The following is a 113,821-nucleotide window of genomic DNA, read 5'->3' as shown; positions in this document are numbered from 1 at the left end:
CGCTTGCCATGCAGCGTCGGCAGGAAGGCGGCGAGGTCGAGACCGTGGCGAGTAGCCCAGGCCGACCAGACGCGCTCCGCCGCCTCGATCGAGGTCAGCAAGGTGCCGTCCATGTCGAACAGGAACGCGGCGAAGGAGCGGTCGCCGAACAGCGCATCAGTCGTCATCGAAACCCTCTTGCGGAAGAAACGCGCGAGCAGGCGAAAATGCCAAGGCTCGTCCTGGCGACCCTTACAAGCGCATGCCGCCGCTGTCAGCCCCGCGGACCCAATTTGGCTCTGGCCGCTCGTCACGCATTAGGTCTGGATCAGCCAATCGGCCGGGCGACTGCGGGAAAGGATGAGGTCGACATTCAGCATGTCGTTGTCATCGACCTTGGCGAGGATCTCGTGGGGCGTGAGATTGTGATCCTTCCAGCGCGCGACGAGGCGATCGCGCAGCGTATCGCGATCGGCGGATATCATCACCGTCGTATCGAAAGCCAGCGTCCGCCAGGCGTCGTGCTCCAGCAACAGATAGTTGCCCTCGACAATCAGAACTCGAACCGATTGCGGGATCATCCGGGCGCCGGCGCGGGCGATTTCGATGCTGCGATCGAACACAGGCACGGCGATTTCCGGCTCTTCATTGGCAGTGAGGCGCTTGAGCATATGGGCGAAGCCGGCAACGTCGAAGGTTTCCGGCGCGCCCTTTCTCGGGCGCAGGCCGCGCGGCACCAACACCCAATCGTCGAGGTGATAACCATCCATAGGGAGGACGGCGGCGCATCCGGGCTCGATAGCGTTGAGGCGATCCTCCAGCCGGCCCGCGATCGTCGATTTTCCAGCGCCCGGAGGCCCAGCCAGGGCGACGAGGTGGCGCTTGCCAGCAGGGCTTCGGACCAGACGCTCGGCCAGCGATTCAACCGAAATCAACTCCATGGACACGTCACCCATAACTCTAGATCTCGCGCGCCAGCCAGCGGCCGATATTCGGCATCAGCCGATCATAGCCGGGCCAGGCGAGGAAATCGCGGGAAAGCCAGTGCGGTCCGATGTCGGTCATCCAGGCCAGCGTCCTGCCGGCGCCATAATCGCGGACCGCGAGCAGCGGCAGCTTGGCGCCGCGATGGACGCAATGGATCAACGTCGTGGACGTGTCGCGCGCAACAACGCGGTTCATGCCAAGAACATAGGGCATGTCCGCCGGGATGCCCCTCAGGATCGGATGATCCGCCTCGATCACGACGGGATCGAGACCTTCCGGCGCTTCAAGGCCGTCAGGGCCAGGCAGGCACGAGACCGGCAGGCATTCCTCGACCGCGGTGCCATGGAACAGCGCCATACCGTCCATGCCCTGAAAACTTGTATAGCCGCCCGCCATCATCAGCGAACCGCCCTGCTCCACCCATTGGCGAAGCAGTTCCAGCCGATTGACCGAGCGCAGACCAGCGCGCGTCTCCGGCGTGTAGAGCAGCGATAGCGCGCCGACATCCGAGAGAATGACGGCCGAATAGTTCGAGAGCGTATCGAGGTCGCGCGGAAACTCGGCCTCGCAGCGTTCGCCGCCGATCTGCGTCACCGGGATGCCGGAAGCAGCGAGCGCGGCGATGAAGCGCTCGGCGCCGTTGGAGTAGCGCGAGGACGCTCCGACTTCATATCCTTTGGCGGCAAAGGACGTGACATGGAACGTCTCGCCGGCGAGCAGGATGGGCTTCATGGGTTTTCCAGATGTCGGGCGTGATGGCGGGGTGGCGGCGCCCTGATGAGGGGCGCCGCCGGCTTGTCGGGGGGCTTCGTACTATTCTTTACCCGGTCGCGTTTTCTTCAAGCGAACCGGTAGTCGCTTCGCGTAAAAACGTGCCTAGAACTTGAATTCTTCGACATTGGCGGGCGTGACGATATCAGCCGGTCCGAGCAGGACCTCGCCGCCCTTGCCAACCTTGTAATCGCCCAGTCGCCCGGCCTTGAAGGTCTCGCCTTCCTTGCCGGTGAGCTTGCACTGCGCCACGGCCTGGGCTGCATAATAGGTCAGGTAGCCGAGATCCTTGACGTTCCACCAGATGTCCTGGACCGAGCCATCCTGGATATACTTCTTGATCAGGGTCGCCGGAGCGAGGCCTGTCAGCTTGATCTTGCCCAGGAGCCCGGCCTGTTCCATGGCGCGGGCGGCGGCGGGAAGGCCGATGCCGGCCGGGATGATGATGCCCTTCAGATCGGGAAACGCCTGAGCGAGACCGAGCGCCTGCTGCTGGTTGACCTGTTCGCTTTCCTGCCCGTAGGCGACCTGAACCAGCTTCATCTTGGCGAACTTCGGTTCGTCCGCCATCTTCGCCTTCATGAAGTCGATCCAGGCATTCTGGTTCGCCGCCGTCGGCGTCGACGAGAGGATCGCGAACTCGCCCTCATAGTTGATGAGCTTCCCCATCGACTCCAGCATCATCTCGGCGAGGCTGTCGCCGGCCGCCTGATTGAGAAAGACAGTGCGGGCGGCCGGAGCCACGTCGGAATCGTAGGAGACGATCTTGACGCCCTGCTGAATGGCGCGCTTGAGCGCCGGAGCGACCGCGTTGGCATCATTGGCGGAAATCGCGATGACGCCGACCTTCTGCGAGACGAGGTTGTTGATGAACTCGATCTGCGCTTCGGCGGTGGCCTGCGACGGCGCCTGCTTGATCGCCGATCCGCCGATTTCGGCGGCGGCCTCCTCGGCGCCCGTCTGGGCTACCTGGAAATAGGGATCGGTATCCAGCTTGGGTAGAAAGCCGACCGTGACCGGCCCGGTAGCGCACTCCTCGGCGGCGCTGGCGGCGGGAATAGCAATGGCGAGGAGACTGCTCGCCAGAAGCAAGGACCTTACGAGACGAGACGACTTTGCGAGATGAGACGACATGAGTTCCTCCACATGACTTCAATCCGGATTGGTTTGGCGGGCGATGCTCCGGAAATTACTCGCCCGTTTTCGGCAGGAAAAATCGTGACCGCACGCCGCCGAACAGGCGTTCGGCGGCATTGCTGGCCAGTAGCGACACGATGAGCAGCAGGCCGATCACCGTCCCCTGCGCATCGCCTCCGATCTGCAAGAGACCCAGGACGTTGCGGATGGTCGCCACCAGCAGCAGCGCCCAGAGCACGCCGGTCAGCCGGCCCTTGCCGCCAAACACGCTGATGCCGCCGAGCAGGGCGATGGTGATGACGTCCAGCTCGATGCCGAGCGCATTGTTGGCGCGGGCATTGGCAAGGCGGGCGGCATAGACCATTCCGGCCGCCGCGCAGACTGTGCCGGAGGTGACGAAAAGGCCGAAGACGGTGCGCGACAGGCGAATGCCGGAATAGCGCGCCGTGTCGGGGCTGCCGCCAATGGCATAGATGCGCCGGCCCAGCGGCATTTTCTGCAGCAGGATGGCGAAGATCGGCGCGAGCACGAGGAACGGCACGATCGTCCAGGGCAGCACGGTCGAGCCGACCGTATTGATGCCGAAATCGAGGAAGCTTTCCGGGAAGATGTTGATCGAGCCGGAACCGAGGATGATGTATCCGATGCCCCTGAACAGCGCCATCGTCCCCAGCGTCACCACCAGCGAAGGGAGACCGAGCGCCGTGACCATGATGCCGTTGAAGGCGCCACAAGCGGCCCCGGCGACCAGCGTCAGCGGGATGGCGACGGCGAGCGGCGCGCCCGCCTGGACCAGAATGCCGAAGATGATGCTGGAGAGCGCCAGGATGCTGGCGACCGACAAATCGATCTCGCGCGCGATGATCAGCAGCACCATGGGCAGCACGATCAAGGCACGCTCGGAAACGCCGGCAATGGCCTGCGATATGTTGAAAGCCGACGCAAAATTGGGAACGAAGAAAACCGCATAGACCAGCAGTGCGATGGTCAGGATCGCCAGGAAATTGTCCCAGTTGGCGAAGCGGGCGACGAATTCGGTCGATCCGGTGGATTTGCCGCTCATGAGCGTGCTCCCTTGCGACGCGCGGCGCCTCGGCGGGCCACGAAGGCATCGACGGCGATGGCGGCGAGAATGACGAGGCCGTAGACGCCCTGGAGCCAGAGCGGATCGACCCGGACCAGCGTCAGGCCGTTGTTGATGACCAGCAGCGTCAAGGCGCCGAGCCCGACGCCAAGCACGGTGCCCGAACCACCGCGCACGGCGACGCCGCCCACCACGACGGCGGCGATGACGGTAAGCTCGAAGCCGCTGGCGACACGGGCGTCCACCGTCGCGTAGCGCGAGGCCCAGAGCGCGCCATCGAAGCCGGCGAGAAGGCCCGCGACGGCGAAGGCCAGCAGAATGCGGGCCCGCGCCGGAATGCCGATCAGCTTCGCCCCTTCCGGATTGGAACCGATGGCATAGAGCTCGCGCCCGATCGTCGTGGAGCGCAGGACAAAGGCGATGACCAGAAGCGTCGCCAAGGCGATCAGCAGTACAGCCGGGACACCGAACAGATTGGCGCCAGTCATGTCGAGCCAGGCCTGCGGCACCTGATCGGCGCTGATCTGCTTGCCGCCGGCCCAAAGACTGTTGATGCCGCGAAAAATCGCCATCGTGCCCAGCGTGACGACGATGGCCGGCACCTTGCCATAGGTGACGACGAGCCCGTTCAGCGTTCCCGCGACCAGCCCGATGCCGCAGGCGAGCAGCACGCCGCCGACAATGCCGATCTCCGGATGCAAATGCAGCGTCGAGGCTGCGCCGTAAGCGGCAAGGCCGATGACGGCGGCCACAGACAGATCGATATTGCGGGTGATGATGACGAGCATCTGCGCGACGGCGACGATCATCAGGAGCCCGGCATCGATAGCCATGGCCGAAAGGTTCACGCCGCTCAACATGCGAGGGTTGAGGATCGAAACCGGTATGGCAACGGCGGCGATTGCCGCGACAAGGCCGAGTTCACGCCGCGCAAACAACCGGTACAGCCAGCTGGCCTGCTTCGGCTCAGCCCGCGCCGTCCTCGGCTGATCGTCCGCCGTGGAGACCGGACGCTCCTCAATGTCGTGAGCATCGGTCGCGACGCCGATGATCTTTTCCTGCGTCGCCTCATCCCGGTCGAAATGCGCGCTGACGGCGCCTTCGCGCAGCACGATGATCCGGTCGCACATGCCCAGAAGTTCGGGCAATTCGGACGATATCAGGATGATCGCCATGCCATCCGCCGCCAGATCGGCGATCATGGCATGCACATCGGCCTTGGTCTGGACGTCGATTCCCTGCGTCGGCTCGTCGAGGATCAGCACGCGGGGCTTGGTCGCCAGCCATTTGGACAGGACGACCTTTTGCTGATTGCCGCCGGAAAGCGCGCTGACCGGCTGATCGTAGGATTTGAACCGCAGGCGCAACCGGTCGAGGAAAGGCGTGGCGAGCCGGAGTTCCTTGGTGCGGGACACGAGACCGCCGCGCGTCGCCTCGTCGAGTACGGTCAGCGACGCATTGTCGAGGATGGAGAAATCCATCACGAGGCTCTGCCCGATCCGGTCCTCGGAGACATAGGCGATGCCGTGATCCATCGCATCCCGGGCGGACGCGAAAGCGATCGGCTTGCCATCGAGGGAGACGGTGCCGGAGGTTGGTTGATCGATGCCGAACAGCACCCGCGCAACTTCCGTGCGTCCGCTACCGACAAGACCGCCAAAGCCAAGAATTTCACCGGCTCGCAGCTCGAACGAGACGTCGTTGAATGCGCCCTCGCGCGACAGGTTATCGACGGTGAGCACGACCGGACCGGGGCTCGTCTCGTGCCGCGGATAGAGCCCGTCGAGCGAGCGGCCAACCATAATCTGGACGGCGCGTTCGCGGGTCAGCTCTTCGGCGCGTTCCGTGCCGACAAGGCGACCATCGCGCAGCACCGCGATCCGGTCGGCGATCCGGTAGATTTCATCCATCCGGTGGCCGACGAACATCATGGCGACGCCGTGGGCGCGCAAATCATTAACCACGGCGAACAAATGCTCGACCTCGCGCTGGGACAGCGCGGCGGTGGGCTCGTCCATGATCAGGACGCGGGCATTCTGCGATAGCGCGCGGGCGATTTCGACGAGTTGCTGCTCGGACGTGCGCAGGCGAGAAAGCGGCGCATCGATATCCGCATTCAGGCCGACGAGCTTGAGCAGTCCCTTCGCGCGGGCATGGATATCGGCATGATCCACCCGCCACGAGGAATTGGCCCCAGCCTGGCCGATGAACAGATTCTCCCCGACGCTCAGATCGGGGAACAGGCCCGGATGCTGGTGCATGACGGCGATGCCGGCGCGCTGGGATTGGAGGGGGGAGCCGAAGTGGACGGGCTCACCGCCAATCAGGACCTCGCCCGCGTCGGGCCGGTGAACGCCGGCGAGAAGCTTGACGCAGGTGCTCTTGCCCGCACCGTTCTCGCCGAGCAATGCCAGAACTTCGCCGGCGCGCAGCTCCAGCGAGACGTCGGCGATGGCGACGGTTCCGCCAAACACCTTCGTAACGCCAACAAGCTGCGCCACGACCGGCCCCGCTATCGGCGATGCGGCGTTGTGCTCAGGCTTCTCGATGCGCTCAAGCATGGACGTTTACGCCAGGCAGGAAACAGAGCGGCATCGAAGGTACGCGACACGGGGACATTGGCAACCGCATTCGTCCTCAACTCTTGCGGATCGCGCTCGCCCACCTTGCCGGCAGATCGAAACGCGACTCCTCCCAGGGGCATCTCTTATTACTTAAAGCAAATTGCTATAAAGAAACTTGAAGGGCGTCAAGAGCTGCCTTACAAAGGTTGCAACGACATCCGACGACCGCATAAAACCGACCACAAGCTAATGGCGGCGATCGTTGCCGAAGGCGACCACGACAGCGAAGGCGTGAACCAAGCCATGCAGCCCGCCTTCACCACCCGAGATGGATCACGGTAACGAATGGCCGGAAAAGGCAGCAACTCGGTCCAACTGCGCCACTACAATGAGCGCGTGGTGCTGGATGCGATCCGACGCTTCGGCCAGGCATCGAAGGCCGAAGTGGCACGGTTCGCCCACCTGACGCCTCCGGCCGTGGCGGCGATCATCGAGGCGCTGGTCGTCGGTGGATATGTGGTCGAAAACGGCAAGCGCTTCGGCGGCAAGGGACAGCCTTCCGCCATGTATGCGCTGGCGCCGGATGGGGCCTATTCGATCGGTCTGCATATCGGCCGACGGGCGCTCGACGCGATCCTGATTGGATTCTCCGGCCAGACCTGCGCCTTCGAGACCCATGAATACGATCATCCAGATCCCGACAGCATCCGCCGGCTCGGCGAGGCGGCGATTGCCCGGTTCCGCGCCCAGCTTGGCCCCGCGAAAAGCGCGCGCCTGATCGGCATCGGCATCTCGGCCCCCTACTTCATCGGCGGGTGGGACGAGGAACTCGGATTCCCGAGTGACGTTCAGGTTGCATGGCGAGCCATCGACCTGCGGTCCCACTTCGCGGAGTCGCAAGGGCTCCCGGTCATGATCGAGAACGACGCGTCGGCAGCGGCCGTGGCCGAACTCGTCTATGGCGTCGGCAAGCAATATCCCGACTTCCTGCACATTTCGCTCAGCACCTTCGTGGGCGGCGGCCTCGTGCTGGACGGAACGCTGCAGACCGGACCGAACGGCAACACGGCGGCGCTCGGTCCCTTTCCGGTGAGCCACTCGAACCTCGCCTCGGTTGCCAAGCCCTCGGGGAGATTCGAGGTGCTGCTGCACCGGGCGTCGATCTACACGCTGGTGCATCATTTGCGGGTCAACGGCGTCGAGATTACGCGCGTGCGGGAACTGGATCCCATGCCGCCCGAGGCCGAGGCCCTGGTTTCCGAATGGCAGGACGACTGCGCCGATGCGCTCGCGCAGGCGATCATCGGCAGCATCGCCGTCGTCGATCTCGAAGCCGTTGTCATCGACAGCATGCTGCCGACACCGCTGCTTGTCGAAATCGTGGCCCGCGTGAAAGCCTGTTTCGAGGCGATGATTCCGACCGGCCTCATCCCGCCCCTGATCGTTGCCGGCACACAAGGCGCGCGCGCCTCGGCGCTTGGCGCGAGTCTTTTGCCGATCTATTCGATGTTCGGGCCGGACACGGGCGTCCTGATGAAAAAGGGCAACGACAAGAAGCCGCTCATGGTCGGATCCACACCCCTGAAACGAGCCTGACCCGACAGGCGTGTGCATCCTGCAATCCGGCGGACCTACCCGATGGAGCTTTGATCCGGCGCGGCTGGAGGCGACGATGGCCACAGGCGCGAAAGATCATCGCTGGCAACATCGAGCAGACGGTTCATCGCGCTCCGCGCACCGGCTGTGTCGCGGTAGCGGATCTTTTCGAGCACGTCCTTATGGACCGAGAGAGTGCGGAGCTGGTTTTCCATCACGCTCGTGGTCAGGAGGAAGGTGGCGCGCATAGCCGCCTCGATCGTCCCGATCAGTCCCTTCAGCACGACATTGTGGCTGGCGACGATGATGCTGCGATGGAAAGCGAGATCCGCGTCGCAGCAGGCTTCAAGGTCGTCCGGGATCGCCGTTTCCATCGCGAGGTAGGCGGCTTTAATCTCGGCGAGATCCGCCGCGGTGCCGCGTCGCGCCGCCAGTTCGGCGGCGGCGGGCTCGATGATGCGGCGCGCCTCCAGCAGGCTGTCGACGAGTTCGGCATCGCCGGCGAGGTCGGGATGCCATGCCAGCACCACGGGGTCGAGCAGGCGCCAGTCGTCGCGCGGACGGACCCTGACCCCGATACGCTGCCGGGTCTCCAGCAATCCCTTGGCGGACATCACCCGGACCGCCTCGCGGATGGTCGAACGGCTGACGCCAAACTGGGACGCAAGCCCTTCTTCTCGCGGCAGAATCGAGCCGGGCTCAAAACGCCGGCCGAGCACCCATGCCGCCAGGGTGCGGACAACGGCGTCATGGACCCTGCCGCCGTGTGTTGACCCATGGCCGAGCGACGGCAGCAGTGTCATGGCGTCGGTGTCGCTATTCACCGTTTCGGGCACTTTGGCGCTCCTGTATTGTCGGTGACTACTGTTGGGTCACTCGTGGTAGAGCACCGACCTGCCGCCATCGATCACGATACAGGCGGCGTTGATGAACGGCGCCTCGTCGGAGGCCAGGAATAGAGCCGTCATCGCGACCTCGTCCGGCCGCCCGATCCGCCTCGGCGGGTGCATGTCATAGACACGTCGGCGCTCGGCTTCGGGATCAGGAAATTCCTGCCAGTAATCCTCGGCAAGCGCCGTCTCGATGTAGCCCGGCGCAATCGCATTCACGCGGATTCCGTCCGGCGCATACTGGATCCCGAGCGAACGCGTCAGCCCGAGCAGGCCATGCTTGGCGACCGGATAGGGAAAGGTGTTCGGAATGATCGCAAAAGAATGGCACGACGCGATGTTGACGATCGATCCTGCCCGGCGCGCCCGCATCGACGGCAGGACGGCCCTGGCGACCCGCCACGCTCCCTCGAGATCGACAGCGAAGCAGCGGCGCCACTCTTCGTCGGTTGTCTCGAGCGGTTCGTGGAACACGTTGATGCCGGCATTGTTCACCAGCACGTCGATCTGGCCGTATCGGGCAAGCACCCCGGCAACCATCCGCGTGATCGACGCATCATCGGTCACGTCCATCTCGACGAAAAGCGCCTCAAGCCCCTCCGTCGTCAGATCGGTCGCGACCCTGGCGCCGGTATCGGTATTACGCTCGGCGATGACGACGGTCGCCCCTTCCCGCGCGAAGGCACGGACCGTTGCCTCGCCAATCCCCTGACCACCGCCGGTGATAACGGCGACCTTGCCCTGAAGACGACCCACCATGGCGCTACCAGTCCACGATGGTGCCGTCGTCGAGGACGGCGTTGCGGGTGTGATAGACTTCGGGTTCGTACGGGTGAGCCGCGCAGGCCTTTTCGTCGACCTCGATGCCGAGGCCGGGAGCTTCCGGCACCTGCCAATGGCCGTCGACCATGCGGATCGGGCCGCGCACGACTTCGAAATACCACGGCACGGCGCCGACCATTTCTTCCTGGATGACATGGTTGGGCGTCGAGACGGCGAAGTGCAGCGCCGCCACGCCGGCGATCGGGCCCAGCGGATTATGCGGCGCGACGCCGATCGACGCCGCCTCCGCCATCGCGGCGATCTTCTTGGCTTCGAGCAAGCCGCCGCAATGACAGATGTCCGGCTGGACGATGTCGATGGCCCGCCCGCTGAGCAGCGTCGCGAACTCATCGCGCTCGACCAGCCGTTCGCCGGTGGCCAGGGGCACGGACGTCTTCGCGGCGATGGCGGCAAGACCCGCCATGTCACCCGGCGGCAGAGGTTCTTCGACGAAGAGCGGGCGGCCGGGTTCGAGCGCCTCGATATAGGCGAGCGCCGCGCCGATGGTTCCGGGGCGGCCATGAAAATCGACCATGATCTCGACCGAGGGCCCAACGGCGCTCCGCAGCGCCTCCATCATCCGGCCGACCTTGTCGATGTTCGCAACCGAGGCCGTCATGTGGGTGTAGGGGATGAACACGGCCTTGAAGGCCTGATAGCCCTTTTCGACGACTTCGCGGGCGCGCTCGACCAGCGGCGCCTCGTCCAGCGTCTCATACACGGCGCGCATGTCGCCGAGGCCGAGGTGGGTGTAGACGCGGACCTTGTCGCGCACCTTGCCGCCGAGAAGGCGCCAGACCGGCACCCCCTGATCCTTGCCGAAGATGTCCCAGAGCGCCAGTTCGATGCCCGAAACCGCGCTCATCCCGATCGCGCCGAGACGCCAGAACGAGTGCTTGCGCAGGATGCGCACGGCCTGCTCGATGTCGCGCGGATCGGTGCCGATCAGCAGCGGTGCCAGATCCTCGACGGCACCGACGACGGCCTTGGTTTTCCACTCCAGCGTCGCCTCGCCCCAGCCATGCAGGCCCGGTGTGTCGGTCTCGACCTTCACGAAAACCCAGTTGCGCATCTCCGCGTTGACGACGCGGGTCCGAATTGCGGTGATCTTCAAGGAGAGCCCCTGCCAATTATCCGATTATTTTGGATACTAAGCACCCTATCAGGAGATTTTCAAATGAAGAAGCGGGACATTCTCTGCGGGGACAAGCCGTCGACGGATACCGCGCCGCGCAGCCTGCGATCCAAGCGAGTTTCAATTATCCGATTATAAGAGGCCGAAGTCGTAGGGGCGGGCTTCCGATGCCCCTGCCCGGCGCAGCGATCTCGCCGCGCCGGTTCACACCCATTGGCTTCAAGCCGTCTTTTCGACCGGCGCCTTGCGGGCACGCCACGCCCCAAGACGACGGACAGCGACATAGAACAGCGGCACGAAGAAGATGCCGATCGCGGTCGCCGCGATCATGCCGCCCATGACGCCGGTGCCGACCGCGTTCTGCGCGCCCGAGCCGGCGCCGGTGGCAATCGCCAGCGGCAGGATGCCGAAGATGAAGGCCAGCGACGTCATCAGGATCGGACGAAGCCGCATGCGCGCGGCGTCCAGCGTCGCCTCGATCAACCCCTTGCCGGCCGCCTGCTGGTCCTTGGCGAACTCGACGATCAGGATCGCGTTTTTCGCCGCGAGTCCGATCGTCGTCAGCAGGCCGACCTTGAAGTAGACGTCGTTGGACTGACCGAAGAACTTCGCGGCGATCAGCGCGCCTAGCACGCCGATCGGCACCGAAAGCATGACCGAGAACGGGATCGACCAACTTTCATACAACGCCGCCAGGCAGAGGAAGACGACGAGGATCGAGATGGCGTAGAGCGCCGGCGCCTGGTTACCGGAAAGCTGCTCCTGATAGGACAGCCCGGTCCATGAGGCGGTGAAGCCATCCGGCAGCTTCTCGACCATCGCCAGCATCTCGTCCATCGCCGTGCCCGAGCTGACGCCGCTGGCGGCGGAGCCCTGGATGCTGACGGCCGAGACGCCATTGTAGCGATCGAGCTTCGGCGAGCCATAGGTCCAGTCCGTCGAGACAAAGCTCGAGAACGGCACCATCTCGCCATTGGCGTTGCGCACGAACCAGTCGTTCAGATTGTCAGGCTGCATGCGGAAGGGCGCATCGGCCTGCAGATAGACCGGCTTGACCTTGCCACGGTCGATGAAGTCGTTGACGTAGCTGCCGGCGAAGCCGACCGAGATCGTGTCGTTGATGTCGCCGAGATCGATACCGAGCGCGCGAGCCTTGGCCTGGTCAATGTTGATCTTGAACTCGGCCTGATCCTCCTGGCCGCCCTGACGGACGCCGCTGACCAGCGGGTTCTCACGCGCCAGCGCCAGGAGTTGATCCCGGGCGGCGGAGAGCTGTTGCTGACCGGCTCCCGCTGAATCCTGCAGATACATCTCGAAGCCGTTCGAGTTGCCGAGATTGGGCAGGGCCGGCGGCGACAGGGCGAAGACCTGCGCATCGCGTATTCCGGAGAATGCCGCCATCGCGCGGCCGGCAATCGCCGAGGCGGATTGGTCCGCCCGGGTGCGCTGGTCGAAACCCTTCAGCTTGATGAAGGCCATGGCCGCGTTCTGGCCATTGCCGTTGAAGCCGAAGCCAAGCGCCGCGAACACGCTATCGACGGAATCCTTCTCCTGCGTCAGGAAATGTTCCTCGACCTGCTTCACCACTTCCAGCGTCCGCGCGCTGGTGGCGCCGACTGGAAGCTGGATCGATGTCATCAGAACGCCCTGGTCTTCTTCCGGCAGGAAGGAGGTCGGCAGCCTGCTGAACAGCACGACGACACCGGCGCACATCAGCAGGTAGATGACGAAGAAGCGGATCGGCCGGCGAAGGATGCCGCCGACGCCGCGCTGGTAGCGATCGGCGTTCTTGTCGAAGGTGCGATTGAACCAGCCGAAGAAACCCTTGCGTTCGCCATGCCCGCTGGAGGGCTTCAGCATGGTGGCGCAGAGCGCCGGCGTCAGGACTAGCGCCACGAACACCGAGAGCACCATGGCGGCGACGATGGTGACGGCGAACTGGCGATAAATCACACCGACCGAGCCGGTAAAGAAGGCCATCGGCACGAACACGGCGGAAAGCACCAGCGCGATGCCGATCAGTGCGCCGGTGATCTCGTGCATCGACTTCTTGGTCGCCTCGCGCGGCGACAGGCCCTCTTCCGCCATCACGCGCTCGACATTCTCGACCACGACGATGGCGTCGTCGACGAGCAGGCCGATCGCCAGCACCATCGCGAACATGGTGAGCGTGTTGATCGAATAGCCCGCGAAGGAGAGCACCGCGAAGGTGCCGAGCAGCACGACCGGCACGGCGATCGTCGGGATCAGCGTGGCTCGGAAGCTCTGTAGGAAGATGAACATGACGATGAAGACGAGCACCACGGCCTCGATCAGCGTCTCGATCACCTTCTCGATCGAAAGCTTGACGAAGGGGGTGGTGTCATAGGCAGTGACGACCTCGATGTTCGGCGGCAGGCCGGTCGAAAGCTTGGCGATGACCTCGGCGACGCCGGCCGCCGTATCGATCGCATTCGCGCCGGTGGCGAGGTTGATGCCGAAGCCGGCGGCGTTCTTGCCGTTGAAGCGAGAGCTGGTGGTGTAGCTTTCCGAGCCGATCTCGACCCGCGCCACGTCCGAAAGATGGACGATCGAGCCATCGGTGGCGGTCTTCAGGATGATGTCGCGGAACTGCTCGGGCGTCTGCAGCTGGCTCTGCGCCGTGATGGTGACGTTGAGCTGCTGGCCCTGGATGCTGGGCAAGGCGCCGAGCTGGCCGGCGGAAACCTGGCGGTTCTGCGCGGAGATCGCGGAGGCGACGTCGCTCGGGATCATCTGGTATTTGGCGAGCTTGATCGGATCGAGCCAGATCCGCATCGCATAGCCCGAGCCGAAGACGTTGACGTCACCAACGCCGCTGACACGCTTGATCGCATCTTCGAAGCGGCTGGAGAAATAATCGCCGAGATCTTCGGATGTCAGGCTGCCATCGGTCGAGACCAGGCCGCCGACCATCAGGATGCTCGAGGTCGACTTCGTGACGGTAATGCCCTGCGCCACGACGGCATCGGGCAATTGCGACTGCACCAGCTGCAGCTTGTTCTGCACCTGCACCTGGGCGATGTCGGGATCGACGCCGCTGGCGAAGGTGAGCTGCACCGACGCCTGGCCGGACGAGGTGCTGGAGGCCGACATGTAATCGAGATTTTCGAGCCCGGTCATGCCCTGCTCGATGATCTTGGTAACCGAGTTCTCGATCGTCTCGGCGCTGGCGCCGGGATAGGTGGCGGAGATGCGCACCGTCGTCGGCGCGATCTCGGGATATTGCGCGATCGGCAGCGTGTAGATGCCGAGCAAGCCGCCGAGCATGACGACGATCGCCAGCACCCAGGCGAAGATCGGGCGATCAATGAAGAAATCGGCCATGCGATCAGCCTCCCGCCGAGGAAGCAGGAGCCGTCGCCGGCGCAGGCGTCTTGGCATCAACCGGATGCGCGACACCGGCGGCGTCGAGCGTGACCTCAATCGGCGTCACAGCCTGGCCGTCGCCGATTTTCTGCAGGCCGTCGACGATCAGCCGGTCGCCGTCCGAGATGCCGGCCTCGACCAGCCAGTCCGAACCGACCGACTGCATGGTCTTCAGCACACGGCTCTCAACCTTGCCGTCCTTCGACACGAACATCGCCGTCGCATCGCCCTTGGCGTTGCGGTTCACGGCGCGCTGCGGCACCAGGAAGGCGCCTTCATCGGTGCCGAGATTGACGATGGCGCGGACATACATCCCCGGCAGCAGCATGCGCGTCGGGTTGTCGAAGCTGGCGCGCATCGAGAACGTGCCGGTTGTCTCGTTGACCGTCGCCTCGGCCGAGCGCAACTCGCCGGTCTTGTCGTAGATGAGGGTGTCGTTGAGCTTGAGCTGCACGCTCGGCGGGCCTTCGCCGCGCTTCAGCCGCCCGCTGTCGATCAGGCTGCGGATGCGCAGCAGATTGGTACTGGAATCGGTCAGGTCGACATTGATCGGGTCGATCTCGCGGATCGTGGCAAGCGCGGTCGACTGATTGGCCGTCACTAGCGCACCCTCGGTTACCGCCGAGGTGCTAATCAGTCCGGATATCGGCGCCACCACCTTGGTGTAGTCGAGATTGATCTGGGCGGAGGCGAGCGCTGCCTCGGCGGCCGCGACATCGGCCTTGGCCTGCGCCAGCGTCGCCTTGGCGTCGTCGAGGCTCTGCGCCGTCACGGTGTTGACGCCGACCAGCTGGTTGTAGCGATCGACCTTGGCCTGCGCGCTCGGCACGGCGGCCTGCGCCTTTTCCAGCGCGGCAGCGGCGGCGTCATAGGCGGCCTGATAGGGTCGCGGATCGATCTGATAGAGCAGATCGCCGGCCTTGACCTCGCCGCCCTCGGTGAACACCCGTTTCTGGATCAGCCCGTCGACCTGCGGCCGGATCTCAGCGACTTTGGTGGCACTGGTGCGTCCGGGCAATTCGACGGTGACCGGCACGTTTTGCGGCCGCAGCGTGATAACGCCGACTTCCACTTCGCCTGGAGGCTGGCCGCCAGCCTGCCCGCTGCCGGATTGCCCCGAACATGCTGCCAGAAAAAACATGCTTAACAAGCCCGCGACGGCGAAGGCTTTAGATTTCATGCGAGATCTCCCGACGGCCATTCCTGCCGCAGTTCATGCTTCCACTATATAGAACCCGTTCTTCACCCAGCACCACGAGAGCGCAACAAATTTCCGGCGTCTGAACATTGCTAGTGTTTCTGAAGATTTCTGGAGAGATCGGCGATCTCCAAGCAGCGCTTCACTGCTGAACAAGGAATTTACTCGCAGCGCGGGAAAATATCTCGCCGGGCTTCTTTGGTTCCAAGCTACCGCAAAGGAATGAGCGCAGCCTCCTTCTGTCGGAAGCGTCAACGCAGGCAGATGGAATTTGCAGCCGCGGAGGGCAAAGGGTGCGTGTCGCCGACCTTGCAACCATTTGGGCAGTACCGCGGAATCGGGGGAGCGCGCAGTAGCCATAGACCGTCAGGGTTCGACAGGTCGCGTGTGCGAAACGACCGGACCGGTTCGCATCGCCAGGTCCTCCAGAGGTGCCATCACCTCTGGAGTCGTATCTAGATCCGGATTTAGCCGATGTCCAAAGGCAGCTCGTCCGAGAGTGCCTCTGCCTTCTGTTCTTCGGTCAGGGTGATCTCCTCGGAGTCACCGGCTGCGTCCTTGACGTCGAACGTGTCGGGCAGCTCGTCGCTCAGCGACCAGTAGGCGAGCATCGCAGCTTCGGTTCGATTGCTGGCGATCACGTCCACGGTGATCGTCACCTGGAAGTGGTCCCCTTCGAAATCGTCGAAATCGGTATCGTCTTCAATCTGATCAGACATCATTCTCTCCGCGGCGTTCTGAACTATCGAGCTGGATAGGACCGATCTGGTCGTCATAGCAGCCCAATATGTCGAATTGGCATTTGTAGCCACGTTCGGCACGAGAACACAGGGCTTCGAGCGATAAACCAGAGCGACCCAAAGCCTCAGGCAGCGCTCGAATGCCGCCGTTCATATCTCGCAAACCCAAGCCTTCTCCGGTCTATCGACATATATCCAGATATATCTTGATTTAAGATATAACGAGACTTATATCGGGATCATGAAACACAGGCACATGGACGATGGCCGAGGCCGCCACTTCGCCGCCCACGAGGATTTCTCGGGGCATCCTCACTCTCACCCGCACTTTCATGCTCACTCGCAGCACGACGGGCCTCCGCGCCACGGTCGGGGCGGCGGTCGCCATGGCGGCGGCAGGCATGGCCGGTTGTTCGACTATGGCGAGCTGCGCCTTCTGCTCCTCGCGATGATCGCCGAGCGGCCGTGGCACGGTTACGAACTGATCAAGGCCATCGAAGAACGCTTTGCGGGCAGCTATTCGCCCAGCCCCGGCGTCATCTATCCGACGCTCGCCTGGCTGGATGACATGGGTTATGCGGCGATCGAGCCGGTCGAAGCCGGTCGCAAGCGCTACCGCATCACGGCCGAGGGCGAGGCTTTCCTCGTTGCCAACCGCGCTGCGGCGGATGAGCTACTGGCCCGGGTCGGTCATACCGGTCCCCGTGGCGGCGAGGCCATTCCGGCACCAATGGTGCGCGCCATGGAGAACCTCAAGCTCGCCTTGCGCCTCCGCATCCAGCGCGGATCGATCGACGCCGCAACCGCCGAAGCAATCGCCGCCGCCCTCGATGCGGCAGCCCAGACCGTGGAGCGCAGCTGATGACTGAAATCAACCCAACAGCAAACACTCTGAACTCCGTCGCCACCGTGGCGACGGAACATGCGAGCCGCTACCTGCAGCAGCTCTGCAAGCATTTCCAGCACAAGCTGCCCGTCACATTCGACGAGATAAAGGGGCAGATCGACTTCACCATCGGTTCATGCCGACTGGACGCCAAGGAAGGGGTGCTGACGATGTCGCTCGACGCCCCGGATGAGGTTCAGATGGCGCAACTGCAGGACGTCGTTGTGCGCCATCTCGTGCGCTTCGCTTTTCGCGAGGAACTCCCCATCGAATGGTCTGCCCCCCAACCATCCGACAGCGCCGACTAGACCTGCGACGGCGCCTCGTTCAAAGCCGGCGCCCGAAGCTCGGCCCGCAGGCCGGGCCCTTCGGGCCGGTTTTCCAGATACAGGCTCCAGCCGATCCGGGCCGAGGCGACCTCGACAATGGCAAGGCCGAGGCCACTGCCGACCGGGCTACGGCTGCGGCCGCGATAAAAGCGCTGCCGGACATGCGGTAGCTCGTCCGCGTCGATACCAGGTCCCTCATCCTCGACCACCACGCCAAAGCCGTCTGGCGTAAAGCGCCAGGTAACGGTGCCGCCGGCGGGGCTGTGCTGGACCGCGTTCTCGTGCAGATTGCGGAGCGCGATCGTCAGGATCTCGCGGTCGGTCGGCACCCGCCGGTCGTAGAGCATCGGATCGACAACGACCCGGCACCCCGGCGTCGTTCCTCCAATTGTGCCTATCTCGTCGATGATGTCGCCGAGGCTGACGGGTGACGCCGGCAGTGTCGGCGAGCCGGCATCCAGCTTCGCCAGCACCAGCAACTGCCGGACCAGGCGCGTCGTTCGATCGACAGACGAAAGAATCTGGCGCAGCGCGCCGTCGCGGATTTCGGCGTCGGATGTCGCGAGCGCGATTTGCGTCTGCGTCTTCAGCCCGGCGAGCGGCGTCTTCAGCTCGTGCGCGGCAAAAGCAGTCACTTCGCGCTCCTGCTGGCGCGCTGCCTCGACCTTGGCAAACAGCGCGTTGAGCGCATTGGCAAGCGGCCGGATCTCCTCCGGCGCGTGACTGGCATCGATCGGGCGCATGTCCTCGGCGTCTCGAGCCTTGAGCGCCGCCGTGATGTCGCCAAGCGGCCGCAAGCCACGGCCCAGGCTGACCCAGATCAGTAGGCCGAGCAGCGGCGCGACCAGAAGCGTCGGCCACAACAGCCCCTTGATCAGATCGGCGATAAGCTGATCACGCAGGCCGAGCCTGTCGCCGATCATGACGCGGACGCCCTTCTCCGCATCATCGACGGTAAAGATGCGCCAGCGCTCGCCATCGACGACCCGCTCCGAGAAGCCGGGCGCCGGACCCGCGAGCTGCTCTTCGGGTGCCCCGGCCGACCGCGCGATCAGGCGCCCTTCGAGCGACCAGATCTGGCAGGAGAGCTGGCGCTCGTAGCCGGTCGTCTCGCCACCAGGAATGACGACCGGTTCGGGCGCTGAAGACGGCATATGTCCAGCGACAAGCGAATCCACCATGCGCGCCGCTTCCTGCAGGCGCGTGTCGAGGACATGCTCCACCTCAGCCCGGCTGACCTGGTAGATCCAGATGACGGCGGAGAGCCAGATCACCCCGGTCGCGACCAGCAGAATAAGGAAAAGACGGCGGCGCAGCGAAATCATCAGGCGTTTCTCATCCGGTACCCGAGGCCGCGCACCGTCTCGATGGCGGCACGGCCGATCTTGGACCTGAGGTTGTGGACATGCACCTCGACGGCGTTGCTCTCGACCTCCTCGTGCCAGCCATAAAGCCGATCCTCGATCTCGCCCTTGGAGCGGATGATGCCCGGCCGCTCCATCAACAGCGAAAGCACCGCGAATTCGCGCCGCGATAGCGGAACTTCCGCGCCGCCCAGCACGGCGGACATTGCTGCCGGATCGACAGTCAGTTCGCCGGACACCAGCAAAGGCGCGGCCCGGCCTTCGGCACGACGGGCTATCGCACGGATCCGCGCCGCCAGTTCGTCGAGATCGAATGGCTTGCTGAGATAATCATCCGCGCCGCCATCCAGGCCGCGGATCCGGTCGGAGACCTCGTCCAGCGCGGTCAAAAGCAGGACCGGAGTCCGGTCGCCCACCGCCCGCATCTCCTTCAGCACATCGAGACCGGAACCGTCCGGCAGCATCACATCCAGCACGACGGCATCGAAATCATGCGCCGCCAGCGCCGAGCGCGCGTCCACGCAGCAGCCGACCAAATCGACGGTGGCGCCGACAAGGCCGAGCCCGACTTTCAGCCCGTCCGCCAGGATCGGATCGTCCTCGACCACCAGAATGCGCATCATGTCTCCTTTGCGCCCCATCATGCCATTCCAGCTTAAGGCTGCCTTAAGGTGGAATTCAGATTGAAGGCCCATGATAAAGAGCATGGACCCCAGCTTGTTGCATTTCCCCTCGATTCGAGGCGCCGTCCTGCGCGCTCTGGCGCTCGTGGCGCTGCTCGTCTTGGCCGCCCTGCCCGCCGGCGCGCAATCGCCGCCGAGTGCCGATGCCGTGTTCGCACTCACCGCGAGCCGCGACACCTCCGGCGACTTGAAGCTCGGCTGGACCATCGCTGACGGCAATTACCTCTATCGCGACAAGATCGGCGCCCGCGACGCAGCCGGAACGGCACTTCCCGTGACGACCCCGGCCGGCGAGATGAAGGACGACCCGAACTTTGGCCCGACCGAGGTTTATCACCGCGAGGCCGAGGCGCGCATTGCGGCGGCCGATCTCGGCGATGGCAAATCGCTGACCGTTACCTTCCAGGGATGCGCCGAGGCCGGCATCTGCTATCCGCCTGCAAAAAGGACCGTTGATCTCGCGACGCTCGCCGTTAGCGCCGCCGGCCCCGCGAGCCTGGCCACCGGCTTTGCAATGCCGAAGTTCGACGCTTCCCCCTTCGTGGACGAGGCCGAACCAGCCTCGGAAACCACCAACTCCCCCATTGCATGGATCGCTCCGGATGCGCCGGCGCCAAACCAAACCGCCGCGACGCCGCTGATGGCCGGCAATCCGGTCGTGATGCTGGCCGCGTTTCTCGGCTTTGGACTGCTGCTCGCGCTGACACCATGCGTCTTCCCGATGATCCCGATCCTTTCCGGCATCATCGCCCGCTCCGGAGCAGAAACCTCGGCCAAGCGCGGCTTCGCGCTGTCGCTCGCCTATGTGCTGGCGATGGCGGCCGCCTATGCGCTGCTCGGCGTCGTTGCCGCCTGGTCGGGTCAAAACCTGCAGGCGGCATTGCAGACGCCGTGGGCGCTCGGGCTGATGAGCCTGGTCCTCGTCGCGCTCGCTCTGTCGATGTTCGGCCTCTACGAATTGCAGGCGCCGGCGTTCCTCACGCGGTTTCTCCAGCCGGCAACGGGTGGCACGGGCGGTTCGTTGATGGGCGCCGCCCTGCTCGGCTTCGGCTCCGCGCTTATCGTCGGCCCCTGCGTGACGCCGCCGCTCGCGGCCGCCCTCCTTTATGTGTCGCAGACTGGCGATGTCGCACGCGGCGCCAGCGCCCTCTTCGCGCTTGGGCTCGGCATGGGGCTGCCGCTGATTGCTGTCGGCACGTTCGGCGCCGGGATCCTGCCTCGCGCCGGCCCATGGCTCGGCCGCATCAAGGGCGTGTTCGGGGTCATTTTCCTCGGCCTCGCGATCGAGATGGCCGGCCGCGTCCTACCCGGCTCTCTCACGCTCGGCCTCTGGGCTTTGCTGGCGATCGGCACCGGCGTCGCGCTCACCGCATCGCCGCTTTCGCAACGGCCGCTGATCGATCACCCGCGCCGCACGCTCGGCTTCGCCGCGCTGGTCTATGGCGCGGTGCTGATCATCGGAGCCAGCGCCGGCGCGGAGGATCCACTGCGCCCGCTCGCCGTCCTGACCGAAGGCCGGGCGACAGCGGTGGCCACGCCGTACGAAACCGCGACCCGCGTGACGTCACTGGCAGCCATGGACGCCGCGATCGGCAATGCCCGCCAGCAAGGTCGGCCGATCTTCGTTTCCTTCACTGCCGACTGGTGTACGGTCTGCAAGACCAACGACCGCACCGTCTTCCGCGATCCCGAGATCGTCACCCGCCTGGCGCGCGCATCTCTGATCGTTGCCGATGTCACTGACACGACAGCGGAAACACAGGCGCTGATGCAGCGTTACGACGTGGTCGGACCGCCGACCATGCTGCTGATCGACCCGCAGACCGGCCGTGAGATCGACGGCACGCGCAGTATCGGGGCGACCACGACTGCGGCGTTCGGAAGCAATTTACGTCGCGCCGGCGTCTGAACATCGCCTCATACCGTTGCTATAAGGAACCCATGATGAACCGCCGCGATCTTCTCGCCCTGAGCGCTACCCTCCTCGTCACCGCCCCGTTGCTGGCCACCGCCGCATGGGCGCAGCAGGTTGACGTCAATGCGATCCTGAACGATCCCGAGGCGCCGGTCGGCGGCAATCCGAAGGGCGACGTCACCATTGTCGCCTACCTCGACTACAACTGCATCTACTGCAAGAAGTCGGCGCCGGACCTCGATCGCGTCGTCAAGGAAGATGGCAAGATCCGCTTGATCTACAAGGATTGGCCGATCCTCAGCGAGTCTTCCATGCTCGGAGCGCAATTGGCGCTCGGCGCCAAGTATCAGGGCGGCTACGAGAAGGCGCATCACGCTTTGATGGGTCTCTCCGGCCGCAAGGCGGACCAGACGGCGATGCTCAAGGCCATGAAGGCCGCCGGCATCGACATGACCCGCCTGCAGTCCGATCTCGACACCCACGGCCCCAAGATCTCGGCTCTGCTCCAGCGCAATCTCGCCCAGGCGGATTCGCTGAGCCTTACCGGAACGCCGACCTACCTGGTCGGTCCGTTTCGGACCTCCACGCTCGATTATGCCGGCTTCAAGCAGGTCGTCGCCGACGCCCGCGCCCGTCAAGCCGAATAACCGAATTCCAATCCACGCATACTCATGCCCCTATCAGCAGAAAGAAGCGCCATGTCGCTTTCCTCCCATCCGCCACGCGGAGCGCGCCGGCTGAACATCTCCGCCCTATTGCTGCTCCTCCCGCTGGTGACCGCCTGCGCCACGACGGGCCCCATTGCCGAAGCGCCGCCGCGCCTCGATCCGGCCGCTGTCAGCCGCTACGCGGCGATCGATGACGACAAGTTCCCGATTCCGGCCGTCGACATGAAGCACCTGAAGCCGCGCTACATGCGCCAGGTCGTCCAGGATCCGACCGGCGAGCAGCCCGGCACCATCGTCGTCGATCCGGCCAACCGCTTCCTTTATCTCGTCCAGGAAAACGGCCAGGCACTGCGCTATGGCGTCGGCGTCGGTAAGGCAGGGCTGGAATTCACCGGCGCGGCGACCGTCCAGTACAAGCGGGAGTGGCCGCGCTGGACGCCGACGCAGGACATGATCAAGCGCGACCCGGAGCGCAACGCCCAGTGGGCGAACGGCATGGAAAGCGGCCCGGAAAATCCGCTCGGCGCCCGCGCGCTCTATCTGTTCAAGAACAACCAGGACACGCTGTACCGAATCCATGGCACCAATCAGCCCTGGTCGATCGGCGAGGCTGTTTCGTCCGGCTGCATCCGGATGATGAACCAGGACATTCTCGACCTCTACAATCGCGTCCCTTCCGGCTCGAAGGTCATTGTGCTTGACGGCGGCCAGAGCCAGATGGCAGCGGTCCCGCAAAGCTGATCGAGGACATCCCAACCGGGATGCCTGAATCGTCGTGCTTATCCGGCGTCGGTGTGGCGAGCTTTGCGCCCACCACGCCGGAAGCCGGCGTCACTTGCTTCAACGCGTATTTTCGCGATGCGGCTCGGGTCGGCTAACGCAGAGCGCGCCTGGCCCGGATGAAGACGTCCGCATGGAACGCCGGCGTCGGCTAGATAGCGCCGAACCTCATTCCCTGCGCTGACTCCAGCGCCGTTCTCGCCAGCGCGATCATGGATGCCGCCGGCTGGTCGGCATCGAGTTTCCGGATGGCGCGGATGTGGTCGAGTGCCGCGTCGAGGCTAGGGAATTGCGCCGGTTGCGCCAGGTGCAGGTAGAGCGCGATGACGCTGGCGGATCGACTACGGCCGCCGCGGCAGTGGACGAGAACGTTACCGGCCCGATGCGGCGGATAATGCGCCTTGCCGGGGCTCGCCTGGCCAAGGATGCCATCAAGCGCCAGCACGGCGGCAAGCAGATGGTTGGCGGTGTTCCCCGGACCGTCGATCAGCCCGATATGCGTGCGCCGTATGAAAGTGCCGTCGCCAAGCGCCAGCGGCGCCATTTCGACATTGACGGCAAGGTTCATCGTCGAGGTGATGTCCTGCGAACGCAGCAGTGCCGCGTTGTCGGCGGCGATGCGATTGCCGATGAAGAGTTTTACGCGATGCGGGCCGCATAGGGCGGCGATCGGGAGCAGCACCGGCAGTTCGTCCTCCTGCTCGTCGGTCAGGGAGGGGGCGAGCGGCGGCGTACTGAACATGGACATACTCATCATGGGTAGTTCGCAATGCGATGGAGAATGCGGGGCGTAAGGTCGATTTCATGCTGCCACGACAAGCGGCCGGCAAGGCGGCTAGCCAGGATCGGCATGGAGGATGGCGCGACGAACGCGGCGACGACGATCCGGGAACCGACCGCTTCCACGAGGCGTAGCGTGTCATCCAGACGCGGATGCACATTCCAGGGCAGCCAGCGCGCTTGGCCGGCGGCGATCAGGCTGGCCGCCGGCGTACCGGGTGGAACATGACCGGTGAACAGGAACCGGAATCCCTCGGCGCGGCGGGTGAAAAACGCGGCGGACGGGCCGGACTCGGCATTCGCCTCGGTGGCGATGACGATGTCGTCCGGCGTCGCGGGCGCTTCCGAGAGCGTACCGAGCAGCGCGTGAAGTGCGTCGGCGATGCCGGGCGCGACGAGGCCGGATGTGTCGGCGGCGAGATGCACCGCCTCGGCACGGACGTTTACGCAGAGCTTTGGCGAGAGCCCGAGACGCGCCAGGCGTAGCGCCATTTCCGGGCCACGGCCGAAGCCAGGCACACAGAGCACGGCACCGCCTTTCGCGGCTTCGGCAATCGCACGGATCTGGTCGCCTAGGCTTGAGGCGCGGTCGCCATAGGAGGCGTCGGTGATGATGCAAGCAGAACTGGGCGGCGGATCGAACGGAAAGACGACGGATTCCGCGCTCCAGTCGCCGGTATAGAGAAGGCCGCCGAATTCAGGGAAATGCAGCCAGATGCCGCCGGGCGCATGGCCGCAGCGCCCGATCGTGACCGGAACGCCTTCAATCGTCGTCTCGCCCATCAACGGCAGGACGCGGCGCGCTACCGGTTCGACAAGATTGGTTGGGACCTGACGCCAGGTTTCCGCCGTCGCATAGACGGGCGGATTGCCGATCTCGCGGCGCAGGCCGAGGCCGCCGGCGTGGTCGATATGAGCGTGCGACAGGGCGACGGCGTCGACAATCCCGACATCGGAGAGGTCGGGGAGAACGCCCACTTCCGGTCCTTCGCCGAGGTCGAGCAGGATCCGCTTGCCGGAGATTTCGATCAGGAAGGCGGCCGGCAGCTTGCCGCCGACGCCGCTGACAACAGTCAGTTTTGCCATGGCAACACCCCGCGCGGCAGGAAGCGGGAGAAGGCCGAGGCGGTCAGCATCAGAACCAGCACGATCGCGACCATCAGGCAGCCGACGGCGGCGGCGAGTGTCGACGAGCCGCCTTCCTCGAGGAAGACGATCATCGGCCCCAGCGTCTTGGCCTTCGACGAGACGAGCAGGATCGAGACCTGGATCTCGTTCAGCGCGCTCATGAAGACGATGATCGCGCCGGCGGCGGCGGCGGGTGCGACGAGCGGCGCGATGATGTCGCGCATCCGGCGCAGGAACCCGGCTCCGGCCACCTGGGCGGCTTCTTCCAGCGAGCGGTCGATCTGCGCAAAGCCGCCCAGCGTCGAGCGCAGCGACAGCGCCAGGAAATTGGCGAGATAGGCGGCAAGGATGATCCAGACCGTGCCGTAGATGCTGAAATCGAGCAGCGGCAATGGCTTCAGGAAGAACAGGATCATGGCGACGCCGATAACGATGCCGGGAATCGCATAGGCGAGTTCGCTGGCGAGATGCAGCACGCGGATGAAGCGGCTCCTGTGCCAGGTGAGGAAATAGGCGAGGAAGATCGAAAGCCCGGTCAGGACGAGGGCCGTGGTGATCGTCAGCCACAGGCTGGTGAAGAAGCCCTCGCGGATCGCCGCCTGGCGAAACAGCGCGCTGGCGTAGTTATCGATCGTCAGCGTTGCGAGCGTCAGCTTCTGCCCAAAACCCTTGACCAGCGATGTGGTGACGAGCGCCGAGAGCGGTAGAACCAGCGTGGCCACCAGCGTGGCCCAGGCGACGATCTCGATCGGCAGCCTGGCGAGACCGAGCCGAAGCGCCAGCGGTCGGGCGGAGCCGTCGACGCGCACGTCCTTGCGGCTGCCGAGCCAGCCGGCAAGCGTGATGCCGACGATGGTGAGCACGGCCAGCAGCATGGCGAGGATCGCCATGTCCGATAGCGCCGATGGGCCAAAGCTGTTCAGCTTCTGGTAGATCAGCGTGATCAGGGTCGGGAAGCGGGCGGGGATGCCAAGCATCGCCTGGATCCCGAAATTGCCGATCGACGAGACGAAGGCAAGTGCGGCCCCTGCGAAGATGCCGGCCCGTGCCAGCGGCAGGATGATGGTGAACAGCAGTCGGGTCTGTGAAGCGCCCGCGGCCTGGCCCGCCTCGACCAGTTCGGCCGGCAGGCGACGCAGCGCGGCGCGGACGGAGAGGAAGACGAGCGGACTGTTGTAGATGCCGAGCAGCAGAACGATGCCTGCTTCGGAATAGAGCGGATGGCGGCCGCCTGCCGGAAGCGACAGACCGAGCAGGCCGAGGATCGGGCTCGACGGCGAGAAGGCCTGCACCCAGGCGAGTGCCGAGACCTGCGGCGGGATCATCAGCGGCAGGATGAACGCGAACACCCAGAGCGCCTTGCCGCGCATGTCGGTCAGCGCCACCAGCGTTGCCGCCAGCGTGCCGACCACCAGCGAGAGCAGGGTCGAGAACAGCGCCACGCGCAGGGTGTTGACGGTTGCCGTGAACACCTGCCGCGTGCCGAGGATCTCGGCCAGGCGGCTGGCGTCGGGCCAGCCGTCCGGCGCGATCGCCGTGTAGGCGAGACGCAGCAGCGGCGCGAAGGAAAGCCCCATGACGAAAAGCCCGAGCGCCACCAGCACCCAGGTTTCCGACGCGATCGGGAGCGCCCGTCTGGGGCGCTCCCTGGCGAAATCCGCCGCTGCCAAGGTCATTGTACTCAGCCGCCGAAGGTGGCGGTGAATTTTGCGCGTACGTCCGCATCGGTGGCGACCGCCGCATCAGCGTCCATCGGCAGCAGCTTGATGTCGGTCAGCTTGGGGAAGCCGGCCGGCGGCGTCAGCGTCGGGTCAAGCGGCATGTTGCCCTGCTTGACGACCAGCTCCTGGCCTTCCTTCGACAAAAGGAAGTCGATGAAGAGCTTGGCGTCGGTCGGGTTCTTGGCCGTGGCGAGGATCGCGGCCGGCTCGGTGATGAACGAAACACCTTCCTTCGGGAAGATCAGGTCGACGGGCGAACCGGCGGCCTTGGCGCGGATGACGTCCGCGTCGGCAATCAGGCCATACTTGGCAATGCCGCTGGCGACAGCCTTGAGGGCCGGGCCGTTGCCGCCTTCCGGCGCGATGTCGAGCTTGGCGAGGCCGGTGTAGAAGTCCCAGCCAATCGCCGGCACGTTGATGACGGTGTGCAGGTGATTGAGCGCGGCGCCGGAATAGAGCGGGCTCGGCACGGCGATCTGGTTGCGGTTCGCCTCGTCGAGCAGAGCGTTCCAGCTATCGACCGGCTTGGCCGATGCGGTGTTGTAGGCAATGCCGGTCGAGACGATCTTCGTGCCGAAGAACGTCATGTCCTTGTCGTAGGTCGCCTTGTCATAGGCGCCGACCTTGGCTTCCGGATAGGCGAGCAGGCGGCCGTCCTTCTTGAGCAGGCCGAGATTGATGGTGTCGGCGACGAGCAATACGTCCGGGCGGATGTCGCCGGCGGCGATTTCCGCCTGCAGCACGTTCATCAGCTGGCTGGTGCCGTTGCGGGTCCATTCGACCTTCACATCCGGGTGTTTGGCCTGGAAGGCGTCGACGGTCTGCTGAGCGATCTCGGCGCTCTGCGAGGTGTAGAGCGTCAGCGTGCCGGCATTGGCGGCTGTGCCGGCCAGGAGCAGAAGGGCAGTCGCGGCGAGGATGCGCATGATGGCTGTCTCTGTTTCGGAGGGAGGATTTCGGCCGTGGTAATTCAGGCGGCGGCTGGGATGACCCAGCCATCGCCGATGGCAAGCGACACCAGCGCACCAGGCGCGATGGGTGCCTGTTCGGGAAGATCGAAGGCGAGGATTGTCTGCGGCGCGGCTTCGCACACCGCCTCGGCGCGAAAACCGCCACCGCGATAGGAAAGGCGCTTGATGCGGGCCGGCATGCCGGTTTCGCCGGCGCCGGCGATGCGGATATCTTGCGGATGCAGCCCGATGCGCGCTCTTTTCCGCGCGCCTTCGCCGGACGCGCAGCGGAGTGATACCGGCACGCCCAGAACCGCCGCGCGGGCGCTGCCGTCGCCATTCGCGACGATATCCTCGGCCGGGACGACGATGCCCTCGCCGATGAAGGCAGCGACCATTTCGGTCGCCGGCTCGCGATAGAGCGTGGCTGGAGCGGCGAATTGCACCAGCCGGCCTGCGTCCATCACGGCGACACGGTCGGCCAGCGTCATCGCCTCGGACTGGTCATGCGTGATGTAGACCATGGTCGAGCCGCTTGCCTGATGGAAGCGGGTGAACTCGTCCTCCATCGCGGCGCGCAGATGCACGTCGAGATTGGCCAGCGGCTCGTCGAGCAGGACAATGGCATTGCGGGCGGCGAGGCAGCGGCTGAGCGCGACGCGCTGGCGCTGGCCACCGGAAAGGTCGGACGGCCGGCGATCGGCAAAATCGGTCAGCGCCACGGTCTTCAGCGCTTCACTGACGCGCCTCTTCCGCTCATCCGTCGAAAGTCCGACCACCTTGAGGCTGTAGCCGACATTCTCCGCCACCGTCATGTGCGGCCAAAGCGCATAGTTTTGAAAGACGATGCCGAGATCGCGCTTTTCGGGCGGCGTGTGATGCGCGGTCGAGGAAACAGTCTGGCCGGCGAAGGCAACATGGCCGGTGTCGGGTCGCTCAAAACCCGCGATCAGCCGAAGCAAGGTCGTCTTCCCGCAACCGGATGGTCCGAGGACGGCGATGAACTCGCCGGAGCGGATGTGCATCGAGACATCCGTAAGGACCCGATTGGCGCCAAATGCCTTGCCGAGCCCTGAGATCGCTATATCCGCCATCGACGCCGTCTGTCTCCGCCTGTGGCGGATCCGTTCGACCGCCCGGGGCCTTCCTGACGGCGTTGGTTGACAGGGACGTGAAGCTTTTATTGCGGCTCGATGACATTCACCGGGCGGTCGCGACGCTGCCGTAACGGCGGAATTTTACGGGCCAACGTCTCCGCCGATGGCGGAAACGTTCGACGGGCTCACGCCGGCCGAGCTTGCCAGTGCCGGGTGGCGCCGGCGGTATTTCTGGTAGCGGAGGAAGCTTCGATCTACCGACTCTGGCGTCAGCGAGCCGTCGGCAACGGTAGCAAGCCGATGCTGAGCTGCCGTCAATCTGTCCCCTACGACGTCCTACAGCACGCGCGAGAGGAATTCGCGAGTGCGGGCGGATTGCGGGTTGGCGATCACCTCGCGCGGCTCGCCGCGCTCGACGATCACGCCCTCGTCCATGAAGATCAGGTCGTCGCCGACTTCGCGGGCAAAGCCGATCTCGTGCGTTACCACCACCATGGTCATGCCGCTCTCGGCAAGGTCGCGCATCACCTGCAATACTTCGCCGACCAGTTCCGGGTCGAGCGCCGAAGTCGGCTCGTCGAACAGCAGGACCTTGGGATTCATGGCGAGCGCGCGGGCGATCGCGACGCGCTGCTGCTGGCCACCGGACAGTTCGCGCGGATAGCGGTTGGCCTTTTCGGACAGACCGACCCGGGCCAGCAAGACCTCGGCACTGGCCTTCGCCTCGGCGACGGACACGCCGCGCACGCGCATCGGCGCCTCGATCAGGTTCTCCATCACCGTCATGTGCGAGAACAGGTTGAACGACTGGAACACCATGCCGATATCGGCGCGGCGCTTGCAGAGCAGGCTGTCCTTCACCTCGTAGAGCTTGCCGTCGCGCAGATCGTAGCCGACGAACTCGCCATCCACGAGCAGCACACCGCCGGTCAATTGCTCAAGGTGATTAATGCAGCGCAGGAACGTGCTCTTGCCCGAACCGGACGGTCCGATAATGCAGGCAACCGAGCCCTTTGGCACCGTCAAGTCGATACCCTTCAGGACATCGAGCGAGCCGAAGGACTTGCGAACCGAGCGTGCGAAGACCATCGCATCCGCCGGCACGCCGAAGCGGGCGCGGCTTTCCGCCTGAGACGTCATGACTGAACCCTCCCCTTGCGAGATCCAAGCAGCGATTGCAGCAGCCGGATCAGCGGGTTCTCCTGGCGGCGATCGCTGCGGCCGTAATAGCGCTCGAGGAAGTGCTGCCCGATCGACATCACCGTCACCACGAACAGGTACCAGAACGCCACGACGATCAGCAGCGGGATCGTTTCGAAGGTGCGCGCATAGATGCTCTGCGCGGTATAGAACAGATCGTCCACGGCGATGAAGGTGACGAGCGACGTCATCTTGAGCAGGCTGATCGCCTCGTTGCCGGTTGGCGGCACGATGAAGCGCATCGCCTGCGGCAGGATGATCCGGCGCAGGATCTGCCGATAGGACATTCCAAGGCCGCTCGCCGCCTCGAACTGGCCATGCGGCACCGACTTGATGCCGGCGCGGATGATCTCCGCCAGATAACCCGCCTCGCAGAGCGAAAGCGCGACCACGGCCGAGACGAAGGGCGTCATGAAATCGTTGGTGTTGACCGAGAAGATCGTGCCGACGCCGGGGATCGACAGCGAAACCGTGCGGAACAGCAGCGACAGATTGAACCAGAAAATCAGCTGGATCAGCGCCGGGACACCGCGGAAAAACCACACATAGGCGCTGGCGAAAGTCTGCAACACCGCGCTCGGCGAGACGCGCATGATGGCGACGATCGTGCCGATCACGATGGCGGCCGCCATGATGACCACCGTCAGCAGCAGCGTCTTGCCGAGGCCGCGCATGATCGACGGGTGGAACAGGTAGTTGGCGGCCGTTGCCCAGTCAAAGGCGGGATTGGTCGCGAACGCCTTGCCGATGAAAAAGGCGAACAGCATCGCGATCGCGATGCCGATCCAGATGCCGTAGCGCCGGCGCGGCACCACGATCAGTTCTTCAACAGGCAGATCCAACGGAAGCCCGGTAGTCTTTTTCGGCTCAACCAGGCTCATCCGCACGGTTCCTCGAAGATTAGGGTGGTCGATGGGAGCAGCACCGGACGCCGTGACGCCCGGTGCCGAGGAACTCAGTCCTTGCGAACCTTGTCCATGCTATCGACCAGATAGGGTTCCTGGATGGCGTATTTGCCCATGCCATACTTGTCGAGGATCTTTTGGTAGGTGCCGTTCTTGAACAGCTCCGAAAGCGCCGCGATCATCATCGTCTGGGTGGCGGCGTCGCCCTTGGCGACAGCCATGCCGAGCGGCGCGACGTCGTAGAGCTGCGGCAGCACGACCAGCTTGCCCTTGCTCGTCACTTCGAAATAGCTCGACGCGGTTGCATCATCGAGACGGGCATCGATGCGACCGGACAAGACGGCCTGGATGATATCGGTCGAGGCGTTGAATACCGACTTCTGGACCGGCGGCAGGTTGGCGGCCTTGCACTCGGCATCCAGCTTGTCGACGAGGAAGTCGGATGCGGTGCCGGCCGAGACGCCGACGCGCTTGCCGCAGAGCGGATGGTCGCCGGTGAAGGAAGCAACCAGATCCGGCGCGGTCGAGGCCGCAACGCCGGCCTTCAGGAACATGACGAAATCGACCTGCTTCAGGCGATCGTCATTGGCCGAGAAGGTCTCCCAGGCGATCTTGAAGCGTCCGGCGGAAAGGCCCGGGATCATCGACGGGAAAGGAGTGCGCTGGATATCGAGCTTGGCGTCGACCAGCTTGGCGACCTCGCCGGCCAGTTCGATGATGATGCCGGTCTGCTGACCGTCGGCATCGAGATATTCGAACGGCGCGAAGTCGAGCGTGTTGGCAATCGCCAGCGTTCCGGTCTGCGCGACCTCGGGCGACTTGACGATCTCGGCCGAGGCCGGTCCCACGCTCCATGCCGCCAGCCCGAGCGCAAGGCCCAGCCCTGCCATCGGCTTCAGATATCGGTTCATTGTCATCTCCTCTCGATCTGTTCCTGGAAGTCCGTTGTCTCGTCCTCCTGCCGAAGCGATGCGCCGGTGGAGGTTCCCCGTGATCCAGCCCGCACTCTTCGGGGCGGGTTTGGATTTCGAAAACACGTCAATCTGCCTGTCGATGGCGGCAATTCAAAACGCTACGCCGCGCCTCAGACCCCCGTTGTCGGTTGTGGCCTGGTGCCGTCGATGAAACGCTCATACCGGAACGGTTGCGGATCGACGATCGGCGGCGCGCCGGTGACCAGGTCCGCCGCGAGGCGCCCTGCCGCCGGCCCGATGCCGAAGCCGTGTCCGGAAAACCCCGTGGCGATCACCAGTCCGGGATGTGTCCCCACCGTCGAGATCACCGGCACCGCGTCCGGCGTGGCGTCGATCATGCCGGCCCATTGCTGGACCACGGGCACATTCTTGAAAACCGGAAACGCCTGCTGCAGCGCCGCGTAAGCGGCAGCAAGCTGGCGCTGGCGCGGCTGCGGATCGAGGGTTCGCGTCGCCTCGAACGCCATAGCCGCGCCCTCGGGGCCGCGCAGGCAGTTGCGCAGGCCGTCCACCAGCGGCGCCCCGAAACCCAGGCGCATGTGGCGCCATTCGCGCTTCAGGATGGGCAGGAAATCACCGAGGAAGCGGAAGCTGTCCGGGACGACGTCATGCAGGCTGCGGCTGCCATCGGCGATGGTGTAGCCGCCGTCGAGGCGCTTGCGATAGGCGAAGCGAGGTCCCCAGGCGGCGCCTTCCGGACCGCCATCGATCGGGGCGGTGCGCAGGACCGAAGAGCGTATCCCCAGTTGCGGCAGGCGCAGGCCAAGCGTCCGGCAAATCTGGCTGGACCACACGCCGCCGGCGATCACCACGCGCTTCGTCGCGATCCTTCCGCGCTCGGTGACAACCGCGGAAATGGCGCCGCCGCTTGTCTCGACGCTGCGCACGGCGCAATCGGCCAAGAGCACGGCGCCGTCGCGCGCGGCGGCTTCCGCAATCGCCGGAGCCGCTTTCTGCGGTTCGGCGCGGCCGTCGCTGGATGTGTAGAGCGCGGCGTGAAAGGTGCGGGCAGCGCCCGGCAGCAGCCTTGCCAGTTCAGGACCGGAAATGATCCGGGTGTCGAGCGCATACGCGCCGGCGCGGGCGATCCAGCCCTGATGATGCGCCACGTCGGCGTCGTTTTCGCAGAGATAGAGGATGCCGGCGCGGCGAAAGCCGACGTCGCGACCGACGAGCGTCTCCATCTCCCCCCAGAGGCGCATCGCTTCGACGACCAGCGGCAGTTCGCGCGGATCACGGCCCATGCGGCGGACCCAGCCCCAGTTGCGACTCGATTGTTCGCCGGCAAACTGACCCTTTTCGCAGACGACGACAGACAGCCCTTCTCGCGCAAGGAACAGGGCCGTGCTCAAACCAATGATGCCGCCGCCAATGACGACGACATCGGACGATGTCGGCTGAGTGTCGGAGGATCCGACTGGATCAGTGGGTGGCCCCAAACTTGGTCCTCTCGCAATCAAGGTGCCGATGGGTCGGGCGTTTTCCGTCCGGCCCATCGGGTCGAGGCGCAGGATTATGCGCTAGGTCGCCTGCGGGGCAGCCGCCGCGCCCTTGCGGTAATGGTAGTTCTTGTCGATGCGTTCCATCAGGTAGTCGCGATAGAGCACCGGCTCGTATTTGGGTTCCGCGCCGGCCGGGACGCAGGGCGGCAGCGCTTCGATCACTTCGTCCATCGAGGGATCGAAGAAGAAGGGCTGCGAATAGCGCTCGCGGCCGGAGCGGTTGATGACGCGGTGCGGCGTCGACACGAACAGGTCGTTCGACCAGCGCGCGAGGATGTCGCCGACATTCATCACGAACGTGTCGGGGATCGGCGGCGCGGGGATCCACTCACCCGCCTTGTTCTTGACCTCGAGGCCACCGACATCGTCCTGCGCCAGCAGGGTGATGTAGCCATAATCGGTGTGCGGCGCCGAGCCGAACAGGCCGGCTTCCTCGGGCTGCGTCGGATAATGCAGCAGGCGCAGGAAGGTCGTCGGCTTCTCGAAATAGCGATCCATGCTCTCGGGCGGCAGGCCGAGCGAGACAGAGATGGCGCCGACTAGCTCGCGCGCCAGCGCGCTCATCTCGGCGACGTAGCGCTCGATGGTGGCGTTGAAGCCGGGCAGCTCGGCCTCGGAAGGCCACTGGTTGGGGCCCTGCAGCGGCTTGCCGGCCAACGCGTCCGGATCGTCGGCGGCGACCTCGTGCATGAAGAAGATGGATTCGCTCTGGTTCGGCTTGCTGACCTTGGCGACCGAAGACGTGACGATGGTCGAGCCGTTGAAGGGCAGATAACCGCGGAAGTTCTTGTCGATCTTCAGCTGCAGCTTCTGCTCGTCCGGAAGAGCGAAGAACGAACGGCTCATGCTGCGCACGGCCTCGACATCGGCGCGCGGGACGCGATGACCCGAAACATACAGGAAGCCGACCGTCTCGAGATAGCCGCGCAGCGTCTCCGCGACAGCGCGGGCGTCAGCGGGATCGCCGGTATACAGCCCCGAAACGTCGAGGATCGGAATCTGCGAAAAATCTCCGCGTGCCTCTGCAACCATGCAAGCCTCCCATCTTGAACATAAGATACAGTACTGTATTCTCGGATCGCGTCGCTTGGCAATAGTCAGGCCCTTCCTCCCACAGCATCGACAAGGAAACGCCGTGGCTCCGCGCAAAATCATCATCGATACAGACCCGGGGCAGGACGACGCCTTCGCGCTCCTGTTTGCCCTCGGCTCTCCCGCGGAACTCGAGGTGGTGGGCGTCACGACGGTCGGCGGTAACGTGCCGCTGAAGCTGACGACGGAGAATGCGCTCAAGGTTGTCGAACTGGCCGGCCGTTCCGATGTGCCGGTTTATGCCGGCTGCCCCGGCCCGATGGTCAAGAAGCTGATGACGGCCGAATATGTGCATGGCCCGACCGGCATGGACGGCGCCGACCTCCCTGCCCCGTCGATCGCAGCCCAGGACGAGCACGCGGTCAACTATCTGGTCCGCACGATCATGGCGGCGCCGGAAGGCGAACTCACCGTCTGCACGCTAGGGCCGATGACCAACCTCGCCATGGCGATGGTCATGGAGCCGCGGATCATCCCCCGATTGCGCGAAGTCGTGCTGATGGGCGGCGGCTTCTTCCAGGGCGGCAACGCGACGCCGTCCGCCGAATTCAACATCTTCGTCGATCCGCACGCGGCGCATGTCGTGTTCGAATCCGGCGTGCCGGTGACGATGTGCCCGATCGACTGCACCTACACCGCCGAGATGACGGTCGAGTGGCTCGACCGGCTGCGGGCGACGGGCAAGCGCGCGGCGATCGAAGCGGCGAACATGGCCGATTTCTATCGCCAGTATGGAAGCCATAAGTTCGCGACGACGGCGCGGCCGATCCACGACGCCTGCGTCACGGGCTATCTGCTGGCGCCGGAGATCTACGAGCAGCGCCAGTGCAACGTCACCATCGATATCGTCTCGCCGGAGACGATCGGCATGACCGTGGTCGACTGGTGGCACGTCACCGGCCGTCGCCGGAACTGCAACGTCCTGCGCCGGATCGATCCGGCGCCGTTCTTCGAATTGATGCTGGAGCGCATCGGCTCGCTCGACTGACGTTTCCCTGCGACGACTTCGTCGCGGCCCCCATGTCGGGGTTCCTATCGCGAAAAAGTTGTGGCCGGAAAACCGGCCACAACCCGTCCAGGCTGGGTTATGGTTGTCGCCTGTTACCGATTGCGGGAGCGCGATTTGCCGAAGACTATTCGACCTGCGGGCCATGAATCCGAAGCGGCCCCTGCCCTTCGGCGCAAGACGCTGACACGCGAAGCCTGGATTGCCGCAGCGCTCAAGGTGCTCGAAAAGCGCGGTATCGCCGACGTGAAGATCGATGTGCTGGCCAAGCAGTTCAAGGTCACGCGCGGCAGCTTCTATTTCCACTTCTCCAGCATCAAGGACCTGCGCGAAGCCCTGCTGGAAGAATGGCGCGCGCGAAATTGCCGGCCGTTCGAGGCGCTGGCAAAGAATCCGCATCCCGATGGACTGGTGTTCTTCGAGATCATCGTCAAGACCTGGGTCAACGAGGATCCGTTCAGCCCCCTTCTCGACCTGGCCGTCCGCGACTGGTCCCGCGGATCACGCAAGCTCGCCGACGAGATGGCGGCAGCGGACGACCTGCGGATCGCGTTGCTGGAAAAATCGTTCCTCGCCCTCGACTATCCGGCCGATGAAGCGCTCGTTCGCGCCCGCATCACCTATTTCCACCAGATCGGCCACTACACGCTGTATTTCCGCGAGTCCGCCGCCGATCGGAAGCGTTACCAGCCGATCTACGGCAAGGTCCTGCTCGGCCCCAAGGGTGAAGCGGCCGAAGCGCAGCAGGCGCTCCAGCCGGCCCAGGACGGCTGAACGCCGCCAATGCGCTGCGGCTAAGCCCGTTCGAGTGCGATGGCGATGCCCTGACCGACGCCGATGCACATGGTGGAGAGCGAGCGGCGGCCGCCGTTGAGGCTCAGTTCCAGCGCCGCCGTGCCGGTGATGCGCGCGCCGGACATTCCAAGCGGATGGCCGAGCGCGATGGCGCCGCCATTGATGTTCACCCGCGCGTCGTCATCGGCTATTCCGAGATCCCGCAGGGCCGCGAGCCCCTGCGAGGCGAACGCCTCGTTCAGCTCGATCACGTCGAAATCGGAAGCCGCGAGCCCGAGCCGGGCCATCAGCTTCTTCGAGGCCGGTGCCGGGCCGATACCCATGATCCGGGGCGGAACGCCGGCCGCCGCGCCACCGAGCACCCGGGCGATCGGCGTCAGGCCGTATTTCTTCGCAGCCGCCGCCGAGGCGAGGATCAGAGCGGCGGCGCCGTCATTGACGCCCGAGGCGTTACCGGCCGTCACCGTGCCGCCCTTGCGGAAGGGTGTCGGCAGCTTGGCCAGCGCCTCGATCGTGGTGGCACGCGGATGTTCATCTCGGTCGACGACGACCGGGTCGCCCTTGCGCTGCGGGATGGTGACCGGCGTGATTTCACGCGCCAGCCGGCCTTTCGCCTGCGCGGCGGCAGCCTTGGTCTGGCTGGCGAGCGCGAAAAGATCCTGGGACTCGCGCGAAACAGAAAAATCCTCGGCGACGTTCTCGCCGGTTTCGGGCATCGAATCGACGCCGTATTGCGCCTTCATCAACGGATTGATGAAGCGCCAGCCGATGGTCGTGTCGTGGATCTCGGCATTGCGCGAGAAGGCTGTCTCGGCCTTCGGCATCACGAAGGGCGCGCGCGACATGCTTTCGACGCCGCCGGCAATCATCAGGTCCGCCTCGCCGGCCTTGATGGCGCGGGCCGCGGCGATGACCGCATCCATGCCGGAACCGCAGAGGCGGTTGATCGTCGTGCCCGGGACGCTGACCGGCAAGCCGGCCAGCAGCGACGCCATTCGCGCGACGTTGCGATTGTCCTCGCCGGCCTGGTTGGCGCAGCCGAAGATCACATCGTCGACCGCCTCCCAATCGACGCCGGCGTTGCGTTCGACGAGCGCCCCGAGCGGGATAGAACCGAGGTCATCGGCCCGGACCGACGACAGCGCACCGCCGAAACGGCCGATCGGCGTGCGGATATAGTCGCAGATGAAGACGTCGGTCATCTCAAAGCTCCGGAACGATCAGGTCGGCGACAGGGCCGGTCACGTGCAGTTCAGCGCCGGTCACGGCCTGCAATTCTTCCAACGACAGGCTCGGCAGCTTTTCGCGCAGGACAAAATGGCCGCCCTCGATGTCGATCACGGCCAGCGAGGTGTAGACGCGGGTGACGCAGGCAACCCCGGTCAGCGGCAGGGTGCAGCGCTTCAAAAGCTTCGGCTTGCCATCCTTGGTGACGTGATCGGTGATGACGGCGACGCGCTTGGCGCCATGGACGAGATCCATCGCCCCGCCCACTGCCGGAACGCCCTTCGGCCCGGTCGACCAATTGGCGAGATCGCCATTTTCGGCCACTTCATAGGCGCCGAGGATCGCCACATCGAGATGGCCGCCGCGCACCATGGCGAAGCTGTCGGCATGATGGAAAAAGGCGGAGCCGGGCTTAAGCGTGACGGCCTTCTTGCCGGCGTTGATCAGGTCCCAGTCTTCCTCGCCCTGCTGCGGCGCCTCGCCGAAGTTGAGGATGCCATTCTCGGTATGGAAGATCGCCTCGCGGCCCGGCGGCTGGTACTGCGCCACCTTTTCCGGGAAGCCGATGCCGAGATTGACATAGGCGCCATCCTGGATGTCCTGCGCCGCGCGCCAGGCGATCTGGTTGTTGGTGAGCTTCGGAATCGCGAGTACCAAAGTCATGTCAGGCAACTCCCGGATAGACGGCATTGGCGCGGTTCAGGTCTTCTTCCTGCTGCGCATTCGCGACCTCGACCACCTTCTGCACGAAGATGCCGGGGGTGATGACGGTTTCCGGATCGATGCCGCCGGCCGGAACGATCCGGCTGACCTGTACGACAGTCTCCGTCGCGGCCATGCACATCAGCGCGTTGAAGTTTCGCGCCGCGGCCCGGTAGGTGAGATTGCCGTGGCGGTCGCCGGTCTCGGCCTTCACCAGCGCCACGTCCGCCTTCAGCCAGCGCTCCTGCACATAGGGCCGTCCGTCGAACTCAGCGACCGGCTTGCCCTTCGCCAGGTCGGTGCCATAGGAGGTCGGCGTGTAGAAGGCGGGAATGCCGGCGCCGCCAGCGCGGATGCGCTCGGCCAGCGTGCCCTGCGGCACCAGTTCCAGCTCGATCTTGCCGGCCAGATACAGTTCGGTGAACACCACCGGGTCGGCCGAGCGCGGGAAGGAGCAGATCAGCTTCTTCACCATGCCTGCCTCGATCAGGGCGGCGAGGCCGACATGACCGTTGCCGGCATTGTTGTTGATGACGGTCAGGTCCCTGGGATGGCCGGTCGCGAGAAAGCGATCGATCAGCGCGTGGATCAGCTCGATCGGCGAACCCGCGCCGCCGAAGCCGCCGATCATCACGGTCATGCCATCCGCAATCCCCGCCACCGCCGTGGCGAGGTCTCCAACTGCCTTGTCCATGCACGCTCCCCTCGCCGTCGCAACGGCAACTGCCGGACGATCCTTACCCGGTGCCGCCAAAGGGATAGGTCCGCCCCTCGCTTCCGTCTATCGAATTTGTGCGATATGAGTCATTTGTTCGTATATCGCTCAAATCGAAATAGAGGCCCGATGACTGTTCCCGACCGCGACCTGATGGGCGGCCTCGCCAAGGGGCTTTCCGTCATCGAGACGTTCAGCCCCGATCATCCGCGCCAATCGATCTCGGAAGTGGCGGCATCCAGCGGGCTGGATAGGGCGACGGCGCGACGCTGCCTGCTGACGCTCGCCCATCTCGGCTATGCCGATTACGACGGCAAATACTTCACGCTGACGCCGCGCGTGCTGCGGCTCGGCACCGCCTGCCTAGCCACCATGCCGCTGCCGCAGCTCGTGCAGCCCTTGCTCGACCGACTGTCGGACGAGATCGGCGAGAGCTCGTCGGTTTCGATCCTCGACGGCACGGAGATCGTCTATGTCGCCCGCGCCGCCCAGCGGAAGGTAATGTCGATCGCGCTGATGCCGGGCTCGCGCCTGCCGGCCTATTGCACCTCGATGGGCAGGGTCCTGCTCGCCGCCCTGCCCGAGAGCGAGGCGCGCGAGCGGCTTTGCGCGGCGCCCCTGCCCCAGCGCACGCCGCATACGCTGACCGATCCGGAAGCTATACTGGCGGAGATCGACCGCGTCCGCGCCAATGGCTATGCCGCCATCAACCAGGAAGTCGAGATGGGCCTGCGCTCGATCGCCGTACCGCTGATGACGGCGCGACGCGTCACGGTCGCGGCCGTCAATCTCGGCCTGCCGGCGCGCGGCGAGCCGATCGAAGCGATGATCGAGCGCTATCTGCCGGCGCTGCAGAACGTCAGCGCGAGGATGCGCGAGATCCTGCGCTGAATTCCGCCGCCTACAGGAAGCGCGAGGAATCCACGAGGTCGAACATGCCGCCGCCGAGTTCCTTGTGCAGGCGATGCCAGCGACGGTCGAGATAGACGAGCGAATGATCCTCCGGGGCGGCATCCTCCGGATGCGCCTCGCCTTCCAGGAGTTCGGCGGCGACCAGCGTCGCCCCCTCGATCGGCAGCACGCCGAGCCGGCGGGCGCGGAACCAGGTCGAGACGCCGGTATAGCGCGGTTCGCCGGTTGGGAGCCGTTCCCAGGGTCCACCCGGCGCGAAGCGGTCGGCGCCGCTCGACGCGCAAAGCTGCGCCAGGTCGATGTCGGCGTAGCGGAGCAGATGGATCACCATCGTCTCGGCCCGCAGCAGCGGCTCCGACGAGCCAGACTTCATCGACAGCGAGAAGGCGACGACCGGCGGCGCGGCGCTGACCGAGATCAGCGACGACACCGTCATGGCGACGGGTCGCTCGCCCGGATCGGCCGTGATCACGGCGACGCCGGCCGGATGGCGGCGAAAAGCCTCGCGGAAGGCATTGGTCATCGGGTGCAGGCTCATCGACATATCTCTCTCGCGACACGAAAAGGGAGCCGGGCGGAAGGTCCGCCCGGCCCTTCGAACTACTTCTTCTCGATCAGGTCGTAGAACTGCCAGACCCTATCCGTCCAGCTGCCGCCGATATTGCGGCCAGCCGACGTGACGACCGACGGCGCGATGGTGAAGTGGTTGGCCGCCACCATCATCTCGCGGAAGGTGCGCTGGATGACGCCGGCGCGAAGCGAGGCGCCGCCGCCGGCACGATAGGCGAAGTTGCAGACGTCGACGCCGACTTCGTGGATCTCCGATTTAGCCAGATGGACCAGGCTGATCTGCCGGGTCGAGACGCTTTCACCGGCCTCGACCGTCGCCTCGATATCGCGCCAGACTTCGAAGACGAAGGCACGGGCGGCGCGATAGCGGGCCTCGGCGCGACCGTAATCGTACCAGAACTTCTCGCTCTCGCCGATCAGGCCGGCGCGGCCCGACTTGGCGCGGGCGAACTTGGCGATTTCGTCGAGCATCCGCCGTCCGGTGCCGAGCGCCCAGCCGGTGTGGCCGATGGCGGCGAGGCCGACGACGCCGAGGCTGAAGAATTCCTTCTGGCGCAGCGGCGGCGCGGTCAGGATCGGAAACAGCAGGTCGTCTGCAATGAAGACGTCCTCGGCTGCGTAGTCGATGCTGCCGGTGCCGCCGAGACCCAGCACGTCCCAGTTGCCGAGCTGCTTGTGCTCGGAGATTGGGGCATGGGCGCACATGACGATGACGTTGCCGCTCTCGTCCTTGGCCGGCTTGCCGGTGCCGTCATCGACGAAGCAGGCGCTGTGGGAATAGGTGGCGTGGCTGAAGCCGCTGCCATAGCTCCACTTGCCGTTCAGGCGATAGCCGCCCTCGACCTTCTTCAGCATGCCGAGCGGCGCGCCCTGGCCCGAGAAGCGGTTGTCGGTGCCGGGTGCGAACAGGCGCTCGACGGCGCTGTCCGGCAGGAAGGCGGCCGACATCGCGCCGATGCAGCAATGCACCATCGAGACCCAGCCCGCCGCACCCGAATGCCAGGTGATGGCTTCCAGCAGTTCGAGGCCCTGCGTCGGCGGCAGCTGTGCGCCGCCCAGGCCTTCGGCGGCAAAGATGTGCGACATGCGAAGCGGCTTCAGCGCCTCGAAGGTCTCCGCCGTCAACTCGCCGTTCTCCTCGTCGGCGGCAGCATTGGCCTCGAGGATCGGGCCGATTTCCGCGATCTTCTTCAGGAGGTCGCGATAGTCGACCGTCGTGCCCCAGGAGCCGTGCTTGATGGGCTTGTTCATGAAACTTTCCTCCACTTTGAATTCGGTTAGCCGGCGAGGAAATCGCCGATCTTGGTCACGGTCCCGGGCTTCTCCTGCAGGACGAAGTGACCGGCGTCCTCCACCAGGATCAGCCGCGCGTCGGGCAGCGCCTCGACGAACAGCGAAGCCTGGCTTGCCGGCAGAAGGCGATCCTCCTCGCCCCAGACGACAAGTGCTGGATTGTTGATGCGCCCGAGGAAGCGGCGCAGGTTCGGATGGCCCATGCCGAAGGGCGCAAGCAACCGGCCGAGCGTCTCGCCCTCGCGGGCGCGGTCGGCGCCGAAGGCTTCCGCAAAGGCGGCGTCCGAGCCGTCCGGGAAGTAGCGCAGCGCCACCGAGACGTCGTGCGCGAGGTAGGCCGGCAGGTCCTGCGGCGCGAGCGCGCCGAGATTGGTCGCCGGATGGGCGGGATCGTTAAGGCCGGCCGGCGCCACCAGCACCACCTTGTCGAAACGCTCACGTGCCACGGCGGCCAGTTCCGTCGCCATCCATCCGCCCATGGAGAAGCCGACAAGATGCGGCTTTTCTTTCAAATCCATCGCATCGAGCAGGTCGAGATAGTGGACGACCATGTCGGACATGCCGGTCACATGCGGCGCCGACCCGGAAAAGCCGAAGCCCGGATGGCTGGCGCACAGCACACGAAAGCGATCGGCAAGTCCTTCGGCGAAATCGAAGCCTTCCAGCGTCGAGGCGCCGTGCAGGAACAGGACCGGCTTGCCCTTGCCGATGGCCTTCACCACCGTTTTGGTGCCACCGACATCATATTCGAGCGTTTCAAATTCTACGGCCATGGATACTCCTCCCCTAAACAAGTTCCGGCTGGATCAGCACCTTGCACTGGGTCGTGCGACGGCGAAGGCTTTCGAAGATCTGCGGAACCGGTGACAGATCGATGCGGTCGGTGATCAGCGCCTGCGGCGCGAACGGCCCGCCGCGCAGCGCATCGAGCGCGACGCCGAATTCGTTGCCCTGGTGGAAAAACACCGAGAACAGCAGGTTCACTTCCTTCGAGAGCGCCACGAACGGATCCCATTCGTCGCCGCCGATGCAGAGACCGACGCCGACCACCGTGCCCTGCAGACGGACGGCCTCGACGGCAGCACCAAGAAGGCCGCGCTTGCCGACGCATTCGAAGACGATGTCCGGCGCGCCATCGCAAAGGTCGGCGAGGTTTTGCGAAAGTTTCTCGCCCGAGAGCGCAAAGCCGGTCGCGCCCAGCGCCAGCGCCCGCTCGCGCTGGTGGTCGTGGATGTCGGCGACGACGACGCGCGACGCCCCCATCCGCCGAGCCCAGAAGGCGACGAGGAGCCCGATCGGGCCTGCGCCGAGGATGGCGACGCGGTCGCCGGGCTTCATGCCCGAACGGACGATGCAATGCAGCGCGACCGACAGCGGCTCGGCCAGCGCGCCATCCTCGAGCGGCACGTCGTCCGGTAGGATGTGGCACTGCCGCGCCGCGACGGTCGCGTATTCGGCATAGCCGCCGCCGATCAGCACCATTTCGGCGCAGCGGGCGGAATCTCCGCGACGGCAGGCCTCGCAATGACCGCAGCCGCGCATCGGCACGACGGCGACGCGGTCGCCGATGCGGAGGTGGGAGACTTCCGATCCCACGGCGACGATATTGCCGGCGAATTCATGCCCGAGGACGAAGCCCGCGCCGATGCCGAAAGGCACCGGATCCTCGGTGATGTGCAGGTCGCTGCCGCAGATGCCGCAGGCAGCGATACGCAGGACGACCTCGTCCGGCGCCGGCGTCGGATCCGGCACCACGCCGATCCTGAGCGGGCTGCCGACCGTATCAAAGATAGCCGCTTTCATGGAAACTCCCCCTATGGCCGGTTCGGATCGACGAGCTTGCGTCGGATCGGGAACCACGGCGCATCCCATCGCTTCGAGATCAGGCCCCAGATGCCGGTGCGGGCGTAGAGCGCGACCAGCAGGGTCATCAGGCCGAGGACGACGAAATAGGTGGCGCCATAGGCTCCGAACCAGCGATCGGCGATGAAGAAGATCAGCGCGCCGATCAGCACGCCCTCGATCGAGCCGATGCCGCCGACCATGACGATGAAGATCGCGACATTCGCCCACATCGGGTCGAAGGCCGAGCCGGGCGTGATGCGCAGCTGCGCCATGAAATAGATCGCGCCAGCGAGGCCGCAACCGACCGCCGAGGCGACATAGATCAGGAAGCGCAGCTTGGCGACGTTGACGCCCTGGCTGGCAGCGGCGACCGGGTTGTCGCGCATGGCGATCAGCGCGAGGCCATAGCGCGAGCGCAGCAGCCAGTAGCTGCCGCCAACCGTCAGCAGCAGCATGAAGGCGCAGAGCAGCGACATGGCGACGTTCCGCTCGAAGGCGGAATAGTCCTTCATCACACGAAGCGACATGCCGGCGCCGGCATTGACGATTGGCAGGTTGGAGCAGACCAGCCGGAACACCTCGGCCACCACCCAGGTGCCGATCGAGAAATACGGCCCGTCGAGGCGGTGCAGCAGCAGATAGAGCGGTACGGCAAGCACGGCCGGCACCAGCAGCGACAGGAACACCGCGAGGAACGGGTTGATGCCAAAGGTCTGCGCCATGACGAACAGCGCATAACCCGCCGCTCCCATGAAGGCTTGCTGGCCGACCGAGACGAGGCCGGCATAGCCGGCGAGCAGGTTCCACATCTGCGCCACGGCAATGTAGCAGCAGAGGATCAGGATCGATCGGATCGTGCCGGTCGAGGCCCACCAGGGCATGGCCGCGACGGCAACGATCCCGGCCAGTGCCAGCGTCATGGCGATGCGGCCGGACGAGGTCTGGCGCTGGACCTGCACCCCGGGCAGATCGGTGGCGGCATAGGTTACAGCACTCATGTCGTTGCCTTTCCGAACAGGCCCTGCGGGCGTGTCGCCAGCACGAACAGGAAGACCAGATGCCCGGCGAGCACGCCGAAGCCCGGATCGATGCGGAAGCCGATCGCCTGGGCGATGCCCAGCACCATCGAACCGAGGAAGGCGCCCCAGACGGCGCCCATGCCCCCGATGATCACCGCCTCGAAGGCGTAGATCAGCTGGGCCGGGCCATCGGCCGGCGCGACGGTCGAGCGCAGCGACTGGAACACGGCGGCGAAACCGAGAATGCCGACAGCAACGGCCGTCGCCAGCGCATAGACGGCGCGCGGGTTGATACCGGTCATGGACGCCGCCTCGACATCGGCGGATGCGGCGCGCAGCGCCCTGCCGAAGCGTGTGTGCTTCAGCACCAGATCGAGCCCCCAGGTCAGGCCGGTCGCAACCGCCAGCACGATCAGCGGCAAGACGCCGACATAGATGCCGGCGATCTCGATCGACTGGCTCTCGATGCCATGGCCCGGCAGCGACCGGCTATTGGCCGACCAGATCTGCAGCATCAGGTTCTGCAGCGCGATCGACAGGCCAAAGGTCGCGATCAGCGACGGCAGCGGATCGCTGCCTACCACGCGGTTCAGCACCAACTTCTGCAACAGCCAGCCCATCAGCACGGCGAGCGGCACCAGGATGATCAGCACCGAGACCGGGGCCAGCCCCCAGGCCGTCGCCATCGAGATGCCGATCAGCGACAGCAGGATGACGAGGTCGCCATGGCTGATGTTGACGATCCGCATGACGCCGAACATCAGCGCCATGCCGAGCGCATATTGGGCATACATGCCGCCCAGCAGGATCCCCTGCACCAATGCGTCAAACCACTGCATGGCCCGCTCCAAAATATGCTTTGCCGATTTGTTCACGCGTGACGTCGCCGGATTTGCCGGTGAGGGTCACGCGCCCCTCCAGCATGCAGTAGAGGCGGTCGGAGGCAGACTGGGCGAGGCCGACATCCTGCTCGACCACGATCATCGCCGTGCCGGCGGCGCGGATCTCCGGCAGCGCCGCGTAGATCTCTCGGATCACCTTGGGCGCAAGGCCGAGACTGATCTCGTCGCAGAGCAGCACGCGCGGCTGGCAGAGCAGCGCCCGGCCGATGGCGACCATCTGCTGCTGCCCACCGGAGAGGCTCTGTACCTGCGAGCGAGCCTTTTCGGCGAGGATCGGGAACAGCTTGTGCAGCCGCGCCAGCGTCCAGCCGCCCTTGGCGCCAATGCGCGCGGCCTGGTCGATCGCGACCCGCAGATTGTCCTCCACCGACATGCCGGTGAAGAGCCGCCGGCCCTCCGGTACGATGGCGATGCCCTTCTGCACCATGCGGTCGGTGGCCGTGCCGCCGACGGGTTCGCCGTCCAGCCGCACCATCTCCTTCGCCACCGGCAGCAGACCCATGATCGAGCGCAGGAAGGTCGACTTGCCGGCGCCATTGGCGCCGATGAGCGCCACGGCCTCGCCCGGATGCAGTTCCGTGTCGACGCCGTACAGCGCCTGGAAATCCCCATAGCGGGCGATCAGCCCGTGGGTGGAAAGAACGGCGGTCATGCCTCGATCCCCATATAGACGCGCTGGACCTCGGGCAGCGCGATCACCTCGGCCGGTAGCCCTTCCGCGATCTTCTCGCCGAAGTTCAGCACCAGAAGCCGGTCGGCCACCGCCATCAGCGCGTGCAGCACATGCTCGATCCATACGATGGTGATGCCGCGATCGCGGATGCGGCGGACCAGCGCCACCAGCGCCTTCGATTCATCGTCGGTGAGCCCGCCGGCGATCTCGTCGAGAAGCAGCAGCTTCGGATCGGAGGCGAGAGCGCGCGCCAGTTCGAGCCGCTTGCGGTCGAGCAGGGTCAGCGCGCCGGCCGAGACGTTGGCCTTGTCGTAGAGCTCGCATTCGCGCAGCACGTCGGCGCAGAAGGCGTAGCTCTGCTTCTCCGACCGGCCGCCGCCGAACGCGGCGGCGACCAGCAAGTTCTCGAAGGTGGTCATGCCGGAATAGGGGCGCGGGATCTGGTAGGTGCGCCCGATCCCCATCTGGCAGCGCCGGAACGGCGGTTCGCCGCGCAGCGCCGTCTCGCCGAGCTGGATTTCACCGCCCGACACCTTCAGATCGCCGCTGATCATGTTGAACAGCGTCGTCTTACCCGCTCCGTTCGGGCCGAGGATGCCAAGCACCTCGCCCCGACGCACATCGAAACTCACCTCATGCAGGACGCGGGCGGCGCCGAAGGACTTCGACACGCCACGCGCTTTCAGCAGGATTTCCCCGTCCATCATTGTCCCCGCGTCCTGTCTCATGTCACCAGACGATCGGCTGGATCTTCTGCTGCGGCGCGAAGAGCTGATTGACCGTGTTGTCGACGATCTTCAGGTCGTAGGGCCACTTCGCGCCCTTCACCCACTGGCCGCCGAAGATCGGCGTCTTGCAGATGTTCTTGTGCGGCGAGCCGTCGAACTTGATGTGGCCGACCAGCGTCTGCAGGTCGGTCGCGGCCATCGCATCGCGGTTGGCCTCGCGGTCGAGCGGGTTGGACGAGCGCTTGAGGATGTCGATCGCGACTTCGAGCAGCGCATGCGAATAGCCGAGCGGCTGGGTCCACTGGCGCTTGGTATCGGCCTCCCACTGGGTGGCGATGTCCTGGCTGACCTGGCCGGTGAGCGACGACTTGAACGGGAAGGCCGGCGTCCACCACACTTCCGACGACATGCCGTTGCCGAGCGGACCCATCGCCTCGACGCCGCCGGGGAACAGCAGTGCTGCCGCCACCGTGATCGCCTTCGGCTTGTAGCCCTGCTGGTTGCACTGGGTGACGAAGGTCTTCAGATCGTCGGGATAGGTGATGCCACCGATGATCTCGCAATTGTTCTTCTTGAACTCGGCGATCTGGGCCGAGAAATCATTGGTGCGCGGCTGGAAATAGCCCGGCACGACGACTTCGTAGCCGGCTTTGCGGGTCGGCACAGGCAGGCCGTATTCCTCGTTGCCCCAGGTCTCGCCATCGATGTTCTGCGGGAACAGCATGCCGACCTTCTTGTTGGTCTCGAGCTGGTTCCAGAGACCGACGAAGGTGTTCAGCGCCTCGTCGAGGCCCCAGAAAAAGTGGTTGGTCCATTCGAAGGTCTGCTTGCCGCCGCCGCGCGGGAAGACGACCGCCTGCCAGGGCGCGCCGGACGAGATGCAGGGCGTCTCGTAGAGTTCGGCCTGCTCGGCCGCCGGCAGGATGGTGTCGGTGGTCGAGGCCGGGACGAGCAGGTGGATCTCGTCGTTCAGGATCAGGTTGCCGGCAATCTCGGCAGCCTTGTTCGGATTGGACTGGCTGTCGCGATCGAGGATCTCGATGGCGTAGGTGTCGCCATTGGCGGCCTGGATCTGGCCGCCGAGCAGCGCGCGGATCTTCCCCAGCGTGTAGCCGTCGGTCTCGCCGAACAGGGCAAGCGGGCCGGTGGTCGGGCTCAGATAGCCGACCTTGATCGTGCCGGCATTGGCGGCGCGGGCATAGCCCGGCAAGGCCAGCGTGCTGGCCGCGACGCTGGCGCCGAGGCCCTTGAGCATGGCTCGCCGGCTGGGGCGAATGCCGGATTTCACCAGCTTGTTGTAGTAGGTCATTGTCGTTCCCTCCCGTTGATAAGGTGTCTCCGGCCCCGCCCTCCTCGACGACGCCGGCCTCAGGTCGAAATCTCAGGTCATGCGCGTCAGGGACCCGCCGTCGATGACGATCAGCGAGCCGGTGAAAAACGAGCCGGCGGGCGACGCGAGCAGCAAGGCCAAACCCTTGATGTCCTCGATGTCGCCGATGCGCCCGATCAGCGACTGGCTCTCGAAGGCGGCGCGGTCGGCCTTGTTGCGCAGCCTTCCGCCTGCAATGTTGGTGATGAACGGGCCCGGCAGGATCGCGTTGACGCGGATGCCATAGGCGCCGAGCTCCATCGCCATGTGGCGCACGAAGTGGTTCACCGCCGCCTTGGCCGGCATGTAGGACGTGCCGACGATGCTCTCGTTGATCAGCGAGGCGATCGACGAGGTGACGATGATCTCGCCGCCGCCATTCGGCTTCATGTGACGGACGGCGTTCTTCACCGTCGTGTAGACCGAGTTCAGATTGAGCTCGATGCCGCGATCCCACTGCTCGTCGGGGATGTTCTCGATCGCCCCGCCCGGATAGCGCTCGCCGGTCACGGTGTTGAAGCCGGGACCGGGATCAATGCCTGCATTGGCGAACACCGTATCGATGCGGTCATGCTTCGCGGCGACAGCGTCGAAGGCTGCCGCCATGGCCGGGCGGTCGCTTACATCGACCGTCTGGGACCAGACGTCCCAGCCCTTGGCCGTCATCTCGGAGACAAGCCGCGCCGAGCCCTCGGCATCGATATCGAAGATGCAAACCCGGGCGCCATGCTCGGCCATGATCTCGGCATAGGCCCGGCCGATGCCGCTGGCGCCGCCGGTGACGATCACCGACTTGCCCCTGACGTCGAACATCTTTTCCAGTGCGGCCATTGTTTCCTCCCGTTTATTCCATGAAGACCGGCATACAGGCGCCTCCCCGCGCCCGCGGCACGGTCACTGCTTCTTGCGCGACAGCACGAAATCGAATTCGACGTCGTAGAACGGCGCCTCGACATCGACCTTCGCTGCCGCCTGCGCATCCTCAACCCTGCGGAACTCGGCCAGCAGGCTTTCCTTCACGCCGAAGACGGCGTCGGAATTGATGTACGGATCGTCGGGATCGAAGATGTGCGTGGTCAGCGCGTCGAAGCCCTCGGCCTCGACGATGTAGTGGAGATGCGCCGGCCGGTACGGATGGCGTCCGAGCGCGCCGAGCAGCTTGCCGACCGGGCCGTCATCCGGAATCGGGTAGTATTTCGGCTTCACGCCCCGGAACCAGTAGCGTCCGTCGGCATCGGTGCGGAACACGCCGCGCAGGTTGAACTCGGGCTGGATGCCCTGCTGCTGCACGTCATAGAAGCCTTCGTCATTCGCCTGCCAGACGTCGATCTTGGCCCCCGCGATCGGCTTGCCCTCGGTGTCGAGGATGCGGCCATGCACGAACATCGGCTCGCCCTTCTGGTCGAGGCAGATGTTGAAGCCCATCGGCAGTTCCGGCGCGTCGGCGACATGGAACGGCCCGAGCACCGTCGATTCCGAAGCGCCGGACGGCTTGCGGTTGTTGATGGCGTCGACCAGCATCGAGACGCCGAGCACGTCCGACAGCAGGATGTATTCCTGGCGCCAGTCGTTGCAGATCTGCCCCGTCTGGGTGAGGAACAGGATGGCGGCGAACCATTCCTCCTGGGTCGGCTCGATCTCCTTCACCGCCTCGTGCAGCTTGCGGGTGATGACCTCCATCACCTGCTGAAGGCGCGCGTCGCCAGCGTTCTTGTTGCGCGCCACGACGACCTCGGCGGAGTTCGCCTCGGTGAAATAGCCGTATTCGTGTTCGTCGATCATGCGATCTTCCTCAGCGCGCGAGTACGGATTTAAGGACGCGGCGCAGTTCGGCCGCCGGATCGGCGGCAAGCGTCTCCGAACGCCAGGCGACGTGATGGTCTGGCCGGACGAGCAGGCAGCCGGCGTCGCGGATCTCGCTGGCGCGGGCCCAGTCGCCGGTATGATCCTCGACGCCGCGACGCGGCCCGATCACCTGGGTGCGGATCGGCAGGCCGAGCTCCGCGCCGACCGTCTCGGCCGCCTCGACCCACGCTTCGCCGCCAATGCCGGTCAGGATGGTGAATTCGCCATGGCCGCAGAGATCGAGCGTCGAGACCTTGCGGCCCGAGCGCTCGAACACCCAGACATGCGGCAGCCGCGCGCCGGGCCAGGTCGTCGGCGCATAGTGCAGTTCGCGATCCTTCTCGAAGGCCGGCTCCGCCTGGCCGTCTGTCACTGCGGCATTCGAGGCATAGCGCTGGTTCATCTCGACGCCATGCGCGTCGAACTCGTATTTCTTGAAGGCCATCGCCTTGCGCAGTGCTTCGCGCTGCGCTTCGCCGGCGGCGGTCGCGTCGCAGCGCGCGCCCATATTCTTCTGGATCTTCTCGTGGTCGACGCCGCCATCCATGCCGAGGGCCTCGAAGATCGGCCCGAACTCGCCGATCGACTGGTTGGCGCGCGTCACGATCTGGCGCGCGATCGGCGCGCGCTCGACGGTGTAGCTGTCGAGCAGGCCGAGGCCAGCCTGGCCTTTGACCACCTTGGCGAGCTTCCAGGCGAGGTTGAAGCCGTCCTGGATCGAGGTGTTGGAGCCGAGGCCGTTCGACGGCGGATGCCGGTGCGCGGCATCGCCCATGATGAAAACGCGGCCTTTCTGCATCTCGGTCGCGAAGCAGTTGTTCACGGTCCAGGTATTGGCGCCGAGCAGCTCGATCTCGAGCGCGGGATCGCCAACCAGCTGGCGCGCGACCTCGGTGGCCAGTTCCGGCGTCACCACCGGCGGCGGCTGGTTGATGTCATAGCCCCAGACGATCAGCCACTCGTTCCAGGGGCGGACCATGCGCACGAGGCCCATGCCGATGCCGCCGACGTCGGCGCCGGGCTGCATCACCCAGTAGAGGACGCTCGGTCGATGAGCGACATATTTCGAGAGGTCGGCGCGGAACAGGATGTTCATCGAGCCGCCGACGCCCATCTTGCCCTCGAACGGCAGGCCCAGATGCTCGGCGACGAGCGAATTGCCGCCATCGGCGCCGACCAGGAACTTCGAGCGAACGGTGAAATCCTTGCCCGAGAGCCGGTCGCGGCAGGTGGTGGTGACGCCGTCCGCATCCTGGACGTGGCTCACATATTCCGTACTCATCCGTGCCTGCGTGCCGCGCGAGCAGGCCGTCTTGAACAGGATCGGCTCCATGAAGGTCTGCGGCAGGTCGTTCATCAGCGACGGCGACGACAGCAGATGCTCGGCCTTCGAGAGCGGGTGCATGCCCCAGCTCTTCATGCGGCCGATCTCCTCGCCGGCCAGGCTTTCGCAGAACACGTTCTCGCCCATCAGTTCCTGCGGCGAGGCGTGCATCACGGCTTCCGCCTCGACGTCCGGGCCGAGGTCGCGCAGCACTTCCATCGTGCGCTGGTTGGTGATGTGGGCGCGCGGCGTGTTGGACAGCCAGCGGTAGCGGTTCACCACCATGTTGGCGACGCCATAGCTGGAAAGCAGCGCCGCCGTGGCCGAGCCAGCCGGGCCCGTTCCCACGATCAGCACGTCGGTTTCGATATCGACCATCAAATTCCTCCCTCGATCTTCAACCCGACCAGCTTGCGGCGGACGGGAAATAGGTGCAGGCCGCTGCGGGCGGAGATCAGCCCCCACAGCCCCTTTGGCGCGAACAGCATCACGGCAATGGCGATCAGCCCGAGCGTCATCAGGTACCAGCTGCCGTAATCGGCCAGCGCCGAGCGCAGGACGAAGAAGACGAGCACGCCGAGGATCGGCCCCTCGATGGTGCCGATGCCGCCGATGACGACGATGAAAATGACGTAGGCGGTCCAGTCGGTGACCGCGAAGGCGGCATCCGGCGAGATCCGTGCCGTCTGCATGAAGATCAGCGCGCCGGTTAGCCCGGTGGCGGCGGCGGCGATCAGGAAGACCGCCCATTTGATCCGTCCCGCATCGACGCCGACAGAGCGCGCCGCCTCGACATTGTCGCGCACGGCGGAGAGCGCCAGGCCGAGCCGGCTGCGCAGCAGCCAGTAGATCCCGCCGGTCACGGCGACGACGAGCACCAGCGCCAGCCAGTAAGCGAGGATGTCGCGTGCCGCCGCCTCGCGGACGCTGAACAGCGCGCGGATCAGATCCGTGCCGAGGATGTTGCTGGTCGCCTCGCGCGGCAGCGACGTGCCGGTACCGCCGCCGAGCGTCTTCCACTGCGCGACCAGTAGGCGCGTCACCTCGGCGATCACCCAGGTGCCGATGGCGAAATAGGCGCCCTGCAGACGAAAGGCGAAATAGGCGGTCGGGATCGCCAGCAGGAGCGCCGCGAGTCCGCCGAGCGGAATCGCCCAGACCGGGTTCCAGCCAAGCAGGATGACGCCGGCGAACATCGCATAGGCGCCGATGCCGACAAAGGCCTGCTGGCCGACCGAGACGAGGCCGCCATAGCCGGCGAGCAGGTTCCAGATCTGCGCCAGCGTCAGCATGGTGAGGATGAAGAACAGGTCCTGGATGACGCCGCGCGAGGCGAAGGCCGGCAGCGCCATTCCGGCGATGACGAGGACCAGCACGGCGATCGCTGTGGCGGTTCCGGCGCGGGTTCGGGTTGTCAGTCTGTACATGCCGCCCTCAATCCACGGCGCGCGGGAACAGCCCGCGCGGCTTGAGCAGCATCACGACCAGGAAGGCGATGTGGCCGGCGAGGATCTGCCATTCCGGGTTCACCGCAGCGCCGAATGTCTGCGCGACGCCGATGATCACGCCGCCGGCCAGCGTCCCCCACAGGCTGCCGAGGCCGCCGATGATCACCGCCTCGAAGGCGTAGATCAGTCGCGCCGGGCCGATCGACGGATCGAAATTGGAGCGCATGCCGAGATAGAGCGCGGCGATCGTCACCACGACCATGGCGATGCCGGTCGCCATGGCGAAGATCCGCTTCGGCTCGATCCCCATCAGCCCCGCCGTCACGGCGTCGTCCGAGGTGGCGCGAAACGCCCGGCCGAGCGCGGTGTGGTAGAAAAGGCCGTTCAGGGCGACGATGACGACGATCGCCGAGGCGAAAGTGAGCAGCGGCATCACGCCGACCGTCACCAGCCCGAGATCGAGCGAAGCGCCTTCGAGGCTGCCCGCCGGAATGCGGCGGCTGTCGGCAGAGAAGGCCTCGAGCAGGCCGTTCTGCAGCGCGACCGACAGGCCGAAAGTGACGAGCAGCGGCGGCAGGATGTCCTTGCCGAGCACCCGGTTCAGCACCACGGTCTGCAGCAGCCAGCCCAGCCCGAACATCAGCGGCATCGCGACGAGCGCCGCGATCCACGGCGACAGGCCGAGCAGCGTGACGCCCATCAGCACCAGATAGGCGGCGAAGACGATGAGGTCGCCATGCGCGAGATTGACCAGCCGCATGATGCCGAAGACGAGGCTGAGGCCCGCCGCGAATAGCGCATAGAGTCCGCCGAGAAGAATGCCCTGCACCAGGGTGTCGAGCCAGATCATGCCGCCTCCCCGAAATAGGCGGTGTGGATCTGCTGGCGGCTGACGTCGGCGGCCTTCGCCGTCAGCGTCACGCGGCCTTCCATCATGCAATAGACGCGGTCGGCGACGGCGAGCGCCTTGCCGATATCCTGCTCGACCACGACGATCGCGGCGCCGCCAGCGCGGATCTTCGGCAGGGCGGCGTAGATGTCGCGGATGACTACCGGCGCGAGGCCAAGGCTGATCTCATCGCAAAGCAGCAGTTCGGGGTTCGACATCAGCGCCCGGCCGATCGCCACCATCTGCTGCTGGCCGCCGGAAAGCGCGGTACCGGGATTCCTGCGCCGCTCGCGCAGGATCGGAAACAGCTCGTAGATCGCCTCCAGGTTCCACGGGCCCGGCGCCTTGCGCACCTGCCCGCCGATCAGGAGGTTTTCCTCCACGCTGAGCGAGGGAAACAGCCGGCGGCCCTCTGGCACCATCGCGATGCCGCGCTTCATCACCTCGGCCGAGGACAGCGCGCCGATCGGCTCGCCCCGGTGCAGCACCATGGCCGGTTCGTTGCGGATCACGCCGGTGATCGCGCGCATCAGCGTCGACTTGCCAGCGCCGTTGGCGCCGATGATCGCCACGCATTCGCCCGCGGCGACGGCGATATCCACGCCGAACAGGGCGCGGAACTGGCCGTAATTCGCGGTGAGGCCGTGGGTTTGAAGCAGCATCAAACCTCTAGCCCCAGATAGATCTCGCGCACTTCCTTCGAGGCCATGATTTCGTCCGGCGCGCCGATGCCGATGACGCGGCCAAAATCCAGCACAAGCAGCCGCTCGACCACTGAAGTCAGCGCATGCAGCACATGCTCGATCCAGATGATCGTGGTGCCGCGCGCATGGATGGCGCGGATCGTTTCAACCAGCGCCTTGCATTCGCCCTCGGTCAGACCGCCAGCAATCTCGTCGAGCAACAGCAGTTCCGGCCCGGTCGCGAGCGCCCGGGCAAGCTCCAGCCGCTTGCGGTCGAGCAGGCTGAGCGAGCCGGCGACGACATTCGCCTTCTTCAGAAGCTCGGTCTCCTCGAGGATGCGCGCGCAGGCATCGACCATGTCGGCCTCGCGTCCGCCCCGACCGAAGGCGGCGGCGGTGAGCAGGTTCTCGAACACGGTGAGCCCCTCGAAAGGCTGCGGGATCTGGAAGCTGCGGCCAACGCCCATCCGCACACGCTCCATCGCGGGAGCGCGGGTGACGTCACGGCCGAGGAATTCGATGCGGCCTTCATTCGCCAGCACATTGCCGGTGATCAGGTTGAACAGCGTCGACTTGCCGGCCCCGTTCGGGCCGATGATGCCCAAGGCTTCGCCGCGCGGCACAGAAACGGTCACGGCATCCGTAACCTTCAGCGCCCCGAACGACTTCGAGACATTTTCAAGCCTGAGTATCATTGCTGCCATCCTTGGGCGCACCTTGGGAGCCGGATGGATCGGGGGCGGCGACCTGCGCCGCCCCCGATCCAATTCAGGCCAGGGCTTCCATCTTGCCGGCGGTGGGGATCTCGGGAGCGGTGGCGTTCTCGACGATCACCAGATCGAAGCCGCCGCCGTCCTTCTTCCGCCACTGACCGCCGACAAGCGGCGTCTTGCAGACGTTCTTCGCCGCGAAGGGCGGCACGCCGACGCCGTTCCACGCCACCTTGCCGACGACCGTCGACATGTCGGTGGCGGCAATGGCGGCCGCGATCGCCTCGGCATCGGTCGGATCCGAGACCCGGCCCATGACATTCGCCGCCACTTCGAACAGCGAATGGGAGAAGCCGATCGGCTGCGTCCAGGGGCGCTTGGTCTTGGCGGTGAAATCCGCCGCCAGCTCGGCCGAACTCTGCCCCGTGATCGACGACTTGAACGGATGCGAGGCCGACCACCAGACTTCCGAGGACAGGTTGTGGCCCGCATCGCCCAGTGTCTCGACCGATTGCGGGAATAGGATCGCCTTGGCCACCGTCACGGCCTTCGGCTTGAAGCCCTGCTGACGCGCCTGGTTCCAGAAGGTGGTGAAGTCAGGCGGGATCACGACGCCGGTGACGATCTCGGCATTGGCTGCCTTGAACGCATTGACCTGCGCGGTGAAATCATCCGAGAGGTTCTGGTAGCGGCCGGGATCGGTCAGGCTGAAGCCGGCCGCTTCCAGGCCAGGCTTCAGGCCGTTCTTCGGGTCGCCCCAGGCATTGCCGTCGGCATCGTTCGGGAACAGGCCGCCGACCTTGCCATTGGTGTCGAGCTGCTTCCACATGCCGGTATAGACGGCGATGATGTCTTCCAGCCCCCAGAAATAGTGGAAGGCGAAGTCGAACGGCTTCCACGTCGACGGGTCGCCCGGATTGCCCTGCTGGCCGATGAACCAGGGCTGCCACGGCGCCGTGGTCGAGATGACGGGCATCCCTTCCGCTTCGCAGGTGGTGGCGACAGGATTGGTGTTTTCCGGCGTCGAACCGACGAGCATCAGATTGATTTCGTCGTCGACGATCAGGCTTTTCGCCACCTCCGCCGCGCGGTTCGGGTTCGACTGGCTGTCCTTGACGATGACCTCGAAATTCTTGCCAGCGTCGGAATCCAGAAATGCCTTTATGTTATACGCGTCGCTCTCCGCGAAGCCGGCCAGCGGGCCGGTCTGCGGCGAAACATAGCCCAGCCGGATCTTGGCGCCCTGCGCGATGGCAGGGGCGGCAAGGCCCGAAGTGGCAAGGGTGAAACCCGTCGCCGCCGAGGCTTTCAACAAGCTCCGTCTCGTAATCATGTGTTCCTCCTCCCTCTTGCTTCTTCTCAGCCCCCCGGACGGCGTCCCTCCCACGCCGCCTGGAGGAGTTCCCGTATCGATCCCGGGTCTATTGGCCTCGGGTTCGTGTAGGCATTCTTGACGGCGATCGCCGTGGCGCGGTCGAGATCGCTCTCCTCGATCCCGAGCGCCTTGAGGCTCATCGGCGAGCCGACGGTTTGCGCGAAATCCCATAGCTCGCCGCCGGCCGAGCCGCCGCCGAACGTATCGGCGATCGGGCGCAGCAGATCGGGCACTGCCTGCTCGTTGAAGGCGGTGGTGTAGGGCAACAGGATGGCGTGGGTTTCGGCATGCGGCGTGTCGAACGAGCCGCCGAAGACATGCGCGAGCTTGTGGTGCAGCGCCATCGAGACATAGCCGAGCGCCGTCGAGCAGCACCAGGCGGCGTAGAGCGCCTTGGTCCGGGCGCTACGGTCCTGCGGATCCTCGATCAGGCGCGGGATGCCGTCGCGAAACGCGACCATGGCGTCGCGGCACATCAGCTCGATCACCGGGTTGCGGTCGGGCGCGTAGAACGCTTCCATCGCATGGGCGATGGCGTTCATCGCCGAGGTGACGGTTAGGCCGACCGGCAGGCTCAGCGTCAGGTCGACATCGTAGATCACCGTTTCGGGACGAATATCCGGCGAACGGCGCGTCGTCTTCTCGCCGGACGCGGTCTCGCCCAGGATGTCGGTCATTTCCGAGCCGGCATAGGTGGTCGGGATCACGACCTGATCGGCGCCGGTGCGAACGGCGATCGCCTTGCCGAGACCAGTGGTCGAGCCGCCGCCGAGACTGACTACCGCTGTGGCGCCGCTGGCGCGGAACGCTTCCACCGCCGTCTCGGTCACCTCGACCGGCGTATGCATGACGGCGCCCGCGAAGATACCGCTGGCGAGGTCTCCCAGGCTTTCCGCCAGCTTTTCGGCATCCGCCTTCTGGTGCGGCGTCGACAGCACCAGAACCTTGTCATGACCGAGCCGGCGCACTTCCTCCTGCGCGCGCGACAGCGTGCCGGCACCGAAAACAACCCGCGTCGTCAGGCCCGGGAAAATGAAGCTGTCCATCATCGCGCCGCCTCCATGCGCGGGCTGCGCCCGGCGCTCAGATCGGTGAGGATCCCGCCCAGCATGGCGATCTCGGCATCCGAGACCTCATGCCCCCGACGCGGGAACAGGTCAGCGCGGAGACTCGCGCCCTTACGGCCGAGCGACTGCGCCGCATCGGCAAAGGCAGAGACGGGAATCCAGGGATCGGCGTCGCCGCCGGACAGATAGACCGGCAGCCCGGCCGGCACGGCCTCGGCGCGCCCATCGGCGGGAACGCCGACGCGGCAACCGGTGAAGGCGGCCAGCGCCTCCGGAGGCGGCAGCCCCGCGCAGAGATATTCAATGGCGAGGCAGGCCCCTTGCGAAAAGCCAGCCAGCAGCAGCGGTCGTCCCGGCAGTTCGCCACGCACAGCGGCGACGGCGGCGGCGAGATGGTCGAGAGCCCCGGAAAGCTGCGCCCTCGCAACCGGTGTCAGAGGATCGACGGCCCGCGCATCCCACCACGCGCCCTGCGGGGCGCGCGGCAGGACGAAGGCCACGTCCGGCGCGGAAAGCCGCGCCAGCACATGGGACTGCATCTCTTCCGGCGATTGGCCGCGGCCGTGGACGAAGACGCAGATCGCCTTCGCCTCCGGGGCCCGTGAGCCAAGCCTGAGCGGACCGCCGCCTTGGATCATGCGAATTCCGCCTGCTCCAGGCCTTCGCGCAGCTCGCTCTCGCGATCCTTGAACCACGGCGGGAACACCAGCGTCTTGCCGATCGCGCCCGGAGGCTCGTCCTTGGCCCAGCCTTCGGGCGTCGTCCAGGCAAGCTCGAACAGCGCGCCGCCCGGCGAGCGGACATAGCAGGACTTGAAGTAATTGCGGTCCTTCTGCTCGGAGATATCGGTGAAGCCGAGGCCCTCGATATGCGCGCGCAGCTTCAGCTGGTTTTCCTCGTTGCCGGTGTTGAGCGCGAGATGGTGGATCGTGCCGCCGGCCAGCGTCCAGGTTCCCTGCGCGCTGTCCCGGTCGACGATGACCTCGACACGCTGGATGACGCCGGAGGCGTCCGGCACGCGGTAGACGAGACCCTCGTGATTGTCGGCCTCTTTCTCCAGCGGCAACGCAATGGTCAGGAAGTCGTCCATGGCGGTGCGGTCCATCACGGCGACGACGCTGCCATAGATGCCCTTGATGCCGTGATCTTTGCCGATGCCCTGTGCGGCGTTGGTGATCGGCTCGCGCGGGTCGCTTTCGCTTTCCACCAGCTCATGCGGGATGCCGCAAGGATGGGCGAAGGCCACGCGGGTGGCGCCGAAGCGGGTGATCTTGGCGGCTTCGATGCCGCGTGCATTCAGCCGATCGACCCAGAAATCGGCGGCGCCGACCGGGATCGATTGCAGGATGGCGCGCGACTGGTTGGTGCCGCGACGGCCATAGACCGCCGGCTTGCGGAACGGGAACGTCGTGATGATCGTCGAGGCGTCGCCATTCGGCGAGCCGTAATAGAGGTGGTAGACCGGGATCACGCCGTCGAACAGGACGGTCCGCTTCACCGAATGCAGGCCGAGCGCCTTGGTGTAGAAATCAAAATCTTCCTGCGCGCTGTCGGTCGACATGGTCAGGTGGTGGTAGCCGCTTACACGGGCCATCGGTTCATCTCCTCCCAGAGGTTCCGGTTTCGCCCTGCCGATTCGGGCAGAGCACAAGGTTGAGGTCGAGCGCGCACTTCCGCTTTCCTCCAAGGGGTGGCAGCGCGCGGAATTCGGCCATGAGTTCGGGTTTGACCCCGAAAATCGCATCCCGGCCGATCGCGGGATCGGATTGGTCGAAGATGTGAGTGGTCAGCGTCTCGAAGCCCTCGGCCGAGACGCGAAAATGGATATGGGCCGGCCTTTCGAGGCCGAGGCCGAGCGCCGACATCAGCTGGCCGACAGGCCCATCGGCCGGCAGCGTGTAGCCCTTCGGCTTCACCGTCTTGAAATGGAAGCGCCCCTGCGCATCGGTGCGGAAACGGCCGCGAAGGTTGAATTCGGGCTGCCGGTCCGGCTCCTGGTTCTCGTAGCGCCCTTCGGAATTGGCGTGCCAGACCTCGACCGTCGCGCCGCCAATGCCCGAACCATCCAGGGCCAGGATCCGGCCAGAGACATCCAGCGGCTCGCCCTTGCCGTCGCGAGAAATATTCGCGCCGGACGACATCTCGGGGACGTCGGAGCGGTAGAACGGCCCGGCCACGGTGTTGGGCGTCGCGCCGGCGGGACGCGGGTTGTTCTGGTCCTCGATCAGCGAGGACACGCCGAGGACATCGGCGAACAGAACCCATTCCTGCCGCCGCGCATCGGCGTAGTGGCCAACCTCGGTGAGAAAGTCGATGGCAAGCCGGAATTCGTCGCCGGAGGGACGGAGTTCCGCGATCAGCGCGTGCAGTCCACCCACGGTCGCCTGTGCGGCCGCTGCCAAACGGGATTGCCCTATTGCGTCCAGACGCCGCGAGAATTCCCTCGCCTGCGCCGAGATTGCATCGGCGGAATCTTCCTCGTGCGGACCCTCGTGCTGGCCGTGCATTCCGCCGGGGCCTCCCTTCCCCTTGCCAAACGGGATAGCACGGCCCTGTCCCACTCTTGATGAGTTCTACGCTCCCCGGTATAGCAATTTGCTATGCGATTGAACGAACGCCATCTCATGCAGCTTGCCGCGGTGCTCGATGCCGGCGGCGTATCGGAAGGCGCCGCGATGCTGGGCCTGACCCAGCCTGCCGTCAGCCGGTCGCTTGCCATGCTGGAAGCGCGTGTCGGCGAACCGCTTTTCCTCAAGGGGCGCCGTCCCCTGCAGGCAACGCCACTCGGCTCGCAACTGGCGGCCCAGGGGCGCACGATCATCGCCGCCTCGCGCAAGGCGTCGGATGCCGTACAGGGCTTCATGAAAGGCACCAAGGGCGTCGTCCGCGTCGGCGGCGTGCCGTTCTTCATGGATGCGATGATCAGCCGGATGATCGGCGAGTTCCAGAACCTGGAACCGGAAGTCACCGTCCAGCAGAGCTATCTCAACCTACCGGAGATGGTCGCCGCTCTGGAAGGGCACCAGATCGACCTCGGCATCGTGCCGATCGGCGTGCTGGACCTCGGGCCCGGCTTCGAATTCACGGAAATCCTGCCGGGACGCAATATCGTCGCCTGCCGACCGGATCACCCGCTGCTGCGCAATCGCCGCCTGCAGGCGCATGACCTGACCAGCTTCCCCTGGGTAGCGCCCCTGCCCGGCTCGCCGCTGATGTCGGATCTGCAGATGATCCTGATGAGCATCGGCATGTCGGATCTGAACGTGCGCTATTCCGGCGGGTCGCTGATGAGCGTCATCAATTTCCTGGCCGAGACCGATGCGCTCGCCGTACTGCCCTTCTCGGTCGTCTTCGCCCAGCGCAAGGAAAACCGGGTGACGGTGCTGCCCTATGAAATCCCGCAGCCGAACCGCTCGCTCGGCATCCTGCGCCGGGTCGGTGGCCCACGTTCACCCGCGGCAGAGCGCTTCGCCGGGCATGTCACGACCGCCTTCGAAAACCTGAAACACATCATCAAGCGTCACGAAAACGCCGTCGTCTGGGGCCGCTAGCCAACACGGACGCTTCCGGCTGCGGCCGATCTCCTGCACGTGGTTGCCAAGGGTGCCCTGGACGAGCAAAAACAACGGAGATCCCGCGCCAGGGCTAGCTTCGCCCTGGTCGGCTTGGTACAGATTTTGCTGTCCAACGTTATTTGCACATCCCTTTTTTACGGGCGTTTTTAATAATGCTTTCGAACTTTTCACCTGCCCTTTCGACGATGCACAATCGAACCAAGGTGAAACCGGCACGCAACCGTCTCGTGCCGTTCGGAATTGGGCGCTCGATACTGAACGCACTGAGCTGCTGTGTGGTTTCCACAATGTGGATGCCAACTGGCCCAGCGATGGCGGCCGATATTTCGGCCATTGAAGATCAGGAAGCTGCCCGGGCCATACCCTCCCCGCAGCAGTGGCAGTTTACCGTCGCCCCTTATGTCTGGGCTTCAGGCGTAGCGGGTGATCTTTCCTATCGCGGCATTCCGGCCGTTCATCTGGAAGCACCATTTTCGGATCTTCTCGACGATCTTAATTTCGGCGGCATGCTGGTCGGGGAAGCGCGATACGATCGGTTCGTGCTGTTCTCGGACTTGATAGATCTTAATCTTTCAAGGGAAGTCCGCCCCTCAAGCCTTCCGGTTGAGATCGATGTCGGCATCAACCTGTTCGAATGGACTCCGATGGTCGGATATTCCGTCGTCAAGACGGATGACTGGAACCTGGATGTGATGGTGGGCGCGCGTGTTTGGGCCGTCGACCTCGATACCACCCTTGCTGTGGGTAGCGCCCTAAGCGCCAGTGTCGACGAAAGTGAAGTCTGGGTGGACGCCATGGTGGGTGTCAAAAGCCAATATGCCCTGACCAGCAACCTCTTTCTGGCCGGATGGGCCCTGGCTGGCAGCGGCGGCTCGACATTCACCTGGGACCTGCTCGGCAGCGTCGGATACAAGTTTACCGACAGTATCTGGGCCATGGCGGGGTATAGAGCGCAGGGTGTTGACTATGAGAGCGGCCCCTTCAAGTTCGACACGACAATGCAAGGACCGGTTGTCGGAGCGACATTCAAGTTCTAGCCAGCGGAACTATCGAGGCGCGCAAAAGGTCCTCATGCCCGACTCTCTTTCATCGACAGCACAGCCCCGATGAAGAAGCAGAGCGCGCCGAGCAGGAGGTGGCTGTTCGACGCATCGATGATCCACGCCGCCTCCGGGCCCGTCGGGACATAGGCCAGGATACCCGAGGTCATGAAGGCGACGCAGCCGAGCAGATTCACGAACACGATCTGCCAGGCGAGATCCTTCGGCTTCCAGCTCCAGTATCCATGGCTTGATTCAAGAAAAGCGAGATAGCCGGATACGAGGAACAGGACAGACCCGATCACATCGGGCGTCCATACCGCCAGATCCTGCACGAACGCACGGTTGGACACGATGATGGCATTGAAGGTGCTAACGTTGAAGGCGAGCGTGCCGATGAACTGCGTAAAGGTACTGAGCCAGCCCGGACTGCGTGGATTCCAGCCGATCAGTTCAATCGACTCCTGGCCGCGCGCGACCGTTCCGTCGGCACGGAAGGCCGGCGTGTTCGCCGCCTGAAAGTGTTGCAGATAGCCGGCAATGGTGAAGGGCACCGAGCCGAGGAACAAGACGACGTTGATGGCAAAAGTCGACGGCGCCACGTCGGTCGGGATCAGCGAGAGCAAGCTACCCAGCATGAACAGAAGCGAGCCGACGGCAAAGAAGGCGCCTGTGGTCCAGTTGTAGCGCGCGCTCTGCCAGAACGGCAGCGCGTTGACATCCTCGCCGCCCAGGCCCTTGCGATGCTGCCGCGCTCCCCGGACGGTTCGCCGCCCTGCCTGAATGAAGCTGTAGCGCGTGACGAACGGCCAAGGGCCTTCGCCGCGGACCCCGCCGCCGTCCGGCTCGCGTGGCGAAACGTTCATGCGCCCACCCTCGCGTCAGCCACGTAGACGCCCCGCGAAAAAATCGCGGGGCGATGGGATGCAGATATGGGCACTCAGGCGGCCTTCGGGGCCTTCAGAACCGCGGTCGCGTCGGTCGCGCCGGCCTCATCAAGCCGATCGAGCGGCAGGACGGCCGGAACCTTCAGCTCGGCCAGCGCCTTCAGATCGAACGAGGTGAAGTTGAGGCTCTTGTAGTCCCGTACGTAGAAGACCTTTCGGTCGAGGTCGGAAAGACTCGTCCAGCACGTGAACTCTGTCGCGTAAGGCTCGGATCCCTTCTGCTCCAGCCCGGCCACTTCCATATGACCGCCACCGTTCTGGCTCGGATAGTCGATCGACACGCCGCGCGGGCGGTCGAAATTGTTCATCACATGGGCGAGCGTCGTCACCGCGAGGTCCGGCGTCGCCGCCTTTTCGGTGAACTGCGCATAATACGCCGCGCGGACAAAACGGCCGACCGAGGTGCTCGAGGATGGCAGGCCCGCCGTGGCGATGCCCGAATCTGGCTGCGCCGCCTTGTAGCTGCCGAAGGTGGCAGAGGACTGGTCGACATTGGACAGGAAGGTGTAATTGTCCAGATTGGTCAGGTGCCAGCTGAACTTCGGCCCGTTGGTCATCACGCCGACCGGGTTGTCGTAGACCGTCATGACGCCGTGATCGAACTCGATCACCAGCGAAGCGCCGGTCGCGTCATGCACGACATAGTGGAAGGGCGATACGACGCCGCCAAGCAAGGCCAGCGGCTGCAAGGCGATCGGTTGATCGGCCAAGGCCGCCTTGACCTCGGCGACGGTCGCAAACTGGCTGAGCGCCCAGCTCCCGAGATCGGACGCCGACAGAACCGACTTCGTCACCTCCGCTGATTGCTGCTTGCCGGCAGCGGTCGGGTAAGACAGCAGGCTGAAGGTCAGGCCCTGATCGTTCAGGCCTTCCAGCACCTTCAGATCGGCAATCTCGATCGGCGCGTCCGCTGTCGGCACGCGGCAGGGCATCGCCACCGCCAGAACGCCGAAGCGCGCGCTGTATTTCAGTGGCGCATCGCCTTCGACTTCCGAAATCGTCTCGAAGCCGGCGGGAAAATAGGTGATCTGGTAGGGCAGATCGACGGTCAGTTCGAGCGTCCGGCCGAAATAGACCTTGCCGCTGGCATCCTTGTAGCCAAGGGACGTGCACATCTCTGCACTGTTCTCCGTAATCGGTTTGACAGACAGCCTGCCAATACCCAGCCCCTCGTGGGCCAGGCATTGGAAGCCGGTTCAGTTGTGGTTGAAGCCGCTCGCCTCTTCACCCGTCATCGGCTTTGCGACCGGATGCTTCACGAAAAAGTCCAGGCTTCGTTTCAGGTCTTCCAGCAACAGATTGGCAAGGTCGAAGCTGACGCCGTGGCGAACCAGGATGCGCTGGATCACGAGATCCTGGCGGTCAGCCGGCATCGAATAGGCCGGCACCTGCCAGCCGCGGCTGCGCAGGCGGTCGGCGAGATCGTAGAGCGTGTAGCCGCCAATGCCAGCCTCGTCCTTGAGCTTCCAGCACAGCGCCGGGATGCCGCTCTGGCTATCGCCGTCGAACAGGATCTCGAACGGGCCCATCGCCGCGATCTCGCGCGCCAGATACTGCGCCGTCGAATAGCAGGCATTGTGGACCTTGGCGTAACCCTCACGGCCGAGCCGGAGGAAATTATAGTACTGCGCGATCACCTGCCCGCCGGGACGGGAGAAGTTCAGCGCGAAGGTCGGCATGTTGCCGCCGAGATAGTTGACGTTGAAGACGAGTTCTTCCGGCAGGTCGGCCGCTTCGCGCCACACCACCCAGCCCACGCCCAGCGGCGACAGGCCAAACTTGTGGCCAGACGCATTGATGGACTTTACCCGCGGCAGGCGGAAATCCCAGGCGATGTCGGGAGCGCAGAATGGGGCGAGGAAGCCGCCGCTGGCGCCGTCGACGTGGATCGGGATGTCGAGCCCCCTCTCCGCCTGGAGGCGGTCGAGCGCATCGCTGACCGCCTTCACCGGCTCGTACTGGCAGGTGAAAGTGACGCCCATGGTTGGCACGACGCCGATGGTGTTCTCGTCCACCCGCTTCAGCACCTCCTCGGCATTCATGATCAGCCGATCGCCCTCGAGCGGGATCTCGCGGATCTCGACGTCGAAATAGCGCGCGAATTTGTGCCAGCAGATCTGTACGGGACCGCAGATCAGGTTCGGCTTGTCGGCGGGAAGGCCGGCGGCGAGGCGCTTCTTGCGCCACTGCCACTTCAGCGCCAGACCACCGAGCATGGCCGCCTCGGATGAGCCGACCGTCGAGCAGCCGATCGTCGTGCGAGCATCCGGCGAATTCCACAAATCCGCCAGCATGGCCACGCAGCGCGCTTCGATCTCGGCCGTCTGCGGATATTCGTCCTTGTCGATCATGTTCTTGTCGATCGACAGCGCCATCAGATCGCGGATCTCGTCATCGACCCAAGTCTGGCAGAAGGTTGCGAGATTCTGGCGCGAGTTTCCGTCCAGCATGAGTTCGTCGCGTACCGAATTGAAGACGTGACGCGGCTGCCGCTCTTCCGCGGGGAACGCAAACTTCGGCAGGCTCCCCGAAAGGTCCGTGGACCCATAGATATCGTCCAGAAGATCGGCACGCAGACCGGAGTCCAAGGTTTCTGACATCAAGATTCGCCCTTCCCAGAAAGGTAGTGAAGACATGGCCGGACCCGATTAACGCCGCTGTGGCTCCGGCCGGCAAAAGCGGGATGCAGACGCGGCCGCACCGCCTTCAGCCCGGGTCCTCGTAAGTGCCGGCGACCATTCGCAAGAGCGCGGAGAGCGGGAGCCGTTCGTCCGTTCCGCAGGATAGCAGGGGCCCGCGACAAGCAAGAAGGAGCGCCGTTTCGGGGCATGAAGACGTCCCTCCCAACAGGTCGATCAGAGGGACGCGTAGAACGCCGCAGCCTGGGCCCTCGAACTGACCGCCAGCTTCTTGAGGATTTCGATCACATGATAGTCAACCGAGCGCTTCGACTGGCCGACGATGATCGCGATCTCCGAGTTGGATTTTCCATTCGCAATCCATTTGAGCACTTCACGCTGAAGGGAGGAGAGCGACTGCAACATTCCGTTTACTGCGGGCGCATCTCCGGAAAACAGACCCAGCGACCTCGCGCGTTCCTTGGCGACCATTCCGATAATCGTCGCGGCATGGACAGCATCCTTGTCATGCTCTCTGTCCGCAAACGACAGAAACGTTAACGCGCCAACCATCCCCGACTGTCCGCCCATCGGGATTGTAATGCCGCTGAAAATACCGGCGTGCTCTATATATTCCAGATAATCATCGTGCCGCACCTTCCAGGTGGGCCTCTGCCAGTACAGAGGACCGGTACCGGTCGCCGCATATTCCAGCAGTGGATCACGCTCGGACCACCCGTCTCGTTCATAGGCAACGAGGTCGTCATAGGACCAGTTGGTCAAGGTCGGATTGGTCATGAATTCGCGCTGGGCGCGCTTTTCGCATCCGAGATTAAAGCTATCGAATCCCAGCAATCCAGCAGACGCGTTGATAGCCCTGCGCAACTCATGCTTGTCATCCGCATTGCATATGCTCGCCACAACCCCCGATGTGATTTCAAGCAAATTCAAATCCGCAACTCGCACTGAATATACTTAGCAATCGTAATAATATTTACAGTATTACTTAAAATTTATAATCTATAAAATTTAGCATGGAGCACGATTCAGGTCAACCGTTCGAACGGGCAGTTGACCTGTGGCTGTTGCCGCCCATAAGCTTGAACAATGGGGGTGTTGCATCGGTTTTCTGTGAAATTCGAGCTTCAATTTTTTGTTCTGAGCGTGATATTTCGCTGGGGTGTGCGATCATTTCATTACTTCTGGATGAAGGCGACGAACGCCTTCTCGCCGACAACAGGCAGTTGGTCACCGGTGTCGAGCTGCAGCCGTGGTGCTGCAAGGCCACGGCGCGATAACATCCGCGAGCGGGGGCGGCCGTCATGTGCGCTCCCATGTCGATACTTGCGCCCCAATGTCGATACTCTCGACGGCGCTTCGATGAGGCCGTGGAACACATCGACGTCAGCGCACCAAGCTTGTTTCCCCGGTCGCATGCCTGCATCCGCCACACCTGACCGTCATCTTCAAAAAGGGAATCTCGATGACCGATCTGCCACAACCGATCCGCGGCACGCAGGGCGCAACCATGGTTGGCCCGCGCAATCCTGAGATCGAGGCGCAAAACCCCGACATCTTCATGCCGCCCGAGACCGACAATGGCGGCATCCCGAACCTGAAGTTTCCTTTCTCGCTCGCTCATAACCGCATGGAAGATGGCGGCTGGGCGCGTGAGGTCACGCAGCGCGAAATGGGCTCGCTGAAGTCGCTCGCCGCCGTGGACATGCGTCTCGGACCGGGCGTCGTCCGTGAGATGCATTGGCACAAGGAGGCCGAGTGGGCCTATGTGCTGCAAGGAAGGGTGCGCTTCTACCTTGTTGATTCCGATCGGAACACGCTGGTCGAAGATCTTGGCCCCGGCGACATGTGGTTTGCGCCGGCCGGCATCCCGCATGCGATCCAGGGTCTCGAGGAAGGCACCGAGTTCCTGCTGGTTTTCAACGACGGCAATTTCTCCGAAAACGAGACGCTGCTGATCACCGAATGGATGGCCCACACGCCGCGCGAGGTTCTGGCGAAGAATTTCGGCGTGCCGGAGACCGCCTTCGACAACATTCCGAAGTCCGAGAAGTACATCTTCCGCCTGCCGGTTCCCGGCCCGATCGAGGAAGTTCGCAAGGAGCTCAACGCCAAGTCGATGGTCGGCAGCTATGTGTTCCGCAACGCCGATGCTCCCTCGACCAGTTTCCCCGGCGGATCGACCAAGGTCATCGATTCAAAGCTCTTCCCTGCGACGTCGCTTTCGGCGCTGATCATCGATCTCGAGCCCGGCGCCATGCGGGAAATGCACTGGCACCCGGACGCGGACGAGCTGCAGTATTACACCAAGGGCAAGGCGCGGATGACGGTGTTCAACGCGGTGAACGCCGCGCGCACCTTCGACTTCCAGGCAGGCGACGTCGGCTGCGTGCCCAAGGCGCTCGGCCACTATATCGAGAACATCGGCGACGAGCCGATGCAGGTGATCAACGTATTCAGTACCGACGTCTACAGGGACATATCGCTGGGCCACTGGATGGCGCTGACGCCGAAGTCGCTGGTTCAGGGACATCTCGACGTCGATAGCGTGCTGATGGACGCACTGACCCAGACCGACCGGAAGGTCGTCCCGGGCTAAGCACCTAATTGATCCGGCATGACCGGCGGATTCTTCCGCCGGTCATGCCGCCAGGGTGCCTGCGACCCAGCCGCTTGCCCTCATCGCAAAAGGATTTCCCGTCCTCGGCCGATTCCCGGTCGCGTTCGCGGTCCACCAAGCTTGGCTTTTGCCGGCGAACAACCTCCGGACACTCGACACATGACCGCGATCATCCAGGACATCGTCTCAATCTTCTTCGTTCTCGCGCTCGGATATTTCTCGGGCAGGAGAAGCGCCTTCACGCAGGACCAGGCCGGCGCGCTGCTGAAGGTGGTCTTGAACTACTGCCTTCCGGCCACGCTTTTCGTGTCGATCGTGCGCTCGACACGGGCGGAGCTGTTCGCCGAATGGAACATGCTGCTCTCGACCTTCATCGTGCTGATCGTCTCGCAGGTCGTTGTCTTCCTCGCGGCGATGTATGTGTTCAAGCACAATCATCGGGAATCCGGCATTGCCAGCCTGGTCGCCGGAGCACCGACCGTCGGCTTTCTCGGCATCGCGGTGCTTTCGCCGATATACGGGGCCGAGGCCGGCCTGACGGTTGCCATCGTCGCCCTGATCGTCAACGTGATCATGGTGCCGATCGCCATCTTCCTGATCGCCCCGGAGGGGCAGAAGCCCAGCGCGGCGCTGGTCAACGCGATCAAGCAGCCGGTGGTGCTCTCGCCGCTGATCGCCGTCGTTCTCGTGCTCCTGAACGTGCACGTCCCGGGCTGGTTCCTGCCGCCGCTCAGCCTGATCGCCCACGCCAATTCCGGTATCGCCGTGTTCGCGGCCGGCCTCGTGCTCTCCGCCCACAAGCTGACCGTCAATGCCGAGGTCCTCTGGAACACGCTGGTCAAGCTGGTGCTGGCTCCCGCCGCGATGCTGATGCTGGCCTTGGCCTTCGGCATCTCGGGTGCGCACCTTGAGCAACTTGTGCTGCTCGTCGCCTTGCCGACGCTCTTCACCGGCATCGTGCTCTCCGGCCGCTATCAGCTTTATGTCGAGCTGGGTTCGTCGACGCTGATCACAACCACGGTGCTGTTCGCAGCCGCCGCGCCTGCGTGGATAGCAATCGTCAGGGCGATATCGAACTAAGCCAAAGAGCCCAAAACTAGCCGGCGCGTGAAACACCCGGTCTTGTCGCTAGGAACCTTGATGGTCCGGCGCGGCAAGACCGGGTGCTGGCCGCCGAATCTGACCGTCGTTCTGAATACGAGGGCTCTCTATGAGGCCGAGATTCCCATTCGCTGAATCGCTCAGCGATAAAGCCTTGTGCGACTGGTTGTTATAGTTGTCGTGGTATGACACATCGACTAACGAGCGAGTCCGGAGCCCTCCCTTCCGTCTCAGGGGCCACCTTTTCTGCGGTTCAATTGATGATCTCGAACGAAGCTAAATCCATACGCGGCGCCGGAGACGCAGAGATCGTCCTCCAGACCGACCCGGTTCGCATGGCGTTCGGCCGGCTGGCGACCCTGTTCGGCGCCGCCCTGCTGCTCGGCGGATGCACGAACGCCGGGGCGCCCACGATTGCCATGTATGGAGCCTATTTCCCATCCTGGCTCGCCTGCGCGCTCGCCGGCATTCTCGGGGCCGTCGTCGTGCGACTGATCTTCATTCCTCTCGGGCTCGACGACGTGCTCCCCATTCGCCTGCCAGTATACGTGGCCGTCGCCGCAGCGATCGGGTTCTCCGTATCGCTGCTCGGCTTCGGGAGGTAGTGGGTGACGCCAGCACGCAAGTCCTTGATCGGAAAACTGGCCGGAATCCTGGTCAGTCTCGCCATCCTCGCGGCCGCGGTGGTTCTCGGCCGACAATATTTCGCCAACGCCGACCGCAACCCCCTCTCGCAGGACGCTGTTCTAAGCGCCAATGTCGCAAAGATCGCCTCTGCCGTTCCGGGCCGAATTGCGACTATTGCGGTCCAGGAAAACGGCGCCGTCACGAAGGGCGAACTTCTGTTCTCGCTCGATGCCGAGCCCTACAAGTTGCAGGTCGCGCAGGCAGCGGCGGACCTCCAGATCGCGGAAGCGGCCTATGCCGACAAGCAGCGCGCGGTCAGCGCCGAGCGCTCCAACGCGGTTATCGCCCGCGAACAGATCACGCGCGCGCAGTCCAATCTCGATCTGGCGACCCAGACCCTTGCCCGCCTCCAGTCCCTGCGACCCAAGGGCTATGTCAGCGCCCAGCAGGTCGACGATGCAGCGACCGCCAAGCGCGACGCCGAAGTGAGCCTCCGGCAGGCGCGCCATCAGGAAGCAGCGGCCGAGTCCCTTGTAAGTGATGTCGCGGCGGCGGCAGCCCTCGTCGCGGCGCGCAAGGCGGCGCTCGCCATCACCGAGCGCGCGCTCACCGACACAGAGGTTCATGCGCCCTTCACCGGCAAGGTGGTGGGCCTGACGGTTTCGCCGGGCGATTTTGTGCTGACGGGCCAGTCCGTTTTCACGCTGATCGACACCGACGCCTGGTATGCGTCGGCGACATTCCTCGAAACGGAGCTTCCGTCCATCCAGATCGGCGACTGTGCAACCGTCTATGCCCTCGCCGACCGGACGCTCCCGATCAAGGGACGCGTCGAGGGCGCCAGTTGGGGCGTCATGTCGGAGGAAGTCATCAACCTGCCGCGCGCCCTGCCGATCGTGCCGAAAAGTCTCGACTGGGTACGGGTCGCGCAACGCTTCCCGGTTCGCGTCCGCCTGATTGATCCGCCAGACAACCTGATGCGCATCGGCGCCTCCGCGACGGTGACCGTGCATCATGGACAGGACTGCTAACTCTGCCTGGTGGGCGATAGTCCGCCAGGCCTGGTCGGATCTTCAGCCCTTCCCCGGGCGGTTCGGGATGGCCTGGCGCATCGCGCTGCTGTGCGCGCTCTTCGCCGGCGTCGCAATGATCTACAAGATCCCGGAATCGGCGATCGGCTGCTATTTGATCATCTTCCTGGCCCGCCCGAACGGCGCCGAGTGCGTTGGCCAGGCGATCGGCCTGATCATACTGGCCAGCGTCGTCGTTCTCGGCATGGCGTCCCTGGTGGAAGCGACGGCCGATTCCGCCTTTCTCCGCATTCTGCTGATGGCAGCATTCTCCTTCGTCTTCGTCTTTCTCGGCGCTGCCTCGCAGCTCGGCGAGATCGGCTCCATCATCGCGCTCGTCATCGCGTTCATCCTGTCGCTGGTCGATCAGGTCCCGGCGGGAGAGGTCGTCACGCGCGGCCTGCTCTATGCCTGGCAGATGGCCTGCGTGCCCATGGCGATGATGATCGTCTTCAACCTCATCTTCGGCACCTCGCCACACCGCCTGCTGAGGGAAACGGTCACGGAACGGCTTTCTGCCGCCGCCACCGCGCTCGAACAGCCCGGCCCGGCCGGCGCCGCCGCGCTCCGTGCCCCTCTCTCCGAGGGCAATGCCGAAGTCGGCAAGCGCGGCATGCTGGCCACGATCTTCCATACGGCACCCGGCGGGACCGTCACATGGCTCCGCGGCGCTGCGATGAACAGCTATCGCCTGATGCTCGCCGTCGCTGCCCTGCCCGCCGACGCCGCGAGCGACGTCCGCGCGGATCTTGCGCGCCGCTGCCGGGCCGCCGTCGCGACGATCACCGCGGGAAATCGCCCGACAGGCCGGACAGACGCGACGCCCACAGGCCAGCCGACACTCGATACGATCGGCAAGATGCTGGACGACCTCGCGATGCCGAACGGCGGATCGGACGCCAAGCCCGCGAACCCGCCATTTCTGGCTAAGGATGCCTTTACCAATCCCGACTATCAACGCTATGCGCTGAAGACGACCGCAGCAGCGATCAGCTGCTACCTGATCTATTCGCTGATCAACTGGCAGGGCATCCACACGGCCATGATCACCTGCTATGTCGCAGCGCTCGGAACCACGGCGGAAACCGTTCACAAGCTGACGCTGCGCATTCTCGGCTGCCTGATCGGTGCTTCGATGGGCTTCCTGTCCATCCTGTTCGTGATCCCGCATCTGGAATCGGTCGGCGGCCTGATGGCGCTCGTGTTTTGCGCCATTCTCGTCGCCGCTTGGGTATCGACGGGCAGCGAGCGCATTTCCTATGCGGGCGTTCAGATCGGCCTGGCCTTCCTGCTCACCGTCCTGAACGGCTTCTCGCCCAATCTCAGCATGGAATCGGGCCGCGACCGCATCATCGGCATTCTTCTCGGCAACGTCGTGGTCTATCTCTTTTTCACCGGACTCTGGTCAAAGAGCGCCGTGGTCGAAGCCCGCGAGCGACTGGCGCGCGCCCTTGAGGCGCTGGCCCAACTGGCGCGGCTCGACCGACCGGCACGATCGGTGGCGTTGGCCGAAGCCGACAGGGTCGAGACGGAAATGGAGGCTGCCTACCAGCAGCTGGCCCTTCTCCCCTTCGAGCCGGCATCGCGGCGCCCTTCCGACGCGCGCATCGCCGACGCCGAGCGGCTGACCGACGAAACGCGCGCGCTGTTGCCCGTTCTGATGTTCAGCGCCGAGGAGACAGCGGGCGTAGCCGACCGGCTCTCCTATTTGGCGCGCCGGATCGGCGTTTCAGAGCACGAGACGGCGCCGACAACGATGCCACCACCCGACGGCACGCCATCCGGCGAGATCGCGCCCCGGCTCAAACGGATCGAAAATCTTACCGAGGAGTTGGCGGCATGAGTTGGCGTTCGGTCCTCGGCTTTCGAACGCTCCGGCGACAAGGCGCGATGGCGCTCTTCTGCACGGTGCTTGCCGCATGCACCACGCAGATGCTGGAAAATGCGCCGCCCGATCCTGCCAAGCCCTGGCAACCGAAGACGACCGGATCGAGCACCGGGACGGCACGCCCCACCGCCGACTTCGGCGTCGAGGGCCCGCCGGAGGTTTCCGCTCTTCAGCCGACGCCGGGCATATCCAGCGACAAGTCATACGGGCTTGCCGAACTCATCGACATCGCCCAGACCCGCAATCCGCTGACCCGCGTCGCCTGGCAGCAGGCGCGGCAGGCTGCCTTGGCGGCCGGCATGGTCGAGGCGACCTATCTCCCCTTCATCTCGGCCAATGTGATTGCGGGACGACAGGAGGTCACGCAGCCACTACCGATCCCGATCAACGGCCGGGATCAGGTTACGACTTCTGTCGATGGCGTATCGCCGCAGATCGCCCTGCAATGGCTCGTCTTCGATTTCGGCCAGCGCAGCGCGCTGCATACGGCGGCGCGGCACAATTCGGATGCCGCCAACGTCCTCTTCAACGGCGCGCACCAGACGATCATCTACGACGTCACGCAACGCTACTTCCTCTATGGCGCCGCGCGGAACCGCGTCCAATCTGCACAACAGAGCCTCTCCAACAGCCGCAAGATCGAAGACGCGGCTCAGGCACGCTCCCAGAAGGGTATCGGCACCACGGTCGAACTCGCGCAGGCGCGGCAGGCCGTGGCCCAGGCGCAGTTCGGCCTCGTGCAGGCCCAGGGCACCGAAAAGGATGCCTATCAAGCCCTCCTCGGGGCAATGGGTGTCTCGCCAATGACGAAAATGCGCATCAAGGAGCCCGGCTCCCGACGTCTGCCGCAGGATGTCGGCAAACCGACAGAGGCGATGATCAAGGCGGCGCTCACGCGTCGGCCGGACGTCCTCGCCAGCTTCTCCGCCATGAAAGCGAGCGAATCCGGTATCAAGGCGGCCCAGGCGGAGCTCATGCCCAAGGTGTTCCTCGGCGCTGTGGCCGCGACCGGCAACACCAATCTGAGCGATTCGGGCCTGCCGACAATCGGCCAGCAGGCCTCCGCCTCGGGCGTCATGATCGGCGCCACATTGCCGCTCTTCGACGGCGGTCTCCGGCAGGCACAGCTGGCCAATGCGCAGTCGCTCGCCGCCGCGAGCGCTGCGACTTTCGAGAAGACGCGCGACGCGGCCGCGCGGGAAATCGTTGTCAGCACGGAAGCGCTGCGTTCGGCCCTCGCCTCCCACAGGGCGGCGTCTGCCCTGACCCAGGCCTCGGCCGTCACCTACGACGCCGCGCTCGACTCCTATCGTGTCGGCATCGGCAACATCACGACGGCAACGGCGGCCAATAGCGGCCTGCTGGCAGCACGGCAGGGCGAGGCCGATGGCTACACCGCCTCGCTCGTCGCGGCAGCCAATCTCGCCTTCGTTCTCGGCGCCATGACGTCGGGCGATTCCGTCACGCAGCGGTAGACCTTTCGGCCACCCAGCGAACCGATGACGGCACCGAACCGACCTACCAGGAGAGACACCATGACGAGCCGATTTGGAACGCGCTACGGGCATCTGGCAGGCGAGCATGGAATGGCTCCCTGCCCTTGTCACGGGCCGGAAGCCCAGCGCGTGTATCGCGCCGTCGAGGAGGGTCTCTCCCGCCGCTCGATGCTGAAGGGACTGGCCGGCACCCTGCTGGCAGGCGGCCTTGCCGGCTCCCTGGGGCGAATTGCACCAGCCATGGCGCAAGAAGCCTCGGGAAAACGGGTGCTCGCCAATGCTCGGCATTTTGACGGCCTCTCGGCCACGCTGATCGAGGGCCGGGACATCGTGATCGAGAACGGGCGCATCGTCGATCTGATCCCGCACGGCCAGCCCGTCGCCGATGCGACGGTGATCGATTGCAGCGGCAAGGTCATCATGCCGGGCCTGATCGACGCGCATTGGCACACCTTCCTCGCCGCCCTGCCGCAGATGGTGGCGATGACGGCGGATGCCGGTTACCTGCATCTCCTGGCAACGCAGGAGGCTGGACGCACGCTGATGCGCGGTTTCACCACCGTGCGCGACGTCGGCGGCCCATCCTTTGCCCTGAAGCGCGCCGTCGACGAAGGCCGCTTCCCCGGCCCGCGCATCTATCCCTCGGGCGCGATGATTTCGCAGACCTCGGGCCATGGCGACTTCCGCGCGCGTTTCGACGGTCCTCACACGGCCACGTCCCCGCTAAGCCCCGCCGAACAGGTGGGCATCTCCATCATCTCGGACGGCGTCCCGGATATGCTGCTCCGGACCCGCGAGCAGCTGTTGCAGGGCGCCAGCCAGATCAAGATCATGGTCGGCGGCGGTGTCTCGTCGCAGTTCGATCCACTGAGCTCCATCCAGTTCACGAATGCCGAAATTCGCGCGGCCGTGGACGCAGCCGGGGATTGGGGCACCTATGTCTGCGCCCATGTCTATACGCCGGCCGGCATAGCCAGGGCGCTCGCCGGCGGCGTGCAGAGCATCGAGCACGGCCAGCTCGCCGACGACGAGGCGGCGCGGCGCATCGCCGATGCCGGTGCCTGGTGGAGCCTGCAACCCTTCCTCGCCGACGAGGACGCAAACCCGCAGGCGACCGCTCGCCAGCAGGCCGACCAGCGGCTGATCTCGGAAGGCACGGTGCGCGCCTTCGAGCTCTGCCAGAAATATTCGGTCAAGACCGCCGTCGGCACGGACATCCTGTTCAGTCCGGCCAAGACCGAGAGCCAGGGGCGGCAGCTCGCCAAGATCGCGCGCTTCATGTCCAATGTCGACGTGCTGCGGCTGGTGACGGGCCGCAACGGCGATCTGCTCGCGCTTTCCGGCTCCCAGAACCCCTATCCCGGGCGGATCGGCGTGATCGAAAAGAACGCCCATGCCGACCTTCTCGTTGTCGACGGCGACCCCACCCTGGAAATCGGCATCATCGGAGATCCCGATCGCATGAAGCTGATCATGAAGGCGGGCACCGTCTACAAGAACACGCTCAACGCGTGAGCCACCGCCCCGGTGCGCCGGCGCCGGACGGAAGGGATGGAACAGGCATTCATGACCGGCTGACGGCTCTCGAGCCGTGACGGACGGACGAGGCACGCCAATTGGCGCTCGCCGTCCTGATGGGTAGCGTGGCCGGCGAAATCGGCTTGCTGTTTCATCTGTTCGTCGACTGGCTGATCGCCTGACCGCAACTTATTGCGTGCGTCGTGCCGCGCCTGCCTACTCTTTGGCGGCCAACTCTTTTGCCAACGAAATGAATGCCCGCATTCCCGCGGAAAGGTTGCGTCGGCCTGGGTAGTAGATGGCAAGCCCTGGGAGCTTAGGGGTCCAGTCCTCCAGGACGCGAACCAGTCTGCCCGCACCTATGTCTTCGAGAACGGCATATTCGTGTATGTAGATTAGCCCGAGTCCCTCGATCGCAGCTTGTCTCGACAGAGTTCCCTCGTCCAGGGTGATCGGTCCACGCACATCGAGCTGTACGCTTTCGCCCTGCTTCTCAAATTGCCAGCGGTATAGCGCGCCATTCGGCAACCGCACCCTGACGCAGCGATGGGCCAGCAGGTCGGCCGGCGTTCTCGGAATCGAGTGTCTGGCGAAATAGCCCGGTGAACCGACGACGGCATAGATCTGCGGGCGGCCCAGCGACACCGCGATCATGTCAGTGGGCACCAGGTTCGCCACGCGTACGCCGAGGTCGAATCCTTCGGCGACGATGTCGACCAGGCGCCCCTCCGTCACCAGGTCGACCTCCATGTCTGGAAAGCGCCGGAGAAACTCCAGCACCAGCGGCGACAGGAATTCGCGCGCAGCGGTAACGGCCGCGTTGATGCGCAGGACGCCCGATGGGGTCTGGCGCTGCGCGCTGACCGCCACGATCGCCTCGGCAATAGACTGCAGGGCGGGACCGACCTCCTCAATGAACGTGCGACCTGCATCGGTCAGCGATACGCTTCGGGTCGTTCGGTTGAACAGGCGGACGCCAAGCTCGGCCTCGAGGCGGGCAATCGTGTGGCTGAAGGCTGTGCTTGAGACACCCAGGTCGATAGCCGCAGCTCGGAACGAACCCCTGCGGGATACGGCGATAACTGCATCAAGATCCGTCAAACTCGCACGAAACATTATCCCGATCCATTCATCTCCACATGCCAATTTATCCCACTTATCGGCACAACGGTCCACCTTCATATTGGTGGCATCACAAGACAAGGATGGTCGCCATGAAACTCCTCCCTGAAATCGCAGCCTATTTCGATGCCCACCTCAATGCCGACAAGGGCTCTCTAGATGTCATTTTCACACCCGACGCCATTGTTCGGGATGAAGGAGCCGAGTACGTCGGCCTCGCGGAAATCCTGGCATGGCGGCTGGCCACCTCGACGAAATACGCCGACCTCGCTTCCGAGCCCGTTGCGCAGTCGGTCGACGGTGACCGCATCGTGGTGAAAAGCAAAGTCAATGGTGATTTTCCGACTAGTCCAGTGATGCTCGACTACACATTCACGCTCGTACGCGGCCGGATCGCCACGCTGGAAATTCACTGATGACCGACTTTTTGAACCTGACGGGAAAGCGCGTGCTCGTCACATCGGGCACGCGCGGCGCCGGCGCGGCAACCGCAGCTCTGTTCCGCGATCTGGGCGCACGAGTCCTGACCACGGCACGGGCGAGGCCCGACACGTTGCGGGAAGCCCTGTTCGTGGCGGCCGATCTGACAACGGAAACTGGATGCAGGACCGTAGCTGACGCCGTTCGAGAGCGCTTGGGCGGCCTTGATGTCCTGGTCAACATGCTGGGTGGTTCGTCCGCACCAGCCGGGGGCTTTGCAGCACTCGACGACGCGCAATGGCGTAAGGAATTTGATCTGAACCTGTACCCCGCGATCCGGCTGGATCGCGCGCTCCTTCCGGACATGATTTCACAGGGAAGCGGCGTCATTATCCACGTGACCTCGATCCAGAACCGCTTGCCTCTGCCGGATGCCACGACGGCCTATGCAGCGGCCAAGGCGGCGCTGTCGACCTACAGCAAAAGTCTGTCCAAGGAGGTTTCGCCCAAGGGAGTGCGCGTAGTGCGGGTCTCTCCGGGCTGGATCGCAGGTGAGGCGTCAAAAGGTTTGGCCGAACGTCTCGCCAGGGAAGCAGGCACCGACTATGCGGGCGGCGTAAAGCTGATAATGGACTCGCTGGGCGGCATTCCCCTTGGTCGGCCTGCTGAGCCAGAAGAAGTTGCCAACCTGATCGGCTTCCTCGCCTCGGACCGCGCCGCATCGATTACCGGCACGGAGCATGTAATCGACGGCGGCACGATCCCGACGGCATAGTCAACGCAAGTCAATAACTCGGGGCAATACTTCGCGGCGGACCGTGATCGCCCCAACCCGATCATCAGAGAACAAGATCGAGAATACGAACCTACAGTCTATTTCAAGGACGGCCTTGCCGTAGTCCACGGCAAGGCCGTCGAACCAGTGTCATGCGGTCATCGCGCCATCGATGGTCACGGCAGCGCCGTTGATGAAGCCGGCATCAGGCCCGGCGAGGTAGGCAACGAGCGCTGCAGGTTCCGAGGCATGTGCCATTCGACCCGCCGGCACCATGCCGAGGATGAAGTCCTCCATGCCCGAGGTCATGTCGGTCGTGGTTGGACCCGGCTGGATAGCATTGACGGTGATGCCCTTTGGCGCAAACTCATGGGCAAGGGAACGCGTCATCGCAGTGAGCGCGGACTTGGACAGACCATATACGCTGGCACCGGGCACGGCCGCGCTCACCGCGACATTGCTGGAGACGTTTATGATGCGGCCGCCGGATTGCATATGCCGCGCTGCTTCCTGCATGGCAAAGAAGGGCGCGCGCACATTGATCGCCATGGTCCTGTCGAAATCCGCCTGGCTGAAATCGTCGATCAGCGCATGCACCAGGGTGCCGGCATTGTTGACCAGAATGTCGAGACCGCCGAGCCGATCGACCGCCTGACGAATAGCGGCCTGCAGGCCTGCAGGATCGGCGCTATCGGCCTGGAGAGCGAAGGCCGTGCCGCCGGTGGCGGTAAGTTCGTCGACCAGACTCTTGGCTGCATCGGGACTTGCCGAATAGGTGAAGGCCACTTGGGCGCCCTGCTCGACCAGCTTGCGGACGATGGCGGCGCCGATGCCGCGCGACCCCCCGGTGACAATGGCACGTTTGTTGAGAAGAGATGCCGACATTGTGTTTCCTTTCGTCAGGCACAGAGAGGCATTTTCTGGACTGATCAGTCCAGAATTAGGCAAGCTTGTTGATGAGGTTGCATCGGGACGGCGGCTACATCGCTGAGAGCGCTTTCATGGCGAAGTGGGCGACAGCGGCCAGCTCGTCACGGCTGGCACCGGCCTGCGCCCGGACCGTCAGGCCCTGCAGGGTCGCATAGAGGAAGCTGGCGGCAACCATTGCGTCCAGTGTCCCGGAGAGCTCGCCCCGCGCCTTCGCGGCCTCGACCAGGCCGGCAAGCATGGTCTCCACACTCGTTGCCGTGCAGCGTGCGAGGGCTGTCACCTCCGGCTGGGCATGGCCGAAGGCCGTAGTGGCATTGATGCCCATGCAGCCGCGTGCATTTTCCTCGGCGCTGCGCCGGGTGAAAATGGCGAGAAAGCCGTGCAGAACCTCTAGCGGGGAAGGATTGTCACCCAGGTGATCGAAGAAGTTCTTGTTGTCGAGCTTGTGGTACGACCGCAGGCTTTCAAGGAATAGCGACTGCTTATCGCCGAAAGTGTCGTACATCGACTGGCGACCGATTTTCATGCCCTTGAGCAGGTCGTCCGTCGATGCACCCTCGTATCCCTTGGTCCAGAACACATCCAATGCTCGGGCCAGGGCTGCGTCGCGATCGAATTCCTTGGATCTTGCCATAGTCTCCAATTAGCCATTCTGGACTGAATAGTCAAGAATGGCTACAGGAGATGGAGGGCTTCATCCTGTCAGGCGATCGATACGCCCGACATAGCTTCCGAAACAAGCCATAGCCGCTCCGCCAAAACGGGGTCAGCCGCCCATGGAGCAACGCCCTTGCGGCCGGCTTCGGCTGTGTTGATGGCAGCGATCTCGCAGTCTTCGCAATAGACGCCACCGAGCCCCTGTAGTTGCGGGCTTGTAGCGGCCCAGACAGCTGTCGCGGCCGCCTGCTGGACCGTCTTCATGCCCCTGGCCGGGTCGACACGGAGATTTCCGTGTTCGTCCCGTGCGTCGAAGCCGGCAATCTCCTCTTCCGAGAGATGCCGCGCCAGGCCGGTCAGCACCTGACCCGGATGCAGCGAGAAGGCCCGCACGCCCGCGGCTTGGCCCCGCTTGTCCAGCGAGAGGGCGAACAGCGCATTGGCGGTCTTGGACTGACCGTAGGCCAGCCATTTGTCATAGGGACGTTCGAGGAAGTCGATGTCGTCGAAATCGATTCCGGCGATCTGATGTCCGCGCGATGAGACGGCGATGACCCGGGCATCGCCATTGCGCATCAGCGCCGGCCAGAGTGCCGCGGTCAAACGGAAGTGACCCAGGTGGTTGGTCGCAAACTGGCTTTCGTGGCCGTCGATATCGCGAGACAATGGCGCAGCCATGATGCCGGCCCCGTTGATCAGGATATCTATGGAACGGCCGCTTTCGAAGACGCGCCGGCCGAAGGCGGCAACCGAGGCGGCATCAGCCAGGTCGAGCCGGTCGATCTCGACATTGGAAATTCCGGCGAGGGCGGCCGTGGCACGATCGGGGTCGCGCGCCGGAACAATCACCCGGACACCGGCTCCGGCCAGTGCCCGCACGGTTTCGAGGCCGATGCCGGAATGGCCGCCGGTGACGATTGCCGTCTTGCCGGACAGGTCAATTCCGCTGACGATGTCCGCAGCAGTGCTGGCTGCGGAAAACGGCGAGCCGATGGGATGTTGAAGCTGTGTCATGCTGATCTCCACTGGTAATGACCCTGCATATGATCTACCTACCCAGACAATCCAGTCGGCCAAATCCGGGATACTATCGTGATCGTCCAAATCATGCCCAGTGATGCCCTGTCGGCCATCCTCAATGCCATCAATGCGGTTGCGCTCTGCTCGATCAGCCTGCAGGCGGGCGGCGATTGGGGCATTCGGTTTGCGGCACCGGCCAATATCAAGTTCAACGTTGTGCGCCATGGCGGCTGCTGGCTGCTCACGGCGGATCAAGCACCTGTGCACCTGGAGGCCGGCGACTGTTTCGTCGTCACCAATGGTGCCTTTGATCTGGCCAGCGCACCGGACGCGACGATGGTCGCGGCCCAGGACGTGTTCTCCGGCTCGGGCATGGCGGCACAATTGGGCGAGGGCAACGACTTCGCCATTCTCGGTGGCAGCGTGCGGCTCGATACGATCGATGGCGTGGTGCTGTCCGATGCCCTGCCACGCATTCTGGTCATCAAGGGCGACGCCGCTGCGCCAATCGCCTGGCTGCTCGACCAGCTCGATCGCGAGTGGGATTCCGGCGCGCCCGGAGCGCAACTGATGTGCAATGACCTGCTGCGCCTGGCCTTCATCCATGTGCTACGCGCCCACTTGGCGCAGCGGGCTGCCGATGATACCGGCTGGTTGAGCGGTTTGACCGACCGTCACATTGCCCCGGTGCTGCAGGCGGTACATGCCGAACCCGAACGCAATTGGACGCTCACCGAATTGTCGCGCCTTGCCGGCCAATCGCGGTCCAGCTTTGCCGCGCGGTTCAAGCAGCGCGTTGGCCTCGCGCCGCTGGATTACCTGACACGCTGGCGCATGCGCCTGGCGGCCGGCAAGCTACGGCGTGGCGTCGAGCCGGTCTCCAGCATCGGCGCAACTCTCGGCTATCGCTCGGACAGCGCCTTCGGCGCCAGCTTCCGCCGGATCTATGGCACGTCGCCGTCACGCTATCGAAACGAACAGAAGGTCGGCTCCTCAGCCATCGAAGCTGATACCGCGGGTCACTGAATGCTTGGCGAGGGATCGCTCAGCCATCGACATGGGTGAGCTTGTCCGGATTGCGCATCATGTAGATGGCGGTGATCTTGCGGCCCTCTATGGCGAAGGCGGTGGTCTGCAGGATCGCGCCGCGTTCGCGGCTGACATAGCCGGGCAGGCCGTCGATCCAGGCCGGTCGGATGAACTGGGTCCAGTCGGGGCCGAGCTTGCGATAGAGCCCGCCATACATCCGCAGCACATGATCCATGCCGACAATCGGGCGCAGGAAAGCGAAGACCTTGCCGCCGCCGTCGGAGTGCAGCACGACGTCATCGGCCAGAAGCGCCCGCAGCGCGGTGACATCGCCGGTATGAGCGGCGGAAAAGAAGGCCTGGGCGATGCGGTCGCCATCCTCGCGGGCGACGGGAAAGCGCGGGCGGGCCTCCTGCACATGCTTTCGGGCGCGGGAGGCAAGCTGGCGCACGGCGGGCGCGTCACGGCCCAGCGTGGTGGCGATCTCGTCGAGCGGTTGGCCAAAGACATCGTGTAGCAGGAAGGCGGCCCGTTCCAGGGGCGAGAGGCGTTCAAGCGCGAGCATGAGCGTCATGGTCAGTTCGTCAGTATCGATGCCGGGCTCGTCCGGTTCGAGGATCGGCTCGGGAAGCCAGCTGCCAACATAGAGCTCGCGCCGCGCGCGAGCCGATTTCATTTCATCGAGGCACAGTCGGGTGACGATGCGGGTGAGAAACGCCCCGACATTGGTAACCGCGGACTGGTCCGTATTGGACCAGCGCAGCCAGGCATCCTGCACGATGTCCTCGGCGGCGGCGCGGCCGCCGAGCATCCGATAGCCGAGACGGACCAGCCGGCGCCGGTGCGTTTCGAAGACGTCCGAAGCCTGGTCAGGCGTCATAGGCGCCCTCGGGGAATGGAGGGGGCACGGCAAAGCCGACCTGAAGGCGGTTCCACAGATTGATGGCGCCGATGGCAAGGGTCAGGTTGACCTGTTCCTGCGGCGTGAAAGCGGCTTCGAGGATTTCGTACTCGGCCTCGTCCACATCGGCTTCCGACAGCCTGGTCAAGGTCTCCGTCCAGCCAAGGGCCGCGCGTTCGCGCGCCGTGTAGTGGGGCGCCTCGCGCCATGCGTCCAGCAGGTACAGTCGCATTTCGCTTTCACCGGACTTGCGCAGGGATGTGGCGTGCAGATGGATGCAATAGGCGCAACCATTGATCTGGGAAGCGCGCAGCTTGACCAGTTCCAGGAGGGTAGTTTCCAGAGTACTGGTCCTGAGGGCCGCTTCAAGCGCCATGATGGCCTTGATGGCGGCCGGCGCTTTGTTGAGGTGATCGTCCAGTCTGGCCTTCATCGAGCTCTCCTCAACGCGGGGGCTGGCTGGCGAGCCAGTTGGCATAGCCGATGGTGCCGAGGCGGGCCGTGCCGCGCGGCAGCAACGTGTCATCGTTCAGAGGGGCTCCGAAATAGAGCGCTTCCGGGGTGCCGATGACGGCGCGGGTGTCGCCGATATCGCGCAGATATTGGGCCAGCAGATCGGACATGCGGACTTTTTCGGGGCCGGCGATTTCGAGCGTGCCGTTGAGCGGGGCGGCGAGCGCGACATCCGCCATGACGGCCGCCACGTCGGGCGAGGCGATCGGCTGGATGAAGGCCGTCGAAAGGGTGATCGTGCCTTCAGCGCCGGCCGACTTGGCTATGCCGCCGAGGAACTCGTAGAACTGCGTGGAGTGCACGATCGTATAGGGAATGGGCGAGGCCTTGATCAGGGCTTCCTGCGCCTGCTTGCCGCGGAAATAGCCGCTTTCGGACAGATCCTGCGTGCCGACCACCGAGAGCGCGACGTGATGGCGAACGCCGGCGGCTGATTCAGCGGCAAGCAGGTTGCGCCCGGCGGTCTGGAAGAACTCGAGTACAGCGGCATCCTCGAAGGACGGCGAATTGGCGAGGTCGAGCACCACGTCGACACCAACCATGGCCTCAGCCAGGCCCTCGCCGGTGATCGTATTGACGCCCGAACTGGGCGAGGCAGCGATGACCTCATGGCCGCGGTCGAGAAGTATGCGCACGGTCTTGGAGCCGATGAGGCCGGTTCCGCCGATGACGAGGATCTTCATGGTTCTTGCCCTTTGCTCGAGACGCTGTGCCGCGATTGGCGACGTCTTCAGCAGCAAGACGAGATGGCCTGGGGCGGATGTGACACGGGGTTCGAAAAAGATTCTGCCCGCTGCATGTCACACCGTCCGCATGGGTCTCGTCTTGGATGCATCAACCTTGAGTTCGGGGCATCCCATGCACGTCGGAAGATCCTATAGGCCGATCGAATTTGCGCTGTGGTCGCGCGGCAGCATCCTTTTCATGGTGCTGGTGAGCCTCTGTGCCATTGGGGCCTACAGCATCCCCTCGATTGCGGGCTTCTCCGTACCCTGGCCGATCATCGTCGTTTTGGGCACGACAGTGTCGCTGATGGCCGGCTTCAAAAATTCACAGGTCCTGGCGCGCAGTAGCGAGGCTCTTCAGGCCTTTGCCCAGATCTCGGCGACCAGCCGCATGCTGTCGCGCTTCTGTTGCGATTTCACCGACGAGCCCACCAAGCGCGCACTGGTCTATCGCCATATCGCCTGGATGACGGCCCTGCGCTTCTGCCTGCGCCGGCCGATGCCCTGGGAATCCATGGGGCGCAAATCCAATGCGGCGTTTCGCAAACGATACCGCGTCATCGAGGACACGACGTCTCTGTCCGACGAGCTGACGGCATTGCTGGGACACGACGAAGCGGCAAAGATCCTGAAAAGCGGCATGCTCGCGGCGCCCCTGCAATTGCTCAACCAGCAAGGGCACCAGATCAATCTGTTGTTCCGCGATGCCGGCCTGGCGCCACAAGTCTATACCGAACTGCTCAAGCTGCTGCGTGACCTGCATGACCAGCAGGCCCGCTGCGACCGGATCAAGAACAGCCCCTACCCGCGCCAGTATGCCATTGTCAGCACGATGTTCGTGGCGATCTTCTGCACGCTCCTGCCCTTCGGCGCAGTGCCGGTCTTCGCGGAAATGAGCCGGCTGGGCGGCGTGTGGGGTGTGATCTCGATCTGGCTGACCATTCCATTCAGCGCGCTATTGGGTTGGATGTATATGTCGCTCGACCAGGTCGGCGAGAGCACATCCAATCCCTTCGAGGGTGGCGCGAACGACGTCCCGATTTCGCAGATTTGCCGCGAGCTCGAGATAGAGTTGCGTTCTGCCATGGGCGAGCTGGACTTGCCCAAACCCCTTCAGCCTCGCAACGGCATAGCCACCTAGCTAGCAGTGCTCAGCGATAGCTCGGGAGGACGATGACCAGGTGTTCGGACAGGACGAGCCTATTCGACCTCGAGCAGGCTGACCTTGCGGGCGACCGAGACGGCGAGGCTGCGGCGGCCGACGCCGAGCTTGGCGTAGAGGTTCTTCAGGTGGAACTTCACCGTCGCCTCGGTCAGGCCGAGGTCGCGGGCGATTTCCTTGTTGGTCGCATCGCGCGCCAGAAATTCCAGCATCTCGGCTTCGCGCGCCGTCAGGAGATCGGTGCCGGCGCCAGGCTGGTTCGGGTTGACCTGATGCAGCGCGCCGGCAATGCGGCTGACGAACTCCGCCGTCTTTGGGCTGAAGGTCGAGAGACCGAAGCGTCGGACGATGCCACGCACCGCCTGTGACAGCGGCTGGCCCTCGTCGAGGAAGATCTGCAGGCAATCCTGCGGCTGCGCCAGCGCGATCGAGCGCTGCAGGGCAGCGAGCGCCTCCTCCATCCGGCCGGCGGCCCAATAGGCCTCGATCGAGACGACCGATCCGGCCAATTGATGGCTGCCGTGATCGCGGGCACCGGCGCGGGCCATCAGGGTTTCGAGCCGGGAAATGGCGATGTCCGGCTTGCCGGTGCGGGCCAGGACGCGGGCATAGGCGACCGAGGCGTCGCCCCATTCGCGCCAGGTCGGCCACAGTAGGGTCTGGTCCAGCGCCGGCATGTCCGAAATCATCTGGGCGGCCGCCTCCAGCAGCCCGGCGCGGGTGAGTAGTTCGACGCGGAGAATGCGCACGGCGAGGCGCAGCCGCAGCAGGTCGCGCTCGATCGCCACTTCCTCGGCGCGGTCCATGACAGCGAGCGCCGCCTCGATGCCCATCAGTCCCATCTGGGCGCGGGCGAGCGTGCCATAGCCGCGCACGAACAGGTCCACCCACCCCTCGCCTCGGGCGATGATCGGCATGCCGTCGCGCAGCATCTTTTCGGCGATCCGCACATCCGACTGCTGGTACAGCGCCTCGGCCATCGGGATGTGCGCGATGGCGAGCAGGTTGTGGTCGCTCCATTGCGTGCGCTGCGCCAGTTCCTCGGCCTCGCGCGCCAGCATCAGCGCCGCCGAGGGCCGGCCGGTCAGCATGGTGACCAGGCTCAGATGGATCAACATGAAGATCTGCGGATAGGCCGCCCGCTCCTCTCGGTAGCAGGCGAGCGAGCGCAGCGCATTGGTACGGGCCCGGTCGAGGTCGCCGCGGCGCGTATAGGCGATGCAGAGGTGGTTATAGAGCCAGCCCCGGTCCCAGGTATCCTTCGGCCCGAGCCGGCTGACCATGCGCTCCAGGGTCTCGATCTGCTCATCCTCGAAGTGACAATCTTCGTAGATGTCGATCATCCCCTCGATATGGCTGAACTCGAGTTCGCCATCGGGAGGCAGCAAAGCGAGTTCACTGATCTCGCCGGATTCCCGCACGTCGACGATGATTTCGCGCGCCGAACGGATGCGGCCGCGCTTGGCGAGCACGAGGGCGTAGATCAGTTTGAGGCTGGGCGAGCGATAGATGTCGCCGGCGGGGATGTTCTCGATCAGCCTTTCGAGCACGGAATGGCCGGCGCGCAGGAAAATGTTGACGCCGCCGGCCCGGCGGATGGTCTCGGCGGCGAGCGCGAAATCGCCGGCGAGCGACGCATGCGTCACGGCCTTTTCGAGATGGTCGCGGGCAGCAAACCAGGCCGCAGCCTTGGAATGCAGCGCCAGCACGCGTTCGGAAGGGTGCAATTGCAGCTGCGAGGAGACGGTGACGCGCAGCACCGGATGCAGGCGGAACCAGCCCGGCCGCTGGTCGACCGGCACGATGATCGGCGCGAAATCCTCGAGATCCCGGACCGACCGCTGCTCGACGGCGACGCCGGCGAGATGCGAGGCGAGATCGAGGGGAAAATCGGCGAGGATCGAGCAGACCGTCAGCGCCTCGCGCATGTCGGGAGGAATGCGCGGGACGATCTCCTCGAACATGAAGTCTCGAAACGTCCGGTGCGTGCCGTCGAGCAGTTCGGCGCGATCACGCGTTTCCTGGCCCGATGCCAGCAGCGGCACGGCCAGTTGTACCAGCGCCGGCCAGCCGCCCGTGAGCTCGGCAAACGCATCCAGCTCGTTCGGCGCCAGCCGCTTGCCCAGCAGCCGTCGCATCTCGGTCCGGGTGAAGGCGAGATCGCCCGAAAGCAACTCCGTCAGGAAGCCGCGCAGGCGAAAGCGCGACAGCGGAATGTCCGGCCGGCTGTTGGAGGCGATGACGAGGCGGACATTGTCCGGCAGATGCCGGAACAGCACCGAACAGCAGGCGAGAAAAGCCTCGCCACCGGCGGTCTGGAACTCGTCGAGAAACAGCACGAAGCGCTCGCCGCCATCGGCAAGCCGCGCCAGCAGGCGCTGCGCCGAAGCCTCGATATCGGCGTCGACGCGCGGGCGCGGCTGCAAGCCGAACGCCGCCGCGATGCCGTCGAGGAATACGGCAGGATCGGAGTCGATCGCCGATACGGTCAGCCAACCGAAGCGGTCGCCCGGCTCGGGCAGATTGGCGAAAGCGGCGGAAAGCAGCTCCGTCTTGCCGAAGCCGGACGGCGCCTGCAGCACGACGACCTGCCCGGCAATGCCGTGGCGGATGCAATCGATCAGGAACGGGCGTTCGATGGCGTCACCGAAGCGCCGCGGCACATTCGTGCGGCGCTGCGCTTCGGCTGGAGGGTCGACGACAGATGCAACCGTCATTGGATCCGGATCAGGATAGCGATCATGTCTCTGGAACAGAGGCACGTCCTATGCGGATCCGAGTATAACGGTCGATCTCGATTTCACCAGAGCTTCAAGCGTCGAGGCCCAGGCCACGGTACTCGTGCTTGAGGCCGAACGCCTTCGGGCCGAAGACGGCGAGCGCCTCGGGCGTGCGCATGATCGGCGGCACGCGGACCGCGAGGATGTTGACCCGCTGGCCGTAGCGCAGCCGCTCGGTCAGGATTGGTTCGGCCGTATCGACGTCGAGCAGGCAGATCAGGTCGGGCACGACCGCCAGCACGTCCTCGCCCTGTTCCACGACGAGGTTCTCGTTCTGGATGCGGATCTGCATCGGCGTGCCGCCGCCGAACGGCTCGATCGTCGCGATGCCGACTGACCAGCCATTCTCCATCCGGCGCTGGACGTCGGTGATCTTGCCGGAGCCGACGATGCGCGCCTCCTCGTAATGCGTGGTGGCGAAGAAATCGATCAACGCCTGGATCATGTCCTTGTGGTTCTCGCGCGCCTCGCGCAGCGTGCGGCCGATGCCGATCGCCAGCGAGACGGTGCCGGGAACCGAGACGCGTCGGGCGGTCTCGCCATCCATGCCGTAATTGGCGATATAGGCCTGCCCGCCCATGCGGATTGTGATGCCGCGGGCGATCCACTCGGCCTTGGCCGCCGTGTCCGTCTGGATGATGCCGGTATTGCCCTGTTCGTCGGCGATCGCCACCGGCGAAGCCGGGACGCCATAGACGTTGAAGGTCTCCATCTCCAGCTGCGGGAAGGCGCGGCCCATGCCGTCGGCGTCAACCAGCGGCAAGCCGCGCTTGGCGGCGATCATCACCGGGATGGTCGAGTTGATGCCGCCCGCCTCGAACGGCATCACCGCCTCGACCTTGGTGCCGGTGTGGGCCTCATAGGTATCGAAGGCGAGGCCCATCTCGTCGCCGCTGGCGATCTTCTCGATCAGGATGGTCGGTGCGCCCATGGCGCCGCAGGTGAGAACGCGGACCGCGTCCGGTACTTCCTCCAGCGACAGCAGCCGCACCGGCCCGTGTTCCTCGATTGCCGCGCGGGCGAACAGTTTGCCGATATAGGGATCGCCACCGCCCCCCGTGCCGAGCACGGCGGCGCCGAGCGCCAGGTCTTCCAGATCGTCGAGCGTGATGTGAGTGATCATCTCAGGCCATTGTCTCGATTGGAGTGAAGGGGTGATCGAGGCCGAAGCAGCGCGGGCCGAAGACGTCGAGCGCTTCCGGCGTGCGCATGATTTGGGGAACGGCGACGGCGACGACGGTGACCCGCTGGCCGTAGCGCAACTGCTCGGTTGTGATCGGCTCGGCGCTTTCGCTGTCCATGATGCAGATCAGATCCGGCACGATCGCCTTGACGACGCCGTCGACCGTCGCAATCAGGTTTTCGTTCTGGATCTCGATCTTCATCGTGCCGCGCCAGGGCGACAGGCCGTCGATCCGCGCCCGGCCGATGGAAAAGCCGTTGCGGGTCTCGCGCTCGACATCGACCATCTTGCCGCTGAAGATGATGCGGGCATGGTTGTAGAGCGTCTTCGGCATCAGCTCGAGCAGCGCCTCGAACGGGCTCTGGTGGTTCGACTTCGCCTCGCGCAGGCAGCGGCCGATGCGCATGGCGAGCGTCATCGTGTTGGGAACCGCGGTGCGCTTCACATCCGCGCCCGACATCGCATATTCGGCGATATAGGCGCAGCCGCCCATGCGGATCGCGACCCCACGCGACAGCCACTCCATCGACTTGTTGTCGACGGCCTGGATCAGGGTCGAGTCGTTGCGCTCGTCGGTGACGAACATCGGGCTGCCCGAGATCCCGTAGACGCCGAACGTCTCCATCTGCAGTTCCGGAAACGCCCGGCCCATGCCGTCGGCATCGACGATCGGGATGCCGAGCCGGGCGCCGACGACGAGCGGGATCGTCGAGTTGATGCCGCCGATCTCAATCGGCATGGTGGCGTAGGCCTTCCGGCCAAGGTGCTTTTCGAGCGCCTTCAGCGAATGGATCGCCTCCTCGCCGCTCGGCAGCTTCTCGATGAGCACGGTCGGGGCGCCCATCATCGCGGTCGGGATCACCAGTGCCTCGTCGGGGACCTCGCTCGGATCGATAAGGTCGATCGTCAGTCCCTCATCCAGGCAACGTTGCGCCATCAGCCGGCCGACATACGGGTTGCCGCCGCCGCCTGTTCCAAGAAAGGCGGCGCCGACTGCGAGATCGCGCAGGTCTTCGGAGTTGAGCTTCATGGCTGGATCAATCCATCACGAGGTCGCCGACCGCCTTGACGCGGATGCGCGTAGCGCTTCCGGGCAGGTAGGCGAGCGGGACTTCTTCGATGTCGACGATCTTGACGCTGGCCGGATCGGCGCCGGCCTTGGTCGCGCGTTCCGTGGCCTCGGCCTTGGCGCCGGCCAGCACGACGTCACGGGAGGTGCCTTCGAGCGAGAAGATGCGGTCGATCTCGCCGCCGACCTGGGCGATCGCCGCGCCGATGGCATTGGCGACCGAGGCGTTTTCCGGGCGGATGACGCGCGAGGCCGAGGGCAGGTCGCGCGAGACGAGGATCGAGCCACCGCCGACGAGGATGACGGGCAGCGGATCGGCGCTGGTCTTCATGCGATCGACGGCCTCATCGACCATGCGGTGCATGGTGTCGAGAGCGTTGTTAATGGTCGAGGCCGGGATATGGGCGACGCGGGAGCGATCGCCGATATCCTCAAGGCCGGCTGCCACGACGATATCGGTGGTTGTCAGCGTGTCGCCGCCGAAGACGAGCGCCTTCGAGGTGATCTCGTAGCCGACCGAGTCCGGGCCGATGCGCAGGCCGTCGTCGCGGATGATCGAGCCGCCGCCAAGGCCGATCGCCAGCACGTCCGGCATGCGGAAATTGGTGCGCACGCCGCCAATGTCGACCGCAACCGCGGATTCGCGCGGAAAGCCCTGCATCAGCATGCCGACATCCGATGTCGTGCCGCCGATATCGACGACCATGGCTTCCTTCTCGCCGGCGAGCAGCGCCGCGCCGCGCATCGAATTGGTCGGGCCGGAGGCGAAGGTGAGAACGGGATAGCGCGCGACATAGTCGGGCGTCATCAGCGTGCCGTCGTTCTGGCTGATGAAGAAGGGCGCCTCGATCGAGAGATCCTTCAGCGCCTGGCGGAACGAACTCACCACCTTGGTCGAGAGATCGGCCAGGCAGGCGTTCATGATCGTGGCGTTTTCGCGCTCCAGGAAGCCGACGCGGCCGACTTCATGCGACAGCGAGATCGACAGGTCCGGCACTTCGTTGTGCAGGATTTCGGCCGCGCGCTGCTCCATGATCGGGGTGACGGGCGAGAAGACGGAGGTGATCGACGCCGTCTTCAGGCCGCGCGCCTTGATCTCACCGGCAATGCGCAGGATTTCCTTTTCGTCGAGCGGCGAGATCTCGCGGCCGTCGAATTCGTGCCCGCCGCGCACCATGAAGGTGTGGCGGCCGAGCGTGGTGGCGAGGTCGTTCGGCCAGTCCGTCATCGGCGGCAGGCCCTTAGTCGCCGGCAATCCGAGGCGGATGGCGGCGACTTCGAGCAGGCGCTTGCGCTCGACCACGGCATTGGTGAAATGCGTGGTGCCGATCATCACCGCCTTGATCTCGGAAACGGCGACGCCCGTCAGGCTGAGCACGTCGCGCAGCACCTTGGAGATGCCCGAGCTCACGTCCGACGTCGTCGGAGTCTTGCAGGCGCCCAGGACGGTCATGCCGTCCATCAGGGCGGCATCCGTGTTGGTGCCGCCGACGTCAATGCCGATACGCATGAATCGAACCTCGATTGGATGGTTTTTATGTGCGGAGTGGAATTAGGCGACGAGCGCCTCTGACCATTCGGGATCCCAGCCGATCGTCACGACCGTGCCGGGGGAGAAGCGCTCGACATGCGCCTGGTTCTGGCGTTCGGCCACGATCTCCTGCTCGCCGACCTTGAGCCGGTAGCGGACGATCGGGCCCTGGTAGGTTTCACTCAGCACCGTGGCGCTGAGCCGGGAATCGCCGTCGCCGAGCGCGGCGCCGATGAGGACATTTTCCGGACGCAACACCAGCTTGGCGGCGCCACCGGGAGTGACGGAGGACGAGGCGCGGGTCTTCAGTTCCTGGCCGTTGAGATCGACGGTGACGCCGTTAGCATCCTGGCCGAGGATGGTGACGTCGAGCATGTTCGAATGACCGATGAAGCTGGTCACGAACAGCGTTTTCGGCCTTTCATAGATTTCCTGCGGCGTCCCGATCTGCACGATCTTCGACTTCGACATCACGCCGATCCGGTCGGACATGGTCAGCGCCTCGTCCTGGTCGTGGGTGACGTAGACAGTGGTGATGCCGAGGTTCTTCTGCAGATCCTTGATCCAGAACTTCATTTCCTCGCGCAGCCCCTTGTCGAGGGCCGAGAGCGGCTCGTCGAGCAGCAGGATGCGCGGCTCGGTCACCAGCACGCGGGCCAGCGCCACGCGCTGCTGTTCACCGCCGGAAAGCTGGCGCTGGTAGCGTTCGCCATAGCCGGCGAGGCCGACCTGCTTCAGCGCCTCGGTGACGCGCCAGGTGATCTCGTTCTTGTTGCGCTTCCTGAGCTTCAGGCCGAAGGCGATGTTCTCCGCGACATTCATGTGCGGGAAGATCGCGTAGTTCTGGAACACGATGCCGATGTCGCGTTTTTCCGGCGGCAGCGCGGTCACGTCGTCGGAGCCGATCAGGATCTGGCCGGCGGACGGCTTGATGAAACCCGCGATCATGCGGAGCGTCGTCGACTTGCCGCAACCGGAGGGGCCGAGGAGGGAGAAGAACTCCCCCTCCCCGATCTTGAGATTGATCTCGGAGACGGCGTTGCCTTCGCCATAGGTCTTGGACAAGTTCACAAGGCGGATATCGGACATGGGTATCGAGGCTTCCGTTCCCGGGATCGTTCGTGGCGGATGCTGAGGGGTCAGCCGGCGAAGATGCCGTTGACCGTCTCGACGATGTCCTCTTCGTTCTCGTTGTAGCTCTTCCAGTCCGGCGTCCAGTAACCGGCGACGGAATCGGCCGTATTGGTCACGCCCTTCGAAGCAAGGTTCTCGGTGATGACCACGTCCTTGTTGACCGGGCGCTGGTAGAAGGTCGAGCCCATGACCGACTGAAGCTTGGTCTCGAGCGTGCGGTTGAGAAGCGCGTAAGCGAGCTTCTTCTCCATCGGCTCGATGTAACGGCTGACGGTCTTGGTCTGGGTAAGGATCGGCTTGACCTCTTCCCAGAGCATCGGCGCGACTTTGATGCCCTTGTCCATCTGCTGATAGACCTCGGCGTCGTGCTGCACGGCCAGTTCGACTTCGCCGCGCTCCAGCAGGGTCTGCATGTTGCCGGTAAAGTCCGAGATCTTCATCGGCATGGCCTTGCGCATGGCCTCGTAGCCAGCCTCGAGGTCATACTGATCCTTGCCGAACAGCTTGCAGGCCGCGATGAAGAAGTCCATCTGCAAGCCGTTCGAGGTGATGTAGGCGCCGCGCTTGCCGGCGAACTTCTCTTCCCAGAACGACTTGAAATTGGCCGGCTTCGGATCGACCAGGTCGGTGCGGTAGGCGTAGCAGTAACGCGAGTAGCTCCACGTCACGCCGACGCCGTTCTCGGTCGCGAACGGCCAGATCAGCTTCGCGTTCGGCAGGTTGGCGACGACTTCGTCAAGCGGCGTGAAGAAGTCGCCGGCAGACGCCGTCTTGAACATCTCGCCATAGTTCCAGTTCACCAGCGCGAAGGGCGGCTTCTGCGGGCCACCGGCGACGAATTTCGGGAACCAGGGGAATGAGCTTTCGTAGGCGATCTTGCAGTTGAAGTCCTTCTCGAACTGGTCGAGCAGTTCCTTGCGCATGATCTCCTGCCAGAAGCCGCCCCATTCGGCGATGCGCAGCGTCGCACCGCCGCCGTCGAAGACGGCGCCGTCATAGGTGACGTCCTGCGACCAGGCATGGTTGATGTTGAACAGGTTGACGCCCGTACCGAGCGCGAGCGCGCCGGCGGCCGAACCCTTCAGGAAGCCGCGTCGGGTCGATAGAATTCCCTTGGAAGTAGACTTCATTGCATTCCCCTTTGTTGTTTTACTGGCCCCAACCTCTTTGGGCGGGACGTAGACACCTGCGTGGAAGCGCGGCCGTGCGTCAGGCCTTGAAGACCCTCCGCAGACTGACAAGGCGGGATGTGACGATGGTGGAGATCACGACAAGGGCTATGGCGAAGATGCCGGCCGCAGCCGCCGTGGGCTCGAACTTGTAGCGAAGCGAAATGTACATCGCCATCGGCAGCGGCTCGTGGTTGGGAACCGCCAGGAACAGGGTCGTCTCGAACTGGCCGAAGGAGACGATGAAGGCGAAGATGCAACCGGCCGAGATGCCCGGCGCGATGATCCGCAGCGTGATCTTGCGGAAAGCGGTCCAGGGCGATGCGCCGAGGCTGCGCGCTGCTTCTTCCAGCGAGATGTCGAAGCCGACCAGCGAAGCGGTGACCGTGGCGATCACGAACGGGCACGTCACCAGCACATGGCAGATCAGCAGGCCCGGGAAGGTGCGGGCAAGTCCGATATCGGTGGTGGTGAAGAACACGTAGAGCGCCAGGCCGAGGACGACGCCGGGCAGCACGATCGGCAGCATGAAGAAGCCGCGCATGGCGCCGGATGTCTTGCTCGACGAGCGGGCCAGGTAGAGCGCCGCCAGCGTGCCGACGACCGTCGAGATCAGCGTCGCACAGAGCGCCAGCAGGAAGCTGTAGAAATAGGCCGACAGGAAGACCGGCGACGACAGGAACGACTTCACCCAGCGCAGCGACAGGCCCTGCGGCGGGAAGGTGAGGTAGTCGCCGGCGTTCAGCCCGGCCAGCACGACGATTACCAGCGGCAACAGCAGGACGACCAGCGCGAAGCCTGCGATCACCTTGAAGACGAGCGGGATTGCGGATTCTTCGCGCATCATGTCCGTCCTCCGGCCGAGCGCACCGCGGCCTTGTGATAGATGAAGACCGCCATCAGGCTGGTGGCGAACAGCACCACGGCGACGGCGGAGCCGAACTGCCAGCGGCCGGTCTCGGCGATCTGCTGGTAGATGTGGATCGGCAGGACCATGACCTTCCAGCCGCCCATCAGCGCCGGGACGACATAGGACGAGACTGACAGCGCGAAGACGAGCAGCGAACCGGCCAGGATGCCCGGCATGGAGAGCGGCAGCGTGACCCGCCAGAAGGCTTCGGCGCGGGTAGCGCCAAGGCTGCGGGCCGCCTCCTCCAGCGAGGGATGGATCGCCTTGATGATGCCGATCAGCGACAGGATCATGAAGGGCAAGGCGATCTGCACGAGGCCGACGACGACGCCGAAGGTGTTGTACATCAGCGGCAGCGGCTTCTCGATCAGGCCGATCGACATCAGCGCGCCGTTGATCAGGCCCTGGTCGCCCATCAGCACCATCAGGCCATACATGCGGATGACGGTGTCGAGCTGCATCGACGAGAGCACGAGGATCATCAGCAGCGTATTGCGGCCGGGATGCTCGGTCTTGGCGATGACGTAGGCGAGCGGATAGCCGATCGCCAGGGCGATCACCGCGACGACCGCGGCGATGCCGACAGAGCGCACGATCGCCAGGTAATAGAGCGGCCGCGTGAAGATGCGGGCGAAATTGTCGAGCGTCAGGTTGCCGGCAAAGGAGACGACGCCGGCAACGGGCTTGTCGAAGGCGAGCGCGAACAGTGACATCACCGGCGCGATGAAGAAGACCAGGAAGAACAGGAAGGCCGGGAGGACGAGCCACCAGAGCCGGAAGCCACCGAGCGCCTCGGCAATCGATCCGTGCTTGCGGATCCGTGTCGTTGTTCGCCCTTCGGCCAATGCCATCGATGCTGTCTCCTTCGCCTCGCCCTTGGGGTTCACTCGGCCGCGATCGCGGTCGGGAGCGTGAAGCCGTAGCCGATGAGTTCCTTCTTCGGCGGCATCGGATAGGTGAGCTTGCTCTGGCTGAGGCCGACGCGGGCGAGCGCCGCGGCCACCGACACCGCCGTCGGGATCGGATCGACGACGGGAATGTCGATGCCCTTGGCCAGCAGGCCTTCGCGGACAGCGGCGGCACAGCCCATCAGGCCGGTGCAGCCGAAGATGATCGCGTCGGCGCCGTCCTGCTCGACGGCGATGACGGCCTGCTCGACAAGGCGGGCGCGGGTGTTGACGAGATCGTCCTCCAGCTCCAGCACCGGAATGTCGACATGGCGCACGGATGCCATCTTTGTGGAGAGGCCATAGACGGCGGCCTCGTTCTCGAACTGCGCGCGCAGGCGGCGCAGCACGGTCACCACGCTAAAGCGATGTCCGAGCATGGCGGCAACATGCATCGCCGTCTCGGCCGGACCCAGGACCGGGATTGAGACGACCTCGCGCACCGCCCGCAGACCGGGATCGCCCATGCAATCGATGATGATCGCATTCGCGCCTTCCCGTTCGGCCTCGATCGCCTTCTCGATGGTGCCGGGAACCGACATGGCGATCTCGAACTCGCTCTCGATTGAGCCGGGTCCGATATCGATCTGGCTATGGCTGACGGTCAGGCCTGCATAACCCAGGGCGGACAGGTCGGAAGGCTTGCGAAAGCCCTTGGTCGTGATGGGGGACAACACCCGGACGTCGATCAGATCGCTCATGACGGTCTCACTGTTCCTGCTGCGTTGCCGAAAGGCTCGCATCGAACAGGGCCAAGGTCCAAGGCTGAAGAGAGATAGGCCGACAAGTGATTAGGAGGGTAGGTTTACGCAACTTTACTCCGGAGACCTACCCATAGGGATAGTTTCAGATCATCGGATTTGCTGATTTTGCTGCGTTTTTGATCGGTTCGACGGGCTTTTCGCCCGACCCAGTGGGGTCCCGACCGCCGTTTTCGCAGGCGCCGTCTGGTTTGACAGGGGCGGCCTCACGACCGAACCTCACCGCAATGCGGCAATCCCCGGTGGTTGCACCTATCCTATTCCCGTTTCAAGACGAGGCCGTGAATGAGTTGGCTATCGGTGACCAACCCGCTTGTCATGCGTGTCGAGCGTGCAAGACAGACCCTCTGGCTGGTCCGCAACTTCCTCTATGACTATCGCCGCTATTCGCGAGAGTCCTTCCTGCACGGACCCAAGAGCCGCGAAAGCCGCAAGGCGCATATCCACCTGCTCGCCCACACGGTGGAGCACGGCCTGTCACTGGCCAATCCGCGCCCCGCCTTCGGGCTGGAGAAGATCCGCAAGCTGGTGAGCGAAACCCAAACCTACGTCGCCGACTACGGCATCGACGCCAGCACCGAGATCGCGATCAAGGCGCTCGGCGCCTATGTCGAGTTCAACCGCGCGGCCTCCGCCGATATCGGCGAGGTGCCCGCCGCCGTCGAGACGCTGACGCAGGCGCTCGTCTCGGCGCGGGTGGAACTGCTCGGCGGCACGGAGGACGTCACCGCCGAAGGCATCCGCCAACGCGCCTCGATGGACTTTTTGGGCTTCATGGAAGCGCGCCACAGCGTCCGCCAATATGCCGACCGACCGGTCGATCCCCAGCGGATCGAGCAGGCGGTGCGCGCCGCGCAACAATCGCCGTCGAGCTGCAACCGCCAGACCTGCCGCGTCTATGCCTTCACCGACCGCAAGGCGATCACCAGCGTGCTCGGCTTCCAGTCCGGCAATCGCGGTTTTGGCGAGCAACTGGGCGGCATCCTGATCGTCACCACCGACATCCGCCACTGGGGCTCTGTCGGCGAACGCTACCAGGGTTGGATCGATGGCGGCATGTTCGCCATGACGCTGGCGCTCGGGCTGCATGCCGAAGGGCTCGGCGCCTGCATGCTGAACTGGAGCGAGACCAAGGATGTCGACGCCGCCATGCGCGCCCATGTCGGCATTCCCGACAACGAGCTGGTCATCACCATGATCGGCTTCGGCCACATGCCCGAAAACTTCAAGGTTCCCCGCTCGCAGAGGAAGCCGCTGGACGAGATCCTGCGCCTCGATCCCGCCCTGCGCGCCTGAAATATCGCCCTCCCCGCCGCCCGCCCACCGGAAAGCCCTTTCATGACGACTGCCCCGATCCCCGTCTTCGACGGGCACAATGACGTCCTGCTGCGCCTGTTCAACGATGGCGGCGATGCTGCCGCGATCCAGTCCTTCCTGACCGGCGGCGCCGGCGGCCATCTCGACCTGCCGCGCGCCCGCGAAGGCGGCTTCGCCGGCGGCCTGTTCGCTATCTTCCCGCCCTCGCCGTCCATGGCCGATTTCATGGAGCTGATGCAGGGTGAAAGCTACGACCTGGCGTTGCCCGATGCGCTGGAACTCTCGGACGGCCAGGCCTCGACGCTGGCGATGGCCTCGATCCTGTTCCGCATCGAGCGCGCCTCGGAAGGCGCCGTCGCCGTCTGTCGCAGCGTTCCTGAAATCCGCGCCGCTATGGCACGCGGCGCGCTCGCGACCGTGCTGCATATCGAGGGCGCCGAGGCGATCGACGGCGATCTCGTCATGCTCGACATTCTCCACGCCGCCGGCCTGCGCTCGATCGGCCCGGTCTGGAGCCGGCCCAACATCTTCGGCCACGGCGTTCCCATGCGCTTCCCCGGCACGCCCGATACCGGCCCCGGCCTGACGGATCGCGGCTTTGACCTGGTCCGCGCCTGCAACCGGCTCGGCATCCTGATCGATCTCTCGCATCTGAACGAAAAGGGCTTCTGGGAGGTCGCCAAGACCAGCAATGCACCGCTGGTCGCGACCCACTCCAACGTCCACGCGATCTGCCCCGTCTCGCGCAACCTGACCGACGCGCAGTTCGAGGCGATCCGCGCCAGCGGCGGCGTGGTCGGCCTCAACTACGCCACCGCATTCCTGCGGCCTGACGGCCACATGGACGCCGCCACCGGCCTCGACGTGATGATCCGGCATCTCGACGCCATGCTGGAACGGCTCGGCGAAAACGGCGTCGCGCTCGGCTCGGACTATGACGGCGCCGTGGTGCCGGAGGGAATCGCCGACGTGTCGCTGCTGCCGCGCCTGATCGAGGCGATGCAGGCGCATGGCTATGGCGACGAACTAATCCGCCGCATCGCGTCGGAAAACTGGCTCGACGTGCTCGACCGGACCTGGTCGCCGCGCGGATAGCGGTCGCTCCAAGACGCTGTCAGCGTATACCTCACCGAGGGTCCTGCTCGGACAAATAGCGGAAGGACGTTCCGTCAGATGGCGTGCTCACGCCATCTCCTCCAGGCGAGGAAATCCTGAGGGTGCCCCGCCCTTTGCCGTGGGTCACTCCCGTCTGTTGGCTCGCTCACCGACCGCCGTGGACGAGGCCAGCGGATGTTTGGCGTTTAGCCCCATTTCCGCAATCAGCCTTACAAGCCACTCGACGAAGACCCTTACTTTGTTGCTCAGATGCCGGTTCGGCGGATAGACGACATAGAGCGGGATCGCCTCAATGCGCCAATCCGGCAGAACCGAAACGAGACGTCCGCTGGCAAGGTCGTCAGCGACCATGAAACAAGGCAGCATGCCCGCGCCAAGACCGGAAAGAACCGCGGTCATGTAACTGCGTGCGTCATTGACGGATACGACATAACGCGGGTTGATCTCGACCTGTTCATCCGCCCTTTCGAAGACGAAAGGCATGCTCCGATTGCTGGGCTGCATGAAGTAGCTGACGCATTGATGATTGTCCTCGAACTGCGAGGGGTGCTTCGGCATGCCTAGCTTTTCCACGTAACGCGTCGAGGCGCAGAATATCATGTCGACATGGCCGACGCGTCGCGCGATGAGGGACTGGTCCGCGGGCTGTCCACCCCGCAACGCGATATCGACATTTTCGGCGAGATAGTCGACCGTCCGGTCGCCGACACCCAGGTCGATATGGATATCCGGGAATTCCCGGTGGAAATCATCGAGAGCGGGAATGACGATATAGTCAGCGAAGACGCCCGCCATCTCCACCCGCAAGCGTCCGCTCGGGGTCGATTGGGATTGAGAAAGGCTGCTGTCGAGTTCGTCAACTTCAGCGATAATTCGCAAGGCCCGTTCATAGTAGAGGGCGCCGTCGGTGGTGACCATTACCCGCCGCGTCGTTCGATTGAGCAGCTTCGTCTGCAGGTGCGCCTCGAGATTCTGGACGAGATTGGTCATCGACGCTTTCGACAGACCGAGCACCTCGGAAGCCTTGGTGAAATTGCCCGTCTCGACGACGCGGACGAAGGCGCGCATGGCCGACAACTGATCCATCTGGGAGTTTGCGCCTTCGATTTGGAGTCATTGTTCGAGATCTCGAACAGTGTAGCTAGGCTATGCCATCTTATTCAAGAGCGCGAATAATACTAGCTTGGCGAAATGATCGGTGCAGCGAATCCCGCAATGCCAACCGCCAGGGCGACAAACGTGACAACCGTCGATGTGAGACAGGTGGAACTGGAACAGGTGGCGGGAGGCCGTGTTTCCGCGCACATCTATCAGAGCGCTGAACTCGCCAGGTGCGCGCCCGTTCTTCTGTATTTTCATGGCGGCGCTTTCATGCGCACGGGTCTCGAAGAGTGCCCCGTCGCCCGGTGCTTTGCCGCCACCGGCGCCATTGTCGTGGTGCCGGACTACAACGCACCACTCGGCGGCGTCTTCCCCAAGCCACTGGAAGTCGGCTTTTCGATTTTCTCCACTCTTGCACGCAAGTGCGTGGGATTTGGCGACCGAAAGTCGCTCCTGATTGTCGGCGGTGAGGAGTCCGGAGCCAATATCGCGGCGGCGGTCGCCCTGAAGGCACGCGATCATTTCGCCAGCGAGCTGGATGGTCAGGTGCTCGCTTCGCCCTTGCTTGATCCCTTCATGGGATCGCCCTCGTTTCGCAACTCCGACGATGTTGGAATGCGTCAACACTGGGAGAATGGGTGGGTCCATTACCTGAGCGGTGGGATTTGTCATCCATATGCCGCCCCCTCCCTCTGTTCGCGCCTTCGTGACGTCGCACCGGCGCTCGTGCTGTCGTCAGACGACGATCCCCTGCTTGATGAAGCCAGAGGCTACGCCAAGCACCTGACCAATGCAGGGGTCCGAGTTCAACAACACACCCTTCCTGCCGGGACCGGTTGGCCGTCCATTTATGGTGGCAACGCCGGCGAAGCATCGTCCTGGCAAGATGCGGCAGGTCGCCATTTTTTGAGTTTCACCCGCGAACTCAGCACCAGGTGATTTGGCCTGAAGACCCATTGACCATATCCGGCATCCAAAGGCCGTAAGGAAGAAAACAATGACATCGACGATCAAACTCTGGGCCCTTGCGGGCACCGGCCTGGGACTGGCTGCGTCCGTTTTTACCGCCGCCGTCTTTCTGGATCTGCCCCTGAGCACAAAGGCATCGGCGTCGGATGGGGCGGTGGAAGCCCCCGCAGTGCCCGTTACCGTCACCATCATAAAGACTCGTGACGTGAACAACTGGCAGGAATTTTCGGGCCGCCTTGAAGCCGTCAACCGTATCCAAATACGCTCGCGCGTCGCGGGCGCAATCCAATCCGTGGATTTCCGCGAAGGCTCGCTGGTGAATGCGGGCGACCTGCTCTTCACAGTCGATCCCGCTCCCTATCAGGCTGCCGTCGCGCAGGCCGAAGGCCAGATGGCGTCGGCTCGCGCCAAATTGAATCTTGCCGAAATCGAATTGGACCGTGGTCGACGACTGTCGCAGAACCAGGTGATATCGCAGAGCACCCTCGACCAGCGGCAGAATGCCGTTGCAGAAGCGCAGGCAGCTCAGAAAACGGCGCAGGCTGTGTTGCAGTCCGCGCAGCTGGAACTGGACTATACCAAGCTGTATGCGCCGGTGACCGGTCGCATCGGCAAGGTTGAGATCACCGCCGGCAATCTGGTCGCCGCCGGATCCGCCTCCCCCACCCTCACGACGCTCGTTTCGATTGATCCGATTTATGCGAGCTTCGACGTAGCCGAGGAAGTCGCGGCCCAGATCCTCGCCAAGCTTCCAGCATCCGACGCCACCAATTCGCCAATCGAAGAGATACCCGTCGAGATTGGATCGCCAACGGATAGTCGGTCGTCGATCAACGGCAAACTGCAGTTTATCGGCAACCAGGTCGATGCCGCGAGCGGCACAATCGGGGTCCGCGCTGTATTCGACAACCCAGGCGGCAAGCTGATCCCCGGCCAGTTTGTTCGGATTCGCATCGGCGAACCGAAGGCCGAAAAGAGGATCCTCGTCAGCGAACGGGCAATCGGCACCGATCAGGACAAGAAGTTCGTCTTCGTCATTGGTGCGGACAACAAGGTGATCTACCGCCCCGTCCAACTCGGCGGCAATGCGGATGGTGAACGGATCGTCGAAAGCGGGCTTGCAGCAGGTGACCGAGTGGTCGTCAACGGTCTGCAAAGAGTTCGCCCCGGCGCACTTGTAGCCCCGCAGGTCGATGAAGCTGTCGCTGTACTGAAATAGAGGCCGTTGCGGAGGGCCTCTAAGCTCCGCGGGATCATGAAATGTTTCTAATCAGCCTGCGGAGCGATCCGGGGACTAGGACGATTCATGCAAATTTCGTCCCAGAGTAGGACTTGGAAATGAATATATCGCGATTTTTCATCGATCGTCCCGTGTTTGCCGGTGTGCTGTCTGTCCTCATTGTCGTCGCAGGCCTCATCGGCATGAGGTCCCTGCCGATCTCAGAATATCCGGAGGTCGTTCCCCCTTCGATCGTTGTGCGCGCGACCTATCCAGGCGCAAATCCTGTTGTGATCGCCGAGACCGTAGCAACGCCACTTGAGGAGCAAATAAACGGCGTCCAGGACATGCTGTACATGAACAGCCAGGCCACGTCCGATGGCGTTCTGACACTCACGGTAACCTTCAAGCTCGGCACGGATCCTGACAAGGCGCAGCAACTGGTGCAGAATCGCGTCTCGCAGGCAGAGCCCCGCTTGCCTGCCGAGGTGCGCGCTCTTGGCGTCACGACCATCAAGAGTTCGCCCGATTTCATCATGGTGGTGAACCTGGTCTCGGACACGGATCGGTACGACATCACCTATCTGCGAAACTATGCGACCTTGAACATAAAGGATCGATTGGCTCGCATTGAGGGGGTCGGCCAGGTGCAGATTTTCGGCGCTGGTGATTACGCCATGCGCGTCTGGGTCGATCCAGAGAAGGCGGCACAACACAGCCTTGCCGCGAGCGACATCACGAATGCCATCCGCCAGCAGAACGTTCAGGCGGCAGCGGGCATTATCGGCGCTTCGCCTGCGCCTTCCACCGCGGATTTGCAGTTGAACGTAAATGCCCGTGGCCGACTGGGCACTCCCGAGGAGTTTGGCGAAATCATCGTCAAGACCGGCTCGAACGGTGAGATCACCCGGCTGAAGGATGTTGCGCGTGTTGAAATGGGCGCGGCCGACTATACGCTGCGCTCGTTGCTCGATGGCCAGCCGGCGGTGGCCGTTGCCGTGCTGCAGGCACCCGGTTCGAATGCGATCGAGATTGCCGACCAGATCTATTCCACCATGGACGAGCTGCAACTCGCCATGCCCGAGGGCGTCAAGTACGAGATCGTATATGACACGACCAAGTTCGTGCGCGCCTCCATCGAGAAGGTCATTGATACGCTGCTCGAGGCAGTCGCGCTCGTCGTTCTCGTCGTCATCATATTCTTGCAGTCATGGCGCGCGTCGATCATTCCGTTGATCGCGGTTCCCGTGTCGATCATCGGCACCTTTGCCGTGATGTATGCCTTCGGCTTCTCTATCAACGCGCTTACGTTGTTCGGCTTGGTGTTGGCCATCGGCATCGTCGTCGATGATGCCATTGTCGTGGTGGAGAATGTCGAGCGAAACATCGAGATGGGGCTCAGTCCCCGAGAGGCGACCTATCGCGCCATGCGAGAAGTGTCTGGGCCGATCGTCGCCATCGCACTGGTGCTGGTGGCCGTCTTCGTTCCACTGGCGTTCATCAGCGGACTCTCGGGCCAGTTCTACCGACAGTTCGCCCTGACGATTGCGATCTCGACCGTCATTTCGGCCATCAACTCGCTCACGCTGTCGCCCGCATTGGCGGCCCTCCTGCTCAAGGACCATCACGCACCCAAAGACCGCCTCACCCGCGCAATGGATTTTGCGTTTGGCTGGTTCTTCCGCGGTTTCAACCGGATGTTCAGGTCCGCGTCCGATAGCTACGGCAAAGGCGTCGGCGGCCTCATGTCGCGCAAAGGCATCGTCATGGTCATCTATCTGGCCCTCGGCGGCGCGACGTATCTGGTATTCAACAGCGTTCCCGGCGGGTTCGTCCCGGCGCAGGACAAGCAATATCTGATCGGTTTCGCGCAGCTGCCGGACGGCGCCTCGCTTGATCGCACCGAGGGTGTCATCAAGCGGATGAGCGCCATCGCGCTGGAACAGCCGGGGGTCGCGCATGCGATCGCTTTCCCGGGCTTGTCGATCAACGGTTTCACGATCGGCTCCAACTCCGGCATCGTCTTCGCGGTCCTTGATGATTTCGAAAAGCGCAAGTCGCCGGAGTTGTCGAGCGGCGCCATCGCGATGCAGCTGAACGGGAAATTTGCAGGCATCCAGGACGCCTTTATCGCCATGTTCCCGCCGCCGCCAGTCAACGGACTTGGTTCGACAGGCGGCTTCAAGCTGCAGATCGAAGATCGGGCTGGTCTTGGCTATCAGGCGCTCGACAACGCCACCAAGGACTTCCTTGCCAAAGCCCGCCAAACAGCGGAACTGGCTGGCTTGTTCTCCAGCTTCCAGATCAACGTTCCACAGCTCTTCGCCGACATCGATCGTCCGAAAGCCCAGCAGCTCGGCGTCGCGGTCACGGACGTCTTTGACGCCTTGCAGATCTATCTGGGGTCTCTGTACGTCAATGATTTCAACGCGTTCGGCAGGACCTATAGCGTCCGGGTTCAGGCCGATGCAGCATTTCGGGCAACACCCGAAGATATCGGCCGGCTCCAGGTGCGCTCGCAATCGGGGGAGATGATTCCCTTGGCCGCGTTGCTCAAGGTGGAAAGTGCGAATGGCCCGGAAAGGACCACGCGCTACAATGGCTTTCTCGCCGCTGATATCAATGGCGGACCGGCGCCCGGATTTTCGTCGGGCCAAGCAGAAGCCGCGATTGAAAAGATCGCCGGCGAGACCTTGCCGCCGGGCATCGATTTCGAGTGGACGGACCTAACGTATCAGCAAATCATCGCCGGCAATTCGAGCTTTATCGTCTTCGCTCTCGCCCTGCTGCTGGTCTATCTGGTGCTGGCAGCCCAATATGAGAGCCTGACCTTGCCGGTTGCCATCATTCTGATCGTGCCGATGGGCGTGCTGGCCGCCCTGACGGGTGTCTGGCTCACGGGTGGAGACAACAACATCTTCACCCAGATCGGCCTCATGGTCCTGGTCGGTCTATCGGCAAAGAATGCAATTCTGATCGTCGAGTTCGCTCGCGAACTGGAATTCGAAGGCCGAAGCCCGGTTCAAGCGGCAATCGAGGCGAGCCGCCAGCGCCTGCGGCCGATCCTGATGACGTCGATGGCCTTTATCATGGGTGTTGTTCCCTTGGTTGTGTCCGTCGGCGCCGGTGCGGAAATGCGCTCGGCCATGGGTGTCGCCGTATTCTCCGGCATGATCGGAGTGACGTTCTTCGGTATCTTCATGACGCCGGTGTTCTATGTCCTGATGCGCCGCGTGGCGGGCAATCGCCCACTCGTCCAGCACAAGATTGCCATCTCCGAAGCCGGAGAGGCGCATATCATTACTTCCACAAGTGCCAAGGCATGACGCGCTGGAAGTAACTTGGAGATGGCCATCGAGGTCGTTCGCCGTGTCTCGCCATGTGCTTGATTGGTAAGGGGCGATCGAGGTGACGGCGGATGAAGGCTAGGCTCAGGCCTGAGGCCCGGAGCATGGAGCGCAACCCCGCTCGATGCTCCGGCATCCTCGTCCAGATTCTCCAAGTGCGTCGCAACGCAGCACGGCAGCTATTCACGTTTACTCTCGAAAGCCGGCCGGTCGCCTGTCAACACGAGCCAGGGCAGCCCAGGGAATTGGAGCAGGCGGTTCGCAGGAGCAACACCCACTCCGCGAACTGCCAGCCTGACGATGGACCAAACCGGCATGCTCAATTGCATGCTGCGGCGGTCAACTCGCTCAAATGCAGATGGTTCCGAGGCGAGAAGAGCGCCCTATGATGGGGGCCCGCCGGCCCTGTTATGACAGCGGCCGGCAGGCCGGCAATCGATGAAGCGGGTTCCCGTCTCGCCGACCGCAAATCAAGTTAAGTCCGACACGGACGTTGCGTCTACGCATCTTTAAGTTGATCAACCTACTACTTTCGGAGAGCAAGACACGCCCATGCCAAATTGGCGGTGCCCGCCGACTCCTGGCAGGGAGCCGGCGGGCTGCGAGCTTCAGTGGACTTAGGGGTTCATCTGATGGCCGCGCTTCAAAGCTTAACCCCCTCAGTCATTTCGTCAACCTGAAGTAGAAACTCGAAGCAAATGGCTTCAGAACCCGCAACCTTCCTCACCGTCACGAGGTGGTAGAGGGAGGGACGATTCAAAGGTTCCACCCTGCTCAAGACGTTGAGCAAGGGCGACTACGCATCGGCCCCATCATCCTCCGAGCCTGGCCTGCCCGGACGCTAGAGCTTCAGATCGAACCGGACCTTGACGGCATGCGCCTGCGCATCGCTGGCGATCTGGCCGGAATAGGACGAACCCAGGGTTGCGTTCGGGGTTAGCCAGAAATCGAGGCCAGCCTCGACCGCCAGTGCATCGCGGGCGATCGGCACGCCGGCGATGTCGAACGAAGAACCACCGCCGAAAGCGAAGGCAGAGATCGGCGTCACGTCGTCATAGGCGTGCTGCCAGCCCAGCATGCCGTGCAGGGCGGCCTTGCTGCTGCCAAGCTCGAACGCCGTCGCGGCGCGCGCGCCAAAGGTCGAGAAGGTGTTTTCGGTCGTCGTCTTCTCGCTGGCAAGCGCGGCCAGCGCGCCACCGGTCTCCGTGAAGCCGTCCGTGTTCAGATGGACATAGGCGAGGTTGACGAAGGGCTCGATCGAACTGCGGGCCCAATCGAAGCGATAGCCCAGTTCGCCGAACACCTGCGCCGTGGCGGCGTTGTAATCGGCCGAAAGCGGCTCGGCGAAATCAGGGAAAACCACGCCGCGATGCGTGTCGATGTTGTGCCAGGCATAGATGGCGCCGGTGCGGAAGCCGAGCGCGCCAAACTGGGTGCCGGCATAGACGCCGAGATCGTACGTGTCGCTCGAGCCAGAAGAGGCGCGGTCGTCGACATGGTAGCTCGCATGGCTGTAGCCGCCGAGGAAGCCGACGCGCCAATCACCGACCGGGGCATCGACGCCGGCGACGAAGCCAGCGCTGGTACGGTCGAAATCGGCGAGAGAACCGGCGCCGTCGGCATCAGCCGTCATCGCCAGCGCTTCGCCCCAGAGCACAATGCCATCGGAATTTGCCGGCGCGGCATGCAGGCCATTTGCGTCATAGCTTGCGGTCGCCGAGGAGGCCCTGGCGATGCCGTCGAAGGCGGAGCGGATACGGCGGTTGGCCGCGTCGCGCACGAAGCGGCTGTCTTCGACGAGCGCGCCCTTGATATCGGAATGGATCTCGCCGGAAAGGCCGTCGAACATCGCCTGGGCGAAGGCGGCATCCGGCGCGTTCAGCGCCAGGTTGCGCAGCGGGTCGGCTTCGGCCAGTGCGTCGAGCGCCGTGGCTACCGCACCTTGGTTGCCGCCGATCGCCGCGCTTTCCAGGGTCTGGGACTGCCGGACGGCGATATAGGCATTGTACGCGTCGTATTCGTCCTCAAGCGTGAGGAAAGCGGACGGCGTCAGGTCGCCGGTCAGCACGAATTCGGCCGGATCCGAATTCTCCCCAAAAAGCCCGTTTTCGGTGGAGAGAACGGTGTAGCGGGTTCCGAGCATGTAGGCGCTCGACAGGCTGGTGACGTCGAGAACCGCGCCGGCGTTGAGGGTGGCGGTGCCGTGGAGGCCGTTGTCGGCGACGACGTCGAGCCGGTCGGACAGCGCGTTCAGCGGATCGAGCTCGATCTTGAGGACCGCATCGGCCTTCTGCAGGTAGTCGCCCTTTACCGTGAGAACGCCGGGGCTGTTGCCGGGAGTGACGACGCCGTCATTCACGAGGTTGCCGTGAATGAGGCCGGAGCCTCCGACCGTTGCGCCGGAAGCGACGCTGACAGTTCCCTTAAGCGAACCCACCTCGTCGACGCCGACGATGAGGGTGCCTTCGTCGACACTGACGGTGGTCGATTCGAGATCCCGGTCGAGCAGCCAGGTGCCGGTGCCCTTCTTGACGAGATTGGCCGCGAACGAGGTCGGGCCATTCACCGCTTCCGAATAAAGCTGCTCGCCGGCGCCGGTCAGGGTGAGCGACGACAGCGCATTGTGGCCGATTAAGAGTTCGCCGGTGATGCTGCTTCCTGTGTGGAGCGTCACGTCGTTGACGGCCGTATCGAGCAGCCAGACCCTTCCGTCCAGCAGCCCGGCATTATCGAGCGAAGTATTGATCAGCGAATGGATGGCGGTCGCCGAGCCCGTGATGCTCGACCCGACCCCGTTGACGACGCTGCCCGTGAGCGTCGGCACGACGTCGGCATCGTAGTTCGGATCGAAGAAGTAGACGCCGATGCCGTTCTCGCTCGACGCGCCAACGATCTTTGCGCCGTCGGTGTTGATGACCTCGCCGCCACCGGCCAGGAAGATCGTGAAGCGGGAGTCATAGCTGGCGTCGGTCGACTCGATCCGGCTGCCTTCGCCGGAATTCGTGACCGTGACCCGGTCGCCATTGGCATGAATGCCGTATTTTTCGCCGGAGATGGTGGCGCCACCCGTATTCGACACGCTGCCGCCGGCATCGACGGTGAACTCCACGCCGGCACGGCCGCCGGCAATGCTGGCGCCATCCTCGTTGATCAGGATATGCGCTTCGTCGATGTCGACGTCGTAGTTGATCATGAGGACGCCCGCATCGCCGCCGGTCGCGGTGATGCGCGTTCCCGCGCCGGAATTGGTGAGCGTGCCGAAATCGGCGATGGTGACGCCGACATTGCCGGAATCGATGGTAGCGCCGCCGCGATTGGTGACGTCGCCGCCCCAATTCATCACGACGCCATCGTTTTCGGCGTCGATCGCGGCGCCGTCCTCGTTGATCACCCAGCCCTCGCCATCCACGAAGACGCCGGTATCGACGGCGCGGATCAGCGCCCCGCTGCCGGAATTGGTGACCGTGCCGTCGCCGAGACTGATGCCGTCGCCGTCCAGGCCTTCGATCATGCCCTTGTTATCGACCGTCAGCTCGCCAAACGCGCGGATGCCCGAGCCTCCGCCCCTGATGGTGCTGCCCACACCATTGGTCAGGGTCACATTCGCGTTGATATAAACGCCGATCTCGCCCGTGCTCTCGATGACCGCGCCATCGTGGTTGTTGATGATGCCGATGGCGTCTTCGCCACCCTGGATGCTGACACCGCGCAAGCCGCCTCGGATCAGGCTGCCCTCGCCGCCATTGTCGACCGAGCCGCCTTCAAAGAGCAGTACGCCGGTTTCGTCGCTGGATGTGATCTGGCCACCGTCGCGGTTGATGACCGTGCCGATTCCGCCAACGACACCACGATCGGAAGCGCCGGTCCGCACGATCGCGCCGGCATTGTCGACCGTGCCGCCATTGCGCAGGTCAACCAGCGACGTGACCGTGTCGCCGGCGCCGATCGACAGTTCGGCCGCGGCGCCATCGACGATCAGCCCCTGCCCCGCCATGGTCAAGGGATCATAGGTCTGCGAACCGGTGATGGTGATGTCGGCCGCCGCGACCGGTGTAATTCCGGTGATCGTCGCCAGCATGAGAAGCCGGCCGCGCACCGACATGTTTTTAGCCAAACGGATCCTGCCGCCCCGGCGCAGCTTCGCAAGCATATGCATTCTTAACCCGATTCCATACCCCAGGTTGCAAATATATGGGCCGGAGCGAGCACGCGCCAGAGTTGTTTTGGGTCAGGACGGGCAGATACTCGTGATTGTGCAAATCGAGATCCACGACTTCTCAGCCGAGCCAGATAGCGACATCTATGTGAGCCGGAAACTCGGCCGATGGGTGCAGGACCCATCCGAACTGGAGGCCGGGCAATCGTATGAGTGGTCGTTTGCCGGTGACGCCTTATACTTCGACCGACAACCGCGCAGAAAGCAGGCGCTGCGTATACGCCTCCTTTGGCTGGCCGAGCACCTCGGCAGTCGGGCCACGCTCGACGATCCGGCCCCGATACATGACCAGAACCTCATCGGCGAAATACTCGACGCTGGCGAGGTCGTGCGTGATCATCAGGTAGGTAAGGCCACGCGCCTTTTGCAGCCTGGCAAGCAGGACGAGCACCTGCGCTCGCACAGAGAGATCGAGCGAGGATGTCGGCTCGTCGAGCACGACAAGGCTCGGTTCGCCGATCAGCGCACGGGCGATGCCAATGCGCTGCTGCTGCCCGCCGCTGAGGGCGCCCGGGTAGCGGTCGGCGAGGATCGGATCGAGGTCGACCTCACGCAGCATGTCCGCCACCTTGGCCCGCCGCGCCTCGCGCGACAGCGTCTTCTGGTGCACGACCAGCGGCTCCTCGATGATCGCGCCGATGCGCATCCTCGGATTGAGCGATTCAAACGGCTCCTGGAAGACCACGCCGATCCGGGCACGGAGCTTGCGCATGGCCTGCTTGTCGAGGGTCGCGATGTCGACGCCATCGAACCGGACACTGCCGCCGGCGGTCTTGTAGATGCCGAGGATCAGTCGCGCGAGCGTGGACTTGCCCGAGCCGCTTTCGCCGATCACCGCGACGGTGCGGCCGCGTGGCACATCAAGGCTGACATCGTCGATCGCCTTCAGGAGCGAGCCGTCGGGACGATGGAACAGGCAGGAGACGTGGCGGACCTCAACCAGCGACAAGGGTGGGTACCTCCTGCTCGACATCCAGATGGCACGAAACCTTGCGGCCGGGCGACACCTCCCGAAGCGGCGGCGTCACCCGGTCGCAAACGTCCATGCGGTAGGGACAGCGATCGCGGAAGAGACAGCCGACCGGCTGGGCATTGAGCTTCGGCAGCCTGCCGCCCAGCGTCTGCAAGGCCTGTCCGGCGCGGGGAACCGAACGCAACAACGCCAGCGCATAAGGGTGATAGGGCCGCCGGAACACTTCCCGCACGGGACCGTCTTCCATCACGCGCCCGCAATACATCACCACCACCCGATCGCAGTAATTGGCGACGACGCCGAGATCGTGGGTGATGATCAGCATCGAGCGTTCCCGCTCGCGCACGAGCGTGGAGATCAGGTCGAGGATCTGCTTCTGCACCGTGACGTCGAGCGCCGTGGTCGGCTCGTCGGCGACGACAAGGGTCGGGTCGAGCATCAGCGCCAGCGCGATCACCACGCGCTGCGCCATGCCGCCGGAAAGCTCATGCGCATAGCCGTCCAGAACACGCTCTGGCTGGTGGATGCCGACATGACCTAGCATCGCCAGCGCCTGGCGGCGGATCTCCTTGCGGTCGAGGCGGCGATGCGCCCGGACGACGTTCTCGAACTGGCGCGACAGGCGCAGCACCGGATTGAGCGCACCGAACGGATTTTGCGCGATGAAGCCGATTTCGGCGCCGCGAATCTTGCGCAGATCGCGGGACCGCATTGCGATCAGATCGCGCCCGCCGAACGTCGCCGTGCCGCTCGTGATCGTGCCGGACGTGCGGATCAGCCCGAGGATGGAGTTGATGGTGACGGACTTGCCCGAACCGCTCTCGCCGACAATGCCGACCAGTTCGCCATCGCCGACGTCGAAGGAGACGCCGTTGACCGCATGGACTTCACCGGCGGTCGTCCTGAAGCGGGTTTCGATGTCGCGGACATGCAGGCTCATCGGGACGACCTTTCCAGGATGACATCCAGCGCATCGGCCACGAGGTTGAGGCACACCACGACCAGGAAGATCGCGAGGCCCGGGAACAGCGCCACCCACCACTGGCCACCGGTCATCTGCCGCGCGCCGGCCTGGATCATCGCCCCCCAGCTGGGATCCGGTGGCGAAACGCCGATGCCGAGAAAGCTGAGCGCAGCGACCACCATCAGCGAGCTGGCCGTAGCGATCGAAAGCTGGACGGCGATCACGCCGGAAACGTTGGGAAGCAGATGTACCAGCAGCACGCGCAATGGCTTGGCGCCGATCACTTCGGCCGCCTCGATAAAGCGCGCCTCGCGGATCGCCAAACCCTCGGCGCGGACCAGCCGCAGAAAACGCGGCGCCTCGATGATGATGATGGCAAACATCACCATCTCGAGCCGATTGCCGGTCAGCGTGACGATGGCGATGGCCAGCACGAGCAGCGGAAACGCCTGGAAGGCGTCGAGCGAACGCATCAGCAGCGCACTGCCGCGTCCCTTGGTCGTCGCCAGAAGACCGAGGAAAACGCCGATCAGCGCCGCCGCCAGCGCGCCACCGAAGGCAATCGGCAGGTCACGGCCCGCCGCCGCGATCGTGCGGGAAAACACGTCGAAGCCGACGCTGTCGGTGCCGAACCAATGCTGCGCCGAGGGCGGCTGCAGCGTGGCGGTCGCATCGGGGCGAATCGGATCGTAGGGCAGCGGCAGGAACCAGCTGGCCAGGAGCAACGCTGCGAGAAAGAGCGCGCCGGCCACCAGCCCGACATGGCGACGCATGGGGGCGGCGGACAGGAGAAGGCTAGCCATGCTGGATCCTCGGGTCGAGTGCCGCGACGACCAGGTCGAGCACGAGATAAACCAGCATCGTGCAAAAGCCGGTAACGATGACGAAGCCCTGGATGGCGGGGATATCGAGCGCGACGATGGCCTTCAGGCCCCACTGGCCGAGCCCCTGCCACGAAAAGATCGTCTCGATGATCGCCGAACCGCCGACCATCGCCCCGAACAGCATCGCGGTGTAGGTCAGGATCGGCGTGCGCGCCTGAAGCAGCGCATATTGAACCACCCGCCATTCCGACAGCCCGCAGGCTCGGGCATACTGGATCTGCTTCGAGCCCATCGCCCCGCCGACCGTCGTGCGCGTGATCTTGGCAAACAGCGGGATCGCCGCCAGCGCCAGCGTCAGCACCGGCAGCATCGAGCGATGCAACGTCGAGCGAAGTCCGTTCCAGTCGCCGGCGAGGATGAGATCGATAAGCAGGAAGTGCGTTACCGTCGGCGGATAGATATTGACGATGCCGAGCCGCCCCGTTGGCGACGGCACCAGCCGCCAGAGGTAGAAGAAGGCGAAGATCAGCAGCAGCCCGGCCAGGAAGCCGGGTATCGCCTCCAGCCCGGCGATGACGACCCGGACGGCCTTGTCCGGGGCGCGGCCACGGCAATAGCCGGCCAGCGTGCCGATCGAAATGCCGACAAGGGCCGCCAGCAGGATCGCCATGACCACCAGTTCGATGCTGGCGGGCAGGTATTTGACGATCTCGTCGCGGATCGGCTGGCCGGTGAAGAAGGAGCGGCCGAAATCGCCCTGCAAGACGCCACCGACATAGGTCACATAGCGCTCGGCCAGCGGGCGATCGAGGCCGAGTTGGCTGCGGACGGTCGCCACTTCCTGCTCATTCGCCGTCGAGCCCAGGATCGCCAGCGCCGGGTCGCCCGGCATGATGCTGACCAGCAGGAACGAGATGGTGATCACGGCGAACAAGGCGAGCGGGATGAAGGCAAGCCGCTTCGCCACGAGGCCCCAGAAAGCGCGGCGCCGGCGCGGCGCGCCGACGGCCGGTGCCATGAGTTCGGTGGAAGCCGGCGACGGAGCGTCTCCGGCTTCGGTATTGGTGGTGGACATGGGCTGATCCAAAACCCGCGTCTACTCGGTCTTCTTCAGCTTGTAGGCGGTGATGTTGCCTCCATTGTGCAGCTGGATTTCCC

The 113,821-nt window shown here is 64.4% G+C and carries 102 protein-coding genes (2 of these 102 running past the window's edge); 27 read left to right on the top strand and 75 right to left on the bottom strand.

The genetic code is table 11. The features are described from left to right. From OSH12_RS05960 to OSH12_RS05935, 6 genes are all read right to left on the bottom strand, one after another. Positions 1–167: the 5' end (the start) of an HAD-IA family hydrolase gene (locus OSH12_RS05960; protein ID WP_266342610.1), read on the bottom strand. It extends 508 nt beyond the left edge of the window; the window shows 167 of its 675 coding nt (coding positions 1–167); the start codon lies at positions 165–167; the stop codon falls past the left edge of the window. A gap of 129 nt (positions 168–296) precedes the next feature. Then, the gene (locus tag OSH12_RS05955) at positions 297–935 is read right to left on the bottom strand and encodes a nucleoside/nucleotide kinase family protein (RefSeq protein WP_266342609.1); all 639 of its coding nucleotides are present in this window, start codon (positions 933–935) and stop codon (positions 297–299) included. Positions 936–939: 4 nt separating this feature from the next. Continuing rightward, positions 940–1,698, bottom strand: coding sequence for a glutamine amidotransferase (locus OSH12_RS05950; RefSeq protein ID WP_266342608.1), 759 nt, complete (start codon positions 1,696–1,698; stop codon positions 940–942). A gap of 144 nt (positions 1,699–1,842) precedes the next feature. Beyond that, on the bottom strand, positions 1,843–2,871 hold the full coding sequence (locus OSH12_RS05945) for a rhamnose ABC transporter substrate-binding protein (RefSeq protein WP_266342607.1): 1,029 nt from the start codon (positions 2,869–2,871) through the stop codon (positions 1,843–1,845). 55 nt (positions 2,872–2,926) lie between these two features. Then, the gene (locus OSH12_RS05940; protein WP_266342606.1) at positions 2,927–3,937 is read right to left on the bottom strand and encodes an ABC transporter permease; all 1,011 of its coding nucleotides are present in this window, start codon (positions 3,935–3,937) and stop codon (positions 2,927–2,929) included. Continuing rightward, positions 3,934–6,519 (bottom strand): ATP-binding cassette domain-containing protein, encoded by a 2,586-nt coding sequence (locus OSH12_RS05935; protein ID WP_266342605.1) that lies wholly within the window; start codon positions 6,517–6,519, stop codon positions 3,934–3,936. The genes OSH12_RS05940 and OSH12_RS05935 overlap by 4 nt, the downstream gene beginning before the upstream one ends. A 348-nt stretch (positions 6,520–6,867) precedes the next feature. Here OSH12_RS05935 and OSH12_RS05930 point away from each other — a divergent pair, with 348 nt between their 5' ends. After that, positions 6,868–8,118 (top strand): ROK family protein, encoded by a 1,251-nt coding sequence (locus OSH12_RS05930; RefSeq protein ID WP_266342604.1) that lies wholly within the window; start codon positions 6,868–6,870, stop codon positions 8,116–8,118. A gap of 35 nt (positions 8,119–8,153) precedes the next feature. Here the strand turns inward: OSH12_RS05930 and OSH12_RS05925 are convergent, their stop codons facing one another. The 6 genes from OSH12_RS05925 to OSH12_RS05900 all read right to left on the bottom strand — a co-directional run bounded on the left by OSH12_RS05925 (position 8,154) and on the right by OSH12_RS05900 (position 16,269). Then, complete coding sequence (locus tag OSH12_RS05925; RefSeq protein ID WP_266342603.1) at positions 8,154–8,954, bottom strand: FadR/GntR family transcriptional regulator; 801 nt, start codon at positions 8,952–8,954, stop codon at positions 8,154–8,156. A 36-nt stretch (positions 8,955–8,990) separates the two neighbouring features. Further along, positions 8,991–9,767, bottom strand: coding sequence for an SDR family oxidoreductase (locus OSH12_RS05920; protein WP_266342602.1), 777 nt, complete (start codon positions 9,765–9,767; stop codon positions 8,991–8,993). Between the two features lie 4 nt (positions 9,768–9,771). Next, positions 9,772–10,944, bottom strand: a complete 1,173-nt coding sequence (gene dgoD, locus OSH12_RS05915) for a galactonate dehydratase (protein WP_266342601.1) — start codon at positions 10,942–10,944, stop codon at positions 9,772–9,774. 240 nt (positions 10,945–11,184) lie between these two features. Continuing rightward, positions 11,185–14,310, bottom strand: a complete 3,126-nt coding sequence (locus tag OSH12_RS05910) for an efflux RND transporter permease subunit (protein WP_266342600.1) — start codon at positions 14,308–14,310, stop codon at positions 11,185–11,187. Between the two features lie 4 nt (positions 14,311–14,314). Next, the gene (locus tag OSH12_RS05905; protein WP_266342599.1) at positions 14,315–15,532 is read right to left on the bottom strand and encodes an efflux RND transporter periplasmic adaptor subunit; all 1,218 of its coding nucleotides are present in this window, start codon (positions 15,530–15,532) and stop codon (positions 14,315–14,317) included. Between the two features lie 485 nt (positions 15,533–16,017). Further along, positions 16,018–16,269, bottom strand: coding sequence for a hypothetical protein (locus OSH12_RS05900; protein WP_266342598.1), 252 nt, complete (start codon positions 16,267–16,269; stop codon positions 16,018–16,020). 430 nt (positions 16,270–16,699) lie between these two features. On the opposite strand from OSH12_RS05900, the gene OSH12_RS05895 reads away from it, so the two are divergent. Both OSH12_RS05895 and OSH12_RS05890 read left to right on the top strand, forming a co-directional pair. Beyond that, positions 16,700–17,152 carry a PadR family transcriptional regulator gene (locus OSH12_RS05895; RefSeq protein WP_266342597.1) on the top strand — a complete coding sequence of 151 codons (453 nt, stop codon included), beginning with the start codon at positions 16,700–16,702 and terminating at the stop codon, positions 17,150–17,152. Beyond that, entirely contained in the window at positions 17,152–17,484 is a 333-nt protein-coding gene (locus OSH12_RS05890) for a DUF2218 domain-containing protein (protein WP_266342596.1), read from the top strand. The genes OSH12_RS05895 and OSH12_RS05890 overlap by 1 nt, the downstream gene beginning before the upstream one ends. Here OSH12_RS05890 and OSH12_RS05885 read toward each other — a convergent pair. Both OSH12_RS05885 and OSH12_RS05880 read right to left on the bottom strand, forming a co-directional pair. After that, the gene (locus OSH12_RS05885; protein ID WP_266342595.1) at positions 17,481–18,830 is read right to left on the bottom strand and encodes an ATP-binding protein; all 1,350 of its coding nucleotides are present in this window, start codon (positions 18,828–18,830) and stop codon (positions 17,481–17,483) included. The genes OSH12_RS05890 and OSH12_RS05885 overlap by 4 nt on opposite strands. Continuing rightward, the gene (locus tag OSH12_RS05880) at positions 18,830–19,489 is read right to left on the bottom strand and encodes a response regulator transcription factor (protein WP_266343332.1); all 660 of its coding nucleotides are present in this window, start codon (positions 19,487–19,489) and stop codon (positions 18,830–18,832) included. Before OSH12_RS05880 ends, OSH12_RS05885 begins: the two co-directional genes overlap by 1 nt. Positions 19,490–19,574: 85 nt before the next feature. Between OSH12_RS05880 and dsbD the strand changes: the two genes are divergently transcribed. From dsbD to OSH12_RS05865, 3 genes are read left to right on the top strand one after another with little or no spacing between them, the layout of a single operon-like run. Continuing rightward, entirely contained in the window at positions 19,575–21,461 is a 1,887-nt protein-coding gene (gene dsbD / locus OSH12_RS05875) for a protein-disulfide reductase DsbD (RefSeq protein ID WP_266342594.1), read from the top strand. 35 nt (positions 21,462–21,496) lie between these two features. Next, entirely contained in the window at positions 21,497–22,114 is a 618-nt protein-coding gene (locus tag OSH12_RS05870; RefSeq protein WP_266343331.1) for a DsbA family protein, read from the top strand. Between the two features lie 51 nt (positions 22,115–22,165). After that, positions 22,166–22,876, top strand: coding sequence for a L,D-transpeptidase (locus OSH12_RS05865; protein ID WP_266342593.1), 711 nt, complete (start codon positions 22,166–22,168; stop codon positions 22,874–22,876). A 190-nt stretch (positions 22,877–23,066) separates the two neighbouring features. Here OSH12_RS05865 and OSH12_RS05860 read toward each other — a convergent pair whose 3' ends face one another. The 10 genes from OSH12_RS05860 to OSH12_RS05815 form a co-directional block, all read right to left on the bottom strand. Continuing rightward, positions 23,067–23,657: a dual specificity protein phosphatase family protein gene (locus OSH12_RS05860; protein WP_266342592.1), complete on the bottom strand. Its 591-nt coding sequence runs from the start codon at positions 23,655–23,657 to the stop codon at positions 23,067–23,069. Positions 23,658–23,668: 11 nt separating this feature from the next. Further along, complete coding sequence (locus OSH12_RS05855) at positions 23,669–24,781, bottom strand: MBL fold metallo-hydrolase (RefSeq protein WP_266342591.1); 1,113 nt, start codon at positions 24,779–24,781, stop codon at positions 23,669–23,671. After that, complete coding sequence (locus OSH12_RS05850) at positions 24,769–26,499, bottom strand: ABC transporter permease (RefSeq protein ID WP_266342590.1); 1,731 nt, start codon at positions 26,497–26,499, stop codon at positions 24,769–24,771. Before OSH12_RS05850 ends, OSH12_RS05855 begins: the two co-directional genes overlap by 13 nt. A gap of 5 nt (positions 26,500–26,504) precedes the next feature. Next, the gene (locus OSH12_RS05845) at positions 26,505–27,470 is read right to left on the bottom strand and encodes an ABC transporter substrate-binding protein (RefSeq protein ID WP_266342589.1); all 966 of its coding nucleotides are present in this window, start codon (positions 27,468–27,470) and stop codon (positions 26,505–26,507) included. Between the two features lie 44 nt (positions 27,471–27,514). Further along, on the bottom strand, positions 27,515–28,588 hold the full coding sequence (locus tag OSH12_RS05840; RefSeq protein ID WP_266342588.1) for an ABC transporter ATP-binding protein: 1,074 nt from the start codon (positions 28,586–28,588) through the stop codon (positions 27,515–27,517). Positions 28,589–28,927: 339 nt separating this feature from the next. After that, positions 28,928–29,731, bottom strand: a complete 804-nt coding sequence (locus OSH12_RS05835) for an amino acid ABC transporter ATP-binding protein (protein WP_380223123.1) — start codon at positions 29,729–29,731, stop codon at positions 28,928–28,930. Next, positions 29,728–30,672 (bottom strand): amino acid ABC transporter permease, encoded by a 945-nt coding sequence (locus tag OSH12_RS05830; protein ID WP_266342587.1) that lies wholly within the window; start codon positions 30,670–30,672, stop codon positions 29,728–29,730. Before OSH12_RS05830 ends, OSH12_RS05835 begins: the two co-directional genes overlap by 4 nt. A gap of 74 nt (positions 30,673–30,746) precedes the next feature. Continuing rightward, on the bottom strand, positions 30,747–31,607 hold the full coding sequence (locus tag OSH12_RS05825; protein ID WP_266342586.1) for an ABC transporter substrate-binding protein: 861 nt from the start codon (positions 31,605–31,607) through the stop codon (positions 30,747–30,749). A gap of 173 nt (positions 31,608–31,780) precedes the next feature. Beyond that, entirely contained in the window at positions 31,781–33,166 is a 1,386-nt protein-coding gene (locus OSH12_RS05820) for an NAD(P)/FAD-dependent oxidoreductase (RefSeq protein WP_380223119.1), read from the bottom strand. 24 nt (positions 33,167–33,190) lie between these two features. Further along, complete coding sequence (locus OSH12_RS05815) at positions 33,191–34,204, bottom strand: isopenicillin N synthase family dioxygenase (protein ID WP_266342584.1); 1,014 nt, start codon at positions 34,202–34,204, stop codon at positions 33,191–33,193. 103 nt (positions 34,205–34,307) lie between these two features. Between OSH12_RS05815 and OSH12_RS05810 the strand changes: the two genes are divergently transcribed. Further along, the gene (locus OSH12_RS05810; RefSeq protein WP_266342583.1) at positions 34,308–35,252 is read left to right on the top strand and encodes a nucleoside hydrolase; all 945 of its coding nucleotides are present in this window, start codon (positions 34,308–34,310) and stop codon (positions 35,250–35,252) included. A gap of 135 nt (positions 35,253–35,387) precedes the next feature. Next, the gene (locus OSH12_RS05805) at positions 35,388–36,044 is read left to right on the top strand and encodes a TetR/AcrR family transcriptional regulator (RefSeq protein WP_266342582.1); all 657 of its coding nucleotides are present in this window, start codon (positions 35,388–35,390) and stop codon (positions 36,042–36,044) included. A 20-nt stretch (positions 36,045–36,064) separates the two neighbouring features. Here OSH12_RS05805 and pcaF read toward each other — a convergent pair whose 3' ends face one another. Genes pcaF through OSH12_RS05790 form a run of 3 tightly spaced genes read right to left on the bottom strand, consistent with a single transcriptional unit; the run spans position 36,065 to position 38,688 of the window. Beyond that, a complete protein-coding gene (gene pcaF, locus OSH12_RS05800) occupies positions 36,065–37,267 on the bottom strand; it encodes a 3-oxoadipyl-CoA thiolase (RefSeq protein ID WP_266342580.1) in 1,203 nt (400 codons plus the stop codon). 1 nt (position 37,268) lies between these two features. Then, positions 37,269–37,955: a CoA transferase subunit B gene (locus OSH12_RS05795; RefSeq protein ID WP_266342579.1), complete on the bottom strand. Its 687-nt coding sequence runs from the start codon at positions 37,953–37,955 to the stop codon at positions 37,269–37,271. Between the two features lies 1 nt (position 37,956). Next, positions 37,957–38,688: a 3-oxoacid CoA-transferase subunit A gene (locus tag OSH12_RS05790; protein WP_266342578.1), complete on the bottom strand. Its 732-nt coding sequence runs from the start codon at positions 38,686–38,688 to the stop codon at positions 37,957–37,959. A gap of 150 nt (positions 38,689–38,838) precedes the next feature. Here OSH12_RS05790 and OSH12_RS05785 point away from each other — a divergent pair, with 150 nt between their 5' ends. Next, positions 38,839–39,600 (top strand): IclR family transcriptional regulator, encoded by a 762-nt coding sequence (locus OSH12_RS05785; protein ID WP_266342577.1) that lies wholly within the window; start codon positions 38,839–38,841, stop codon positions 39,598–39,600. Positions 39,601–39,610: 10 nt separating this feature from the next. Here the strand turns inward: OSH12_RS05785 and OSH12_RS05780 are convergent, their stop codons facing one another. From OSH12_RS05780 to OSH12_RS05680, 21 genes are all read right to left on the bottom strand, one after another. Then, positions 39,611–40,165, bottom strand: coding sequence for a flavin reductase family protein (locus OSH12_RS05780; protein ID WP_266342576.1), 555 nt, complete (start codon positions 40,163–40,165; stop codon positions 39,611–39,613). Between the two features lie 56 nt (positions 40,166–40,221). Then, positions 40,222–41,442, bottom strand: coding sequence for an acyl-CoA dehydrogenase family protein (locus OSH12_RS05775; RefSeq protein ID WP_266342575.1), 1,221 nt, complete (start codon positions 41,440–41,442; stop codon positions 40,222–40,224). 26 nt (positions 41,443–41,468) lie between these two features. After that, positions 41,469–42,257, bottom strand: a complete 789-nt coding sequence (locus OSH12_RS05770; RefSeq protein ID WP_266342574.1) for an alpha/beta fold hydrolase — start codon at positions 42,255–42,257, stop codon at positions 41,469–41,471. Between the two features lie 13 nt (positions 42,258–42,270). Further along, positions 42,271–43,287 carry a zinc-dependent alcohol dehydrogenase gene (locus OSH12_RS05765; RefSeq protein WP_266342573.1) on the bottom strand — a complete coding sequence of 339 codons (1,017 nt, stop codon included), beginning with the start codon at positions 43,285–43,287 and terminating at the stop codon, positions 42,271–42,273. Between the two features lie 11 nt (positions 43,288–43,298). After that, a complete protein-coding gene (locus OSH12_RS05760) occupies positions 43,299–44,327 on the bottom strand; it encodes a branched-chain amino acid ABC transporter permease (RefSeq protein WP_266342572.1) in 1,029 nt (342 codons plus the stop codon). Beyond that, complete coding sequence (locus OSH12_RS05755) at positions 44,324–45,187, bottom strand: branched-chain amino acid ABC transporter permease (RefSeq protein ID WP_266342571.1); 864 nt, start codon at positions 45,185–45,187, stop codon at positions 44,324–44,326. The genes OSH12_RS05760 and OSH12_RS05755 overlap by 4 nt, the downstream gene beginning before the upstream one ends. Then, positions 45,174–45,902, bottom strand: coding sequence for an ABC transporter ATP-binding protein (locus OSH12_RS05750; RefSeq protein ID WP_266342570.1), 729 nt, complete (start codon positions 45,900–45,902; stop codon positions 45,174–45,176). Before OSH12_RS05750 ends, OSH12_RS05755 begins: the two co-directional genes overlap by 14 nt. Continuing rightward, entirely contained in the window at positions 45,899–46,627 is a 729-nt protein-coding gene (locus tag OSH12_RS05745) for an ABC transporter ATP-binding protein (RefSeq protein ID WP_266343329.1), read from the bottom strand. The genes OSH12_RS05750 and OSH12_RS05745 overlap by 4 nt, the downstream gene beginning before the upstream one ends. Positions 46,628–46,652: 25 nt before the next feature. After that, positions 46,653–47,960: an ABC transporter substrate-binding protein gene (locus OSH12_RS05740; protein ID WP_266342569.1), complete on the bottom strand. Its 1,308-nt coding sequence runs from the start codon at positions 47,958–47,960 to the stop codon at positions 46,653–46,655. Positions 47,961–48,032: 72 nt separating this feature from the next. Then, on the bottom strand, positions 48,033–48,851 hold the full coding sequence (locus OSH12_RS05735) for an SDR family NAD(P)-dependent oxidoreductase (protein ID WP_266342568.1): 819 nt from the start codon (positions 48,849–48,851) through the stop codon (positions 48,033–48,035). Positions 48,852–48,914: 63 nt separating this feature from the next. Beyond that, positions 48,915–49,802 (bottom strand): intradiol ring-cleavage dioxygenase, encoded by an 888-nt coding sequence (locus OSH12_RS05730; protein WP_266342567.1) that lies wholly within the window; start codon positions 49,800–49,802, stop codon positions 48,915–48,917. A 10-nt stretch (positions 49,803–49,812) separates the two neighbouring features. After that, the gene (locus OSH12_RS05725) at positions 49,813–51,567 is read right to left on the bottom strand and encodes an FAD-dependent oxidoreductase (RefSeq protein ID WP_266342566.1); all 1,755 of its coding nucleotides are present in this window, start codon (positions 51,565–51,567) and stop codon (positions 49,813–49,815) included. Next, on the bottom strand, positions 51,567–52,616 hold the full coding sequence (locus OSH12_RS05720; RefSeq protein WP_266342565.1) for a branched-chain amino acid ABC transporter permease: 1,050 nt from the start codon (positions 52,614–52,616) through the stop codon (positions 51,567–51,569). The genes OSH12_RS05725 and OSH12_RS05720 overlap by 1 nt, the downstream gene beginning before the upstream one ends. Positions 52,617–52,623: 7 nt before the next feature. Next, the gene (locus OSH12_RS05715; RefSeq protein WP_266342564.1) at positions 52,624–53,487 is read right to left on the bottom strand and encodes a branched-chain amino acid ABC transporter permease; all 864 of its coding nucleotides are present in this window, start codon (positions 53,485–53,487) and stop codon (positions 52,624–52,626) included. Further along, a complete protein-coding gene (locus OSH12_RS05710) occupies positions 53,484–54,188 on the bottom strand; it encodes an ABC transporter ATP-binding protein (protein WP_380223106.1) in 705 nt (234 codons plus the stop codon). Before OSH12_RS05710 ends, OSH12_RS05715 begins: the two co-directional genes overlap by 4 nt. Then, positions 54,188–54,904 (bottom strand): ABC transporter ATP-binding protein, encoded by a 717-nt coding sequence (locus OSH12_RS05705; protein WP_266342562.1) that lies wholly within the window; start codon positions 54,902–54,904, stop codon positions 54,188–54,190. Before OSH12_RS05705 ends, OSH12_RS05710 begins: the two co-directional genes overlap by 1 nt. Before the next feature lie 73 nt (positions 54,905–54,977). After that, positions 54,978–56,252: an ABC transporter substrate-binding protein gene (locus OSH12_RS05700; RefSeq protein WP_266342561.1), complete on the bottom strand. Its 1,275-nt coding sequence runs from the start codon at positions 56,250–56,252 to the stop codon at positions 54,978–54,980. A 26-nt stretch (positions 56,253–56,278) separates the two neighbouring features. Then, on the bottom strand, positions 56,279–57,343 hold the full coding sequence (locus tag OSH12_RS05695; RefSeq protein ID WP_266342560.1) for a maleylacetate reductase: 1,065 nt from the start codon (positions 57,341–57,343) through the stop codon (positions 56,279–56,281). Further along, positions 57,340–57,999 (bottom strand): alpha/beta hydrolase, encoded by a 660-nt coding sequence (locus OSH12_RS05690; RefSeq protein ID WP_266342559.1) that lies wholly within the window; start codon positions 57,997–57,999, stop codon positions 57,340–57,342. Before OSH12_RS05690 ends, OSH12_RS05695 begins: the two co-directional genes overlap by 4 nt. Beyond that, complete coding sequence (locus OSH12_RS05685) at positions 57,996–58,955, bottom strand: VOC family protein (RefSeq protein ID WP_266342558.1); 960 nt, start codon at positions 58,953–58,955, stop codon at positions 57,996–57,998. Before OSH12_RS05685 ends, OSH12_RS05690 begins: the two co-directional genes overlap by 4 nt. 4 nt (positions 58,956–58,959) lie before the next feature. After that, positions 58,960–59,868 (bottom strand): dioxygenase family protein, encoded by a 909-nt coding sequence (locus tag OSH12_RS05680; protein ID WP_266342557.1) that lies wholly within the window; start codon positions 59,866–59,868, stop codon positions 58,960–58,962. A 93-nt stretch (positions 59,869–59,961) separates the two neighbouring features. Here OSH12_RS05680 and OSH12_RS05675 point away from each other — a divergent pair, with 93 nt between their 5' ends. Together OSH12_RS05675 and OSH12_RS05670 are read left to right on the top strand one after the other, a co-directional pair. After that, positions 59,962–60,912 carry a LysR family transcriptional regulator gene (locus OSH12_RS05675; RefSeq protein ID WP_266342556.1) on the top strand — a complete coding sequence of 317 codons (951 nt, stop codon included), beginning with the start codon at positions 59,962–59,964 and terminating at the stop codon, positions 60,910–60,912. 176 nt (positions 60,913–61,088) lie between these two features. Continuing rightward, a complete protein-coding gene (locus tag OSH12_RS05670; RefSeq protein WP_266342555.1) occupies positions 61,089–61,973 on the top strand; it encodes a hypothetical protein in 885 nt (294 codons plus the stop codon). 32 nt (positions 61,974–62,005) lie between these two features. On the opposite strand, the gene OSH12_RS05665 is transcribed toward OSH12_RS05670, so the two are convergent. The 4 genes from OSH12_RS05665 to OSH12_RS05650 all read right to left on the bottom strand — a co-directional run bounded on the left by OSH12_RS05665 (position 62,006) and on the right by OSH12_RS05650 (position 66,486). After that, a complete protein-coding gene (locus tag OSH12_RS05665; protein ID WP_266342554.1) occupies positions 62,006–62,842 on the bottom strand; it encodes a hypothetical protein in 837 nt (278 codons plus the stop codon). A gap of 74 nt (positions 62,843–62,916) precedes the next feature. After that, a complete protein-coding gene (locus OSH12_RS05660; RefSeq protein WP_266342553.1) occupies positions 62,917–64,038 on the bottom strand; it encodes a linear amide C-N hydrolase in 1,122 nt (373 codons plus the stop codon). Between the two features lie 81 nt (positions 64,039–64,119). Further along, a complete protein-coding gene (locus OSH12_RS05655) occupies positions 64,120–65,523 on the bottom strand; it encodes a glutamate decarboxylase (RefSeq protein ID WP_266342552.1) in 1,404 nt (467 codons plus the stop codon). 255 nt (positions 65,524–65,778) lie between these two features. Further along, a complete protein-coding gene (locus OSH12_RS05650) occupies positions 65,779–66,486 on the bottom strand; it encodes a helix-turn-helix transcriptional regulator (protein WP_266342551.1) in 708 nt (235 codons plus the stop codon). A 538-nt stretch (positions 66,487–67,024) separates the two neighbouring features. Between OSH12_RS05650 and OSH12_RS05645 the strand changes: the two genes are divergently transcribed. The 7 genes from OSH12_RS05645 (at position 67,025) to OSH12_RS05615 (ending at position 75,876) form a co-directional block, all read left to right on the top strand. Then, entirely contained in the window at positions 67,025–68,158 is a 1,134-nt protein-coding gene (locus OSH12_RS05645) for a cupin domain-containing protein (protein ID WP_266342550.1), read from the top strand. A gap of 180 nt (positions 68,159–68,338) precedes the next feature. Further along, positions 68,339–69,259 (top strand): AEC family transporter, encoded by a 921-nt coding sequence (locus tag OSH12_RS05640; RefSeq protein ID WP_266342549.1) that lies wholly within the window; start codon positions 68,339–68,341, stop codon positions 69,257–69,259. Between the two features lie 281 nt (positions 69,260–69,540). After that, a complete protein-coding gene (locus OSH12_RS05635) occupies positions 69,541–69,885 on the top strand; it encodes a YtcA family lipoprotein (protein ID WP_266342548.1) in 345 nt (114 codons plus the stop codon). Positions 69,886–69,888: 3 nt separating this feature from the next. Then, on the top strand, positions 69,889–70,938 hold the full coding sequence (mdtN, locus tag OSH12_RS05630) for a multidrug transporter subunit MdtN (protein WP_266342547.1): 1,050 nt from the start codon (positions 69,889–69,891) through the stop codon (positions 70,936–70,938). 67 nt (positions 70,939–71,005) lie between these two features. Further along, positions 71,006–72,820 (top strand): FUSC family protein, encoded by a 1,815-nt coding sequence (locus OSH12_RS05625; RefSeq protein WP_266342546.1) that lies wholly within the window; start codon positions 71,006–71,008, stop codon positions 72,818–72,820. Next, positions 72,817–74,340: a TolC family protein gene (locus OSH12_RS05620; RefSeq protein WP_266342545.1), complete on the top strand. Its 1,524-nt coding sequence runs from the start codon at positions 72,817–72,819 to the stop codon at positions 74,338–74,340. The genes OSH12_RS05625 and OSH12_RS05620 overlap by 4 nt, the downstream gene beginning before the upstream one ends. A gap of 60 nt (positions 74,341–74,400) precedes the next feature. Continuing rightward, on the top strand, positions 74,401–75,876 hold the full coding sequence (locus OSH12_RS05615) for a metal-dependent hydrolase family protein (protein ID WP_266342544.1): 1,476 nt from the start codon (positions 74,401–74,403) through the stop codon (positions 75,874–75,876). 219 nt (positions 75,877–76,095) lie between these two features. Here OSH12_RS05615 and OSH12_RS05610 read toward each other — a convergent pair whose 3' ends face one another. Then, entirely contained in the window at positions 76,096–76,995 is a 900-nt protein-coding gene (locus OSH12_RS05610) for a LysR family transcriptional regulator (RefSeq protein ID WP_266342543.1), read from the bottom strand. Between the two features lie 98 nt (positions 76,996–77,093). Here OSH12_RS05610 and OSH12_RS05605 point away from each other — a divergent pair, with 98 nt between their 5' ends. Both OSH12_RS05605 and OSH12_RS05600 read left to right on the top strand, forming a co-directional pair. Beyond that, the gene (locus tag OSH12_RS05605; protein WP_266342542.1) at positions 77,094–77,417 is read left to right on the top strand and encodes a nuclear transport factor 2 family protein; all 324 of its coding nucleotides are present in this window, start codon (positions 77,094–77,096) and stop codon (positions 77,415–77,417) included. Continuing rightward, on the top strand, positions 77,417–78,196 hold the full coding sequence (locus OSH12_RS05600) for an SDR family oxidoreductase (RefSeq protein WP_266342541.1): 780 nt from the start codon (positions 77,417–77,419) through the stop codon (positions 78,194–78,196). Before OSH12_RS05605 ends, OSH12_RS05600 begins: the two co-directional genes overlap by 1 nt. 150 nt (positions 78,197–78,346) lie before the next feature. Here the strand turns inward: OSH12_RS05600 and OSH12_RS05595 are convergent, their stop codons facing one another. From OSH12_RS05595 to OSH12_RS05585, 3 genes are all read right to left on the bottom strand, one after another. Beyond that, positions 78,347–79,081, bottom strand: coding sequence for an SDR family NAD(P)-dependent oxidoreductase (locus OSH12_RS05595; RefSeq protein ID WP_266342540.1), 735 nt, complete (start codon positions 79,079–79,081; stop codon positions 78,347–78,349). Between the two features lie 94 nt (positions 79,082–79,175). Further along, positions 79,176–79,760, bottom strand: coding sequence for a TetR/AcrR family transcriptional regulator (locus tag OSH12_RS05590; protein ID WP_266342539.1), 585 nt, complete (start codon positions 79,758–79,760; stop codon positions 79,176–79,178). Between the two features lie 68 nt (positions 79,761–79,828). Continuing rightward, positions 79,829–80,797 (bottom strand): oxidoreductase, encoded by a 969-nt coding sequence (locus OSH12_RS05585; protein WP_266342538.1) that lies wholly within the window; start codon positions 80,795–80,797, stop codon positions 79,829–79,831. A gap of 93 nt (positions 80,798–80,890) precedes the next feature. Between OSH12_RS05585 and OSH12_RS05580 the strand changes: the two genes are divergently transcribed. Further along, positions 80,891–81,829 (top strand): AraC family transcriptional regulator, encoded by a 939-nt coding sequence (locus OSH12_RS05580; protein ID WP_266343328.1) that lies wholly within the window; start codon positions 80,891–80,893, stop codon positions 81,827–81,829. Positions 81,830–81,848: 19 nt separating this feature from the next. Here OSH12_RS05580 and OSH12_RS05575 read toward each other — a convergent pair whose 3' ends face one another. From OSH12_RS05575 to OSH12_RS05565, 3 genes are read right to left on the bottom strand one after another with little or no spacing between them, the layout of a single operon-like run. After that, a complete protein-coding gene (locus tag OSH12_RS05575) occupies positions 81,849–82,712 on the bottom strand; it encodes a sigma-70 family RNA polymerase sigma factor (protein WP_266342537.1) in 864 nt (287 codons plus the stop codon). Beyond that, positions 82,702–83,166 (bottom strand): carboxymuconolactone decarboxylase family protein, encoded by a 465-nt coding sequence (locus OSH12_RS05570; RefSeq protein ID WP_266342536.1) that lies wholly within the window; start codon positions 83,164–83,166, stop codon positions 82,702–82,704. Before OSH12_RS05570 ends, OSH12_RS05575 begins: the two co-directional genes overlap by 11 nt. A gap of 10 nt (positions 83,167–83,176) precedes the next feature. After that, positions 83,177–83,929, bottom strand: coding sequence for an SDR family oxidoreductase (locus tag OSH12_RS05565; protein WP_266342535.1), 753 nt, complete (start codon positions 83,927–83,929; stop codon positions 83,177–83,179). A gap of 175 nt (positions 83,930–84,104) precedes the next feature. Here OSH12_RS05565 and OSH12_RS05560 point away from each other — a divergent pair, with 175 nt between their 5' ends. Further along, positions 84,105–85,112 carry a bestrophin family protein gene (locus OSH12_RS05560; RefSeq protein ID WP_266342533.1) on the top strand — a complete coding sequence of 336 codons (1,008 nt, stop codon included), beginning with the start codon at positions 84,105–84,107 and terminating at the stop codon, positions 85,110–85,112. Between the two features lie 59 nt (positions 85,113–85,171). On the opposite strand, the gene OSH12_RS05555 is transcribed toward OSH12_RS05560, so the two are convergent. The 9 genes from OSH12_RS05555 to OSH12_RS05515 all read right to left on the bottom strand — a co-directional run bounded on the left by OSH12_RS05555 (position 85,172) and on the right by OSH12_RS05515 (position 96,557). Next, positions 85,172–87,850, bottom strand: a complete 2,679-nt coding sequence (locus tag OSH12_RS05555) for a LuxR C-terminal-related transcriptional regulator (protein ID WP_266342532.1) — start codon at positions 87,848–87,850, stop codon at positions 85,172–85,174. Positions 87,851–87,944: 94 nt separating this feature from the next. Further along, entirely contained in the window at positions 87,945–89,036 is a 1,092-nt protein-coding gene (locus OSH12_RS05550) for a DUF917 domain-containing protein (RefSeq protein WP_266342531.1), read from the bottom strand. Between the two features lies 1 nt (position 89,037). After that, complete coding sequence (locus OSH12_RS05545) at positions 89,038–90,126, bottom strand: DUF917 domain-containing protein (protein WP_266342530.1); 1,089 nt, start codon at positions 90,124–90,126, stop codon at positions 89,038–89,040. A 7-nt stretch (positions 90,127–90,133) separates the two neighbouring features. Further along, the gene (locus tag OSH12_RS05540) at positions 90,134–91,675 is read right to left on the bottom strand and encodes a hydantoinase/oxoprolinase family protein (protein ID WP_266342529.1); all 1,542 of its coding nucleotides are present in this window, start codon (positions 91,673–91,675) and stop codon (positions 90,134–90,136) included. 42 nt (positions 91,676–91,717) lie between these two features. Then, positions 91,718–92,785, bottom strand: a complete 1,068-nt coding sequence (locus OSH12_RS05535) for an ABC transporter ATP-binding protein (protein WP_266342528.1) — start codon at positions 92,783–92,785, stop codon at positions 91,718–91,720. A 50-nt stretch (positions 92,786–92,835) separates the two neighbouring features. Continuing rightward, positions 92,836–93,960, bottom strand: coding sequence for a twin-arginine translocation signal domain-containing protein (locus OSH12_RS05530; RefSeq protein WP_266342527.1), 1,125 nt, complete (start codon positions 93,958–93,960; stop codon positions 92,836–92,838). Positions 93,961–94,039: 79 nt separating this feature from the next. Further along, positions 94,040–94,846 (bottom strand): ABC transporter permease, encoded by an 807-nt coding sequence (locus tag OSH12_RS05525; protein ID WP_266342526.1) that lies wholly within the window; start codon positions 94,844–94,846, stop codon positions 94,040–94,042. Continuing rightward, positions 94,843–95,760, bottom strand: coding sequence for an ABC transporter permease (locus OSH12_RS05520; protein WP_266342525.1), 918 nt, complete (start codon positions 95,758–95,760; stop codon positions 94,843–94,845). Before OSH12_RS05520 ends, OSH12_RS05525 begins: the two co-directional genes overlap by 4 nt. Positions 95,761–95,792: 32 nt before the next feature. Continuing rightward, positions 95,793–96,557 (bottom strand): aspartate/glutamate racemase family protein, encoded by a 765-nt coding sequence (locus OSH12_RS05515; RefSeq protein WP_266342524.1) that lies wholly within the window; start codon positions 96,555–96,557, stop codon positions 95,793–95,795. Between the two features lie 345 nt (positions 96,558–96,902). On the opposite strand from OSH12_RS05515, the gene OSH12_RS05510 reads away from it, so the two are divergent. Together OSH12_RS05510 and OSH12_RS05505 are read left to right on the top strand one after the other, a co-directional pair. Next, entirely contained in the window at positions 96,903–97,913 is a 1,011-nt protein-coding gene (locus OSH12_RS05510; protein WP_266342523.1) for a nitroreductase family protein, read from the top strand. Positions 97,914–97,955: 42 nt separating this feature from the next. Then, positions 97,956–99,029, top strand: coding sequence for a dipeptidase (locus tag OSH12_RS05505; RefSeq protein ID WP_266342522.1), 1,074 nt, complete (start codon positions 97,956–97,958; stop codon positions 99,027–99,029). Positions 99,030–99,173: 144 nt separating this feature from the next. Here the strand turns inward: OSH12_RS05505 and OSH12_RS05500 are convergent, their stop codons facing one another. Continuing rightward, positions 99,174–100,136, bottom strand: coding sequence for a LysR family transcriptional regulator (locus OSH12_RS05500; protein WP_266342521.1), 963 nt, complete (start codon positions 100,134–100,136; stop codon positions 99,174–99,176). 129 nt (positions 100,137–100,265) lie between these two features. Here OSH12_RS05500 and OSH12_RS05495 point away from each other — a divergent pair, with 129 nt between their 5' ends. The 3 genes from OSH12_RS05495 to OSH12_RS05485 all read left to right on the top strand — a co-directional run bounded on the left by OSH12_RS05495 (position 100,266) and on the right by OSH12_RS05485 (position 105,665). Next, positions 100,266–101,090 (top strand): alpha/beta hydrolase fold domain-containing protein, encoded by an 825-nt coding sequence (locus OSH12_RS05495; RefSeq protein WP_266342520.1) that lies wholly within the window; start codon positions 100,266–100,268, stop codon positions 101,088–101,090. Positions 101,091–101,148: 58 nt separating this feature from the next. Beyond that, positions 101,149–102,339 carry an efflux RND transporter periplasmic adaptor subunit gene (locus OSH12_RS05490; protein ID WP_266342519.1) on the top strand — a complete coding sequence of 397 codons (1,191 nt, stop codon included), beginning with the start codon at positions 101,149–101,151 and terminating at the stop codon, positions 102,337–102,339. Positions 102,340–102,458: 119 nt separating this feature from the next. Beyond that, a complete protein-coding gene (locus tag OSH12_RS05485; RefSeq protein WP_266342518.1) occupies positions 102,459–105,665 on the top strand; it encodes an efflux RND transporter permease subunit in 3,207 nt (1,068 codons plus the stop codon). A gap of 862 nt (positions 105,666–106,527) precedes the next feature. Here the strand turns inward: OSH12_RS05485 and OSH12_RS05480 are convergent. The 6 genes from OSH12_RS05480 to OSH12_RS05455 form a co-directional block, all read right to left on the bottom strand. Further along, positions 106,528–109,788 carry an autotransporter outer membrane beta-barrel domain-containing protein gene (locus OSH12_RS05480; RefSeq protein WP_266342517.1) on the bottom strand — a complete coding sequence of 1,087 codons (3,261 nt, stop codon included), beginning with the start codon at positions 109,786–109,788 and terminating at the stop codon, positions 106,528–106,530. Positions 109,789–110,077: 289 nt separating this feature from the next. Beyond that, on the bottom strand, positions 110,078–110,851 hold the full coding sequence (locus tag OSH12_RS05475; RefSeq protein ID WP_266342516.1) for an ATP-binding cassette domain-containing protein: 774 nt from the start codon (positions 110,849–110,851) through the stop codon (positions 110,078–110,080). After that, a complete protein-coding gene (locus tag OSH12_RS05470; RefSeq protein ID WP_266342515.1) occupies positions 110,838–111,815 on the bottom strand; it encodes an ABC transporter ATP-binding protein in 978 nt (325 codons plus the stop codon). Before OSH12_RS05470 ends, OSH12_RS05475 begins: the two co-directional genes overlap by 14 nt. Beyond that, positions 111,812–112,642 carry an ABC transporter permease gene (locus OSH12_RS05465; RefSeq protein WP_266342514.1) on the bottom strand — a complete coding sequence of 277 codons (831 nt, stop codon included), beginning with the start codon at positions 112,640–112,642 and terminating at the stop codon, positions 111,812–111,814. Before OSH12_RS05465 ends, OSH12_RS05470 begins: the two co-directional genes overlap by 4 nt. Continuing rightward, a complete protein-coding gene (locus OSH12_RS05460) occupies positions 112,635–113,738 on the bottom strand; it encodes an ABC transporter permease (protein WP_266342513.1) in 1,104 nt (367 codons plus the stop codon). The genes OSH12_RS05465 and OSH12_RS05460 overlap by 8 nt, the downstream gene beginning before the upstream one ends. Positions 113,739–113,759: 21 nt before the next feature. Then, positions 113,760–113,821 carry the 3' end of an ABC transporter substrate-binding protein gene (locus tag OSH12_RS05455; protein WP_266342512.1) on the bottom strand. It continues 1,591 nt past the right edge of the window, so 62 of the gene's 1,653 nt are visible here — the last part of the coding sequence; its start codon lies off the right edge, out of view — the gene reads right to left on this strand; the stop codon is at positions 113,760–113,762.

It is taken from the genome of Kaistia terrae (genome assembly GCF_026344005.1).
Taxonomy (GTDB): domain Bacteria; phylum Pseudomonadota; class Alphaproteobacteria; order Rhizobiales; family Kaistiaceae; genus Kaistia; species Kaistia terrae.
The sequence above is the reverse complement of the archived record's forward strand: the minus strand, read 5'-3'. Positions and strand labels throughout refer to the sequence as shown.

What these genes read in the sequence shown, in the direction of transcription:
- OSH12_RS05695 (WP_266342560.1), bottom strand. Translation starts at nt 57,343, where the DNA reads ATGATGGACAGCTTCATTTTCCCGGGCCTGACGACGCGGGTTGTTTTC.
- OSH12_RS05735 (WP_266342568.1), bottom strand. Translation starts at nt 48,851, where the DNA reads ATGGCCGCACTGGAAAAGATGTTCGACGTCAGGGGCAAGTCGGTGATC.
- OSH12_RS05565 (WP_266342535.1), bottom strand. Translation starts at nt 83,929, where the DNA reads ATGAAGATCCTCGTCATCGGCGGAACCGGCCTCATCGGCTCCAAGACC.
- OSH12_RS05770 (WP_266342574.1), bottom strand. Translation starts at nt 42,257, where the DNA reads ATGGCCGTAGAATTTGAAACGCTCGAATATGATGTCGGTGGCACCAAA.
- dsbD (WP_266342594.1), top strand. Translation starts at nt 19,575, where the DNA reads ATGGACCCCAGCTTGTTGCATTTCCCCTCGATTCGAGGCGCCGTCCTG.
- OSH12_RS05490 (WP_266342519.1), top strand. Translation starts at nt 101,149, where the DNA reads ATGACATCGACGATCAAACTCTGGGCCCTTGCGGGCACCGGCCTGGGA.
- OSH12_RS05645 (WP_266342550.1), top strand. Translation starts at nt 67,025, where the DNA reads ATGACCGATCTGCCACAACCGATCCGCGGCACGCAGGGCGCAACCATG.
- OSH12_RS05485 (WP_266342518.1), top strand. Translation starts at nt 102,459, where the DNA reads ATGAATATATCGCGATTTTTCATCGATCGTCCCGTGTTTGCCGGTGTG.
- OSH12_RS05640 (WP_266342549.1), top strand. Translation starts at nt 68,339, where the DNA reads ATGACCGCGATCATCCAGGACATCGTCTCAATCTTCTTCGTTCTCGCG.
- pcaF (WP_266342580.1), bottom strand. Translation starts at nt 37,267, where the DNA reads ATGACCGACGTCTTCATCTGCGACTATATCCGCACGCCGATCGGCCGT.
- OSH12_RS05705 (WP_266342562.1), bottom strand. Translation starts at nt 54,904, where the DNA reads ATGATACTCAGGCTTGAAAATGTCTCGAAGTCGTTCGGGGCGCTGAAG.
- OSH12_RS05560 (WP_266342533.1), top strand. Translation starts at nt 84,105, where the DNA reads ATGCACGTCGGAAGATCCTATAGGCCGATCGAATTTGCGCTGTGGTCG.
- OSH12_RS05625 (WP_266342546.1), top strand. Translation starts at nt 71,006, where the DNA reads ATGGCCTGGCGCATCGCGCTGCTGTGCGCGCTCTTCGCCGGCGTCGCA.
- OSH12_RS05720 (WP_266342565.1), bottom strand. Translation starts at nt 52,616, where the DNA reads ATGTACAGACTGACAACCCGAACCCGCGCCGGAACCGCCACAGCGATC.
- OSH12_RS05945 (WP_266342607.1), bottom strand. Translation starts at nt 2,871, where the DNA reads ATGTCGTCTCATCTCGCAAAGTCGTCTCGTCTCGTAAGGTCCTTGCTT.
- OSH12_RS05690 (WP_266342559.1), bottom strand. Translation starts at nt 57,999, where the DNA reads ATGATCCAAGGCGGCGGTCCGCTCAGGCTTGGCTCACGGGCCCCGGAG.
- OSH12_RS05905 (WP_266342599.1), bottom strand. Translation starts at nt 15,532, where the DNA reads ATGAAATCTAAAGCCTTCGCCGTCGCGGGCTTGTTAAGCATGTTTTTT.
- OSH12_RS05635 (WP_266342548.1), top strand. Translation starts at nt 69,541, where the DNA reads ATGATCTCGAACGAAGCTAAATCCATACGCGGCGCCGGAGACGCAGAG.
- OSH12_RS05850 (WP_266342590.1), bottom strand. Translation starts at nt 26,499, where the DNA reads ATGACCTTGGCAGCGGCGGATTTCGCCAGGGAGCGCCCCAGACGGGCG.
- OSH12_RS05710 (WP_380223106.1), bottom strand. Translation starts at nt 54,188, where the DNA reads ATGCTGCTTCAAACCCACGGCCTCACCGCGAATTACGGCCAGTTCCGC.
- OSH12_RS05510 (WP_266342523.1), top strand. Translation starts at nt 96,903, where the DNA reads ATGAGTTGGCTATCGGTGACCAACCCGCTTGTCATGCGTGTCGAGCGT.
- OSH12_RS05760 (WP_266342572.1), bottom strand. Translation starts at nt 44,327, where the DNA reads ATGAGTGCTGTAACCTATGCCGCCACCGATCTGCCCGGGGTGCAGGTC.
- OSH12_RS05795 (WP_266342579.1), bottom strand. Translation starts at nt 37,955, where the DNA reads ATGACTTTGGTACTCGCGATTCCGAAGCTCACCAACAACCAGATCGCC.
- OSH12_RS05730 (WP_266342567.1), bottom strand. Translation starts at nt 49,802, where the DNA reads ATGATCGACGAACACGAATACGGCTATTTCACCGAGGCGAACTCCGCC.
- OSH12_RS05950 (WP_266342608.1), bottom strand. Translation starts at nt 1,698, where the DNA reads ATGAAGCCCATCCTGCTCGCCGGCGAGACGTTCCATGTCACGTCCTTT.
- OSH12_RS05505 (WP_266342522.1), top strand. Translation starts at nt 97,956, where the DNA reads ATGACGACTGCCCCGATCCCCGTCTTCGACGGGCACAATGACGTCCTG.
- OSH12_RS05840 (WP_266342588.1), bottom strand. Translation starts at nt 28,588, where the DNA reads ATGGCGGATATAGCGATCTCAGGGCTCGGCAAGGCATTTGGCGCCAAT.
- OSH12_RS05885 (WP_266342595.1), bottom strand. Translation starts at nt 18,830, where the DNA reads ATGATTTCGCTGCGCCGCCGTCTTTTCCTTATTCTGCTGGTCGCGACC.
- OSH12_RS05595 (WP_266342540.1), bottom strand. Translation starts at nt 79,081, where the DNA reads ATGTCGGCATCTCTTCTCAACAAACGTGCCATTGTCACCGGGGGGTCG.
- OSH12_RS05820 (WP_380223119.1), bottom strand. Translation starts at nt 33,166, where the DNA reads ATGGGCCGGACGGAAAACGCCCGACCCATCGGCACCTTGATTGCGAGA.
- OSH12_RS05470 (WP_266342515.1), bottom strand. Translation starts at nt 111,815, where the DNA reads ATGAGCCTGCATGTCCGCGACATCGAAACCCGCTTCAGGACGACCGCC.
- OSH12_RS05860 (WP_266342592.1), bottom strand. Translation starts at nt 23,657, where the DNA reads ATGTTCAGTACGCCGCCGCTCGCCCCCTCCCTGACCGACGAGCAGGAG.
- OSH12_RS05515 (WP_266342524.1), bottom strand. Translation starts at nt 96,557, where the DNA reads ATGAGCGATCTGATCGACGTCCGGGTGTTGTCCCCCATCACGACCAAG.
- OSH12_RS05755 (WP_266342571.1), bottom strand. Translation starts at nt 45,187, where the DNA reads ATGCAGTGGTTTGACGCATTGGTGCAGGGGATCCTGCTGGGCGGCATG.
- OSH12_RS05825 (WP_266342586.1), bottom strand. Translation starts at nt 31,607, where the DNA reads ATGAACCGATATCTGAAGCCGATGGCAGGGCTGGGCCTTGCGCTCGGG.
- OSH12_RS05675 (WP_266342556.1), top strand. Translation starts at nt 59,962, where the DNA reads ATGCGATTGAACGAACGCCATCTCATGCAGCTTGCCGCGGTGCTCGAT.
- OSH12_RS05830 (WP_266342587.1), bottom strand. Translation starts at nt 30,672, where the DNA reads ATGAGCCTGGTTGAGCCGAAAAAGACTACCGGGCTTCCGTTGGATCTG.
- OSH12_RS05930 (WP_266342604.1), top strand. Translation starts at nt 6,868, where the DNA reads ATGGCCGGAAAAGGCAGCAACTCGGTCCAACTGCGCCACTACAATGAG.
- OSH12_RS05790 (WP_266342578.1), bottom strand. Translation starts at nt 38,688, where the DNA reads ATGGACAAGGCAGTTGGAGACCTCGCCACGGCGGTGGCGGGGATTGCG.
- OSH12_RS05540 (WP_266342529.1), bottom strand. Translation starts at nt 91,675, where the DNA reads ATGCGTATCGGCATTGACGTCGGCGGCACCAACACGGATGCCGCCCTG.
- OSH12_RS05920 (WP_266342602.1), bottom strand. Translation starts at nt 9,767, where the DNA reads ATGGTGGGTCGTCTTCAGGGCAAGGTCGCCGTTATCACCGGCGGTGGT.
- OSH12_RS05780 (WP_266342576.1), bottom strand. Translation starts at nt 40,165, where the DNA reads ATGTCGATGAGCCTGCACCCGATGACCAATGCCTTCCGCGAGGCTTTT.
- OSH12_RS05605 (WP_266342542.1), top strand. Translation starts at nt 77,094, where the DNA reads ATGAAACTCCTCCCTGAAATCGCAGCCTATTTCGATGCCCACCTCAAT.
- OSH12_RS05685 (WP_266342558.1), bottom strand. Translation starts at nt 58,955, where the DNA reads ATGGCCCGTGTAAGCGGCTACCACCACCTGACCATGTCGACCGACAGC.
- OSH12_RS05765 (WP_266342573.1), bottom strand. Translation starts at nt 43,287, where the DNA reads ATGAAAGCGGCTATCTTTGATACGGTCGGCAGCCCGCTCAGGATCGGC.
- OSH12_RS05815 (WP_266342584.1), bottom strand. Translation starts at nt 34,204, where the DNA reads ATGGTTGCAGAGGCACGCGGAGATTTTTCGCAGATTCCGATCCTCGAC.
- OSH12_RS05580 (WP_266343328.1), top strand. Translation starts at nt 80,891, where the DNA reads ATGCCCAGTGATGCCCTGTCGGCCATCCTCAATGCCATCAATGCGGTT.
- OSH12_RS05680 (WP_266342557.1), bottom strand. Translation starts at nt 59,868, where the DNA reads ATGCACGGCCAGCACGAGGGTCCGCACGAGGAAGATTCCGCCGATGCA.
- OSH12_RS05535 (WP_266342528.1), bottom strand. Translation starts at nt 92,785, where the DNA reads ATGTCCGATATCCGCCTTGTGAACTTGTCCAAGACCTATGGCGAAGGC.
- OSH12_RS05545 (WP_266342530.1), bottom strand. Translation starts at nt 90,126, where the DNA reads ATGAAGCTCAACTCCGAAGACCTGCGCGATCTCGCAGTCGGCGCCGCC.
- OSH12_RS05725 (WP_266342566.1), bottom strand. Translation starts at nt 51,567, where the DNA reads ATGGTCGATATCGAAACCGACGTGCTGATCGTGGGAACGGGCCCGGCT.
- OSH12_RS05700 (WP_266342561.1), bottom strand. Translation starts at nt 56,252, where the DNA reads ATGATTACGAGACGGAGCTTGTTGAAAGCCTCGGCGGCGACGGGTTTC.
- OSH12_RS05910 (WP_266342600.1), bottom strand. Translation starts at nt 14,310, where the DNA reads ATGGCCGATTTCTTCATTGATCGCCCGATCTTCGCCTGGGTGCTGGCG.
- OSH12_RS05590 (WP_266342539.1), bottom strand. Translation starts at nt 79,760, where the DNA reads ATGGCAAGATCCAAGGAATTCGATCGCGACGCAGCCCTGGCCCGAGCA.
- OSH12_RS05655 (WP_266342552.1), bottom strand. Translation starts at nt 65,523, where the DNA reads ATGTCAGAAACCTTGGACTCCGGTCTGCGTGCCGATCTTCTGGACGAT.
- OSH12_RS05670 (WP_266342555.1), top strand. Translation starts at nt 61,089, where the DNA reads ATGCTTTCGAACTTTTCACCTGCCCTTTCGACGATGCACAATCGAACC.
- OSH12_RS05520 (WP_266342525.1), bottom strand. Translation starts at nt 95,760, where the DNA reads ATGGCATTGGCCGAAGGGCGAACAACGACACGGATCCGCAAGCACGGA.
- OSH12_RS05940 (WP_266342606.1), bottom strand. Translation starts at nt 3,937, where the DNA reads ATGAGCGGCAAATCCACCGGATCGACCGAATTCGTCGCCCGCTTCGCC.
- OSH12_RS05715 (WP_266342564.1), bottom strand. Translation starts at nt 53,487, where the DNA reads ATGATCTGGCTCGACACCCTGGTGCAGGGCATTCTTCTCGGCGGACTC.
- OSH12_RS05495 (WP_266342520.1), top strand. Translation starts at nt 100,266, where the DNA reads ATGCCAACCGCCAGGGCGACAAACGTGACAACCGTCGATGTGAGACAG.
- OSH12_RS05500 (WP_266342521.1), bottom strand. Translation starts at nt 100,136, where the DNA reads ATGGATCAGTTGTCGGCCATGCGCGCCTTCGTCCGCGTCGTCGAGACG.
- OSH12_RS05935 (WP_266342605.1), bottom strand. Translation starts at nt 6,519, where the DNA reads ATGCTTGAGCGCATCGAGAAGCCTGAGCACAACGCCGCATCGCCGATA.
- OSH12_RS05550 (WP_266342531.1), bottom strand. Translation starts at nt 89,036, where the DNA reads ATGATCACTCACATCACGCTCGACGATCTGGAAGACCTGGCGCTCGGC.
- OSH12_RS05600 (WP_266342541.1), top strand. Translation starts at nt 77,417, where the DNA reads ATGACCGACTTTTTGAACCTGACGGGAAAGCGCGTGCTCGTCACATCG.
- OSH12_RS05745 (WP_266343329.1), bottom strand. Translation starts at nt 46,627, where the DNA reads ATGGACGGGGAAATCCTGCTGAAAGCGCGTGGCGTGTCGAAGTCCTTC.
- OSH12_RS05900 (WP_266342598.1), bottom strand. Translation starts at nt 16,269, where the DNA reads ATGTCTGATCAGATTGAAGACGATACCGATTTCGACGATTTCGAAGGG.
- OSH12_RS05615 (WP_266342544.1), top strand. Translation starts at nt 74,401, where the DNA reads ATGACGAGCCGATTTGGAACGCGCTACGGGCATCTGGCAGGCGAGCAT.
- OSH12_RS05620 (WP_266342545.1), top strand. Translation starts at nt 72,817, where the DNA reads ATGAGTTGGCGTTCGGTCCTCGGCTTTCGAACGCTCCGGCGACAAGGC.
- OSH12_RS05585 (WP_266342538.1), bottom strand. Translation starts at nt 80,797, where the DNA reads ATGACACAGCTTCAACATCCCATCGGCTCGCCGTTTTCCGCAGCCAGC.
- OSH12_RS05855 (WP_266342591.1), bottom strand. Translation starts at nt 24,781, where the DNA reads ATGGCAAAACTGACTGTTGTCAGCGGCGTCGGCGGCAAGCTGCCGGCC.
- OSH12_RS05665 (WP_266342554.1), bottom strand. Translation starts at nt 62,842, where the DNA reads ATGAACGTTTCGCCACGCGAGCCGGACGGCGGCGGGGTCCGCGGCGAA.
- OSH12_RS05530 (WP_266342527.1), bottom strand. Translation starts at nt 93,960, where the DNA reads ATGAAGTCTACTTCCAAGGGAATTCTATCGACCCGACGCGGCTTCCTG.
- OSH12_RS05660 (WP_266342553.1), bottom strand. Translation starts at nt 64,038, where the DNA reads ATGTGCACGTCCCTTGGCTACAAGGATGCCAGCGGCAAGGTCTATTTC.
- OSH12_RS05750 (WP_266342570.1), bottom strand. Translation starts at nt 45,902, where the DNA reads ATGACCGCCGTTCTTTCCACCCACGGGCTGATCGCCCGCTATGGGGAT.
- OSH12_RS05890 (WP_266342596.1), top strand. Translation starts at nt 17,152, where the DNA reads ATGACTGAAATCAACCCAACAGCAAACACTCTGAACTCCGTCGCCACC.
- OSH12_RS05835 (WP_380223123.1), bottom strand. Translation starts at nt 29,731, where the DNA reads ATGACGTCTCAGGCGGAAAGCCGCGCCCGCTTCGGCGTGCCGGCGGAT.
- OSH12_RS05575 (WP_266342537.1), bottom strand. Translation starts at nt 82,712, where the DNA reads ATGACGCCTGACCAGGCTTCGGACGTCTTCGAAACGCACCGGCGCCGG.
- OSH12_RS05845 (WP_266342589.1), bottom strand. Translation starts at nt 27,470, where the DNA reads ATGCGCATCCTCGCCGCGACTGCCCTTCTGCTCCTGGCCGGCACAGCC.
- OSH12_RS05460 (WP_266342513.1), bottom strand. Translation starts at nt 113,738, where the DNA reads ATGTCCACCACCAATACCGAAGCCGGAGACGCTCCGTCGCCGGCTTCC.
- OSH12_RS05865 (WP_266342593.1), top strand. Translation starts at nt 22,166, where the DNA reads ATGTCGCTTTCCTCCCATCCGCCACGCGGAGCGCGCCGGCTGAACATC.
- OSH12_RS05480 (WP_266342517.1), bottom strand. Translation starts at nt 109,788, where the DNA reads ATGTCGGTGCGCGGCCGGCTTCTCATGCTGGCGACGATCACCGGAATT.
- OSH12_RS05955 (WP_266342609.1), bottom strand. Translation starts at nt 935, where the DNA reads ATGGGTGACGTGTCCATGGAGTTGATTTCGGTTGAATCGCTGGCCGAG.
- OSH12_RS05610 (WP_266342543.1), bottom strand. Translation starts at nt 76,995, where the DNA reads ATGTTTCGTGCGAGTTTGACGGATCTTGATGCAGTTATCGCCGTATCC.
- OSH12_RS05555 (WP_266342532.1), bottom strand. Translation starts at nt 87,850, where the DNA reads ATGACGGTTGCATCTGTCGTCGACCCTCCAGCCGAAGCGCAGCGCCGC.
- OSH12_RS05740 (WP_266342569.1), bottom strand. Translation starts at nt 47,960, where the DNA reads ATGACCTACTACAACAAGCTGGTGAAATCCGGCATTCGCCCCAGCCGG.
- OSH12_RS05880 (WP_266343332.1), bottom strand. Translation starts at nt 19,489, where the DNA reads ATGCGCATTCTGGTGGTCGAGGACGATCCGATCCTGGCGGACGGGCTG.
- OSH12_RS05525 (WP_266342526.1), bottom strand. Translation starts at nt 94,846, where the DNA reads ATGATGCGCGAAGAATCCGCAATCCCGCTCGTCTTCAAGGTGATCGCA.
- OSH12_RS05870 (WP_266343331.1), top strand. Translation starts at nt 21,497, where the DNA reads ATGAACCGCCGCGATCTTCTCGCCCTGAGCGCTACCCTCCTCGTCACC.
- OSH12_RS05465 (WP_266342514.1), bottom strand. Translation starts at nt 112,642, where the DNA reads ATGGCTAGCCTTCTCCTGTCCGCCGCCCCCATGCGTCGCCATGTCGGG.
- OSH12_RS05775 (WP_266342575.1), bottom strand. Translation starts at nt 41,442, where the DNA reads ATGAACAAGCCCATCAAGCACGGCTCCTGGGGCACGACGGTCGACTAT.
- OSH12_RS05785 (WP_266342577.1), top strand. Translation starts at nt 38,839, where the DNA reads ATGACTGTTCCCGACCGCGACCTGATGGGCGGCCTCGCCAAGGGGCTT.
- OSH12_RS05570 (WP_266342536.1), bottom strand. Translation starts at nt 83,166, where the DNA reads ATGAAGGCCAGACTGGACGATCACCTCAACAAAGCGCCGGCCGCCATC.